Annotated in this window: 105 protein-coding genes (1 of these 105 only partly in view); 57 read left to right on the top strand and 48 right to left on the bottom strand. The window is 66.8% G+C overall.

Annotation, left to right across the window (positions count from 1 at the left end; genetic code table 11):
- Positions 1-7: 7 nt before the first annotated feature.
- Positions 8-934 (top strand): LysR substrate-binding domain-containing protein, encoded by a 927-nt coding sequence (locus J4O73_RS11065; protein ID WP_426217242.1) that lies wholly within the window; start codon positions 8-10, stop codon positions 932-934.
- Positions 935-936: 2 nt separating this feature from the next.
- On the opposite strand, the gene J4O73_RS11060 is transcribed toward J4O73_RS11065, so the two are convergent.
- Positions 937-3,135: an FAD-dependent oxidoreductase gene (locus J4O73_RS11060; protein WP_426217240.1), complete on the bottom strand. Its 2,199-nt coding sequence runs from the start codon at positions 3,133-3,135 to the stop codon at positions 937-939.
- 115 nt (positions 3,136-3,250) lie between these two features.
- Between J4O73_RS11060 and J4O73_RS11055 the strand changes: the two genes are divergently transcribed.
- Positions 3,251-4,030 carry an EAL domain-containing protein gene (locus J4O73_RS11055; RefSeq protein ID WP_426217238.1) on the top strand — a complete coding sequence of 260 codons (780 nt, stop codon included), beginning with the start codon at positions 3,251-3,253 and terminating at the stop codon, positions 4,028-4,030.
- A gap of 42 nt (positions 4,031-4,072) precedes the next feature.
- Here the strand turns inward: J4O73_RS11055 and J4O73_RS11050 are convergent, their stop codons facing one another.
- The 3 genes from J4O73_RS11050 to J4O73_RS11040 form a co-directional block, all read right to left on the bottom strand.
- Positions 4,073-4,567 carry a hypothetical protein gene (locus tag J4O73_RS11050; RefSeq protein ID WP_426217236.1) on the bottom strand — a complete coding sequence of 165 codons (495 nt, stop codon included), beginning with the start codon at positions 4,565-4,567 and terminating at the stop codon, positions 4,073-4,075.
- 116 nt (positions 4,568-4,683) lie between these two features.
- A complete protein-coding gene (locus tag J4O73_RS11045) occupies positions 4,684-5,892 on the bottom strand; it encodes an acetyl-CoA C-acetyltransferase (protein ID WP_426217234.1) in 1,209 nt (402 codons plus the stop codon).
- 69 nt (positions 5,893-5,961) lie between these two features.
- A complete protein-coding gene (locus J4O73_RS11040) occupies positions 5,962-6,741 on the bottom strand; it encodes an HpcH/HpaI aldolase family protein (protein WP_426217232.1) in 780 nt (259 codons plus the stop codon).
- A gap of 282 nt (positions 6,742-7,023) precedes the next feature.
- Between J4O73_RS11040 and tolQ the strand changes: the two genes are divergently transcribed.
- From tolQ to tolB, 4 genes are read left to right on the top strand one after another with little or no spacing between them, the layout of a single operon-like run.
- Complete coding sequence (tolQ, locus tag J4O73_RS11035; protein WP_426217230.1) at positions 7,024-7,743, top strand: protein TolQ; 720 nt, start codon at positions 7,024-7,026, stop codon at positions 7,741-7,743.
- 12 nt (positions 7,744-7,755) lie between these two features.
- Complete coding sequence (locus J4O73_RS11030) at positions 7,756-8,202, top strand: ExbD/TolR family protein (RefSeq protein WP_378970421.1); 447 nt, start codon at positions 7,756-7,758, stop codon at positions 8,200-8,202.
- Between the two features lie 19 nt (positions 8,203-8,221).
- Positions 8,222-9,598, top strand: a complete 1,377-nt coding sequence (gene tolA / locus J4O73_RS11025) for a cell envelope integrity protein TolA (RefSeq protein WP_426217729.1) — start codon at positions 8,222-8,224, stop codon at positions 9,596-9,598.
- Positions 9,599-9,653: 55 nt separating this feature from the next.
- Positions 9,654-10,997 carry a Tol-Pal system beta propeller repeat protein TolB gene (tolB, locus tag J4O73_RS11020; protein ID WP_426217228.1) on the top strand — a complete coding sequence of 448 codons (1,344 nt, stop codon included), beginning with the start codon at positions 9,654-9,656 and terminating at the stop codon, positions 10,995-10,997.
- A gap of 4 nt (positions 10,998-11,001) precedes the next feature.
- On the opposite strand, the gene J4O73_RS11015 is transcribed toward tolB, so the two are convergent.
- The 7 genes from J4O73_RS11015 to secA all read right to left on the bottom strand — a co-directional run bounded on the left by J4O73_RS11015 (position 11,002) and on the right by secA (position 22,777).
- Positions 11,002-12,234, bottom strand: a complete 1,233-nt coding sequence (locus tag J4O73_RS11015; RefSeq protein WP_426217226.1) for an MFS transporter — start codon at positions 12,232-12,234, stop codon at positions 11,002-11,004.
- 47 nt (positions 12,235-12,281) lie between these two features.
- On the bottom strand, positions 12,282-14,810 hold the full coding sequence (locus tag J4O73_RS11010; protein ID WP_426217224.1) for an ATP-binding protein: 2,529 nt from the start codon (positions 14,808-14,810) through the stop codon (positions 12,282-12,284).
- Positions 14,811-15,107: 297 nt separating this feature from the next.
- On the bottom strand, positions 15,108-16,508 hold the full coding sequence (gene ahcY / locus J4O73_RS11005; protein WP_426217222.1) for an adenosylhomocysteinase: 1,401 nt from the start codon (positions 16,506-16,508) through the stop codon (positions 15,108-15,110).
- A 110-nt stretch (positions 16,509-16,618) separates the two neighbouring features.
- Positions 16,619-17,035, bottom strand: coding sequence for a CsbD family protein (locus tag J4O73_RS11000; RefSeq protein ID WP_426217220.1), 417 nt, complete (start codon positions 17,033-17,035; stop codon positions 16,619-16,621).
- Between the two features lie 125 nt (positions 17,036-17,160).
- Positions 17,161-19,092, bottom strand: coding sequence for a potassium transporter Kup (locus J4O73_RS10995; RefSeq protein ID WP_426217218.1), 1,932 nt, complete (start codon positions 19,090-19,092; stop codon positions 17,161-17,163).
- Between the two features lie 134 nt (positions 19,093-19,226).
- Positions 19,227-19,895, bottom strand: a complete 669-nt coding sequence (gene bioD / locus J4O73_RS10990) for a dethiobiotin synthase (RefSeq protein ID WP_426217216.1) — start codon at positions 19,893-19,895, stop codon at positions 19,227-19,229.
- Positions 19,892-22,777, bottom strand: coding sequence for a preprotein translocase subunit SecA (gene secA, locus J4O73_RS10985; RefSeq protein ID WP_426217214.1), 2,886 nt, complete (start codon positions 22,775-22,777; stop codon positions 19,892-19,894). The genes bioD and secA overlap by 4 nt, the downstream gene beginning before the upstream one ends.
- A 257-nt stretch (positions 22,778-23,034) precedes the next feature.
- Between secA and J4O73_RS10980 the strand changes: the two genes are divergently transcribed.
- Positions 23,035-23,934, top strand: coding sequence for a peptidylprolyl isomerase (locus tag J4O73_RS10980; RefSeq protein ID WP_426217212.1), 900 nt, complete (start codon positions 23,035-23,037; stop codon positions 23,932-23,934).
- Between the two features lie 118 nt (positions 23,935-24,052).
- Here J4O73_RS10980 and J4O73_RS10975 read toward each other — a convergent pair whose 3' ends face one another.
- Together J4O73_RS10975 and hemH are read right to left on the bottom strand one after the other, a co-directional pair.
- Positions 24,053-24,211: a hypothetical protein gene (locus tag J4O73_RS10975; protein ID WP_378970398.1), complete on the bottom strand. Its 159-nt coding sequence runs from the start codon at positions 24,209-24,211 to the stop codon at positions 24,053-24,055.
- A gap of 119 nt (positions 24,212-24,330) precedes the next feature.
- Positions 24,331-25,413 (bottom strand): ferrochelatase, encoded by a 1,083-nt coding sequence (gene hemH, locus J4O73_RS10970; RefSeq protein ID WP_426217210.1) that lies wholly within the window; start codon positions 25,411-25,413, stop codon positions 24,331-24,333.
- A gap of 195 nt (positions 25,414-25,608) precedes the next feature.
- Here hemH and J4O73_RS10965 point away from each other — a divergent pair, with 195 nt between their 5' ends.
- Positions 25,609-26,298, top strand: a complete 690-nt coding sequence (locus J4O73_RS10965) for a uracil-DNA glycosylase (protein ID WP_426217209.1) — start codon at positions 25,609-25,611, stop codon at positions 26,296-26,298.
- Between the two features lies 1 nt (position 26,299).
- Here J4O73_RS10965 and J4O73_RS10960 read toward each other — a convergent pair whose 3' ends face one another.
- Positions 26,300-26,704 (bottom strand): hypothetical protein, encoded by a 405-nt coding sequence (locus J4O73_RS10960; protein ID WP_426217207.1) that lies wholly within the window; start codon positions 26,702-26,704, stop codon positions 26,300-26,302.
- A 312-nt stretch (positions 26,705-27,016) separates the two neighbouring features.
- On the opposite strand from J4O73_RS10960, the gene J4O73_RS10955 reads away from it, so the two are divergent.
- From J4O73_RS10955 to J4O73_RS10940, 4 genes are all read left to right on the top strand, one after another.
- Entirely contained in the window at positions 27,017-27,424 is a 408-nt protein-coding gene (locus J4O73_RS10955; protein WP_426217205.1) for an AMP-dependent synthetase, read from the top strand.
- A gap of 61 nt (positions 27,425-27,485) precedes the next feature.
- A complete protein-coding gene (locus tag J4O73_RS10950) occupies positions 27,486-28,289 on the top strand; it encodes an enoyl-CoA hydratase (protein ID WP_426217203.1) in 804 nt (267 codons plus the stop codon).
- A gap of 105 nt (positions 28,290-28,394) precedes the next feature.
- A complete protein-coding gene (locus tag J4O73_RS10945; RefSeq protein WP_426217202.1) occupies positions 28,395-28,673 on the top strand; it encodes a hypothetical protein in 279 nt (92 codons plus the stop codon).
- A 77-nt stretch (positions 28,674-28,750) separates the two neighbouring features.
- A complete protein-coding gene (locus J4O73_RS10940; protein ID WP_426217200.1) occupies positions 28,751-30,187 on the top strand; it encodes a phospholipase D-like domain-containing protein in 1,437 nt (478 codons plus the stop codon).
- Here the strand turns inward: J4O73_RS10940 and J4O73_RS10935 are convergent.
- Positions 30,105-30,884 carry an endonuclease/exonuclease/phosphatase family protein gene (locus tag J4O73_RS10935; protein ID WP_426217198.1) on the bottom strand — a complete coding sequence of 260 codons (780 nt, stop codon included), beginning with the start codon at positions 30,882-30,884 and terminating at the stop codon, positions 30,105-30,107. The two genes, J4O73_RS10940 and J4O73_RS10935, sit on opposite strands and share 83 nt — an antisense overlap.
- A 334-nt stretch (positions 30,885-31,218) precedes the next feature.
- On the opposite strand from J4O73_RS10935, the gene J4O73_RS10930 reads away from it, so the two are divergent.
- Positions 31,219-31,968, top strand: a complete 750-nt coding sequence (locus J4O73_RS10930; RefSeq protein WP_426217727.1) for a lytic murein transglycosylase — start codon at positions 31,219-31,221, stop codon at positions 31,966-31,968.
- Positions 31,969-32,024: 56 nt separating this feature from the next.
- On the opposite strand, the gene J4O73_RS10925 is transcribed toward J4O73_RS10930, so the two are convergent.
- Positions 32,025-33,386, bottom strand: coding sequence for an MFS family transporter (locus J4O73_RS10925; RefSeq protein ID WP_426217196.1), 1,362 nt, complete (start codon positions 33,384-33,386; stop codon positions 32,025-32,027).
- A gap of 225 nt (positions 33,387-33,611) precedes the next feature.
- Between J4O73_RS10925 and J4O73_RS10920 the strand changes: the two genes are divergently transcribed.
- Positions 33,612-34,403, top strand: a complete 792-nt coding sequence (locus tag J4O73_RS10920; RefSeq protein ID WP_426217194.1) for a DUF1236 domain-containing protein — start codon at positions 33,612-33,614, stop codon at positions 34,401-34,403.
- A 7-nt stretch (positions 34,404-34,410) separates the two neighbouring features.
- Here the strand turns inward: J4O73_RS10920 and hrcA are convergent, their stop codons facing one another.
- Positions 34,411-35,466, bottom strand: a complete 1,056-nt coding sequence (hrcA, locus tag J4O73_RS10915) for a heat-inducible transcriptional repressor HrcA (protein ID WP_426217193.1) — start codon at positions 35,464-35,466, stop codon at positions 34,411-34,413.
- Positions 35,467-35,627: 161 nt separating this feature from the next.
- On the opposite strand from hrcA, the gene rph reads away from it, so the two are divergent.
- The 3 genes from rph to hemW are packed head-to-tail and all read left to right on the top strand — an operon-like array spanning position 35,628 to position 38,145.
- On the top strand, positions 35,628-36,341 hold the full coding sequence (gene rph, locus J4O73_RS10910) for a ribonuclease PH (protein ID WP_426217191.1): 714 nt from the start codon (positions 35,628-35,630) through the stop codon (positions 36,339-36,341).
- Positions 36,338-36,973, top strand: coding sequence for an RdgB/HAM1 family non-canonical purine NTP pyrophosphatase (gene rdgB, locus J4O73_RS10905; protein WP_426217190.1), 636 nt, complete (start codon positions 36,338-36,340; stop codon positions 36,971-36,973). Before rph ends, rdgB begins: the two co-directional genes overlap by 4 nt.
- A complete protein-coding gene (gene hemW / locus J4O73_RS10900) occupies positions 36,970-38,145 on the top strand; it encodes a radical SAM family heme chaperone HemW (RefSeq protein WP_426217188.1) in 1,176 nt (391 codons plus the stop codon). The genes rdgB and hemW overlap by 4 nt, the downstream gene beginning before the upstream one ends.
- A 211-nt stretch (positions 38,146-38,356) precedes the next feature.
- Here the strand turns inward: hemW and J4O73_RS10895 are convergent, their stop codons facing one another.
- Complete coding sequence (locus tag J4O73_RS10895; RefSeq protein ID WP_426217186.1) at positions 38,357-39,304, bottom strand: L,D-transpeptidase; 948 nt, start codon at positions 39,302-39,304, stop codon at positions 38,357-38,359.
- A 422-nt stretch (positions 39,305-39,726) separates the two neighbouring features.
- On the opposite strand from J4O73_RS10895, the gene J4O73_RS10890 reads away from it, so the two are divergent.
- The 4 genes from J4O73_RS10890 (at position 39,727) to J4O73_RS10875 (ending at position 44,549) form a co-directional block, all read left to right on the top strand.
- Positions 39,727-40,977 carry an MFS transporter gene (locus J4O73_RS10890; protein WP_426217184.1) on the top strand — a complete coding sequence of 417 codons (1,251 nt, stop codon included), beginning with the start codon at positions 39,727-39,729 and terminating at the stop codon, positions 40,975-40,977.
- A 216-nt stretch (positions 40,978-41,193) separates the two neighbouring features.
- Positions 41,194-42,486 carry an MFS transporter gene (locus tag J4O73_RS10885; RefSeq protein WP_426217182.1) on the top strand — a complete coding sequence of 431 codons (1,293 nt, stop codon included), beginning with the start codon at positions 41,194-41,196 and terminating at the stop codon, positions 42,484-42,486.
- A gap of 4 nt (positions 42,487-42,490) precedes the next feature.
- Complete coding sequence (locus J4O73_RS10880) at positions 42,491-43,714, top strand: CaiB/BaiF CoA transferase family protein (protein WP_426217180.1); 1,224 nt, start codon at positions 42,491-42,493, stop codon at positions 43,712-43,714.
- 22 nt (positions 43,715-43,736) lie between these two features.
- Positions 43,737-44,549 (top strand): enoyl-CoA hydratase/isomerase family protein, encoded by an 813-nt coding sequence (locus J4O73_RS10875; RefSeq protein WP_426217179.1) that lies wholly within the window; start codon positions 43,737-43,739, stop codon positions 44,547-44,549.
- 31 nt (positions 44,550-44,580) lie between these two features.
- On the opposite strand, the gene xoxJ is transcribed toward J4O73_RS10875, so the two are convergent.
- The 5 genes from xoxJ to rnd form a co-directional block, all read right to left on the bottom strand.
- On the bottom strand, positions 44,581-45,426 hold the full coding sequence (xoxJ, locus tag J4O73_RS10870; protein ID WP_426217177.1) for a rare earth element methanol dehydrogenase accessory protein XoxJ: 846 nt from the start codon (positions 45,424-45,426) through the stop codon (positions 44,581-44,583).
- On the bottom strand, positions 45,426-46,034 hold the full coding sequence (locus tag J4O73_RS10865; protein ID WP_426217175.1) for a c-type cytochrome, methanol metabolism-related: 609 nt from the start codon (positions 46,032-46,034) through the stop codon (positions 45,426-45,428). The genes xoxJ and J4O73_RS10865 overlap by 1 nt, the downstream gene beginning before the upstream one ends.
- Before the next feature lie 133 nt (positions 46,035-46,167).
- Positions 46,168-47,973, bottom strand: coding sequence for a lanthanide-dependent methanol dehydrogenase XoxF1 (gene xoxF1 / locus J4O73_RS10860; RefSeq protein ID WP_426217173.1), 1,806 nt, complete (start codon positions 47,971-47,973; stop codon positions 46,168-46,170).
- 659 nt (positions 47,974-48,632) lie between these two features.
- Positions 48,633-48,848: a hypothetical protein gene (locus J4O73_RS10855; RefSeq protein ID WP_426217172.1), complete on the bottom strand. Its 216-nt coding sequence runs from the start codon at positions 48,846-48,848 to the stop codon at positions 48,633-48,635.
- A gap of 168 nt (positions 48,849-49,016) precedes the next feature.
- Positions 49,017-50,180: a ribonuclease D gene (rnd, locus tag J4O73_RS10850; RefSeq protein WP_426217170.1), complete on the bottom strand. Its 1,164-nt coding sequence runs from the start codon at positions 50,178-50,180 to the stop codon at positions 49,017-49,019.
- 207 nt (positions 50,181-50,387) lie between these two features.
- On the opposite strand from rnd, the gene aspS reads away from it, so the two are divergent.
- The 4 genes from aspS to J4O73_RS10830 all read left to right on the top strand — a co-directional run bounded on the left by aspS (position 50,388) and on the right by J4O73_RS10830 (position 54,590).
- Entirely contained in the window at positions 50,388-52,232 is a 1,845-nt protein-coding gene (gene aspS / locus J4O73_RS10845; protein WP_426217168.1) for an aspartate--tRNA ligase, read from the top strand.
- Positions 52,233-52,342: 110 nt separating this feature from the next.
- Positions 52,343-53,212, top strand: coding sequence for a glycosyltransferase family 2 protein (locus tag J4O73_RS10840; protein WP_426217166.1), 870 nt, complete (start codon positions 52,343-52,345; stop codon positions 53,210-53,212).
- Positions 53,209-54,288 carry an acyltransferase family protein gene (locus J4O73_RS10835; RefSeq protein ID WP_426217165.1) on the top strand — a complete coding sequence of 360 codons (1,080 nt, stop codon included), beginning with the start codon at positions 53,209-53,211 and terminating at the stop codon, positions 54,286-54,288. Before J4O73_RS10840 ends, J4O73_RS10835 begins: the two co-directional genes overlap by 4 nt.
- Before the next feature lie 2 nt (positions 54,289-54,290).
- Positions 54,291-54,590 carry a hypothetical protein gene (locus J4O73_RS10830; RefSeq protein ID WP_426217725.1) on the top strand — a complete coding sequence of 100 codons (300 nt, stop codon included), beginning with the start codon at positions 54,291-54,293 and terminating at the stop codon, positions 54,588-54,590.
- Positions 54,591-54,612: 22 nt separating this feature from the next.
- On the opposite strand, the gene J4O73_RS10825 is transcribed toward J4O73_RS10830, so the two are convergent.
- A complete protein-coding gene (locus tag J4O73_RS10825; protein ID WP_426217724.1) occupies positions 54,613-56,943 on the bottom strand; it encodes an NADP-dependent malic enzyme in 2,331 nt (776 codons plus the stop codon).
- Between the two features lie 69 nt (positions 56,944-57,012).
- Here J4O73_RS10825 and J4O73_RS10820 point away from each other — a divergent pair, with 69 nt between their 5' ends.
- Complete coding sequence (locus tag J4O73_RS10820) at positions 57,013-57,681, top strand: CatB-related O-acetyltransferase (protein ID WP_426217722.1); 669 nt, start codon at positions 57,013-57,015, stop codon at positions 57,679-57,681.
- Positions 57,678-57,926 carry a DUF3297 family protein gene (locus J4O73_RS10815; RefSeq protein ID WP_378970337.1) on the top strand — a complete coding sequence of 83 codons (249 nt, stop codon included), beginning with the start codon at positions 57,678-57,680 and terminating at the stop codon, positions 57,924-57,926. The genes J4O73_RS10820 and J4O73_RS10815 overlap by 4 nt, the downstream gene beginning before the upstream one ends.
- A gap of 47 nt (positions 57,927-57,973) precedes the next feature.
- Here the strand turns inward: J4O73_RS10815 and ppx are convergent, their stop codons facing one another.
- From ppx to J4O73_RS10800, 3 genes are all read right to left on the bottom strand, one after another.
- Positions 57,974-59,515: an exopolyphosphatase gene (gene ppx, locus J4O73_RS10810; RefSeq protein ID WP_426217163.1), complete on the bottom strand. Its 1,542-nt coding sequence runs from the start codon at positions 59,513-59,515 to the stop codon at positions 57,974-57,976.
- Positions 59,516-59,526: 11 nt separating this feature from the next.
- Entirely contained in the window at positions 59,527-61,920 is a 2,394-nt protein-coding gene (locus J4O73_RS10805; RefSeq protein ID WP_426217161.1) for an RNA degradosome polyphosphate kinase, read from the bottom strand.
- Between the two features lie 89 nt (positions 61,921-62,009).
- Positions 62,010-62,723, bottom strand: a complete 714-nt coding sequence (locus tag J4O73_RS10800; protein ID WP_426217160.1) for a hypothetical protein — start codon at positions 62,721-62,723, stop codon at positions 62,010-62,012.
- Between the two features lie 104 nt (positions 62,724-62,827).
- On the opposite strand from J4O73_RS10800, the gene purM reads away from it, so the two are divergent.
- Both purM and purN read left to right on the top strand, forming a co-directional pair.
- Positions 62,828-63,892 (top strand): phosphoribosylformylglycinamidine cyclo-ligase, encoded by a 1,065-nt coding sequence (gene purM / locus J4O73_RS10795; RefSeq protein WP_426217158.1) that lies wholly within the window; start codon positions 62,828-62,830, stop codon positions 63,890-63,892.
- On the top strand, positions 63,892-64,542 hold the full coding sequence (gene purN / locus J4O73_RS10790) for a phosphoribosylglycinamide formyltransferase (RefSeq protein ID WP_426217156.1): 651 nt from the start codon (positions 63,892-63,894) through the stop codon (positions 64,540-64,542). The genes purM and purN overlap by 1 nt, the downstream gene beginning before the upstream one ends.
- A gap of 98 nt (positions 64,543-64,640) precedes the next feature.
- Here the strand turns inward: purN and J4O73_RS10785 are convergent, their stop codons facing one another.
- Positions 64,641-65,003: a hypothetical protein gene (locus J4O73_RS10785; protein WP_426217154.1), complete on the bottom strand. Its 363-nt coding sequence runs from the start codon at positions 65,001-65,003 to the stop codon at positions 64,641-64,643.
- A gap of 151 nt (positions 65,004-65,154) precedes the next feature.
- A complete protein-coding gene (gene ndk, locus J4O73_RS10780; protein ID WP_378970320.1) occupies positions 65,155-65,577 on the bottom strand; it encodes a nucleoside-diphosphate kinase in 423 nt (140 codons plus the stop codon).
- Positions 65,578-65,863: 286 nt separating this feature from the next.
- On the opposite strand from ndk, the gene J4O73_RS10775 reads away from it, so the two are divergent.
- On the top strand, positions 65,864-66,340 hold the full coding sequence (locus tag J4O73_RS10775; RefSeq protein ID WP_426217152.1) for a DUF2147 domain-containing protein: 477 nt from the start codon (positions 65,864-65,866) through the stop codon (positions 66,338-66,340).
- A gap of 102 nt (positions 66,341-66,442) precedes the next feature.
- On the opposite strand, the gene J4O73_RS10770 is transcribed toward J4O73_RS10775, so the two are convergent.
- Positions 66,443-67,078, bottom strand: coding sequence for a glutathione S-transferase family protein (locus J4O73_RS10770; RefSeq protein ID WP_426217150.1), 636 nt, complete (start codon positions 67,076-67,078; stop codon positions 66,443-66,445).
- A gap of 212 nt (positions 67,079-67,290) precedes the next feature.
- Here J4O73_RS10770 and J4O73_RS10765 point away from each other — a divergent pair, with 212 nt between their 5' ends.
- The 4 genes from J4O73_RS10765 (at position 67,291) to J4O73_RS10750 (ending at position 70,984) form a co-directional block, all read left to right on the top strand.
- Positions 67,291-67,566, top strand: coding sequence for a hypothetical protein (locus J4O73_RS10765; protein ID WP_426217148.1), 276 nt, complete (start codon positions 67,291-67,293; stop codon positions 67,564-67,566).
- A 91-nt stretch (positions 67,567-67,657) separates the two neighbouring features.
- Positions 67,658-69,691, top strand: a complete 2,034-nt coding sequence (locus J4O73_RS10760; protein WP_426217147.1) for an FUSC family protein — start codon at positions 67,658-67,660, stop codon at positions 69,689-69,691.
- A 22-nt stretch (positions 69,692-69,713) separates the two neighbouring features.
- A complete protein-coding gene (locus J4O73_RS10755) occupies positions 69,714-69,908 on the top strand; it encodes a DUF1656 domain-containing protein (protein WP_426217145.1) in 195 nt (64 codons plus the stop codon).
- Positions 69,908-70,984 (top strand): biotin/lipoyl-binding protein, encoded by a 1,077-nt coding sequence (locus J4O73_RS10750; RefSeq protein ID WP_426217144.1) that lies wholly within the window; start codon positions 69,908-69,910, stop codon positions 70,982-70,984. The genes J4O73_RS10755 and J4O73_RS10750 overlap by 1 nt, the downstream gene beginning before the upstream one ends.
- Before the next feature lie 566 nt (positions 70,985-71,550).
- Here J4O73_RS10750 and J4O73_RS10745 read toward each other — a convergent pair.
- Together J4O73_RS10745 and J4O73_RS10740 are read right to left on the bottom strand one after the other, a co-directional pair.
- Positions 71,551-72,486, bottom strand: a complete 936-nt coding sequence (locus J4O73_RS10745) for an alpha/beta fold hydrolase (RefSeq protein ID WP_426217142.1) — start codon at positions 72,484-72,486, stop codon at positions 71,551-71,553.
- On the bottom strand, positions 72,483-73,022 hold the full coding sequence (locus tag J4O73_RS10740; protein ID WP_378970308.1) for a phasin family protein: 540 nt from the start codon (positions 73,020-73,022) through the stop codon (positions 72,483-72,485). The genes J4O73_RS10745 and J4O73_RS10740 overlap by 4 nt, the downstream gene beginning before the upstream one ends.
- 216 nt (positions 73,023-73,238) lie before the next feature.
- On the opposite strand from J4O73_RS10740, the gene J4O73_RS10735 reads away from it, so the two are divergent.
- Positions 73,239-74,882: an AMP-binding protein gene (locus tag J4O73_RS10735; RefSeq protein WP_426217140.1), complete on the top strand. Its 1,644-nt coding sequence runs from the start codon at positions 73,239-73,241 to the stop codon at positions 74,880-74,882.
- 7 nt (positions 74,883-74,889) lie between these two features.
- On the opposite strand, the gene J4O73_RS10730 is transcribed toward J4O73_RS10735, so the two are convergent.
- Entirely contained in the window at positions 74,890-75,105 is a 216-nt protein-coding gene (locus J4O73_RS10730) for a hypothetical protein (protein WP_426217138.1), read from the bottom strand.
- A gap of 98 nt (positions 75,106-75,203) precedes the next feature.
- Between J4O73_RS10730 and xseA the strand changes: the two genes are divergently transcribed.
- On the top strand, positions 75,204-76,826 hold the full coding sequence (xseA, locus tag J4O73_RS10725) for an exodeoxyribonuclease VII large subunit (protein WP_426217136.1): 1,623 nt from the start codon (positions 75,204-75,206) through the stop codon (positions 76,824-76,826).
- Between the two features lie 100 nt (positions 76,827-76,926).
- Here the strand turns inward: xseA and J4O73_RS10720 are convergent, their stop codons facing one another.
- Positions 76,927-77,664, bottom strand: coding sequence for a GNAT family N-acetyltransferase (locus J4O73_RS10720; RefSeq protein WP_426217134.1), 738 nt, complete (start codon positions 77,662-77,664; stop codon positions 76,927-76,929).
- Positions 77,665-77,739: 75 nt separating this feature from the next.
- On the opposite strand from J4O73_RS10720, the gene J4O73_RS10715 reads away from it, so the two are divergent.
- Both J4O73_RS10715 and J4O73_RS10710 read left to right on the top strand, forming a co-directional pair.
- Positions 77,740-79,158, top strand: coding sequence for an alpha/beta hydrolase (locus J4O73_RS10715; protein ID WP_426217132.1), 1,419 nt, complete (start codon positions 77,740-77,742; stop codon positions 79,156-79,158).
- Positions 79,155-80,705, top strand: a complete 1,551-nt coding sequence (locus tag J4O73_RS10710; RefSeq protein ID WP_426217130.1) for a GMC family oxidoreductase — start codon at positions 79,155-79,157, stop codon at positions 80,703-80,705. The genes J4O73_RS10715 and J4O73_RS10710 overlap by 4 nt, the downstream gene beginning before the upstream one ends.
- Before the next feature lie 51 nt (positions 80,706-80,756).
- Here the strand turns inward: J4O73_RS10710 and J4O73_RS10705 are convergent, their stop codons facing one another.
- From J4O73_RS10705 to J4O73_RS10680, 6 genes are all read right to left on the bottom strand, one after another.
- A complete protein-coding gene (locus J4O73_RS10705; protein WP_426217128.1) occupies positions 80,757-81,479 on the bottom strand; it encodes a GNAT family N-acetyltransferase in 723 nt (240 codons plus the stop codon).
- Between the two features lie 18 nt (positions 81,480-81,497).
- Complete coding sequence (locus tag J4O73_RS10700) at positions 81,498-82,541, bottom strand: ABC transporter ATP-binding protein (RefSeq protein WP_426217127.1); 1,044 nt, start codon at positions 82,539-82,541, stop codon at positions 81,498-81,500.
- Complete coding sequence (locus tag J4O73_RS10695) at positions 82,538-83,593, bottom strand: ABC transporter ATP-binding protein (RefSeq protein WP_426217125.1); 1,056 nt, start codon at positions 83,591-83,593, stop codon at positions 82,538-82,540. The genes J4O73_RS10700 and J4O73_RS10695 overlap by 4 nt, the downstream gene beginning before the upstream one ends.
- Positions 83,590-84,507: an ABC transporter permease gene (locus J4O73_RS10690; RefSeq protein WP_426217124.1), complete on the bottom strand. Its 918-nt coding sequence runs from the start codon at positions 84,505-84,507 to the stop codon at positions 83,590-83,592. The genes J4O73_RS10695 and J4O73_RS10690 overlap by 4 nt, the downstream gene beginning before the upstream one ends.
- Before the next feature lie 14 nt (positions 84,508-84,521).
- A complete protein-coding gene (locus J4O73_RS10685; RefSeq protein ID WP_426217122.1) occupies positions 84,522-85,475 on the bottom strand; it encodes an ABC transporter permease in 954 nt (317 codons plus the stop codon).
- A 160-nt stretch (positions 85,476-85,635) separates the two neighbouring features.
- A complete protein-coding gene (locus J4O73_RS10680; protein ID WP_426217720.1) occupies positions 85,636-87,204 on the bottom strand; it encodes an ABC transporter substrate-binding protein in 1,569 nt (522 codons plus the stop codon).
- Between the two features lie 747 nt (positions 87,205-87,951).
- Here J4O73_RS10680 and J4O73_RS10675 point away from each other — a divergent pair.
- Together J4O73_RS10675 and J4O73_RS10670 are read left to right on the top strand one after the other, a co-directional pair.
- The gene (locus J4O73_RS10675; protein ID WP_426217120.1) at positions 87,952-88,332 is read left to right on the top strand and encodes a DUF6481 family protein; all 381 of its coding nucleotides are present in this window, start codon (positions 87,952-87,954) and stop codon (positions 88,330-88,332) included.
- 212 nt (positions 88,333-88,544) lie between these two features.
- Positions 88,545-88,802: a hypothetical protein gene (locus J4O73_RS10670; RefSeq protein ID WP_426217118.1), complete on the top strand. Its 258-nt coding sequence runs from the start codon at positions 88,545-88,547 to the stop codon at positions 88,800-88,802.
- A gap of 7 nt (positions 88,803-88,809) precedes the next feature.
- Here the strand turns inward: J4O73_RS10670 and J4O73_RS10665 are convergent, their stop codons facing one another.
- The 3 genes from J4O73_RS10665 to J4O73_RS10655 all read right to left on the bottom strand — a co-directional run bounded on the left by J4O73_RS10665 (position 88,810) and on the right by J4O73_RS10655 (position 90,477).
- Positions 88,810-89,016 carry a hypothetical protein gene (locus tag J4O73_RS10665; RefSeq protein ID WP_426217117.1) on the bottom strand — a complete coding sequence of 69 codons (207 nt, stop codon included), beginning with the start codon at positions 89,014-89,016 and terminating at the stop codon, positions 88,810-88,812.
- A gap of 269 nt (positions 89,017-89,285) precedes the next feature.
- A complete protein-coding gene (locus J4O73_RS10660; protein WP_426217115.1) occupies positions 89,286-89,951 on the bottom strand; it encodes an HAD family hydrolase in 666 nt (221 codons plus the stop codon).
- 124 nt (positions 89,952-90,075) lie between these two features.
- Positions 90,076-90,477: a DUF2934 domain-containing protein gene (locus J4O73_RS10655; RefSeq protein ID WP_426217114.1), complete on the bottom strand. Its 402-nt coding sequence runs from the start codon at positions 90,475-90,477 to the stop codon at positions 90,076-90,078.
- Positions 90,478-90,773: 296 nt separating this feature from the next.
- Here J4O73_RS10655 and J4O73_RS10650 point away from each other — a divergent pair, with 296 nt between their 5' ends.
- From J4O73_RS10650 to J4O73_RS10600, 11 genes are all read left to right on the top strand, one after another.
- Positions 90,774-91,343, top strand: a complete 570-nt coding sequence (locus tag J4O73_RS10650) for a NifU family protein (RefSeq protein WP_426217112.1) — start codon at positions 90,774-90,776, stop codon at positions 91,341-91,343.
- Positions 91,344-91,555: 212 nt separating this feature from the next.
- Entirely contained in the window at positions 91,556-92,236 is a 681-nt protein-coding gene (gene tsaB / locus J4O73_RS10645; RefSeq protein WP_426217110.1) for a tRNA (adenosine(37)-N6)-threonylcarbamoyltransferase complex dimerization subunit type 1 TsaB, read from the top strand.
- Positions 92,233-92,751 (top strand): GNAT family N-acetyltransferase, encoded by a 519-nt coding sequence (locus J4O73_RS10640; RefSeq protein ID WP_426217108.1) that lies wholly within the window; start codon positions 92,233-92,235, stop codon positions 92,749-92,751. Before tsaB ends, J4O73_RS10640 begins: the two co-directional genes overlap by 4 nt.
- Before the next feature lie 4 nt (positions 92,752-92,755).
- Positions 92,756-93,619 carry a lysophospholipid acyltransferase family protein gene (locus tag J4O73_RS10635; RefSeq protein ID WP_426217107.1) on the top strand — a complete coding sequence of 288 codons (864 nt, stop codon included), beginning with the start codon at positions 92,756-92,758 and terminating at the stop codon, positions 93,617-93,619.
- A 65-nt stretch (positions 93,620-93,684) separates the two neighbouring features.
- Complete coding sequence (gene miaB / locus J4O73_RS10630; protein ID WP_426217105.1) at positions 93,685-95,022, top strand: tRNA (N6-isopentenyl adenosine(37)-C2)-methylthiotransferase MiaB; 1,338 nt, start codon at positions 93,685-93,687, stop codon at positions 95,020-95,022.
- Positions 95,023-95,077: 55 nt separating this feature from the next.
- Complete coding sequence (locus J4O73_RS10625) at positions 95,078-96,154, top strand: PhoH family protein (RefSeq protein WP_426217104.1); 1,077 nt, start codon at positions 95,078-95,080, stop codon at positions 96,152-96,154.
- Positions 96,154-96,639 carry an rRNA maturation RNase YbeY gene (ybeY, locus tag J4O73_RS10620; RefSeq protein ID WP_426217102.1) on the top strand — a complete coding sequence of 162 codons (486 nt, stop codon included), beginning with the start codon at positions 96,154-96,156 and terminating at the stop codon, positions 96,637-96,639. Before J4O73_RS10625 ends, ybeY begins: the two co-directional genes overlap by 1 nt.
- Positions 96,640-96,675: 36 nt before the next feature.
- On the top strand, positions 96,676-97,812 hold the full coding sequence (locus tag J4O73_RS10615) for a hemolysin family protein (RefSeq protein WP_426217100.1): 1,137 nt from the start codon (positions 96,676-96,678) through the stop codon (positions 97,810-97,812).
- 32 nt (positions 97,813-97,844) lie between these two features.
- The gene (gene lnt, locus J4O73_RS10610; protein ID WP_426217718.1) at positions 97,845-99,473 is read left to right on the top strand and encodes an apolipoprotein N-acyltransferase; all 1,629 of its coding nucleotides are present in this window, start codon (positions 97,845-97,847) and stop codon (positions 99,471-99,473) included.
- Between the two features lie 47 nt (positions 99,474-99,520).
- Positions 99,521-100,645 (top strand): MFS transporter, encoded by a 1,125-nt coding sequence (locus tag J4O73_RS10605; protein WP_426217716.1) that lies wholly within the window; start codon positions 99,521-99,523, stop codon positions 100,643-100,645.
- 115 nt (positions 100,646-100,760) lie between these two features.
- Positions 100,761-101,459 carry a BA14K family protein gene (locus J4O73_RS10600; RefSeq protein WP_426217099.1) on the top strand — a complete coding sequence of 233 codons (699 nt, stop codon included), beginning with the start codon at positions 100,761-100,763 and terminating at the stop codon, positions 101,457-101,459.
- Positions 101,460-101,569: 110 nt separating this feature from the next.
- Here the strand turns inward: J4O73_RS10600 and J4O73_RS10595 are convergent, their stop codons facing one another.
- Positions 101,570-103,150: a catalase gene (locus J4O73_RS10595; protein WP_426217097.1), complete on the bottom strand. Its 1,581-nt coding sequence runs from the start codon at positions 103,148-103,150 to the stop codon at positions 101,570-101,572.
- 137 nt (positions 103,151-103,287) lie between these two features.
- Between J4O73_RS10595 and J4O73_RS10590 the strand changes: the two genes are divergently transcribed.
- The 5 genes from J4O73_RS10590 to ilvA all read left to right on the top strand — a co-directional run bounded on the left by J4O73_RS10590 (position 103,288) and on the right by ilvA (position 108,846).
- Positions 103,288-104,217, top strand: coding sequence for a LysR substrate-binding domain-containing protein (locus J4O73_RS10590; protein WP_426217095.1), 930 nt, complete (start codon positions 103,288-103,290; stop codon positions 104,215-104,217).
- A gap of 56 nt (positions 104,218-104,273) precedes the next feature.
- Entirely contained in the window at positions 104,274-105,788 is a 1,515-nt protein-coding gene (locus J4O73_RS10585) for a lyase family protein (RefSeq protein WP_426217094.1), read from the top strand.
- 70 nt (positions 105,789-105,858) lie between these two features.
- On the top strand, positions 105,859-106,917 hold the full coding sequence (locus J4O73_RS10580) for an AbrB family transcriptional regulator (protein WP_426217092.1): 1,059 nt from the start codon (positions 105,859-105,861) through the stop codon (positions 106,915-106,917).
- Positions 106,914-107,261: a diacylglycerol kinase gene (locus J4O73_RS10575; protein WP_426217091.1), complete on the top strand. Its 348-nt coding sequence runs from the start codon at positions 106,914-106,916 to the stop codon at positions 107,259-107,261. Before J4O73_RS10580 ends, J4O73_RS10575 begins: the two co-directional genes overlap by 4 nt.
- A gap of 67 nt (positions 107,262-107,328) precedes the next feature.
- Positions 107,329-108,846, top strand: coding sequence for a threonine ammonia-lyase, biosynthetic (gene ilvA, locus J4O73_RS10570; protein ID WP_426217089.1), 1,518 nt, complete (start codon positions 107,329-107,331; stop codon positions 108,844-108,846).
- A 7-nt stretch (positions 108,847-108,853) separates the two neighbouring features.
- On the opposite strand, the gene J4O73_RS10565 is transcribed toward ilvA, so the two are convergent.
- From J4O73_RS10565 to J4O73_RS10555, 3 genes are read right to left on the bottom strand one after another with little or no spacing between them, the layout of a single operon-like run.
- Positions 108,854-109,531, bottom strand: a complete 678-nt coding sequence (locus J4O73_RS10565) for an MgtC/SapB family protein (protein ID WP_426217087.1) — start codon at positions 109,529-109,531, stop codon at positions 108,854-108,856.
- Between the two features lie 19 nt (positions 109,532-109,550).
- On the bottom strand, positions 109,551-110,489 hold the full coding sequence (locus J4O73_RS10560; RefSeq protein WP_426217086.1) for an EcsC family protein: 939 nt from the start codon (positions 110,487-110,489) through the stop codon (positions 109,551-109,553).
- A gap of 38 nt (positions 110,490-110,527) precedes the next feature.
- Positions 110,528-111,910: an AmpG family muropeptide MFS transporter gene (locus tag J4O73_RS10555; RefSeq protein ID WP_426217084.1), complete on the bottom strand. Its 1,383-nt coding sequence runs from the start codon at positions 111,908-111,910 to the stop codon at positions 110,528-110,530.
- Positions 111,911-112,108: 198 nt separating this feature from the next.
- On the opposite strand from J4O73_RS10555, the gene J4O73_RS10550 reads away from it, so the two are divergent.
- On the top strand, positions 112,109-113,107 hold the full coding sequence (locus tag J4O73_RS10550) for a PAS domain-containing protein (RefSeq protein WP_426217714.1): 999 nt from the start codon (positions 112,109-112,111) through the stop codon (positions 113,105-113,107).
- Between the two features lie 2 nt (positions 113,108-113,109).
- On the opposite strand, the gene mutS is transcribed toward J4O73_RS10550, so the two are convergent.
- Positions 113,110-113,655 carry the 3' end of a DNA mismatch repair protein MutS gene (mutS, locus tag J4O73_RS10545; protein ID WP_426217082.1) on the bottom strand. Its footprint extends 2,187 nt past the window's final position, so only the last 546 of its 2,733 coding nucleotides appear in the window; its start codon lies off the right edge, out of view; its stop codon occupies positions 113,110-113,112.

The following is a 113,655-nucleotide window of genomic DNA, read 5'->3' as shown; positions in this document are numbered from 1 at the left end:
GCGTCCGATGAGCTTTCGCCATATCGAGGCATTTCGGGCGGTCATGGCGACGGGCTCGATGACCGAGGCAAGTCGCAGGCTCCACACGTCGCAACCGCAGATCAGCCGTCTGATCGGTCAGCTTGAAGGGATCACGGGTCTTCCGCTGTTCGACCGGGGTGGAAGCCGTCTCGTCCCGACCCTCGACGGAACCCGTTTTCACGCGGAGGTCGAGCGGGCATTCGTGGGATTGGCGAGCCTGGAGGTCGCGGCCTCCCGCATCCGCGCCTTCGGTGCGGAGCGGTTACGGGTGGCGGCCATGCCGCGCCTCGCTGGCGGTCTTCTCGCGCGAGCGGTGGCTCACTTTCAGCAAGACCATCCGGGCGTCGTGGTCGCGATCCATTCGGGTGACGACGAGGCGGTGAGCGAGTGGATCGCGACCGGCTTCTGCGATGCCGCCGTCACGATGGTCTATGGTGAGATGCCGAAGGTCCGGCTCGATCATGTGATGACGCTCGATTGCGTCGCGGTTCTGCCCCTCGATCATTCCCTCGCGGCGAAGGCTGCTCTGAGCCTGGAGGATCTGCGTGGGGAAAACTTCATCGCGTCCTCGCTCGGCAGCGCCCTGCGCGAGCGGATCGACGCGATGCTGGCGCAGGCAGGCGTAGAGGTTTCGGTGATTGCCGAGGCCGGGCTCGGCTCTGCGATCTGCGCGCTTGTCGCGGCGGGGCTCGGGATCAGTGTGATGAATCCGCTGGCGGCCTATGAGGAGGCGTTGGTCTCACCCATCGCGATCCGCCCCATCGCCCCGGCGCTGCCGGTGCATTTCGCCCTTCTCTTCCCGCCGGATCATGCGCGCAGCCGTCTGGTGCAGGCCTTCAGCGCCTGCGCTCGCACGATCGTGCTCGAGCATCTCGAAGGGCTGCCGCAGCAAGCAGGCCGTGGCAGCGCATAGGGTCAGGCTGCCTGCTTGCCCGTTCCGTAGAACGTGCGGCCGTTCTCCGCCATGTCGACGAGGCTGTCGGGGACGGCAAAACGCTCGCCGTGGCGCGATTCCAGATACCGGGCCAGGGCGACGAATTCGGGCACGCCCATAAAGTCGATGTAGGAGAGTACCCCGCCCGTGAACGGCGCGAAGCCGAAGCCCAGGATCGAGCCGACATCGGCCTCGCGTGGGTCGGTGACCACGCCCTCTCCAACGGTGCGGGCTGCCTCGACTGCCTGAACCACCAGTAGGCGATGCTTCAACTCGGTGAAGTCGATATCCTCCGGCGCCAGCCGGTGGGTTTGCAACTCGGCAAGGCCGGGCCACAGGCGCTTCGGCGCGCCCTCCGGATAGTCGTAGAACCCCTTGCGATTCTTCCGTCCAAGCCGCCCACGCGACTCGACCATCTCGGTCAGAATCCACGTCTGCGCGGGATCGACCGCATCGGGTCCCACCTGTGCCTCGGTGGCCCTGGCGATCTTCAGGATGAGATCCAAGGCCACTTCGTCGTTGAGGGAGAGCGGGCCGACCGGCATCCCCGCCTGGCGCCCGGCGCTCTCGATCATGGCCGGAGGCACGCCCTCGGCGAGCATCTTATGCCCTTCGAGCAGGTAAGCGCCGACGCAGCGATTGGCGAAGAAGCCGCGCGAATCGTTGACGACGATCGGCGTCTTCTTGAGCGCGCGGACGAAATCCACGGCCACGGCGACGGCACGGTCGTTGGTGGCGCCGCCCTTGATGATCTCGACGAGCATCATCTTCTCGACCGGAGAGAAGAAGTGGATGCCGACGAACAGCTCGGGACGCCGGGAATGCCGCGCCAGTCCGGTGATCGGGAGTGTCGACGTGTTGGAGGCGAAGACCGTGTCCGGGCCGATCACCGACTCGATCTGGCCGATCACCTCCGCCTTGATCGCGGGATCCTCGAACACCGCTTCGATCACGAGATCGCAGCCTTCGAGGGCCGCGTAATCGGCGGTCGCGGTGATCCGGGATAGGAGCGCGTCGCGGTCGGCGGTCTTGGCGCGGCCCTTGTTGATCTGACCGGTGATGAGGGCGTGGGCATGGGCCTTGCCCTTTTCGGCCGCCTCCTGGCTCCGGTCGATCAGCACGGTATCGAACCCGGCCTGCGCGGAGACATAGGCGACGCCCGCGCCCATGAAGCCAGCGCCGACGACGCCGACCTTGCGAAGGGTGGCGGGGGGCACATCCTTCGGCCGCCGCGCACCCTTGTTCAACTCGCCCATGGAAAGGAACAGCGTGCGTATCATCGCCGCTGCCTCCTTGGTGCGGAGGATCTGCGCGAAGTACCGGCTCTCGACCTTCAGGGCGAGATCCATGGGAAGCTGCAGGCCTTCGTAGACCGAGTTCAGGATCGCCTTGGCCGCCGGGTAATTGTCGTGCGTCTCACGGCGGTAGATCGCGTTGGCGGCGGGCCAGACCTGCATTCCGGCGGGCGAATAGACTTTGCCCGAGGGCGCCTTGAACTTCGGCGCGTCCCATGGCGCCACGGAGGATCCGCCATCGCGGATCCAAGCCTTGGCCTGCGCGACGATCTCCGCCACCGGAGCCACCGCGTGAATCAGGCCCATGCCCTTGGCCATGGGGGCGCGGATCTGCTCGCCCTTGAACAACATCTGCAAGGCGTCGCCGGTCTGCATCAGCCGGGCGACCCGTTGCGTGCCGCCGCCGCCGGGGAACAGCCCGACCTTGATCTCGGGCAGGCCTACGCGAGTGTGGGGCGCGTCCGACGCGATCCGATAATGACAGGACAGCGCAAGCTCGAAAGCCCCGCCCAGGCACAGGCCATGGATCGCCGCCGCGAAGGGCTTGCCGCAGGTCTCCAGCCGCCGGAACAGCAGGGTAAGACGGCGTGATTCCTCGAAGAACCGGCGCATGGCCGCTTCCTCGCCGTTCTCGGCGCGCAAGCGTTCATAGGCGGCGCGCAGGCCCTGAAGCATGGTCAGGTCGGCTCCGCCCGAGAAGTTCTCCTTCCCCGTGGCGATGACGCAGCCCTTGATCGCCGGATCGGAGGCTACGGCCTCGATGATCGACGCCAGTTCATCCATCACCGCCTCGGTGATGACGTTCATGGAACGGCTCGGCATATCCCAGACGGCCAGGGCGATACCGTCCGCATCGGTTTCGAAGCGAAAGTAATCTTTGTTCATTCTATCGCTCCTGCGCGAGTATCGCTGAGGTAATTCAAGAGTTCTGATCTTAATCGAGTGGTGACGTTTCTCGGACTAGGCCGGGGTACGGCGGGGGCTGTCTTTGGAACTGGATATGGAACGCACCGTCGGATGTGCTGCCTGCAGGGACAGCACGCCCCTTCCTTTCACCTTCACCATGGCTTTCCAGCCGATCCTCGATCTTTCGACGGCGCGGGTCTGGGGATATGAGGCACTCGTGCGCGGCACGAACGGCGAGCCGGCCGGCGCGATCCTCTCTCAGGTCAACGACGAGACACGCTACCGCTTCGACCAAGCGGCGCGCGTAAAGGCCATCGAGCTGGCGGGGCAACTGTTCCCGGCGGACGAAGATGTCCGCCTGTCCATCAACTTCATGCCGAACGCGGTTTACGAGCCCCGTGCCTGCATCAGGGCGTCCCTGGAGGCGGCCCAGCGCGTCGGCTTCTCCCACCGCCGCATCATGTTCGAATTCACCGAGAACGAGCGGTTCCGGGATATCGAGCATCTGAAACGCATCGTCGCCGCCTACCGGCAGCAGGGCTTCATGACGGCGCTGGACGATTTTGGCGCGGGCTTCGCAGGGCTCAGCCTGCTCGCGAACTTCCAGCCGGACCTGATCAAGATCGACATGGACGTGCTGCGCGGTCTCGACGCCGATGACCGCCGCCGAAGCATCGTGGCGGGCATCGTGTCCATCGGGCGTTCGCTGGAGATCTCGATCCTCGCGGAGGGCATCGAGACCGCGGCGGAACTCGAGACGGTGCGGGGGCTCGGGATCGATCTGGTGCAAGGCTACCATTTCGCCCGTCCCCTCATCGAGGCGCTGCCCGTGGTGCCCGGCATGGCGCCGTCTTCCCTCACGCGCGCGGCCTGAGGGAACGCCCGACACGGCCCGGTCGCCACGGGCTCCGCGCCCTTACTTCGGGGCGGGGGCCGGCGCCGGAACCGGCGGCGCGCCGGGGGGCGGGCTCGTGGTGGCCGAAGCGACGGCGAGCATGTTCAGAAGCTTCGTCACCGAATTCTGCGAGATCGCCGTCACCGACGAGTTCGGATCGGCGTTCATGGTCTGAAACTTCTCGTAGACCGGGTCGGAATAGATCTCGTCGAGGTGCTTCAGCTCGGTGAGGCTGAACTTCTGAGCGTATTCCTTTGAGAGACCCTCGACCATCAGGCCACGCTGCTTTTCGAACTCGGCGTTGAGTTCCTTGCGCACGGATTCGGCGCGCTCATCCGGCATCGAAGCCGTGGTCTTTTCCAGCGCGACGTTGAAACCGGTCTGGAGGTTCTTGATCAGGGTCTTGTTGACGAGCTTCGTCGCCTCCGTGACCCGGTCGCTCATATCGTCGGCGCGGGCGGCGAGTGGCGCGGAGAGCGCAACGCCGAGGCAAAGGGTAGCGATCAGGCGGTTCAAAGTCTTTCCTCCCGTTTCGTATCGGATCCCGGCGGCCGTCTTCGAGGCAGGCCACCGGGGCGCGCCGCTCGTTTCGGTCGAAAACGATGCAGCCGCAAGTCCTTGACCTGCTGCGTTCAGACGCGCTCGATGATCGTGGCGGTTCCCATCCCGGCGCCTATGCACAAGGTGATGAGGGCGCGCTCCCGGCCGGTGCGCTCAAGCTCGTCCAGCGCGGTGCCGAGGATCATCGCCCCCGTGGCGCCCAGCGGATGGCCCAGCGCGATGGCGCCGCCATTGACGTTGACCCCATCGGGATCGAGGTCGAACGCTTGGCAGAAGCGCAGCACCACGGCGGCAAAGGCCTCATTCACTTCGATCAGATCGATGTCGTCGAGGGTGAGCCCCGACCGATGCAACACCTTGTGAGTGACATCGACCGGCCCGGTGAGCATGAGCGCCGGATCGGAGCCGATATTGGCGAAGGCGCGGATGCGCGCCCGCGGCCGGAGGCCCGCCGCCTCGCCCGCTTCCCGCGAGCCGATCAGCACGGCGGCGGCGCCATCCACGATGCCGGAGGAATTCCCGGCATGATGGACATGGTCCACGAACTCGACATCGGGGTGAGCGTCGGTCGCGACCGCGTCGAACCCGCCCAACTGGCCCATCTGCACGAAGGATGGCTTCAGAGCAGCGAGGGACTGCATGTCGGTCCCCGGACGCATGTGCTCGTCGCGGTCGAGCAGGGTGATGCCGTTCACGTCGCGCACCGGTACGACGGAGCGGTCGAACAGGCCGTTCTGCCAGGATTGCGCGGCCAGGGCCTGCGAGCGCACGGCGTAGGCGTCGCACGCCTCGCGGGTGAAGCCGTATTTCGTGGCGATGAGATCGGCCGAGATGCCCTGCGGCATGAAATAGGACTTCACGGCGATGGCCGGATCGACAGGCCACGCCCCTCCCGAGGCGCCGATGCCGATGCGGCTCATGGATTCGACGCCGCCGCCCACGGTCATGTGATGCTGGCCGGACATGATCTGCGCGGCGGCGAAGTTCACCGCATCGAGACCGGATGCGCAGAACCGATTGATCTGAACGCCGGGGACGTGGACGCCGTAATCCGCGACCAAGGCGGCGGCGCGGGCGATGTCGCCTCCTGCTTCGCCCACCGGATCGACGCAGCCGAGGATCACGTCGTCCACCAAGCGCGTATCGAGGTCGTTGCGATCCCTCAGAGCTCTGAGCGCCGTCTCCGCCAGCCGTAGCGCGGTCACTTCGTGCAGGGCGCCATCCGCCTTGCCGCGCCCGCGTGGCGTGCGGACGTGGTCGTAGATGAAAGCGTCTGGCATCGGCGTTTCCCTCGGCTCACCCAGCCTTCAAGGGGGATGTACAGGCCCCGACAGGCGCGGGCCAGTCCGTTACGCCTGCCTCGCCTCGGCGACCGCCTTGGCGAAGGCGTCCGAGATGAGAAGGCCATCGTATCCGATGGACGACAGCTTGAAGCCCATCGTCAGCATCTCGCTGGCGCGGGCCGCACCGGCGGCGAAGGCGCACGGCACCTTGCCCGCCGCCAGCGTGACGCGGACGATCTCACCGAGCGCCTCCGTCACCGCGCTCCCGAGCGGATCGAAGGCAGCCCCATTGGAAAGGGCGATGGAGAGATCTCCCGGTCCGACGAGGATCCCGTCGATGCCCGGCACGGCGACGATGTCCGGCAGGTTGGCGATGGCCTCGCGGGTTTCGCACATGGCGATGGTCATGGTTCGCCCATTGGCCTGGGTCAGATACTCCTGCGGATTGTCCAACCCGGAGAACACCATGGCCCGGTCGGGTCCCCAGCTGCGCTGGCCGACCGGCGGGAATTTCGTGGCGGCGACCAGCGCCTTCGCGTCCTCGACGGTGTTGATCATCGGCGCGACGATGCCCGCCGCGCCTGCATCCAGCATTCGCGAGGCCATGCGGAAATCGCCCACCGAGATCCGCACGAGCCCGGGCTTACCGGCCAGCGCCAGCTCCGTGAGCCCCGCGACGCAGGTCGGGACGTCGTAGGTGCCGTGCTGCTGGTCGAGGAGCACGACATCGAAACCGCTCCGGGCCATCAGCCCTGCCAGCGCGGGATCGGCGAGGCAGGACCAGCCGAGGAGGTAGCTCCCCTCCCCGCTCAGCAGGTCGGGCAGGCTCGGCACGGGTGCGGTCACGATGTGATCCTGTTCATTCTGCGTCGATCGGCAGAATAGGGAGAGCGATCCGCTCAGGTCCAGCCGCCTGCCTTTCAGAATCGCCGCAAGATCGCCCGGATCCTAACCGATCCTTAACCTTGCAGAGCCCTTAAAATCCGGCGGACGAGACGGACGGTTCCGGAAGGGCGCAGCCCTTACTTTCGACAGATTCGCGGTCGATAGCATTGATATCGCTCGCACTTCCGGCAATGGCGGCCCTTTCGCGGCCTCGCGCCGGCTCGGAGCAGGAGACTTCGACGGATGAACCCAGCCGACGCGATGCAGGCCGCCGCACCCGTGGCCGACATGAGCCTGCTCGGCTTGTTCCTCCAGGCGCACTTCGTCGTGAAGATCGTGATGGTGGGCCTGCTGAGCGCCTCCGTGTGGTGCTGGTCGATCATCGTCGACAAGACGTTGCTGTTCCGGCGCATCCGCAGCGAGATGGACGCGTTCGAGGACGCGTTCTGGTCCGGTCGCTCCCTTGAAGAGCTCTTCCGCTCCTTCAACGATCGCCCGGCCACTGGCCTCGCGGCGGTGTTCGTGGCCGCGATGCGCGAGTGGAAGCGCTCGTTCGAGGGCTCGGGCCGTCAGGTCCAATCGCTGTCTCAGCGCATCGAGAAGCAGCTCGACGTGACCATCCATCGCGAGGTCGAGCGTCTCGAATCGCGCCTCCTGTTCCTCGCCTCCATCGGCTCGGCGGGTCCCTATATCGGCCTGTTCGGCACGGTTTGGGGCATCATGACCGCCTTCACCTCGATCGCGGCCTCCAAGAACACATCGCTCGCCGTCGTGGCGCCCGGCATCGCGGAGGCGCTGTTCGCCACCGCCATCGGCCTGTTCGCGGCGATCCCGGCGGTGCTCGCCTACAACAAGCTCCAGGCCGAGGTCGCCAAGGCGCAGTCGCGCCTGGAAGGCTTCGCCGACGAGTTCTCCGCGATCCTGTCGCGGCAGATCGACGAGCGCCTGTCGCTGGCCGCCTGAGGAGACAGACCAATGGCCATGGCGGCAGGGGCTGGACAAGGCGGGGCGAAGCGGCGGCGCAGGCGCGGCCGTCGCGGCGGTGCCATCAACGAGATCAACATGACGCCGTTCATCGACGTCGTTCTGGTGCTGCTGATCATCTTCATGGTCGCGGCCCCGATGATGACGGTCGGCGTGCCCCTGGACCTGCCGCAATCCAAGGCCTCGCCTCTCAACTCGGATGTGAAGCCGATCACCCTGTCGATCCGCCAGACCGGGCAGATCTTCCTGGGCGAGGACGAGTTGACCGACGATTCCATCGTGGCCAAGCTGACGGCCGCCGCCAAGAACGGCACCGAGGATCGGGTCTTCGTGCGCGGGGACAAGCGGGTCGATTACGGACGCGTCGCCCAGGTGATGGCCATCGTGACGGGCGGCGGCTTCCGCCACGTCGCGCTCGTCACCGAGCCCGAACACTAGGAGCGACGCTACCTTGGCGATCTCCTTGCCGAACTTCGACCGCCGGGAGCCCGGTGTCTGGATCTCTGCCGGGACCCATGTGGTTCTGCTCGGCCTCGCGCTGGTCACCGTGTCCGCCCCCGTCCTGCCCGAGGCGCAGGAAGGCGTGCCCGTCGAGGTGATCACCGAAAACCAGTTCTCCGAGATCACAAAGGGTGAGCGTCAGGCCGACAAGCCGATGCCGAACCCTCAGAGCCGCGCCGACCGGCAGGCCGAGAAGATCGAGGAGCGCGAGCCCGAGAATTCCAAGGCCGACGCGCCTACGCCGCCCAAGCGCCCCGCGGAGATGAAGGTCGCCAATGCGGACGAGATGCCGCTGCGCACCGATCCCGACGTGACCGAGGCCGAGACCGCCAAGGCAGCCAAGGCCGCCGACGAGAAGCGCGAGGCCGAAAAAGCTGCGAAGGCTGCGGCCGACAAGGCGGCTGCGGAGAAAGCTGCTGCTGCCGAAAAAGCCGCTGCCGCGAAGGCGGCTGCCGAAAGCAAGGCGAAGGCGGAGGCCGCTGCCGCCGCCAAGGCCGCGCAGGCCAAGGCCGAGGCCGAGAAGCGCGAGCAACTCGATAAGCTGATCGAGCGCCAGGAAGCGGAAGCTGCCGCTCAGGCGAAGGCCGAAGCCGCCAAGAAGGCTGCCGAGGCCAAGGCCGCGGCCGAAGCGAAGGCGGCGGAAGCCAAGGCCAAGGCCGAGGCTGCCAAGGAAGCGGCGAAGAAGGCTGCTGACGCAAAAGCCAAGGCCGAGGCCGAAGCGGAGCGCCAGAAGGAAATCGCCGAAGCGAAGGCCAAGGCCGAACGCGAGAAGGCGGAAGCCGCTGCGGCGGCCAAGGCCGAGGCGGCCGCCAAGGCGAAGGCCAAGGCCATGGCCGATGCGAAGGCGAAGTCGGACGCGGAGGCCAAGGCGCGCAAGCAAGCCGAGTTGGCCGACAAGTTCAACGCGGGCGATATCCGTTCGGTGCTCAATTCGAAGGCTCAATCGCAATCGACCGGCGCAACGGGGCACCAGGTGCAGAAGGTCGCCGCTCTGGGCGCCGCCACCGGCGCGGCGCAGCGCCTGTCGCCGTCGCTGCGCGACGCGCTAGTCGGCATGCTTCAGCAGCAGATCGAGCGGTGCTACTCGGCCCCGCCCGGCGCCGCCCAGGGTGTGGTGCTGCCGGTGCTCGATATCCGCCTGAACCCGGATGGGTCGCTCAGCACCGAGCCACGCATCATGCGGGGCGGCGCGAGCGCGGTGGACCAGTCCATCGCCCAGGCCGCGCTCCGGGCGGTGAGGCGGTGCGCGCCGTATCACATACCGGCCACCTACGCGCCGTATTACAACGACTGGAAGGCGATCAACGCGGAGTTCGAGTTCACGGCGACGTAACGCCGGGCACCGCTCCCTCGCCGCCCGTTCCCCTGTCAGCACGACGACCGAGACGATGACCGACAGCCCGATCCGCCGGCACCGCAACGCGCTGCCTGCCCACCTCCTGGCTCTCTTGGCGTTCGCCGCCGTAGCTCTCGGCTTCGCCGGGCCCGCGCAGGCGCAGCTCCAACTGCGGATCGGCGGCGGCAGCTTCCAGCCCATGCCGATCGCGGTGACGGAGTTCAGCGGCGATCCGAGCCTGGGCGGCCTCGTCAGCGGCGTGGTGACCAACAACCTGCGCCGTTCGGGCTATTTCGCCCCCCTCGACCGGGCGCGCTTCCCCGAGAACCCGTCCTTCGACGCTGCCCCGAATTTCGAGAAGTGGCGGGCGACGGGTGTGCAGGGCCTCGTGACCGGCCGCGTCGTGCGTGATGGCGGTGGTCGGCTAAAGGTCGAGTTCCGCCTCTGGGACGTGACCTCCGGCCAGCAGATGATCGGCCAGCAATACGCCACCGATCCGGCCAATGCCCGCCGCACCGGCCATCTCGTGTCGGATCAGGTCTACACCAAGATCACCGGCCTCGGCCCCTGGTTCGACAGCCGCATCGCCTTCGTGGACGAGACCGGCCCGAAGGAGAATCGCCGCAAGCGCCTGATGGTGATGGATCAGGACGGTGCCAACGTCCGCGCCATCACCACGGGAGAGATGTCCATCGTCGCCCCGCGTTATTCGCCGAGCAGCCAGGAAATCGCCTTCATGGCCCAGGCGAGCGGCCACCAGCCGCGCGTGCAGGTGATCAACCTCGAAACCGGCTCGCGGCAGGCTTTCGGCTCCGTCGATTCGATGAGCGCCAGCCCGCGCTTCTCCCCCGATGGCCGCCGGCTCGTGATGAGCGTGCAGCAGGGCGGCAACGCCGACATCGTGACCATGGACCTCGCGTCGAAGGCGCAGAAGCCGATCACCAGCGGCCTCGCCATCGACACCTCGCCGACCTACTCGCCGGATGGCAGCCAGATCGCGTTCGAATCCGATCGTGGCGGCTCGCAGCAGGTCTACGTGATGGGCGCGGATGGCTCGAACCCGCACCGCGTCACCTTCGGCGGCGGCTCGGCCTCGCAGCCCGCTTGGTCGCCGCGCGGCGATCTCATCGCCTACACCCGTCAACGCAATGGCGGCTTCGCCATCTGCGTCGCCAAGCCCGACGGCACCGGCGAGCGCGTGCTCACCGAGGGCTTCCACAACGAGAGCCCGTCCTTCTCGCCGAATGGGCAGTACGTCGTGTTCTTCCGTGATCCGGGCGGCCAGGGTGGCGGCAAGTTGTTCATGGTCGACATCACCGGCAAGGTCGAGCAGCCGGTGCCGACACCGAGCTACGCTTCGGACCCCACGTGGTCGCCGCTTCTGGCGGGCCGCTGAAGACTCATTTCTGAACCAGGAGATGGTCGCGGTCCCGAAGCGCCGGGAACACGCGACCCCAGAGCACGGCGATGCCGATCGTCGCCGCGCCTCCCAGCACGACGGCGGGCACGGCTCCCGCCGCAGCGGCGAGCAGGCCCGATTCGAACTCGCCGAGTTCGTTCGAGGCCCCGATGAAGACGGTGTTCACTGCCGCGACCCGGCCTCGCATCTCGTCCGGCGTCTCGCCCTGCACGAAGCTCTGCCGCACGTAGACCGAGATCATGTCGGCGGCGCCCGTGACGAACAGGCACGCCATCGAAAACGGCAGCGAAGTCGATAGGCCGAAGGCCAGGGTCGCGAGGCCGAACACCATCACCGCCCGCAGCATCCGGATACCGGCGTGGCGGCGGAGCGGGTAGGTCGCGAGGAACAGGGCCATCGTCACGGCACCTGCGGCAGGCATGCTGCGCAGGAGGCCGAGGCCGAGCGGTCCGACATGCAGCACCGTCGCGGCGTAGATCGGCAGCAGCGCTGTCGCTCCGCCGAACAGCACGGCGAACAGATCCAGGCTGATCGCGCCCAGCACCACGGGCTGCGAACGGATGTAGCCGATCCCGGCGAGCAAGGTCGCCCAGGTGACCGCAGGCCGTTCCGTGACCGGCGCCGGACGGTGCCGAATGAGCGCGATGCTCACGCTTGCGAAGGCGAAACTGGTGCCTGCCGCCGCGAAGACCACCTTGGGGCCGAGCGCATAGAGCAGCCCGCCGAGAGCCGGCCCCATCACCGAGGCGGTTTGCCAGAGGGATGCGTTCCAGGCGATGGCCGAGCCGAAGAGCGTTACCGGCACCAGCGTCGGCAGTAGGGCCTGCAAGGCAGGGTTGGCGAAAGCGCGCGCCGTCCCGACGATGACGACCAGGGCATAGACCGGCCAGATCGCGGTGGCACCGCTCAGTGCGTAGGCGAGAAGGCCGAAGCTCGCCACGGATTGCACGGCGAAGGCGAGCGAGCCGACGATACGCCGCTCATACACGTCGGCCACGTGACCGCTCACCAGGGCGCTGAGCATGGCGGGCAGGAAGCCCGCGAGGCCGACGAGGCCCAGGGCGAGCGCCGAGTGGGTCAGTTCGTAGACGAACCACCCGATCGCCACGGCCTGCATCTGGTAGGCGAGTCCCGTCAGGAACCTCGCGCCGCCGAAGAGCCGGAAGTCGCCATTCGCGAAGACGGCCCAGCCCGAACCCTGTGTTTTGACCATCCGCCTCCGTGAGGCGCCGCCCGGCCCGGGTCAAGCGTGGCGGGCGATCACGCGATGGAGAGGCGTGACAGATCGGGGCGCGGCGGCGGCTTGTTCGTGTCGCGCGGCGTCGGCTGGGGCTCTTCGGGCGGTTTGAGGGGGAAGAAGCAGGTGACGCAGGTGCCGACACCCGGCTCGCTCTCCAGTTCGATCCGTCCACCATGCAACTCCACGAAGGAGCGGACGATGGACAGGCCGAGGCCCACGCCCCGGTGGCGCGTGCCGCGCGTGCGGCTTTCGAAGCGGTTGAAGACGAGCTCCTTCACCTCCTGCGTCATGCCCACGCCGTGGTCACGGACGCTCAGGACGAGATCGCGATTCGTACGTCGCGCGGTGATCTCCACCTCCTGGCCGGGTTCGGAGAAGCCCACGGCATTCGAGAGCAGGTTGAAGAGGATCTGGCGGATCCGCTTCCCATCCGCACGGACGCTGCCGACATCGTCGGCCACGTCGACGGAGAGGGCGATCCGCGCCTCGGCCAGACGGTCCTCCACCCCGCGCACGGCGGCCTCGACCGTGGCCTGGACGTTCACGTCCTCGCGCTGAAGCTCGAGGGACCCGGCATCGATCGAGGCGAGGTCGAGGATGTCGTTGATCATCACCAGCAGCGCGCCGGACGAGCGCATGATGTGATCGGCATATTCACGCTGGCGGGTGTTGAGCGCCCCCACCGTCTCGTCACCCAGCAACTGGGTGAAGCCGATGATGTTCGTGAGCGGCGAGCGCAACTCGTAGGAGACGTGGTGGACGAAGGTGTCGCGCAGTTCGGCGGCCTTCTCCAGGGCTTCGTTCCGCTCGGTGAGCATCCGCTCGACGTTGACGCTCGGCGTCACGTCGATCAGCGTCAGGAGGGTCGCGCCCTCGGGCAGGGGCTGCGTCGCGCAATCGAGAACTGTGCCGTCGACCATTTCGATCCGGCGGGCCAGGGCGGTGCGGGCTTCGAGGCCCACCACCGCGTCGCGGATGTCGAGCCACTGATTCTCAGCCGGTGCGAGGCTCTTGCAGCGCAGGATCACCGAATCGACGTGCGGCCGGGCGTCGATCATTTCGGGGTCGAGGCGCCAGATCGTCGTGAAGGCGCGGTTGGCGAGGTGTAGCCGTCCATCGGCACCGAACACGGCCACCGGTTCGGCCAGGGTGTCGAGGGTCTCGGCCTGGAGGCGGCGGAGGGCGTTGTAGCGGGATTCGGCGTTGAGCCGGTCGGACACGTCCTCGAACAGGTAGGTCAGGCCCCCTTGCGGGTTCGGATCGGCCACCACGCGCAGCGTACGGCCGTCCGGAAGATACCACCACGCCTGATTGGCCTCGGCGGCGCGATAGGCGCCCAGCACGCTGTGTTTCCACGTGCGAAAATCGGCATGCTCCTCGAGTTTGCGCTGCGAGCGGAGCAGGTCGAGGATTTCGCCGTCGGAGGGGCGGCTGTCTAGGAACTCCTGGTCGAGGTCCCAAAGCGCCCGGTAGGCGGCATTGTGGAAGATCAGCCGCTGGCCCACGTCGAACATCGCCACGGCGGTGGGCAATTGATCGAGGGTGCGGGCGTTGGCGTTCATCTGCTGCTGCAGGTCGGCGCGGACGCTTTCCAACTCCGACACGTCCACGGCGATGCCGACCCGGCCGCCATCGACGCTCGTCTCGTAGATGTCGAGGACGCGGCGCTGGCCCGCCACCACCGCCGAAACACGTGGAGCCCTGCGGCCAGGACCGGCGGCTTCCTCGCGGGCGATGATTTCCCGCGCGGGACGGTCGAGCAGTTCGGTTCCGGCATCGATCACCGCCTCGCGGCTCGGCGCTTCGAGGGCGGCGACATAAGCCGCGTTCACCCAGGCAAGGCTGCCATCGCGGCTGCGCCGCCAGACCGGTTGCGGGATCGCATCGAGGAGCCCCGCGAGGGCGGTGAGCCCGCGCCGCGTTTCATCGAGGGTGATCCGCAGTTCCGCGATTTCGCGGCGCTCGGATGTGGTCTCCCGCAGCCGCAGCAGGGCCCGGCCCGCCACCGTCCGCCCCTGGGCGTCGATGTTGTGAGCGGTCTGGGTCCGCAGATCGAGGGTGAAGCCGGTGCCACGGGTCAAGAGCGTGTCGAGGGCGGCCTCAACCGCCTGCGCGTCGGCAGGGATCAACCACGCGCCGAAGGCCAGGACACGCCGGGCCGAATCCGATACGGCGCGCTCGCCACCGAGCGCGATGCCGACATCGCCCTCGATCACGGGCTCACCGTATTCGTTCCAGGTGATGATGACCTGCCGGTCGGTGCTCAGCAGCATCTCGGCGCGGTCGTGGGCGCCGCGCAGCAGGTTGAGCGCCGCGACGAGATCCTGCTCCCGCCGATTCCAGCGCGCGCGCTCATAGAGATAGAGCAGCGCAAGGATCACCGCGAAGGCAACAAGCCCGCCGAACACCGCAAGGCCGGCGACGCCGTGCATTTCCCGGGGGCTGTGAGCCGCCGGGTTATCCTGCATTTCCGCCAAGGCCGCGCTCGCCGCGAACAGCGCGAGAATCCCCACGCCGACCTGCAGCCGAGCCGCACGTCCGACCCGCATCCGCCTTGCCCCCAAAAGCTATCATTGCCGCCGGCGTGCGCCCGTGCGGCACGGAACGCACCCTGTCACGGATGCCCTCTTACGGGGCGGCCGCGCTACGCCAGTCACTGAGTCGGGCGCACCTTAGCGTGGGGGGGATTCAGGCCGGAAGGAGAACGAAGCGTGGCCGTGCGCGATGCGGGTAAATCGCTCGTTAACGACACACAGAAGACACACCCGGCTGTGTCGAATTGGCCTTGACAAACGAAGGGCCCGGCGAAGCACGCCGGGCCCGATAGTGTGTAGTGCGCAACCGTTCTAGTAGCGGTAGTGCTCGGGCTTGAACGGACCGTTTTCCTTCACGCCGATATACGCGGCCTGATCCGGGCGAAGCTTCGAAAGCGTCGCTCCGACCTTCGCGAGGTGCAGGGCGGCGACCTTCTCATCGAGGGCCTTCGGCAGGGTGTAGACCTGCTTCTCGTACTTGCCCGGGTTGGTCCAGAGCTCGATCTGGGCCAGCGTCTGGTTGGTGAACGAGGCCGACATCACGAAGGACGGGTGGCCCGTCGCGTTGCCGAGGTTCACGAGGCGGCCCTCCGACAGCAGGATGATGCGGTGGCCGTCGGCGAACTCGATCTCGTCGACCTGCGGCTTGATGTTGTTCCACTTCAGGTTCTTCAGGCCAGCGACCTGAATCTCGTTATCGAAGTGGCCGATGTTGCAAACGATGGCCCGGTCCTTCATCGCCCGCATGTGGTCGAGGGTGATGATGTCACGGTTGCCGGTGGCGGTGACGAAGATGTCGGCGCGCGGGGCGGCGTCTTCCATCGTCACGACCTCGTAGCCCTCCATCGCGGCCTGGAGCGCGCAGATCGGATCGATCTCCGAGACCATGACGCGGCAGCCAGCGTTGCGGAGCGAAGCGGCCGAGCCCTTGCCCACGTCGCCGAAGCCCGCGACCATGGCGACCTTGCCAGCCATCATGACGTCGGTGCCGCGACGGATGCCGTCGACCAGCGACTCCTTACAGCCGTAGAGGTTGTCGAACTTCGACTTGGTGACCGAGTCGTTCACGTTGATCGCCGGGAAGAGCAGCTTGCCCTCCTTGGCGAGGATGTAGAGGCGGTGTACGCCCGTGGTCGTCTCCTCGGAGACGCCCTTGATCGACTCGGCGAGGCCGGCGAACCAACCCTTCGGCTTCTCGGCGAGCTTCTTCTTCAGCAGGGCGAAGAAGATCTCTTCCTCCTCGGAGCCCGGGTTATCGAGGAAGGCGGTGTCGCCGTTCTCGGCACGCAGGCCCAGATGGACGAACATCGTGGCATCGCCACCATCGTCCAGGATCATGTTCGGCATGCCGCCGTCATGCCAATCGAACAGGCGGGAGGTGTAATCCCAGTACTCTTCCAGCGTCTCGCCCTTCACGGCGAAGACCGGGATGCCGGCGGCGGCGATCGCGGCGGCGGCGTGGTCCTGGGTCGAGTAGATGTTGCAGGACACCCAGCGGATGTCGGCGCCGAGAGACTTCAGCGTCTCGATCAGCACCGCCGTCTGAATGGTCATGTGCAGGGAGCCGGCGATCTTCGCGCCCTTCAGAGGCTGCCTCGCGCCGTATTCCTCCCGAACGGACATCAGGCCGGGCATCTCGGTCTCGGCGATCGAGATTTCCTTCCGGCCGTAATCGGCCAGCCCGATATCCCTGACGATGTAGTCCTTGGCCATGCAGCTCTCCTCACTCGCGTTGCGATCCGGCCGGTGGCCTATCACTTCGCGAGCGAGGAAGCAATCAAGACATAAAGATGTCTTTATGCGTTTGGGCGGCTACCCGTCGCTCAACGGCTCGGGCGGGCGAGCCAACCGATGCCGAAGGCCACGGCCGCCACCAGGGCGAGCGTCGTGCCGCGGTTGTCGTCGGCCCGGCGGGCCAAATGGCGCCCGTGATGGACGGCGCGGGAGCGGATGTGGCGGCTCCGCTGAACGGCTTCGTCGGCGAAGGCTTCACCGCGCGAATAGGCCTCGTCGGCGAAGGCACGGGCGCGTTCACGGCCTTCCTCGTAGAGGTGCTCGCCGTCACGGCGCAGTTCCTCACCGGTCTCGCGGGCGCGGCCATAGGCATACTGAGCGGCGCCGGCGACCTGATCCACGGCACCGTCGAACTGGCGGCCCGGATTGCCGCGCAGGGCGCCGGTCGCGGTCTTCACTCGGCCGCGCAGATGGCGGACACCACCTTCCAAGCGATCGCTGTTCATCGAAATCCCTCCGTTCGTCCGGCCCCGGCGAGCCATCCCCCGGATGGGGACGCTGCGGAGCCGCTTGGCTCTTCAGGCGAGTCGAACGATGAGAGACGGCCTAGGTTCCGTTCCCGATCGGCTCGTTAGATCTCGATTTCGGTGCCGACCTCGACGACCTGACGCGTCGGGACACCGAAGAAAGCGCCTGTTCTCTCGGCATTTCGCTGCATGAATGCGAATAGATTTTCCCGCCAAGCGGCCATTCCACGGTTGTCGTTTTTCGGGATCACGGTCTCGTGACCGATGAAGACAGTCACATCCTCCACGCATTGCTGAGGAAGTTCGCCTTTCCGCACCGCGCAGGCGATTCCCTCCGGGATCGATGCATCCTCCATAAAGCCGTAGCGCAGAATGACACGGTAGAAGTCCGGTGCGAGCACGATGACATGGGCTCGTTCGTCGAGGGGAACGCTCGGTGTCTCCTCGTAGAGCGCTGTGACGATCAACACGCGCTCGTGCAGGGCGTGGCTGCGCTCCACGAAGCGCGACAGATGCAACGGAATTCCGTGAAGCGCGGAAGAGAGAAAGGCTGCTGTGCCAGGTAGCCTGAGAAGGCGTTGGTGGCTCAGGCCCTCGAGAAACGCATCCTCCGGCTGGCGCATGGCGGTGCGCGCCTCCTCCACCAGCGTGTTCCCCTTGCGCCAGGTGAGCATCATCATCGCGACGAAGCCCGCGAGCACGAGGGGAAACCAGCCGCCCTCCAGGAGCTTCACGCTGTTGGCGCCGAGGAAGACGAGATCGATGGCGAGGAAGAAACCGTTCACCGCCAGGACCGCCAGGGGGTTGTAGCCCCATTTCAGGGCGATCAGCGCAGCGAGCAGGGTGGTGATGGCCATGAGCATCGACACCGCGATGCCGTAGGCGCCCGCGAGCGCATCGGACGATTCGAACACGACGACCGCCACCAGCGTCGCGATGGCGAGGAGCCAGTTCACCGCCGGGACGTAGATCTGTCCGCGCTCCTCATGTGCGGTTTGGACGATCCGCATGGTAGGCAGGAAGCCGAGCTGGATCGCCTGCTGGGTCAGCGAGAAGACGCCGGAGATGATGGCTTGCGACGCGATGATCGTTGCGAGCGTCGCGAGACCGACGAGGGGGATATGCGCCCAGTCGGGCGCGAGGCGGAAGAACGGATTTTCCAGCGCGTCGGGTTCGGAAAGCAGCAGGGCTCCCTGCCCGAAATAGTTGAGCACCAAAGCGGGAAGCACCAGAGCGAACCACGCCACGCGGATCGGCCGGGCACCGAAATGTCCGAGATCGGCATACATAGCCTCTCCGCCCGTGACGGCGAGGAAGGCCGCCCCCAGCATGGCGAAACTGATGCCCCAACCCGCATGGACGAGGAATTCGACCGCCTTCAGCGGATTGAGACCCGCCAGGATCTCGGGGTTGTGCAGAATCGCGCCAATGCCCAGCCAGGCCAGGGTCGCGAACCACAGCAGCATGACGGGCCCGAAGATCCGCCCGATCCGCGCCACGCCCTGAAACTGCACGGCGAACAGGCCCACGAGGATCACGAGGGTGATCGGCACCACGTAGCGTGCGAGCGAAGGCGCATCGACCTTCAGGCCCTCCACCGCCGAAAGAACGGAGATGGCGGGTGTGATCGCACCATCGCCATAGAGCAACGCCGCGCCGAGGAGGCCGACGACCAGCAGGAGCGCTTTCGCCGTTCCCGGCTTGGCCTGACGGGCGCCGAGCAAGGCGAGCATGGCGACGATGCCGCCCTCCCCTCGATTGTCCGCCCGCAGGATCAGGATCGCGTATTTGAGCGAGACGACGAGGATCAACGCCCAAAAAATGAGGGACACCGCGCCCGTGACGGCGAGCGGCGTGGCCGCACCTCCACCTGCTGCCTTCACCGCTTCCTTGTAAGCGTAGAGCGGGCTAGTGCCGATGTCGCCATAGACGACACCGAGCGCCCCCAGCAGCAAGGCTGGATTGAGGCGTCCGCGCTTCTGGTCGGCTGGCTCCGTGGAGGCGGTGTCGCTGACCGGGGCGAGAGAGTGGCTCAACGTTCCTCCGGGGGCCATACACGGAGGCCGTGTGCCTCTGCGCACATCAGCTAAGCGACGGAGGGTCACCGTCCAGCGACGCTCGCACGCCGCCGTGACACTATTTGGTGAATGGCTGCTCGCTGTTGGCGAAGTCAGAGCAGGTCGGCGAGAGCGTCCGGTGCCGCTTCGCCGCGCTTCATGCAGAAGACGGGGCAGAGCACGCGTCGCCCGATCTCTGTGGCCACAGTCTGCGGCGGCGTCGTCGCGCCTTCGCTTTCGCTGACGACGACCGCTCGAAGCGCCTGACCGCGCAGACGGAGCACTTCGGCGGCGGTAAGGGCGTGGCTGATCGCGCCCAGATAACTGCCGGACACCAGCACCACGGGAATGGCCAGGGCCTCGATCCAGTCGAGCCCCGTAGCCTCATCGGTGATCGGGCTCATCAGCCCGCCGACGCCCTCGATGACGACGGGATGGGCCGATGACGCGACGCGGCTGCGGCACCATCCAACGATCTCATCGAGATGAAGTAAGTAGCCCTCGAGGGCGGCCGCCTGATTGGGCGCAAGCGGCGCAGCGAAGCGCCAGGGTGAGCAGGCCGCAACCGTGTCCTCGGTCACGGCCAAGCCCTGCGCGTCGAGTAGCCGGGCCGTGTCGCTCTCGCCGAAGGCCGGATGAGTGACCGGCGCCACGCCGCTCGCCAGTGGCTTGAGGGCGAGAACCGGGCCGCGTTCGCGAAGGCGGCGCGTGAGCGCCGCCGTCACGTAGGTCTTGCCGATCTCCGTTCCCGCTCCGGCAACGAAGATAGAGCGGGAGCTCACGCCGCGAAGCTGCCGTGGCAGTGCTTGTACTTCTTGCCCGAGCCGCAGGGGCATGGCTCGTTGCGCGCGACGCGACCCCAGGTCGACTCGTCGTTCGGGTCACGCTCCATCACTGCAGTGTCGGCTGAGAGCGCTTGCGCGGCATAGCCGTAAGCCGGTCCGCCGCCACCATCGCTGCCACTGCCGCGGGTGTAGTCCATCTCGTTCTCGCCGGTGACGGGATCGAGGTGCTGGGCGAACATCGGAGGCAGGCCGGGGCTCTCCATGGGCGGCGCCTCATCCTGCTGGAACATCACCTCGATGCGCGAGAGCTGGCCCGTCACCTGCTCGCGCAGGGACGCGACGAGGCTGTTGAACAGTTCGAACGCCTCGGACTTATACTCGTTCAGCGGGTCGCGCTGGGCGATGCCGCGCCAGCCCACTACCTGCCGCAGGTGATCCAGCGTCACGAGATGCTCGCGCCAGAGTTGGTCGAGGCTCTGCAGCAGAACCTGCTTCTCGATATAGGCCGAAACCTCGGCGCCGTTCTTTTCGACGCGCTCCTGATAGGCCTGATCGGCCAGCTTCATCAGGCGCTCCCGGATCTCCTCGTCGGCGATGCCCTCTTCCTTCACCCACTCTTCGGCGGGGATGTCGAGGTTCAGGATCTGCTTCGCCGATTCGCGAAGTCCCTCGGCGTCCCACTGCTCGGCATAGGTATCCGGCGGGATGTGACGGGTGACGATGTCGTCCACCACGCCCTCGCGCATGTCGTCCACGGTCTCGCGGACGCTTTCCTGACCCATGAAGTCGCGGCGCTGCTCGAACACGACCTTACGCTGGTCGTTCATGACGTTGTCGTACTTGAGCACGTTCTTGCGCATGTCGAAGTTGCGCGCTTCGACCTTCTGCTGCGCCTTTTCAATGGCCCGATTGATCCAGGGGTGGATGATCGCTTCGCCCTGCTCCAGGCCGAGCTTCTGCAGCATCCCGTCCATGCGGTCGGACCCGAAGATCCGCATCAGGTCGTCCTTGAGGGACAGGTAGAATTTCGAGCGGCCGGGATCGCCCTGACGGCCCGAGCGGCCGCGGAGCTGGTTGTCGATACGCCGTGATTCGTGGCGCTCCGTGCCGATGATGTAGAGGCCGCCCGGCAGCGCTTTCTTGCGGCCCGCCTCCGGGTCCGCCGGCTCGCCGGAGGCCAGAACCTTGGCGCGGTTCTCGGCAATTTCGGCCTTGATCGCCGCGACGGCCGCCTCGCGCTCCGGCCCCTCGGGCACGTTCGCCAGTTCCTTCTCGACTCGCATCTCGACGTTGCCGCCGAGTTTGATGTCGGTGCCGCGACCGGCCATGTTGGTGGCAATGGTGATGGCGCCGGGCACACCGGCCTCGGCGACGATATACGCTTCCTGCTCGTGGAAGCGGGCGTTCAGCACGGCGAAGCGCTTGGTCACGCGGCCCTCGCGGGCGGCCTTGTAGACGTCGGTCAGCGCGTTGGGGTCGGAATAGTCGAGCGGGGTGTAGCCCGCCTTCACCAGCATGTCGGCGAGGTATTCCGACTTCTCGATCGAACCCGTGCCAACCAGGATCGGCTGGTGGCGCTCATGCGCCTTGGCAATCTCCTGGATGATCGCCTGATACTTCTCCTCGACGGTCCGGTAGACCTCGTCGTCCTCATCGACGCGCTCGATCTCCTTGTTGGTCGGGATGTCGACCACGTCGAGCTTGTAGATCTCGGCGAACTCATCCGCCTCGGTCGAGGCCGTGCCGGTCATGCCGGCGAGCTTCTTGTACAGGCGGAAGTAGTTCTGGAAGGTGATCGAGGCGAGCGTCTGGTTCTCGGGCTGGATCGTCACCCGCTCCTTCGCCTCGAGCGCCTGGTGCAGGCCTTCCGAGTAGCGGCGGCCCTGCATCATGCGGCCGGTGAACTCGTCGATGATCACCACCTCGTCGTTGCGGACGATGTAATCCTTGTCACGCGTGAACAGGGTGTGGGCGCGCAGCGCCTGGTTCACGTGATGGACGATGGTGACGTTGTGGGCGTCATACAGGTCGCCCTCCTTCAGGATGCCCGCCGCGCGCAGCGCGTCCTCAAGGAATTCGTTGCCCTCTTCGGTCAGCGAGACGGTACGCTGCTTCTCGTCCAGATCGTAATGGGCCGGCTCCAGCAGCGGCATCACGCCGTCGACGGCCATGTAGAGCTCCGAACGGTCGTCCACCGGACCGGAGATAATGAGCGGCGTGCGCGCCTCGTCGATGAGGATCGAATCCACCTCGTCCACGATCGCGTAATTGTGGCCGCGCTGCGCGAGCTGCGCGATCTCGTACTTCATGTTGTCGCGCAGGTAGTCGAAGCCGAACTCGTTGTTCGTGCCGTAGGTGATGTCGCAGGCGTAGGACGCCTTGCGCTGCTCATCGTCCAGCCCATGCACGATGGTGCCGACGGTGAGGCCGAGGAAGCGGTAGACCCGGCCCATCCACTCGGCGTCACGGCTGGCGAGGTAATCGTTCACGGTGATGACGTGGACGCCCTTGCCCTCGAGGGCGTTCAGATAGACCGGTGCGGTGGCGACGAGGGTCTTACCCTCACCGGTCTTCATCTCGGAGATGCCGCCTTCGTGAAGCACCATGCCGCCGATGAGCTGCACGTCGAAGTGACGCTGGCCGAGCACGCGCTTGGCCGCCTCGCGGACGGTGGCGAAGGCGGGGACGAGGATGTCATCCAAGCTCTTGCCCGCCGCCAGTTCGGCCTTGAGCATGTCGGTGCGGGCGCGGAGCTGGTCGTCGCTCAGCGCCGCGATCTCGGGCTCCAGGGCGTTGATCTGAGCGACGCGGGGGCGGTAGCCCTTCACGCGGCGGTCGTTTGAGGAGCCGAAAATCTTCTTGGCGAGCGAGCCGAGCATCGTAAACCTGCGGACGGGCGTGCCCGCCGACGGACGTGACGTCGCGGGCCGGCCTGGGCGGAATGGGGCGGCTTATAGAGGTAAACATCGCCCCGTGCACCTGAAAGAGCCGGAGCCCCGAATGGTTGCGATTTACGGCTCCGCTTGCGTTCTGCGAGCCGCCGGGCCACCTCTGCCGCCGCCGGATCGGCAGCCTGCGGGGGGTTAGGACCCTCGCCGCCGAACCGGCTATCGACAGGCCGACCGAGGTATCTTCCATGCCGACCCATGCTCTGCTCCGGCGCGCCAGCGCGCTCGCGTTGGCGCTCGCCCTCTCCGGCGCGGCGGCGGCCCAGACGCCACCGGCCGACAAGGCAGCCCCAGCGACAGCCGCCCCTGCGGCCCCCGCCGACCCGGCGGTGATCGTCGCGACGGTGAACGGCCAGCCGATCACGCAGGCCGACATCGCGATCGCTGCCGACGACCCGGCTTTGTCCCTGCCGGGCGTGGACGAGGCGCAGAAGAAGAATCTGCTCGTGGACTACATGGTCGACCTGAAGGTCGGCGCGCAGGCTGCCGAGGCGGCCAAGGTCGGCGACGGCGCCGACTTCAAGCGCAAGATGGCCTATTTCCGCGACAAGCTGCTGCTCGACGATTATCTTGAGCAGGAGGCCAAGAAGGCGGTGACGCCCGAAGCCGAGAAGGCGGTGTACGACCAATCGGTCAAGCTGATGAAGCCCGAGGAAGAGATCCACGCCCGCCACATCCTCGTGGAGAGCGAGGGCGAGGCCAAGAAGATCGCCGAGCGTATCAAGGGCGGCGAGGATTTCGCCAAGGTGGCCGCCGAGACCTCGAAGGACCCCGGCTCCAAGACCGAGGGCGGCGATCTCGGCTGGTTTACCAAGGAGCGCATGGTCCCTGACTTCGCCACGGCCGCTTTCGCCATGAAGCCGGGCACGGTGTCCGATCCGGTGAAGACGCAGTTCGGCTGGCACGTCATCAAGGTCGAGGAGAAGCGCACCAAGCCCCAGCCGACCTTCGACGAGTTGAAGGAGCAGATCGATCAGCACCTCATCCGCAAGGCACAGCAGGATCTCATCCTGAAGCTGCGCGCCGAGGCGAAGATCGACCGCAAGGACGTGCCCGCTGCCGCGCCGCAGACGCCCGCCGCGAAGTAGGCGGTGCTGGGCGCACCGTCGTCGCCCCGAGTAACACGATCCAGGGCACCGTGACGTCGTGAGACGTCACGGTGCCCTGGATCGCACCGCTGCCGGAGATGCTCGAAGCGTTTCGAGGCTAGTACGGCCGGTCGGGTTTGGTGATGTAAGCCGAGTTCCCGGCGGGACGGGGCGCTACGCCCAGCGATTCCAGTTCGGACAGGCGCCGGGATTCCGAGAGCCGGTCGAGCACGATGACCAGGATCCACGGACAGGCGATACCGATAAAGAACGCCACGTCACGACCCTCCCATTTTATGGACCGGACTCGCGTCCGCTGAGAGGATGATAGGCCGCGCCGGTCACGCAGCAAGCGCAACCGGCGGTATCATGCAATTTTTCGCCGATGGGTGGGCCTCAGATCCAACCCTGGAGCTCCCGCCGCACGACGTGCTCGATGACCTTCATGCCGAGATCGGTGTCGTTGAGGCAGGGGATGTAGGCGAAGTGCTCGCCGCCATTCTCCTCGAAGTAGTGGCGATTCTCACCGTCGAGCTCTTCGAGCGTTTCGAGGCAGTCGGCGGTGAAGCCGGGCGCCACGATGGCCATCCGCTTCACGCCCGACTTGGCCAGCTCCATCACCGTCTCGTCGGTATAGGGCTTCAACCATTCCTCGTTGCCGAAGCGCGACTGGAAGGTGACCCGCATCCGCTCGGGCGAGAAGCCGAGAGCTTCGCGGATCAGGCGGCCGGTCTTGTGACACTGGCAATGGTAGGGGTCGCCCTTCAGCAGATAGCTGCGGGGTACGCCGTGGAACGAGGTGAGGATCACCTCGGGCTCGAAGTCGAGCTTGGCCAGCCCGTCGCGGATCGATTGGGCCATGGCTTCGATGTAGACCGCATCGTCGTGATAGGGTGGTGAGACCCGAACGGTCGGCTGCCAGCGCATGTCCATCAGGGCGCGGAACGCCTGATCGCAAGCGGTCGCCGAGGTGGCGGCAGCGTATTGCGGGTAGAGCGGCACGAGAAGGATGCGGTCGCAGCCTTGGTCGAGCAGGGCCTGGATGCGGCCCGCGACCTCCGGCTTGCCGTAGCGCATCGCCCAATCGACCACGACGCTCTCACCCATCGCCGCCTGAAGCTTCTCGCTTTGGCCGCGGGTGATGGTCTTGAGCGGCCCTTCATTGAGCTCGTTGTTCCAGACGCTGGCATAGTCGCGGCCCTTCGGCCCCGGGCGCTTGGACAGGATGATGAGGTTGAGGAGCGGCCACCAGATCAGGCGCGGCACCTCAATGACGCGGCGGTCGGAGAGGAACTCTTTCAGGTACCGGCGCATCGGCCAGTACGTCGTGCCCTCCGGCGTGCCGAGGTTCATGAGCAGTACGCCGACGCGGCCCCAGCGAACCGGCGGATGGTCCGTCGGCAGGGTCAGCGGCCCGCTGTTGCCGAGGGCGACGGGCCGGTTGTCGGCGAGCGCGGCTGGTTCGATGCGTTCGTTCATCAGAGCGTTACGGCGCCCTGGCGCCGATTCCTTGTCATGGCTTGAGATCGGACCCGCCGTGGCGGGCTCGCCCTATGTAGGACGCCGTGCGCCTCCGGCGAAGGCGGCACCGGGCCGAGACCCGGCACCTTTCCCGGTATAAGGGCGCGATACGCGGCGGCAACCGCTCCCGCATCTTGGGAATCTCTCAGATCGATGACCGACCGGCCCGTCGCCGCCGCCCTCGCCGCCTTCCGCGAGACTGGTTCTTCCTGGCTTGCCCTGCCCTTCTTCCGAGACGGTGCGGCGGACGAGGTCGCGCGGAAGGTCGACGGGCGCATCGCCGCAGGGGCTCAGGTGCTCCCCGCCCCCGGCGACATCTTCCGCGCGTTGCGCGAGACGCCGCTGCCCGACGTGAAGGCGGTGATCCTCGGCCAGGATCCCTACCCGACCCCCGGAGATGCGAACGGCCTTGCCTTTTCCTATGTCGGCAAGGGGCGCCTTCCCGCCTCGCTCAAAGTGATCCTGGCGGAAGCGGGCTCGCCGCGCGAGGCTGGAGGCGATCTGACACCCTGGGCGCGCCAGGGCGTGCTCCTTCTCAACAGCGCGCTCACCGTCGAGGCGGGGAAAGCCGGAGCGCATCTGCGCCTGGGCTGGTCGGCACTGACGGACGACGCCGTGTCCGCCGTCGCGGGGCGGGCGGAGCCCACGATCTTCCTGCTCTGGGGCGCGCAGGCCCGCGCCCGGGCCGGGCTCATCGATGCAAGCCGTCACGGCATCGTGGAGAGCGGGCATCCCTCGCCCCTCAACCGGGCGCGGGATTTTCCGGGTTCCGACCCGTTTGGACGGGCCAATGCATGGCTCGCCAAACGAGGCCGGACGCCGATCGACTGGCGACTCGGCTAGATCACTGTGCGGGCTTGGCCGGCGGCGCGGCGGGCTTCTGCGCCTCCGGCACGGCATCCGAGGGCTGGAGGACGTTGCGGGCGATATTCCCCTCGGGACCATATTCGCCAGCCACTGCCGTGCAGGAGCCTTCGCGGTTCATCTGCATCTGGTTGGACATCAGCGTAAACATCATCTGGACGCGGGTGCCGAAGGGGCCGCCCGCCTGGATGTCGGAAACGCGGGCGTTCTGCTTGGCCAGCAGAGCCTCGAATTCGGGGCCACCGATCCGGAAACCGCAGACATTCGATGCCGCGAAGATGTAGGCGGCCAATTCCATCGCGCGCGGGGACGGTGCGTTGCGGATCTCAGCCTGCGCCGGGCCGCACAGCAAGAGGACCGCAGCGAGCGGGGTGAGGTGGCGCATCGAGAAAACTCCTCCGAACACGTGCGGCCTCGTCGTGCGGGCCGCTCAGCGGGTGCACAGATAGACGTTCGGGCTCGGCGCGCCAGGGCGCTTTCTCTGCGTAATCTTCACCGGCTATTGGCCATAGGCTGTGCTGCAGGGGCTGAATTGCCCGTTTTCGAGCCGATCTGTCGCAACCAAGGGCGCGGTATCAGAAAGTCTTAACCCGATCGCGCGAACCCGGAATGGTTCAGCTTGAACATACAGGCCGGTCCGCACCGCATGCTTGGCGCCAGATACAGCGTGACTCACCCCGTCACTTCGGAAAAGCCGGTGCCTCTGCGCCCGGTCCCGGAGGCGGAGCACACCTCGCCCTTCGTTCCCGGAGTCTGCGCGAAGTGGGCGCGTGACGAGGGCATAAGCTTCGGCGACATGGCGGTCCTGATGGTCGCCGATCCTTTGGAAGCGGCCGCGCTTCGCCAAGGTTTCGCCTGGGTCGGTGCGCGGACCAAGGATCTCGATCCCGGGATCGACGCGCCTGAACTGGCACTCGTTTTGTCCGGTGCGAGCATCGCGATCATCGATAGCGCCTCAGCACCGACTTACGCGCGGGCTCTGGGACGCCTCGATCGGCTCCCGCCGGTCTGGTGGAACGGCCCCGGCGCCGATTTCGCGCGCCTCGACCTTGCTCTTGCCGAAGCTGCGGAGCCCGGCCTGCGCAGCCCTTCCCTGCCGTGCTAGATCGTTTCCTTCGCGCCTGAAGCCCGTCACGTAAGGATGGGCAGGCCGGAGGGAAACGCCGATGTCCGCAAGCCAGTCCTTGGCCGCCGCCGACGAACCCGTTCTGCTTCGGCAGGATGCGGGAGGCATCGCGACATTGACCCTCAATCGCCCGGCCGCGCGTAACGCGCTGTCGCTTGGGCTGATGAACGCGCTGCAAGACGCTCTCGACACGATTCGCGCGGATGATTCCGTCCGCGTCGTGGTGCTGCGTGCCGCCGGTCCGGCCTTCTGCGCTGGGCACGATCTGCGCGAGATGCGCGCCAATCCCTCGCCGGAAGCCACCGAGCATCTGTTCAAGACGTGCGCCCGGCTGATGACGAGCCTCGTGCGCCTGCCGAAGCCGGTCATCGCGCAGGTCCATGGGATCGCGACGGCGGCGGGCTGCCAGCTCGTCGCGTCTTGCGATCTCGCTATCTGCACGGAGGAGTCGCGCTTCGCGACACCCGGCGTCCAGATCGGCCTCTTCTGCTCCACGCCGATGGTCGCCCTGTCACGGGCGGTGCCGCGCAAGGCTGCGATAGAGATGCTGTTGCTGGGCGAGCCGGTCCCGGCAGGCGAAGCCCTACGCATCGGTCTGGTGAACCGCGTCGTCCCCGCTGCGGACCTCGATTCCGCCGTTGCAGCCATGGCCGGTGCCATCGCAGCCAAGGCGCGTCGGGTGCTGGCAGTGGGCAAGGAAGCCTTCTCTCAGCAGATCGAGATGAGCCTGGACGAGGCCTATGCCTACACCGCCGCCGTGATGACGAAGAACATGGCCATGGCCGACGCGCAGGAGGGCATCGATGCCTTCCTGACGAAGCGTCAGCCGGTTTGGGAGGGGTGATCCGCCGCGCCTTTGTTGCGGCCTGGGGATGTAGGCGCGGAGGCTTGCCGGCCCTAAACTTCCAGGTATTCCGCGATATGCGGGCGTGCCGGTGCGGGATAGGCGATGACAGCCACCACCGACTTGATCGGCCTGACCCTGGCCTTCTACGGGGCGATGCCGCCGCCAAAGCCTCCGCGCCCCGAGCGCGATGGGCCGACTTGGGCGGCCGCCGTCCTGATCGGCGTGGTCTGCATCGCCACGGTCGGGCCGATGTTCACGATCTGGAGCTTTCACCGGCCGCATGAGGCGGCGAAAGCGCGTTGCCTGCACGCGGGCGGACGCATCGTGTACAGCGCGCTCGACGGCAGCGGCTTCCGCTGCGACCCGCCACTGAAGAACTGACGACTTCTCCGCGATTCGGGCGGACTTACGCCAAGGCTGGGCTATATCGCCGGAAGGCTTCAGCCCGCAGGATGCAAGTGGACCACGTCGTCTTCCGCTGGATCAACTCGACCGCGTTGCTGCGCGCGGATGTCGAAGCGCTTGTCGGCATCGCGCTCGCGCTCGCGGTGACTCTTCACGCCCTGCTGCGCAAGCGCCGGGTAAGCGTGGCGGTCGGCTGGATCGGCCTAGCATGGCTTTCGCCAGTCTTCGGTTCGGCCCTGTACCTCCTGCTCGGGATCAACCGGGTCTACCGGCGGGCGCGCAAGATGCGCGGGCGGCCTTCCGAGGCGGTGCCGCCGCCCGATACCGACGATGAGGTCGTGCCGAGGGAACTGTGGCCCCTCGACCGGGCGATCCGGCGGATCACCGGGGCGCCCGCGCTCAAGGGCAACCGGATGCGGATGTTCCGCAATGGCGATGAGGCCTATCCGGAAATGCTCGCAGCGATCCGCGCGGCGCGGGCCAGCATCGCCATGACGAGCTACATCTTCAAGGACGATGAGACCGGGCGCGAGTTCTGTACGGCCCTGGCCGAGGCGCAGGGTCGGGGCGTCGAGGTGCGGGTCATCATCGATGGCATCGGCGGCGGGTATTTCCTCACCCCCGCCTACAAGCGCCTGCGGGCGGCGGGCGTGCCCGCTGCCCTGTTCATGCATTCCGCCCTGCCGTGGCGAATGCCGTTCCTGAACCTGCGCAATCACAAGAAGCTGCTGATCCTCGATGGGCTCACCGCCTACACCGGTGGGCTGAACATCGCCCAGGCGAACCGTATCTCGACGAAGCCTGAGCACCCGATCCGCGACATCCACTACTTCGTGGAAGGACCGGTCGTGGATCAATTGGCCACCGCCTTCGCGGCCGATTGGGCTTTCGCGGACGGTGAGAATCTCGACGGGCCGCCCTGGTTCATGGAGGCACCGGCCGTCGGTCAGACGGTGGCTCGCGCCGTCACCTCAGGGCCGGATGCGGACGTGCAGAAGATCGAGCAGGTGGTGATCCAGGCGCTCGGGTGCGCACGGCGGCGGGTCCGCATCGCCACGCCCTACTTCCTGCCGGATGAATTGGTGACCGGCGCCCTGATGCAGGCTTCGACGCGCGGTGTTACCGTCGAGGTCGTCATTCCCGCCGTCAGCGATCATCGCTTCATCGATTGGGCGATGCGCGCCCATCTCGACGTGCTGATCCGGTCCGGGGTTCGGGTCTATCTCGATCGCGATGCGTTCGACCACGCCAAGGCCATGGTCGTCGACGACGTGTGGTGCTTCGTCGGCAGCGCCAACTGGGACATGCGCAGCTTCCGCCTCAACTTCGAGCTGAACGTCGAAGTGATCGACGAGGCACTGGCCGCCCAGATCGATGCGCTGATCGTGTCCAAGATGGATCTGCCACTTACGGTGCGGGATCTCGAAGGGCGGTCCTTGCCCGTTCGCCTGCGCGACGCAGCCGTTCGGCTGCTGCTGCCATACCTCTGAGCGGTCGGCGCGCTTCCGGCTCCGGACAGAGATGGACGACGATGGGACGGTGGTCCGAGGGGCCGCGCGGCAGGACGGCGCTCTCACGGCAGACGAGGCCGCGGGCGAGGCAGCGGTCGAGGCGCAGGGGTAGCACCTCGATCATCGCATGGGTCGGGCGGCGCGGACCGATATCCCGGAAGCCCGGCACCATGGCGGGGCCCACGATGTTGTAATCGCCCAGAACGGCCGCGCGCGGCGGTAGGCTCGCGACGATTCGGCGAAGCTGGCGCCGATTCAGAACTTGGCCGTGGGACAGATGCACGTTTGCGACGCCGAACGTGCCGAGGTCCAGCACTTGGCAGACGCGGTGGACGATGGCACCCGAGGGCAGCGTGACCGTACGCGGCGGTGCCGGAAAGGGATTGGGGCTCCACATGGCGAGGCCGTGGATCCGGCCCGGTAGAGGCGCCCAGGCGTAATGCCCGCCGACCCGGTCCTTCACGAAGCCGATACCGCGCGTCGCCTCCTGCATCAGCAGCAGGTCCGGTTTTTCCTGCTCGATCAGGGCGACGACATCCTCGATCGCCGCACCGACCCGCCGCAGGAGGTTCCAGCTGACGATCTTGAAGGCGGGCGCCTCCCGGCCGAGGCTTTCGGGCACTATGGGCCGGGCCGTTGCGAGTTCCGGCGCATCCGCAAGGGTGGGTTTCGTCATCGAGCCCGACCGTACCGCATCCATCCGGCCTCCCCGCCGCCGCACGCCAACGTTTCTCAGCCCGGTCCGTTCGATGCCGGGTTCGCTGCGCTTGCGTCAGGATCCTGGCACACGTGAGGCCGGAAGCATCCTGGAAACCACGCCGCGATCACATCTGCCCGCAGAGGGATTATTTCGCACCCCGCGAAGGTCGTCCGGCGTGCGCCAACGGCCACGATGTGCTTTAGACCGCAGCGATATTGCCGCGCGGTCCAACCGGGCCGTGCGAATTTTCCAGGAGTTTCACGTGGCTGCACAGAAGCGTCACTACAGCCTCGCCGCCGCGGCCCTCGCCTTGTTCGGGGGCGCCCTCACTCAGGCGCAGGCCGCCCAATGCGGGAACAGCGCGGGTGGGTTCGAGAACTGGAAGCGGGAATTCATCGCCGAGAACCGTGGCAGGGCCAGCGCGGCGAGCCTGGATGCCCTCGCGGGGACGACCTACTCCACAGCGACGATCTCCGCCGACCGGGGTCAGCACAGCTTCAAGCTATCCCTCGACCAGTTCATGGCCAAGCGCGGCGCCGCGACGATCGTGAAGCGTGGTCGCGCCCTCAAGCGCACCAATGCCGCGCTCTTCGACTCCATCGAGCAGCGTTACGGCGTGCCGCCCGGCCCGCTTCTGGCGATCTGGGGCATGGAGACCGGTTTCGGCGCCGTGAAGGGTAACGTGAACACCCTCTCGGCCGTAGCCACTCTCGCCTACGATTGCCGCCGCTCGGAGTACTTCACCGACCAGTTGCGCGCCGCCCTCACCCTGGTGGATCGGGGAATCCTGTCGGCGAGCACGCGGGGCGCCGCCCATGGCGAGGTCGGCCACACGCAGTTCCTGCCGAAGAACGTGTTGAATTACGGCACGGGCGGCGACCTGAACAATGTCGGTGCGGCCCTCTCGTCTACGGCGAACTTCCTGAAGGCCCATGGCTGGCAGCGGGGCGCGGGCTACCAGCCCGGAGAGCCGAACTTCGCCGCGCTCCAGGGCTGGAACGCCGCGCAGGTCTACCAAAAGGCTATCGCCCTCATCGGCCGCCAGATCGATCAGGACTGAGATACGAACGATACCGGAACCAGGGGGCGGGCCATCGCGGCCCGCCCCTTTTCGTTTCAGGCGTGAACCAAGCCGCGCTTCTTGCCCAAAGCCTCTTCGACGGTGCCGGAGCCATCGAGATAGCCGTGGACCTTCGGGTTCGGCATGATCAGCGAGGCGATGAAGGCGATCCCGAGCATCACCGTCACGTACCAGAAGAACGTGCCCTCCATTCCCGAGTCCTTGAACCACAGGGCCACGAACTCGGCTGTGCCGCCGAATATCGCGTTGGCGATCGCGTAGGACAGGCCGACGCCGAGCGCGCGGACGTTGGTGGGGAAAAGCTCCGCTTTTACGATGCCGCTGATGCCGGTGTAGAACGAGATCACCGCCAGCCCGAGGGTGATCATCGCGAAGGCGAGATAGGGATCCTTGTTCGTGCCGAGGAATGACATCAGCGGCACAACCATCAGCATGCCGAGGCCGCTATAGAGGATCATGTTCGCCTTGCGGCCGATCTTATCCGAAAGGGCGCCGAAAATCGGCTGGATCAACATGTAGACCAACAGGACCCAGGTCATCACCTGAGACGCCGACGTCTTTGGCATGCCTGCGGTATTGACCAGATACTTTTGCATGTAAGTCGTGAAGGTGTAGAAGCTGAGCGAGCCACCGGCGGTGTAGGCGAGGACGACGCAGAATGCTCGCCAGTGCTTGAACAGGGCGCTGAACGTGCCCGCGTTCTCCTTATCGCCGCCCTCCTTCGTCTCGGCGAGCGAGCGACGGAGATAGAGGGCGACGACGGCCAGCACCGCACCGATGAAGAACGGGATGCGCCAGCCGAAGGCGGTCAGCTGCTCGGCGGTCATGAAGGCTTGCAGCGTCACCAGCACCAGCGAGGCTAGAAGCTGGCCACCGATCAAGGTCACGTACTGGAATGAGGCGAAGAACCCGCGACGGCCCTTGATCGCCACCTCGCTCATATACGTCGCGGAGGTGCCGTACTCGCCGCCCACGGACAGGCCCTGGAGCATGCGGGCGAGCAATAGCAGCACCGGGGCGAGCGTTCCCACGGTGGCGTAGGTCGGCAGGATGCCGATGAGCAGCGAGCCGAAGCACATCATCAGCACGGAGACGATCATGGAGGTCCGGCGGCCGACACGATCGCCGATCCGCCCGAACAGCCACCCGCCCACGGGCCGCATGAAGAAGCCCACCGCGAAGATGCCCGCCGTCTGAAGCAATTGGCTCGTGGCGTCGCCCTTCGGGAAGAAGGCCGGGGCGAAATACAGGGCGAAGAAGGCGTAGCAGTAGAAGTCGTACCACTCGACGAGATTGCCGGAGGACGAGCCGACGATAGCCATGATGCGGCGGCGTTTATCGGCAGCGTCGTGTTCGTCCGACGTGATGCCGATGCGGCCAGCAGGGGTAACGGACATGGCGTCTCCAACGTTTATGTCGCCGGTTCCTGCCCGGCGTCTTGGGCGTGACGGGACGTTACAGGCCGGATCATTTGCCGCAAGGCACGCAGGGATTTCCCCGTGGAGAGCCCGCTCCGTTGTCACCCGCTGTTCGATGGGCGCCGGAACGGTTTCCTGTCACTCCCCGTTCCGGCCCGGGTCGAGCGCAAGGTTGGCGCACCCTCGGTTGGACGAGGACGAGACATGAACAGAATTCTTCGCGGCACCGTGACTGCAGCCATCATCATGGCAGGCGCGACGACAGCCTTCGCCCAGGGCGGTCCTGGTGGTGGGGGCGCAGGTGGCGGTGGGGCTGGCGGCGCGGGTGCCGGCGGCGCGGCGGCTGGTCCCGGCGGTGGTGGCGGTCCGGGCGGCGGCGCCAGCGGCGGACCAGCTGCGGGCGGACCCGGTGCTGGTGGAGCCGGCGGCGGCGCGGGCGGTATGCGCGGCGGCGAGGGCGGCGGGCGTGGTCCGGCTGCGGGCGGCGCCGAGCGTGGCGGACCCGCCGAGCAAGGCGGACCGGCTGGACGCGCGGGCGGCCCGGCTGAGCGTGGCGCTCAAGAGCGTGGCGGCGCCGAGCGCGGCGGGGCTGAGCACGGCGAGCGAGGCGACCGGAACGGCGCTGCCGAGCGTGGTGATCGCAACGGGCCGGGTGCCGATGGCGACCGCCGTGGTGCCGAGCGCGGGCCGGGCGCCCGTGGCAGCCGTGATGCCGCTGGCCCGGCGCGGGGCGGTTACACCCGTCTCGATACGGCGAAGCGCACCGAGTTCCGCCAATCGATCACGCGCGTCGGGGGCGTCTCCCGCCTCGACCGTGTCGATTTCGCCCTGAGCGTCGGCACGGCCATCCCGCGTTCGGTGCGTCTGCACCGTTTGCCCCCGGCCATCGTCTCGCTGGTTCCGGCCTACGAGGGCTACGACTTCATCCTCGTGCGTGACGAGATCATCATCATCGATCCCGACACCTACGAGATCGTGGACGTGATCCCGGCGTAATCCATCATCACCGCCCGCCGTCGAGAAGCTTCGAGACGACGCGGGCGGTGTAATCGACCATCGGCACGATGCGGGCATAGTTCAGCCGCGTCGGGCCGATGACGCCGACCACCCCGACGATCTTCTGCGAGCCGTCGCGGAAGGGCGCGGCGATCAGTGACGAGCCCGAGAGCGAGAACAGCTTGTTTTCGGAGCCGATGAAGATGCGTACCCCCTCCCCCTGCTCGGCGCGGGCCAGGAGGTCGATGACGTCCTTCTGCGTTTCCAGATCGTTGAACAGCAGGCGAATCCGCTCAAGATCCTCGGCGGCCCGCAGGTCGTCCAGCAAGTTGGCCTGCCCCCGAACGATGAGCTGGCGCGCTTCCGACGGGCCGACTGGTGTCGCGAGCCCGGCATCGACGAGCCGCTCGGTCAACTCGTCCAATTCGCGCTTCTTGGCGAGGCGGCCCGCCTCGATCTCCGCCCTCAGCACGCCGAGCGTCCGCCCGGCGAGACGGGCGTTGAGATAGTTCGTCGCCTCCTGCAAAGCCCCCGCCGGAAGACCCGGCGGCAGATCGAGCAAGCGATTTTCGACGGTGCCGTCGTCAGAGACCAGCACCACGAGGGCGCGGGCGGGGTCGAGCCGGACGAACTCGATATGCTTCAGGCTCGCATTGGCTTTGGTGGTGAGCACCACGCCCGCCCCGCGCGAGACGCCCGAGAGCAGGCTCGATGCCTCGGTGAGCGCAGATTCGAAGGTATGGCGCGAGGCGACCGCGCGCATCTGCCCCTCGATCCGGTCCTTCTCATCCTGCCCGACATCGCCGAGTTCGAGCATCGCGTCGACGAAGAAGCGCAGCCCCTGCTCGGTCGGGAGGCGACCCGCCGAGGCGTGAGGCGCGAAGATCAGCCCGGAATGTTCGAGATCCGCCATGACGTTACGGATCGAGGCCGGCGACAGGGCCATGGGTAGGATGCGCGCAAGGTTGCGCGATCCCACGGGCTCGCCATTTGTCAGATAGCTTTCCACGATCTGGCGGAAGATCTCCCGGGCGCGCTCGTTGAGGGCCGAGAGGGCTTGCATCGATTGGTTTTGGTGAATGTCCAAGTGCGGATGTGTCATGACGGGGTTACCTGGGCGCCGATCATGTCCGCCCACGGCCTTCGGATCAATCCGCTGCTTGCCCGGCGCGGCGGTGCGGCCTATGAGCCCCGCCCATCTCTCTCATATGGAAAGGGCCTCGCATGCGGCCATCCAACCGTGCCGCCGACGCGCTGCGGCCCGTGACCCTCGAACGCGCCGTCGCGCGCTATGCCGAAGGCTCCTGCCTCGTCAGTTTCGGCAATACCAAGGTGCTGTGCACAGCCTCCCTGGAAGAGCGCGCGCCGCCGTGGCTGCGCGGTTCCGGCCGGGGTTGGGTGACCGCCGAATATGCGATGCTGCCACGCGCCACCCATGAGCGCACCCGCCGCGAGGTGAATTCCGGCAAGCCCTCCGGCCGCACGCAGGAGATTCAAAGGCTGATCGGCCGCAGCCTTCGCGCCGTCACCAACCTGTCGGCGATCACCGACAAGCAGATCACGGTGGATTGCGATGTGATCCAGGCCGATGGCGGCACCCGCACCGCTGCCATCACCGGCGCCTGGGTGGCTTTGCACGATTGCTTCACCTGGATGCGCAGCCGCTCCATGATCTCGGTCGATCCGCTGCGCGATCATGTCGCCGCCGTCTCCTGCGGCATCTACAAGGGTACTCCGGTCCTCGATCTCGAATATGAGGAGGACTCCGCGGCCGATACGGACGCGAACTTCGTCCTGACCGGCAAGGGCGGTATCGTCGAGGTGCAGGGCACCGCCGAGGCCGAGCCCTTCACCGAGGCGCAGCTTATGGAGATGCTGCGACTGGCCCGGGCGGGGACCGAGCGGCTCGTCGCCTTGCAGAAAGAGGCCATCGCATGAGGCGTCAACTCACCGGCAAGGTGGTCATCGCCACCCACAATGCGGGCAAGCTTGCGGAGATGCGCGAGCTTCTGGAGCCGTTCGGCATCGAAGCCGTCTCTGCGGGCGAACTCGGCCTGCCGGAGCCGGACGAGACCGGCACGATGTTCGCCGAAAACGCGGCGATCAAGGCGCATGCCGCCGCCCGCGCCACGAACCTCCCTGCCTTCGCCGACGATTCCGGCCTGTGTGTCGATGCCCTTGACGGGGCGCCGGGCATCTTCTCCGCCCGTTGGGCCGGGCCGACAAAGGATTTCTCCGGGGCAATGGCCCGGATCTTTTCCGAGTTGGAGACGCGCGGGGCCACGAACCGCAAGGCGCATTTCGTCTCCGCCCTCGTTCTTGCATGGCCCGATGGTCATACGGAATTGTTCGAGGGCCGCGTGTTCGGAGATCTCGTAGAGCCGCGCGGCACTGCAGGGTTCGGCTATGATCCGCTGTTCAAGCCGGAAGGCCATGACCGCACGTTCGGCGAAATGACGGCCGAGGAAAAGCACGGCGTCGATTGGCAATCGGGCAAGGGATTGTCGCACCGGGCGCGGGCCTTCGTGGACCTCGCGCGAGACTGCCTCCCATCGACGGGGCGGACTTGACCCTTACCATCCCGGACCACCCCACCCGCGACGCGGGGTTCGGGGTGTACCTGCATTGGCCGTTCTGCGCGGCCAAGTGCCCATATTGCGACTTCAACAGCCACGTCCGCCATGCGGGCGTCGACGAGGCACGCTTCCTTGCAGCTTTCCGCGCCGAGATGGCGCATGTCGCCGCCCGTGTGCCGGGGCGCGAGGTCACGAGCATCTTTCTCGGCGGCGGTACGCCGTCCTTGATGAAGCCCGAGACGGTGGCGGGCCTTCTCGATTCCGTAGCGGAGCATTGGCGTATTGCGCCGGGCGCCGAGGTGACGCTGGAAGCCAACCCTTCGAGCGTCGAGGCCGGGCGCTTCCGGGGATACCGGGCCGCCGGGGTGAACCGTGTGTCGCTCGGCGTTCAGGCTCTGGACGATGCCTCGCTGAAAGCCCTTGGACGCCTCCACAATGCGCAGGAAGCCTTCGCGGCGATCACCGTCGCGCAGAGCACGTTCGAACGCACGTCCTTCGACTTGATCTACGCCCGCCCCCAGCAGAGCCCCGCCGCGTGGCGGGCCGAACTGACCGAGGCGATCGCGCGGGCAGCCGAGCATCTGTCGCTCTACCAACTGACCATTGAGCCGGGCACTCCGTATTACGGCCTCGCCGCGGCGGGCAAGCTGGTGACGCCCGATGAGGACGTGTCCCGCGCCCTCTACGACGTGACACAGGAGGTCTGCGACGCGGCCGGACTTCCGGCTTACGAGATTTCCAATCACGCCCGTCCGGGCGCCGAGGCGCGGCACAACCTGCTTTACTGGCGATATGGCGAGTATGCGGGCATCGGCCCCGGCGCGCATGGCCGTCTCGTCACGGCGGAGGGCCGGATCGGCACCGTGACCGAACGCATGCCCGAGGCATGGCTCGCCCGTGTCGAGGCCGACGGTCATGGCATCACGGAGACGGAGGCCCTCGACCCTCCCGCGCAGGCCGACGAATTCCTCGTCATGGGTCTGCGTCTGATCGAGGGCATCGACCCGGCCCGCTATGCCGCCCTCAAGGGTAGGCCGCTCGATGCCGGGAGGATTGCGGCCCTGGTGCAGGACGGACTGCTCAGTGCCAAGCCCGATGGCCGCATCGCCGCGACCGCCGCCGGGGCTCCCGTTCTCAATGCACTCGTCGCGGAGCTGGCGCGATAGAGCCGTGTCCGACCGGGTTGAGCCGCATTCAACGACGACATCTTCGTTGTCATCGCTTCGCTGCGCTCGCAATGACGGAAGCCCAGGAGCCAACTGGGTCGGCTGAGGCTCTAGAGAACGCCCCTTCCCAGCCTGGCCTTACCCCAAGGTGCCCACATCAGCGGGCTCAGCGGGAGGTCGAGAGGGGGAATTGCACCCCCTCACATTGCCTTCAGTTCAACACCACGACCTTCGCGCCGACATTCACCCGGCTGAACAGGTCGATGGCGTCCTGGTTGATCATGCGGATACAACCGGACGACACGCTCTTGCCGATGGAGAAAGGCTCGAGGGTGCCGTGGATGCGGAACAGCGTGTCCTTGTTGCCCTGCCAGAGATACATGGCGCGGGCACCGAGCGGGTTGCGCAGGCCGCCGGATACGCCGAGGCCGCTCTGAAGCTTATCGACCTCGCTGGCGAGCTTCGGGCTGCGGGCGATCATTTCCTTGGGCGGATACCAATCCGGCCAGGCCTGCTTGGAGTTGATGGTCGCCGAGCCGGACCACGAGAAGCCCTGCTTGCCGACGCCGACGCCGTAGCGGCGGGCCCGGCCGCCCTCCTGCACGAGGGTCAGCTGATGGGCGCGAGGGTCCACGATGATCGTGCCGGGCTCGTAGGGGCCGTTATAGGCGATCTCCTGCCGTAGGTAGGCCGGGCTCATCTTCTTGTAATCGAAGGCGCGGACGGGGAAGACGTCGTCCTCGATCGGGCCGTAGGCCTTAGCGTAATCGATCGGGCCGTTATCGGGCGCACGGAGAACGGCCTTGGCCTTGGCAGCCTCGATCGGCGAAAGGGCCGGATCGCCGGACGCCTCGGGCTGAACCAGCGCGGCCTGCCGGGTGGGCGGAGCTTGCACGGCGGGGGCCGGAACCGGCGCGGCAGCGGCGGGCGTGGCCTGCCGGTCGAACACGGCGCGGCCGAACTCGATGCGGCCGCTGTAAGGCACGTAGCGCTCGCCGCGCTTCAGGTAATAGGCACCGCTCTGGTCCTGATAGAGCCGGTCGAAATCGGGATCGACCCGTGCATCGACAGCGGCGGTGCGGGTCTGTGCGAGGGCGGGTGCGGCCGTCGCGCAGGCGGCGAGGCCAGCGAGCAGCAGAAGGCGGAACGGGGCGGACATAGTCGGTCTTCCTGAAAGACAAGTGCGGACGCGGGCGGGATCGGCCGTCGGCTATCCGGTCAAGCTTCTGCAAGACTTACAAACACGCTCCGTCGCCGCCAAGCGCGGCCATGCCATACCCGCCCCGCGTGTGCGCCGGAATCAGGCTTTCCGGCCGCCTGTTGCATGAGTGCAGCAAGTTAATCCCACCGCGCCACGCGAAATTCCAGCAGCGCTCGTTTGCCCATCACACCTGCCTCGTTCGGCGTCAGGAACCCCGCATGCCCGTCGCCGATCGCTGGCACGCGCCGTGCATGGCTGTGTGTGCCGCCTCTGATGCGGCGCGCGGAGCAACGGCGCTTCGCAGAGCGGACGGTGTGAGTCCGGACCCCCGGCATGTGCGGCCGCGTCGCGGCTTGCAAACTCTGACGAGCACCTCACCCATGGCGAGCTTCAAGACGGTCATGAAGTCGGGCCACCCCCCGACCCTGTTTGCAGCGTTCCTGTATTTCGATTTCTGCTTCGCGATCTGGGTGCTGAACGGCGCGATGGGCCCGTTCATCACCGAGACCTACAAGCTGACCCCGGCCCAGACCGGCTTCATGATCTCTCTGCCGATCCTTGCAGGTGCGATCATGCGCTTCCCGCTGGGCGTCCTCGCCCAGTACATCGGCCGCAAGAACGCCGCCCTCACCGAGATGGGCGTGATCGTCCTGGCGATGGCCTACGGCTTCTTCTTCGTCTCATCCTACAATGACGTGCTCGCTATGGGCGTGCTGCTCGGCATCGCGGGCGCCTCCTTCGGCGTTGCCCTGTCGCTCGGCTCGGGCTGGTTCCCGCCGGAGCACAAGGGTCTCGCCATGGGCATCGCGGGTGCCGGTAATTCCGGCACTGTGCTTGCCGTGCTGTTCGCACCGCCTCTGGCGCAGATGTACGGATGGCAGGCCGTCTACGGTTTCGCGGGCGTCGTGATGCTCCTGCCGATCGCCGTGATGATCGCTCTGGCGAAGGAGCCGCCGGATTGCCACGGCCAGTCCTTCAAGGACCATATCTCCTGTCTGTTCACGAAGGACGGCTGGGCCTTCTCGCTCATCTACATCATTACCTTCGGCGGCTTCATCGGCCTGTCGAACTTCCTGCCGACCTTCTTCTACGAGCAGTTCTCGGTCACGAAGGTCGAGGCCGGGCGGCTCACGATGCTTGCCGCCCTGATGGGATCGGGCATCCGCATCGCGGGCGGCTACTTCGCCGACCGGCTCGGCGGCGTGGCGGTTCTGTCGGTGGTGCTGCTGGCGTCGGTGGCGGCCTTCCTCGCCCTCACCGTGAACCCCTCGCTCACCGCGACGACCCTCCTGTTCATGTTCTGCTTCGCGGCTCTTGGCGCGGGCAACGGCGCGCTCTTCCAGCTGGTGCCCCTGCGGTGGCCGAACAACACCGCCGTGGCGGGCTCGATGATCGGCGAGATCGGCGCGCTGGGCGGAGCGATCCTTCCCAACGTGATGGGTCTGTCGAAGCAATATACCGGGCACTTCGCGACCGGCTTCGTGATTTACGCTGTCTTCGCCGCTCTGGTGCTCGGATGCCTCGCCCTGTGGCAGCGCAATTGGGTCGGCTCCTGGGTCGGACCGCGCGGCAAGGCGCTGACGGCCACGGCCCCCGAACAGAGCGGGAAACTCCAAACCGCGACCGCCTGAAGCCCATCATTGAGATTGCATTCGGACGGGGGCCTTCGCGGCCCCCGTTCACGTTTCGGCGCCTCCCGCTTTGACGGAAGCGCTCATAGGCTGTTGCCAAGAGAGTGAAGACCGGATTGAATAACGTATAAGAAATGCCGCTCGGCCCCTGGGCGTGAGACGGCATTCGGCACGACGGACGAAAAGTCCGCGGCCGTCGCTTGGGAGGATTGGGCGATGATGAAGCGCGTGAGCGCCACCAATGGTGTGCTCGGCCTGCTCTGCCTCATGTATTTCATCACCTACCTCGACAGGGTGAACCTGGCGACGGCCGGCACGGTGATGATGCACGACCTCGGCATGTCGAAGACCGAGTTCGGTCTGATGCTGTCGGCCTTCGCCTATCCTTACGCGATCTTCCAAGTCATCGGCGGATCGGTGGGAGATCGATTCGGCGCGCGGCGGACTCTGATGATCTGTGGCATCATCTGGGCTCTTGCCACGGTGCTGACCGGCATGGTCGGCGGACTGGTGAGCCTTTTCCTCGCCCGCGTGCTTCTCGGCTTCGGTGAGGGCGCGACCTTCCCCACCGCGACCCGGGCGATGCAGAACTGGACGCCGCCGGGCAAGCGCGGCTTCGCCCAGGGCATCACCCACGCCTTCGCCCGATTCGGCAACGCGGTCGCCCCGCCGATCGTCGCCTTTCTGATCTACCACTTCGGCTGGCGGGTGAGCTTCTACGTGCTCGGCGTCGCCAGCTTCGTGTGGGTCGTCATCTGGTACCTGTATTTCCGGGACGACCCGTCGGATCACCCGGCCATCACGAAGAAGGAACTCGAGACGCTGCCGGAGCCGCGTAAGGTGGGCGTGCGCCAGAACGTGCCGTGGGGCGCCCTCACCCGCCGGATCTTGCCGGTAACGATCACCTACTTCTGCTACGGCTGGACCCTGTGGCTGTTCCTCGGCTGGCTGCCGACCTTCTTCAAGGAGAGCTACCAGCTCGATCTGAAAAACTCGGCGCTGTTCGCCTCTGGGGTGTTCTTCGCGGGCGTGGTCGGCGACACGGTCGGCGGCATCGCGAGCGACAAGATCGGTCACATGACCGGCAACGTGAAGCTCGCCCGGCTCTCGGTGATCGTGGTCGGCTTCCTCGGCGCGGCTGCGAGCCTGACGGAAGTGTTCTTCACCCGCGATCTCACGCTGGTGGCCCTGCTCCTGTCTTCCGGGTTCTTCTTCTCGGAACTGATCATCGGCCCGATCTGGTCCGTGCCCATGGACATCGCCCCGAAATACGCGGGCACCGCGAGCGGACTGATGAACACTGGCTCGGCAGTGGCGGCCATCGTCTCACCCATCGTGTTCGGCTTCATCGTCGATCGCACGGGAAGCTGGACCCTGCCGTTCATCGGCTCCATCGGACTGTGTTTGCTCGGGGCGGTCCTCGCCTTCACCATGCATCCCGAGCGTGAATTCGTGGATCCGCCGGTCGAACCGACCGGCCGGGTCGCCGGTATGCCCGCCGGAGAGTAAGGCCATGGCCAGCGCTGCGAGCGAACGTCACGGTCCCCTGGCCGGCATGCGGGTGATCGAACTCGCACACATCATGGCGGGGCCTGTCTGCGGGCTGATGCTCGCCGACATGGGCGCCGAGGTCATCAAGGTCGAAAAGCTCGACGGTGACGACACGCGCCGCACGGTGCCCCCCGCCCTCGACGGCGAGAGCGCGGCCTACATGATGATGAACCGGGGCAAGCGCGGCTTAAGCCTCGATCTCAAGGCACCGGAGGGCGTCGCCGTGCTGAGGCGGCTCCTCGGCAACGCCGATGCGCTGATCGAAAACTATCGCGCGGGCACGATGGAACGTCTCGGCCTCGGCTACGAGAGCCTGCGCGAAGAGTTCCCCGGCCTTGTCTATTGCTCGCTCTCGGGTTTCGGCCGTAGCGGCCCCTATGCCGACCGCGCGGGTTTCGATCTCGTCGCGCAGGGCATGAGCGGGCTCATGTCCGTGACCGGCGAAGGGCCCGGGCGACCGCCCATGAAGTGCGGACCGCCCGTCACCGACATCACCGCTGGGATCCTTGCCGCCATGGGTGTGCTCGCAGCCTACACGCGCCGCCTGAAGACCGGCCAGGGACAGGTCGTGGATACCTCGCTGTTCGAGGCGGGCATCACCCACACCTACTGGCAATCGGCCATTGCCATGGCGACGGGTGTCGCCCCTGGCCCAATGGGTTCAGCCCACCCGTTGAACGCACCCTATGAGGCGTTCGAGACGGCAGATGGCTGGATCACCATCGGCGCCGCCAACCAGACCAACTGGCTGCGCATGCTGAAGGCCATTGGCATGGAGACCCTCGCGGACGATCCGCGCTTCGCCCTCAACCGCGACCGTATGACGAATCGCGAGGTTCTGGCCGCGACCCTCGCCCCCGCCTTCCGCGAGCGCAGCTCGCAGGATTGGCTCGGACGACTCGAAGCCGAGGGCGTGCCGGCCGGGCCGGTGCTCGACGTGAACGCCATGCACCGTGACCCGCAGACGCTGGCTCGCGAGATGGTCGTGGAGGTGGAGCATTCCCGCGTTGGCCCGATGAAGACCCTCGGCTTGCCCGTGAAGTTCTCCGAGACGCCCGGTCGCGTTCACGGGCCCGCACCTCTTCTAGGCGAGCATTCCCGTGCCATCCTTGCGGAAGCCGGGTACGATGACGCCGCGATCGACGATCTGATCGCCCGCGGCATCGTGCGCGAAACCCGCGCCTGATCCCGATAAGCGGAGGCCCCGGATGAACGCTCACGCCCCCACAGACGAGTTGCTGTTCACGAAGGACGAGGCCGGTATTGCCCGCATCGTCTTGAACAGGCCGCAGGCGCGTAACGCCCTCACCTTCGCGATGTATCGCGGGCTGATCGCCTGCTGCGAGGACATCGCGGCCGATCCCTCGGTGAAGGTGCTCATCATCACGGGCGCAGGCGAGAAGGCTTTTGCCGCTGGCACCGACATCGCGCAATTCCGCACGTTCGCGACGGCGGAGGATGCGCTCGGCTACGAGCGGTTCATGGATCAGGTGCTGGGCGGGCTGGAGCGACTTCGTGTGCCGACCATCGCCGCCATCGCTGGAGCCTGCACAGGCGGCGGGGCCGCCATCGCGGCCTCATGCGATCTGAGGGTTGCCATCCGCGATGCACGGTTCGGCTTCCCGATCGCCCGCACGCTCGGCAATTGCCTGTCCCAGGCGAACCTCAAGCGGCTGTCGAACCTCATCGGTCCTGCGCGGGTGAAGGATATGATCTTCACCGCTCGGCTCGTGGGCGCGGACGAAGCGCTGGCCATCGGGCTCGTCGGTGAGGTTGTCGAGGATGCGGCGGCACTGACGGAGCGGGTGGATACCCTGGCCACCCTCCTGACCAATCATGCCCCGCTGACCATGCAGGCGACCAAGGAAGGCCTGCGCCGTCTCGCCGAGGAGGATGCCCTCTCCGAGGATGCACCGCGCCCCGGCGATGACCTGATCCTGCTCTGCTACATGAGCGAGGATTTCCGCGAAGGCATGGAAGCCTTCCTGGGCAAGCGTTCGCCGGACTGGAAGGGGCGCTAGCCGCCCGGCTTTCTCAAAGAGGCGAGCGCGTTCAGCGCTCGCCCGGTGCTTGAAGCTTGTTCTCGTCCTGATCGAGAAGCGGCACGTCGAAGTCGCGCAGGACCTTCTCGATCTCCGCACTGCGCTTGCGCAGGGCGTTGTTGAGAATACGCTTCCAATCGTTCTCGCCGAGCCGCACACCCATGGCGATACGGTAGGCCATCGGCGGACGTTCCGGCTCCTTGAGTAGCGGCACGACACTCATCGGCGAGCCACTCTGCTTGGCGAGCCAGCCTGCGGCCGGTCCCCAGAGCACGGCCGCATCGATCTCCTTGGCCGCGAGATCACCGATCACCTCGGCGGCAACGGTCTGAAACTTCCGCTTCGGATCCAGGGCGTAGGGCGGATAAGCCTTCATCGCTGTGATGAGGCCGAGATCGCCCATTCGGTTGACCGGAGGTGTGCCGGCGATCACGCCGATCTTCTTGCCCTTGAGACGTTGATCGTCGAGCCCGGTCACGCCCTCGAACTCGCCGGCGCGCGTCACGAGAACGTAGGTCGAGCGGTAATAGGGGTTCGTCGTCTGGACGAGGTCACTGCCGAAGGCTTGACCCATGATGATGTCGCACAAGCCGGTGCCGAGGGTGTTGCGGACGAAGCCTGGACCCTGGGTCAGCCAGTAATAGCGAACCTTCATCTTCAATTCGTCCGCGATGATCGCGGCGATCTTGTTCTCGAAGCCGTCTTCCTTGCGCTCGGAGAACGGCATGTTGCCGGGGTCACCACAGACGCGCAGGACGTCGGTGGTGACGGTGTCCGGCAGATGCTGTGCGACAGCCCCCTGCGCCACTGTCATCGACAGGGCGCAGAGGATCGCAAGCTTGCGCGCTTGGGCCATTAGCTGCCCATGCACTCCTTTTCGTGCTGCTTGGCGGCCTCGGGCTTGTCTTCCTTATCGCTCGGCCGGACGCGGCCGATGGCACCGGAGGCGCGGGCCTTCAGGTAGACATAGAGGTCGTCCGAGTAGCACATGACGTTCTTGTTATCGCCGAAGGCGGGCATGACCTTTTGCTCGGCGGCGTTGATGTCCTGCTTGCCGCCGACCAGAATGCCGATGAATTCCTCGTAGGAGAGGTGCTTCAGCGAGTCCTTCAAGGCGGGGGCGTAGGTCGAGCCCATGCCGTCCGGGCCGTGGCAGACGTGGCACTCGGCGTGATAGCGGCGGTAGCCGGAGTAGCTGTACCAGTCGAGCTTCTTGCCGTTATCGGTGATGTGGAAGGTCGGATGACCATCCGCATCGAAATACTTGCCATCCTCGACCTTAACGGCGGCGTTCTTCTTCAGAAGTTCCGGCTCGCTTTCGGACGTCTTGTCGTCCTTGTTGATCGAGTTCGCAAGTTTCGGGTCTGACTTGGCATCCTCAGCATGTACGGCGACCGAGGAAACGGTCGCTAGGGCGAGGGCGGCCAGAACGGGCCGCGAAATGAGAGTGCTGAGGTGAAGCAACGTACCTGTCTCCCTATGTCGAGGTCTTTCCGTCTCCCTTCGGGCAGAGACCCCTTGAAAGCATCCTAATCATAAAGATGCCGGCGCGGAAACCCGCGCCGGCATCCTTTTGTCACTTACAGACCGCGGCCGATTAGTTCGGCAGAGCGAAGACGGTCAGCTGGCCGCCGAGGTTGGTGTACTGCGACAGAGCCGCATAACCACCCACCGCGCCGAGACCGGCGTTCGGGTCGGTCAGGCCGGCCGCAAGGCCGATGCCCGCCCAGCCGCCGACGCCCGAGAGGACGCCCACGTACTGCTTGCCCTTGTGCTGGTAGGTCATCACGTTGCCGATGATGCCCGACGGAGTCTTGAACTTCCAGAGCTCCTTACCGGACTTGTCGTCGACAGCCTTGATGTAGCCTTCGAGCGTTCCGTAGAACACCACGTCACCGGCGGTGGCGAGAGCACCCGACCACACCGAGAACTGCTCGGGGTTCGACCACTTGATCTTACCGTTCACGCCGTCCCAAGCGATGAAGTTACCCATGCCGCCGTGGGAGTTCGGAGCCGGGTACATCGAGAGGGTCGCACCGACGTAGGGCTGGCCCGGGGTGTAGGTCACCCGGAACGGCTCGTAGTCCATGCAGACGTGGTTGGTGGGAACGTAGAACAGGCTGGTCTTCGGCGAGAAGGCAGCGGGCTGCTGGTCCTTGGTGCCGAGAGCCGCCGGGCAGATGCCCTTCGAGTTCACGTCCTCACCGTTCTGCTCGGTCGAGTACTTGGCGACGACGAGCGGACGGCCGTAGGTCTTGGAACCCTTGTCCATGTCCACCTTGGACGCCCAGTTCACCACCGGGTCGAACTTCTCGGCGACCAGGAGGGCGCCGGTGTCACGGTTCAGCGTGTAGCCGAAGCCGTTACGGTCGAAGTGGGTCAGGAGCGGCTGATCCTTGCCGTCAACCTTCTGATCCGTGAGGATCATCTCGTTGATGCCGTCGAAGTCCCACTCGTCGTGCGGGGTCATCTGGTAGACCCACTTGGCGACGCCCGTGTCGGGGTTACGCGCCCAAATGGTCATGGACCACTTGTTGTCGCCCGGACGCTGCTTCGGGTTCCAGGTCGAGGGGTTGCCCGAGCCGTAGTACATCAGGTTCAGCTTGGGGTCGTACGAGAACCAGCCCCAGGTGCAGCCGCCGCCGGTCTTCCACTGATCGCCTTCCCAGGTCTTCAGCGAGGAGTCCTTGCCGACAGGCTTGCCGAGCTCGGTGGTCTTCTCCGGGTCGACCAGGATCTGGTCATCCGGGCCTTCCGAGAAGCCGCGCCACACCATCTTGCCGGTCTTCAGGTCGTAGGCGGTGACGTGGCACTGCACGCCGAACTCGCCGCCGGAGATGCCGACGATGACCTTGTCCTTGACCGGGAGAACGGTCGCGGTGTTGGTCGCGCCCTTGGACGGGTCGCCGTTCTTCACCGACCAGTTGACCTTGCCGGACTTGGCGTCGAGCGAAACGACCGTCGTGTCGGCCTGGTGCAGGATGATGGCGCCGTCGGCGTAGGCCAGACCACGGTTGACCGTGTCACAGCACATGACCGGGATCACGGACGGATCCTGCTTCGGCTCGTACTTCCAGAGGATCTTGGCGTCGTGGTCCAGATCCAGGGCGTACACGATGTTCGGGAACGGCGTGTGCACGTACATGATGTTGCCGATCACGAGAGGAGAACCCTCGTGGCCGCGCAGGACGCCGGTCGAGAACGTCCAGGCAACCTGGAGGTTCTTCACGTTGTCCTTGTTGACTTGGTCGAGCTTCGAGAAGCGCGTGTTAGCGTAATCAACGGTCTGCAGAGCCTGCTCGGCCGGGTTGGCGATGCTCTTCAGAACGCTGTCATTGGCGAGCGCCGGCGTGGCGACGGCCGCAACGCCTGCCCCGAGGGCAAGGAGATGTACCGCTCTCATGGATTCCTCCGACAAGTCATTAGTAAGTTTCCAGAACAGCCACGCGGGCAGAACCAGATGAACTTGGACCCTGACTCTTTCGCAACAGGGATAGAGCCTCGATAGCGGGCAGTTGGGTGACGGAGATCTTCTAAAGATCCCCCGCCAGAAGCCGCCCATCCCCTTAGGCGGCCCCCTCGAAACCGAAGCTGGGATGGACCTTAAGAGATTTTTGAGCGCCGTCAACACGGACTTTGACCCCAGTGGCGGTCGGCGGACCGCTCATGGTTTCGAAGCGGTGAAAACGGCTTAGTTGCTGCTGCGCACAATCCCGCGTTGCGCTGCGCTCGGTCGCGAGGCGTCGGGATCGGGTTCAATCCAACCGCGGCGCGGGTTGAAGCGTCAATCCTATTGTTTTGTCGAGGAATTATCGCGGCAAAGTAGTTTCAGGCTATTTCGAGCCTCGCCGCCGTCTCCCTGCCGCAATGCAGCACGGCCGGCCTCCGCTCACCAAATCGGACTGCGCAATTTGCCCGTGAACTGCATGGGGATTGCGCCGTCTCGCCGCACGATGGCACCGTCGGCGGCGGGATGTTTTGGCAAGCGAGACGTGTCCGCGACGGGGCGCCCCACGGAGAATTCTCAGAAACCGCTGGAATCGTTCGGCCGCGGAGCCGCCGTCACAGATCGGGGGCCGGCCCGGTCGATTCGAACTCGGCGACGTCCCCGACCAGATCGGTGAGGGAGATGGCGAAGCTACGCCCGTTCTTGAGGCGGAGCTGAGCGTCTGGTTCGAGCCAGATCGGAAAGAGTCCGGCATGCCGACCAGTCAGAGTCCCCGTGACAGCGGGGCCGTCCGCGCGCTTCTCGATCACGATGCGATAACGGACGCGCACGGATTCGCAGCCTTCGGCTAACACGACGCCGCGACCGACATGGATGTTGGAAGCGTCCTCGGGCTCGGACATACGCGCGACTGGGCCAGGTAAAAGCGGCAAACCGATTGCCACTTAATCCCGCGCGTGTCGTCTGTCACTGCCCCGGTTGGCTTGAGTGCTACAGGTTCAGTCGATGCTGTCGCCGAGATCATGCACGACGATTCGGTTGCCGCGGGCCGAAAGGGCGAGGCGGCCGTTCTTCAGGGCAAGCGCCTTTTCGCCGAAGAGCGTCCGGCGCCAACCCTGGAGAACGGGCACCTGGGCCTCGTCGTCGTCAGCCAAAGCTTCGAGGTCGTCGACGGTCGCGATGATCTTGGGCGCCACGCCCTCCGCCTCGCAGACGGCCTTCAGAAGCACCTTCAGCAGTTCCACCAGGGCACCGTTTCCGCCGGAGCGGCGTGCGCGCTCGGGCATGGCGATCTCGCTGGGGTCGTTGGCGAGACCGCGCGCCACGGCGGCGAGGATGTCCGTGCCGGTGCGCGACCGCTCGAACCCGGTGGGAATGGTCCGCAGGCGGCCGAGCGCCTCGACGCTGCGCGGAGCGGCCGAGGCGACATCGATGACCGCCTCGTCCTTCAGTACGCGCCCGCGCGGCACGTTGCGCGACTGTGCCTCCCGCTCACGCCAAGCGGCGACTTCCATCAGCACGGCAATCTCGCGCGGCTTGCGCATCCGCCCTGCGAGGCGGCGCCATGCCTGGTTCGGATCGGCCTGATAGGTCTCAGGCGAGGTGAGGACCCCCATCTCCTCATCGAGCCATGCGCCACGATCCGTACGCAGCAATTCCGCGACGAGCGCCTCGTAGATCTTCACGAGGTGGGTCACGTCAGACAGGGCGTAGGCGAGCTGCGCCTCCGAGAGGGGGCGCCGCGACCAATCGGTGAAGCGGGATGACTTGTCGATCTTGGCCTTCGCCAGATCGTTGACCAGCTGCTCGTAGGACACCGAGTCGCCGTAGCCGCAGACCATCGCCGCGACCTGCGTGTCGAAGAACGGATGCGGCAGCACCTGCCCCAGCATCCACACGATCTCCAGATCCTGCCGGGCCGAGTGAAACACTTTCACCACGCCCTCATGGGCCATCAGGTCCACGAAGGGCTGCAAGTCGATGCCGGGCGCCAAGGGATCTACCAGGACGGCGCTGCCGTCCGGCGCGGCCATCTGGATGAGGCACAACTTCGGATAGTAAGTGGTTTCCCGCATGAACTCGGTATCGACGGTCACGAAGGGCTGCGCGGAGAGCCGCGTGCAAACGTCGCGAAGTTCGGCGGTGTCGGTGATCAGGTCCATGATCCGGCTATACGCAAGGCCCCGCGAATTGGGGAGGCGCTTGGATGGTCTACCCGCTATTTCACCGGGACTTGTCGCATTTTCAGCGCGTTACGCCGCCGCGTCGAGCGGCCGCGTGGACGCGGACGGGGGTGCGGACCGGACGTCGCGCTTGACTTGGAAGACCCCGCGTGAATGGTGCCGCCCTTCCCCTGAGAAGAAACCGTCATGCACCGTTACCGTACCCACACCTGCGGGGCATTGCGCCCGTCCGAAGTCGGGCAGACCACTCGCCTCTCCGGCTGGTGCCACCGTGTCCGCGATCATGGCGGCGTGCTCTTCATCGATCTGCGTGACCATTACGGCGTGACGCAGTGTGTGGTGGATTCGGATTCGAAGGCCTTCGCCGCCGCTGAAGCAGTGCGGTCGGAATGGGTGATCCGCATCGACGGGCGCGTTCGCACCCGCCCCGCCGGCACCGAGAATGCGGAACTGCCCACTGGTGCGGTCGAAGTCTACATCGACGACCTCGAAGTGCTCGGCCCGGCCGGTGAGTTGCCGCTGCCGGTCTTCGGTGATGTCGAGTACCCCGAAGAGACGCGCCTCAAGTACCGCTTCCTCGATCTGCGCCGGGAGAAGCTGCACGCCAACATCATGAAGCGCGGCGCGATCATCGACTCGCTTCGCCGCCGGATGCGCGATGGCGGCTTCTTCGAGTTCCAGACGCCGATCCTGACGGCATCCTCGCCCGAGGGCGCCCGCGACTATTTGGTGCCGTCGCGTGTCCACCCCGGCAAGTTCTACGCGCTCCCGCAGGCGCCGCAGCAATTCAAGCAGCTGACGATGATCGCGGGCTTCGATCGCTACTTCCAGATCGCGCCGTGCTTCCGCGACGAGGACGCCCGCGCCGACCGTTCGCCGGGCGAATTCTACCAGCTCGATATCGAGATGAGCTTCGTCACCCAGGAAGACGTGTTCCAGGCGGTCGAACCCGTGCTGCGCGGGGTGTTCGAGGAATTCGCCGAGGGCAAGCGCGTCACGAAGGAATTTCCGCGTATCACCTACGCGGACGCGATGCTGAAATACGGCGTCGACAAGCCGGACCTGCGCAACCCTCTCCTCATCGCCGACGTGACCGATGAGTTCGCCCGCGACGAGGTGGAGTTCAAGGCGTTCAAGGGCGCGATCAAGTCGGGTGGCGTGGTCCGTGCGATTCCGGCACCGGGTGCCGCCAGCCAGCCGCGCTCGTTCTTCGACAAGTTGAACGACTGGGCGCGCTCGGAAGGTGCGCCGGGCCTCGGCTACGTCGTGTTCGAGGACGATGGCGGCCAACTCGTCGGCAAGGGCCCGATCGCGAAGTTCATCCCGGCGCCGGTCCAGGCGATCATCGCCGAGAAGGCGAAGGTGAAGGCGGGCGATGCCGTGTTCTTCTCGGCGGGTGCCGAGGCGAAGGCCGCCGGGCTCGCGGGCAAGGCGCGTATCCGCATCGGCGACGAACTGAATCTGTCCGACAAGGATCAGTACGCGTTCTGCTGGATCACCGACTTCCCGATGTACGAGTGGAACGAGGAGGACAAGAAGGTCGACTTCTCGCACAACCCGTTCTCGATGCCGAACATCGACCGCGAAGACTTCCTGAAGTTTGACGTGGAGAAGCTCGCTGCCGATGGCGAAGCGGGCGAGCTCACGAAGACGATCCTCGATATCAAGGCGTTCCAGTACGATATCGTCTGTAACGGCGTCGAACTCTCGTCGGGCGCGATCCGGAACCACCGTCCGGATGTCATGGAGAAGGCCTTCGCCATCGCCGGCTACGGCAAGGACGTACTGGAAGCGAAGTTCGGCGGCATGCTGAATGCGTTGCGCCTCGGCGCCCCGCCCCACGGCGGCATTGCACCGGGCGTCGACCGTATCGTCATGCTCCTCTGCAACGAGCCGAACATCCGTGAGGTCGTGCTGTTCCCGATGAACCAGCGCGCCGAGGATCTGATGATGGGCGCGCCCTCCGAGGCGACGGCCAAGCAGCTCCGCGAGCTGCACATCCGGCTCAACTTGCCGGAGAAGAAGGCCTGAGACCCCTTTCGGCATCGCGGATGACGTGAAGCGAACCAGGGCAGCGCGAAATCTGCTGACGTTGCGCTGCCCTGGATTGCCTTTCTCAGCTCGCGGTGCCGATTGGGGGTATGAGCGAACTCACGGCCATCGTCGTGGCGCATGACAGCGCCGACGCCCTCCCCGCTTGCCTCGCAGCCCTGTCGCGGGAGTGCGTTCCGACCATCGTCGTGGACAATGCCAGCCGCGATGACTCCGTCGCTGTGGCCGAAGCGGCCGGGGCGCGGGTCGTGCGGAACGCCCGCAACGAGGGGTACGGGCGGGCCAACAATATCGGTGTGCGGGCAGCCGAGGGCGCCGAGTTCGTGCTCGTCATCAATCCCGATGTCGAAATACAGCCCGGTGCCGCCGCCGCGCTCCTGGCTGCCGCACGGGCTTGGCCCGATGCCGGGCTCTTCGCTCCCCGGATCATGGAGGCCGACGGGCGCCACTTCTATCAGCCGCGCTCGCTGCTTTCGCCGTACCTGACCAATCCTGGCGGGCGTCTCGATTTGCCGGAGGGCGATGCCTGTGCGCCCTTCTTGTCCGGGGCCTGCTTCCTGATGAGGCGCGACCTCTTTCTCAGCCTCGGCGGGTTCGATGAGGCGATTTTCCTGTTCTACGAGGATGACGATTGGTGCCGTCGGCTCGCCGATGCGGGTCGCGCCCTCATCCATGTCAACGGGGCCGTCGCCCTGCATGGTCGCGGCCGATCCTCGGCGCCCAAGCCGGGCCGCGTATTCCGGTCACGTTGGCATCTGGCGTGGTCGCGGGCCTATGTGAGCCGGAAATACGGCCTGCCGGATCCGAGCCTGCCCACGGTGATCGTCAATCTGCCCAAGGCCGTCCTGTCGGCCCTTGTCCTTCGTCGTGCCGGGCTCGAGCGCTATGGCGGCTCGGTCGCCGGTGCCTGGGCCGCGTGGCGTGGGCGTGAAGCGCTGGATCGTGAGGGCTTGTCATGAGAGGCGCGCCCACCATCGCGGAGGCGCTGTCGCGGGGGCCCAACGGTTTCACCGGTCTGCGCCTGCTGTTGGCGCTCGCGGTCGTCGTGTCTCATGCCTTCAGCGTCGCGACCGGGGTCGCGACGGACGAGCCCCTGGCGCGGACGACCGGCTATACCCTGGGCGAGCATGCGGTGAACGGTTTCTTCGCCGTCTCCGGCTTCCTCGTGACGATGAGCTGCGACCGGCGCGGCATTCGAGACTACCTGCTGGCGCGAACCCTGCGCATCCTGCCGGGGCTCGTGGCGGCGACGCTGATCGTGTCCCTCATCCTCGGTGGCGCGATGACGCGCCTGGGGCTCGGAGAGTACCTGAGCGACCCCAGTCTCTGGTCTTTCGTGCGCAACACGCTGACGAGCTTCAAGAGCAACGCCGCCTTGCCGGGCGTGTTCGAGGACAACCCCTATCGCTCGCCGCTCGGCACGGTCTGGACGTTGAAATACGAGGTGCTCTGCTATGCCGGAGTCGTTGCAGCAGCCCTGTGTGGGTTGCTCCGGCGTCGCTGGGTCGTCGCGCTCGTGTGTTTCGCCCTGGCCGTCGCCCTGTCGGTTCAGGTCGCGCTCCATGGCGATGCCCTGCCTAAGGGCGTCGAGACTGCGCTGCGCCTGCCGATGATCTTCTCGGCCGGAGCCTGCCTCTATCTCTGGCGGACGAGTCTACGCGTTTCCGCCCCGGCCATGCTGTGCCTTGGCCTCGCCCTGTTCGTCCTCGCGCGGACGCCGGTCTACCCGGCCTTACTCTTCCTCGCCTCCGCCTATGGCAGCGTATGGCTGGCGCTCGGGCCGCTGGCGTCGAAGCTCTTCGACCCCTCGGCCGATTTGTCCTACGGGATCTATCTGTATGGCTGGCCGGTGCAGCAGACCCTGCACGCCCTCTGGCCGACGCCATCCGGCCTCGCTCTCCTGGCGCCCGCGCTCATCGTCACGCTGCCCGTGGCGGCCCTCTCTTGGTATGCGGTCGAGCGGCCCGCCCTGGCCCTGAAGGCCCGCGCCCTCGGGCGTCGTAGCCTCGGCACGATCGAGCCCGCCGGCCCTTGAGCGTGCTCTCGCCCCTCGCCGCCCTGGATCTCGCCGCACGCCTTCTCACACGGGAGGGCTTCGCGTTGGCCGCCCGCAACGAGCGTGGCGACAGCTTCTATCTGAAGCGGCCGGATTGCCCCTGGCACATCCGCCTATCGAACCATTCCCGCACGGCAAAGCAGCGCAAGCGCCGCACGGACATCCTCACGAGCCTCGTCGTCGACAAGCCGCGCTCGGCCGAACAGGTCGAGGCGCTTGTGCAGGGTGCGCTACGCGATTTCGCGGCGAACCGAATCGCACGGGACGTCCCGAAGGCCTGAGCCTTCGGGACGTCACCCCATCTCACTCTGAGGTCATGCCCGCGCCGGCCTCGCCGCCGATGGCCGGGGTCTCATCGGCCGATTGAGCCTCCACCACCGCCGCCGCCGTCACGTTGACGATGCCGCGTGCCGTCACCGAAGGCGTGAGGATGTGGGCGGGCTTGGCCGGGCCAATCAGCAGCGGCCCGACCGGCAGCGCCTCGGCCAGCACCTTCGCGAACTGGAACGCGATGTTGGCCGCGTCGAGGTTCGGGAACACGAGCACGTTGGCGGCGCCCTTGAGGCGTGAACCCGGAAGCACGCGGTCGCGGACCATCTCCTTCAGCGCCGAGTCGGCCTGCATCTCGCCATCGACCTGAAGGCCGGGATCGCGCTCCTCGATCAGCTTCAGGGCCTGCCGCATCTTCACGGCTGATGCCGAATCGGATTGTCCGAAATCCGAGTGGCTGAGCAGCGCGATCTTCGGTGTGATGCCGAAGCGGGAGACGTGGTTCGCGCAGGCCTGGGCGATCTCGGCGATCTCCTCGGACGACGGATCCGGGCGGACATGGGTGTCCGCCAGGAAGTACGGGCCCTCGTTGGTGATGATCAGGCTCATCGCCGCCAGCTGCTTGATGCCCGGCTGCAGGCCGATCACGTCGCGGATGATCCGAAGACGCGTCTCGAACCGGCCCTCCAGGCCGCAGATGAGGGCATCGGCCTCGCCACGGCGCACGGCGATGGCGCCGATGATCGTGCTGTTGGTGCGCACGAGGGTGCGTGCAGCGTCCGGCGTGATGCCCTTGCGGCCCGCCACGTCGAGATAGGTCTGGACGTAGGACCGGTAGCGGGGATCGTCCTCGGGATCGATCAGCTCGACATCGCGGCTCAGGCTGAACGACAGGCCGAACCGCTTCAGGCGAGTCTCCACGACCCGCGGACGCCCGACGAGGATGGGCTTGGCCACCCCGTCTTCGAGGATGGCCTGCACCGCGCGCAGAACGCGTTCGTCCTCGCCTTCGGCATAAATGACGCGCTTCGGGTTCTCCTTCGCCTTGGAGAAGAGCGGCTTCATGATGAGGCCGGAGCGGTGGACGAACCGGTCCAGGCTGTCGGTATAGGCTTGGATGTCCTCCAGCGGGCGTCCCGCGACGCCCGAATCCATCGCGGCCTGCGCCACGGCGGGGGCGATGCGCAGGATCAGGCGCGGATCGAACGGGCTCGGAATCAGGGATTTCGGGCCGAAGGGCCTGGCTTCGCCGCCATAGGCACGGGCCACCACGTCGGAGGTCGTCTCGTGGGCAAGCCCCGCGATCGCCTTCACGGCGGCTTTCTTCATCTCCTCGTTGATCTTGTGAGCGCCGACATCGAGCGCGCCGCGGAAGATGTACGGGAAGCAGAGGACGTTGTTGACCTGGTTCGGGAAGTCCGACCGGCCGGTGCAGATCATCGCGTCGGGCCGCTCCTTCTCGGCGAGGTCGGGCATGATCTCCGGGTACGGGTTGGCAAGCGCCATGATGAGCGGGTTCGGCGCCATCTCGCGCAGGTATTCCGGCTTCAGCACGCCGCCCGCCGAAAGGCCGATGAACACGTCCGCGCCGGGGATCACTTCGGCCAGCGTGCGCTTCTCGGTCTCCTGCGCGTAGACGTCCTTCCAGCGGTCCATCAGTTCGGGGCGGCCCTTGTAGACCACGCCCTTGATGTCGGTGACCGTGATGTTCTCGACCTTGGCGCCGAGCGACACGAGGAGGTTGAGGCAGGCCAGCGCCGCCGCGCCCGCGCCCGAGGTCACGATGCGAACGTTCTCGAGGCTCTTACCCGCGAGTTCCAGGCCGTTCAGCACGGCGGCCGCGACGATGATCGCCGTGCCGTGCTGGTCATCGTGGAAGACCGGGATGTTCATCCGCGCCCGGCACTGCTCCTCGACCTCGAAGCATTCCGGCGCCTTGATGTCCTCGAGGTTGATGCCGCCGAAGGTCGGCTCGAGGGCGCAGACAACGTCGACGAGCTTGGTCACGTCCTTCTGGTCGACCTCGATGTCGAACACGTCGATGCCAGCGAACTTCTTGAACAGGACGGCCTTGCCCTCCATCACCGGCTTCGACGCCAGCGGTCCGATATCGCCGAGGCCCAGAACGGCCGTGCCGTTCGAGAGCACCGCCACGAGATTCTGGCGAATGGTGAGGGTCGCGGCCTCCTGCGGGTCGTCGTGGATCGCCATGCAGGCGGCGGCGACGCCGGGGGAATAGGCGAGCGCGAGATCGCGCTGGTTGCCGAGCGGCTTCGTCGCCTGGATCTCGAGCTTTCCGGGCCGCGGCAGCCGATGGTAGACGAGCGCCCCAGTCTTGAGGTCGTCGGACATGTTGTCGGCCATCATCAGCCCTCCTGCTCGCCCTGTATGCGCGCTTCGCCGACCCGGCGGAGCTGTGCGTTGATGGGTCTGTTGCAACGCCTGCGCAGAGGGCGCAACCCGCACAACGAAACCCGGCTGCACCTCGCCAGGTTGGCGCGGCGCTACGGATTCTCCATCGGTGCCTATTCCTACGGTAGGCCCAAGGTTCGCTTCCCCGAAAGTGGCCGGAAGCTGACGATTGGCCGCTATTGTTCCATAGCGGACAAGGTCGAGATCCTTCTCGGGGGCGGCCACAGGCTCGATTGGGGCTCCACCTACCCCTTCGCCGCCATGCGCGGCCTGTTCCCCGACGCCGATGCCCCCGAGGATTATCACGTTTCGCGCGGCGACGTGGTGATCGGCCACGATGTCTGGCTCGGTTCGGGCTGCATGATCCTGTCCGGTGTCACGATCGGCCACGGGGCGGTCATCGCCGCGCGTGCCGTCGTGAGCCGCGACGTGCCGCCCTATGCCGTGGTCGCCGGCAACCCCGCCCGGGTGGTGCGCCACCGCTTCCCCCCGGACATCGTGGACGACTTGGTCGCGGCCCGCTGGTGGGACAAGCCCGCCGCAGAGGTCAGCCGTCTCGTCCCCTTGCTGCAGAGCGAGGACATCACCGCCCTGCTCACCGCGTTGCGCGGGCCAGCGGAATCCCGTAACGGCGGGGCCGCGCCCGCAACCCGCGCGGCGGAAGAGATGGAAGCCGGACCGAGGCGATGAGCGAGACGCCCCCCGACCGCCTGGCGGCGAACCCCAACAGCCCGTTCTACGACGAGGCCCTGCTGGAGCGCGGCATCGGCGTGCGCTTCAACGGCGCCGAGAAGACCAATGTCGAAGAGTACTGCGTCAGCGAAGGCTGGGTGCGGCTCTCGGCCGGAAAGGCGCTCGACCGCGCGGGCAACCCGATGACCGTGAAGCTCAAGGGCAAGGTCGAGCCCTACTTCCGCGAGCCCGCCGAGGGCTGAGCCCGCTGCTGGGCCCCCTACCCTGAAGGCCATCCCAGCGACGGCCTTCAGCCGACGATGATCCGTGCGTCGAAGCCGAGGATGCGGCCGACGCCGCGCACGCGGTTCAAAAGCCGCTCGCCGCTCAGGTCGACCCAGTCTGGCGGAAGCCGGAGCGTCACGCGCCCATCCTCGACGGTAAGGGGCGCCCGCGGCAGAGCGCCATCCATGCCCGCGGTGATCGGGAAAGCGACCCGGAGCAACGCGCTCAGAAGGCGAGCCCGCTCGAAGAGACGCGGCCCGGCGAGGTTGCGAAGCACCTGATTGGCCTTTTCCGGCGCGACGCCGGTATGTCGCAGGGCGACGGCGAGGCTGAGATAGGCCCGCCCCGGATGATCGACACCCACGAAGGCCGCGTTCTGGATCGAGGCGATCGACTGCTCGCCCCGGTAATCCGGATGCGCTCGCCAGCCGACATCGGACAGGAGGCAGGCCGCGTGCCGGAGGCGCCGCTCATCGGCAGTCTCCGGCCCGTCGAGGGCTGCCACGAAATGATCCGTCCAGGCGATCAACTCCTCGCCATGGCGGGGGGCTCGCGCCCTCAAGGCGTTGAACTCTGCGGCCGAGGCGATCAGCGGATCGAGTTGTCGAGTGTCGCGATCCAGTTGTTCGAACAGCAGGCCTTCGCGCACGCCCGAAGCCGAGATCGCTACGGCGCGGGGACGCCCAACCCGGATGATCTCTTCCAGGACCAGCGCGCCGTAGGCGAGAAGCGGGCGGCGAGCCTCGGAGACCGTCTCGACATCCTGAAGCAGGGCGGCGTCGGTCTGCTCCACGACTTGAAGGAAGCTCAGTTCGTCGGTCGGATCGACGGTGTAGCCGTGCATGACGTGAACGGGGTAGCCCCTCGCCGCCTGATGCAGCTTGGCGATCGCTCGCCACGTGCCACCGACCGCGTAGAAGGTCCGCCCTTTCAGGGTTTCGAGTTGCGGCTCGGCCTTGCGCATATGCTCGCGAACGAGCTTGCCCGCCTTCTTCAGTGAGCCGCCCGAGAGATCCTGCAGGGTCAGGCCGCCGAGCGGCATCGTCACGCCCTGGCCGACGACCGTACCGCGCACGTCGACGAGTTCCAGGGAGCCGCCACCCATGTCGCCCACGACGCCGTCCGGGGCGTGGAAACCCGAGACGACGCCGAGCGCGGACAGTTCGGCTTCCCGTCGGCCGGAGAGAAGCTGGATTTCGCAGCCGCAGGCGGCCTCGGCGGCGCGCAGGAAGTCCGGGCCGTTCTGAGCGTCGCGCGCGGCGGCCGTCGCCAGGACGTAGATCTGGGACACCCGCATCGTCTCGCACAGGATGCGAAAGCGGCTGAGGGCGGTGAGTGAGCGGGTCACCGCCTCGTCATTGAGGCGACCCGTGGTGAACACGTTCCGCCCGAGGCCGCACAGCACCTTTTCGTTGTACATCGGAGTCGGAGCGCGGCTGAGCCCGTCATAGGCGACGAGCCGCACCGAGTTCGAGCCGATATCGATGATGGCGACCGGTCGGCTCCGGTGGCTGGCGAGCCGCTCCGCGATCTCGGCGGGGGCGAGGATGGCGCTGGGGCTTGCCAAGCGGTTCTGTCCTAGTCGTTCTGCGTTGCGCGGGCGCGGCGGCTGAGTGCGCGGGGGCTCGACTTCTTCGAGGATTTGCCGCGCCCCGACAGACTGGGGTTCGTCATGAAGTACTTGTGAGCGTTGAACGATTCCTCACCGTCTGAGGGCTGGATCCGCTCACAACCACCCGACGCCAGTACACGCCAACTCTGCCTGTTGTCGAGAAGATTAGCCAGCATGATCTGGTCGAGCACCTGCTGATGCACAGTCGGGTTCGTAATCGGCAGCAGGGCCTCCACGCGCCGGTCGAGGTTGCGGCTCATCAGATCGGCCGAGGAGATGTAGACGGTGGCTTTCGGATGCGGCAGCCCGACGCCGTTTCCGAACGCGTAGATGCGCCCGTGTTCCAGGAAGCGCCCGACGATCGACTTCACCCGGATCGTCTCCGACAAGCCGGGGATGCCCGGCCGCAGGCAGCAGATACCGCGCACGACACAATCGATCTGCACCCCTGCCGCCGACGCGTCATAGAGCGCGTCGATGATCTGCATGTCGACCAGGGAGTTGCACTTGATCCAGATCGCCGCCGGGCGCCCAGCCTTGGCGTGGGTCACCTCGGCCTCGATGTGCTCGAGCAGCTTGTTCTTCAGCGTCAGGGGGGAGACCCCCATCCGCTCCAGTTCGGCGGGCTCCGCATAGCCCGTGATGAAGTTGAAGATCCGGCTGACGTCCCGGGCGATGGCCGGATCGGCGGTGAAGAACGACAGGTCGGTGTAAATGCGGGCGGTGATCGGGTGATAATTGCCCGTGCCGACATGGCAGTAGGTGACGAGGCGGTCACCCTCGCGGCGGACCACCATCGACAGCTTGGCGTGGGTCTTCAGTTCCACGAAGCCGAACACCACCTGCGCGCCGGCCTTCTCAAGGTTGCGCGCCCAGCGGATATTGGCTTCCTCATCGAAGCGCGCCTTCAACTCGACCAGCGCCGTCACCGACTTGCCGAGTTCGGCGGCCTCCGCGAGAGCGGCGACGATCGGCGAATTCGAAGAGGTTCGGTAGAGCGTCTGCTTGATGGCGACGACGTTCGGGTCCCGCGCTGCCTGGGCGAGGAACTGCACCACCGAATCGAAGGATTCGTAGGGGTGGTGGACGATGAAATCCTTCTGCCGGATCGCCGCGAACACATCGCCGCCGCTCTCGCGGATGCGCTCGGGGAAACGCGGCGTGTAGGGCTTGAACTTCAGGTCCGGCCGGTCGATCCCGACGATCTGCGAGAGCTCGTTCAAGGCGAGCATGCCTTCGACGAGGAACACCGCGTCGGACGAGATCTCCAACTCATCCACGACGAAGTTGCGCAACTCCTCCGACATGCCCGCCTCGACCTCGATACGGATCACGACGCCGCGGCGGCGCTGCTTCAAGGCGGATTCGAAGTGCAGGACGAGATCCTCGGCCTCCTCCTCGATTTCGAGATCGGAATCGCGGACCACCCGGAACGCCCCCTGCCCCTTTACGAGATAGCCGGGGAAGAGCCGCGCGGTGAACATCACGATCACCTGCTCGATCGCGATGAAGCGAGCCTGGGAATCACCCTCCTGCGCAGGCAGCCGCACGAAGCGGTCGAGGAGGCCCGGCATGCGGATCAACGCCCGCAGCAAGCGTCCGTCGCGGGGCCGCACCAGCATCAGCGCGAGAGTGGTGCCGAGGTTGGGAATGAAGGGGAACGGGTGCGCCGGGTCGATCGCCAGCGGCGTCAGCACCGGAAAGACGTAGGTCAGGAAGTAGTCTTCGAGCCACGCGGCCTGCTCGCTGGACAGGTCGGCGGGCTCCACGAGGTCGATCTCTGCATTGTGCAGTTCGTGACGCAACTCCCGCCAGCGCGCCTGCTGGTCGGCAGCGAGGCTCGCCACCTCCGCGCCGATGCGTGCCAGCTGTTCGGACGGGCTCAGGCCATCCTGCGACGGCATGGTGATGCCTGCCCGGACCTGATCATGCAGGCCCGCGACGCGTACCATGAAGAACTCGTCCAGGTTGTTGGCGGAGATCGACAGGAAGCGGAGCTGTTCCAGCAACGGGTGATTGGTGTTCGACGCTTCTTCCAATACTCGCCGGTTGAACTGAAGCCAGGAGAGCTCGCGGTTGACGAAGCGTTCGGGTGCATGACGCAGGCTGCGGCCCGCCTCGACCACGGGATCACGCGCGGGCCCGGCAGGCGCGGCGGGTTCAGGTGTCGCGGGAGAGGTCGGCCATTCCTCGTTGACGTCGGCCTGCGGTCCCGCGCTCTGGCGGGACGCTGAATTTGCCGAACGACGCGGCGGGGCCGCGCTACGCCGGGCCACCGGCGCCCGCGAAGCGGGAGCAGACGGTCCGTCCGCCGCATCCCCAGTCTCCTTGCGGTCGTGGGGCTTGGGCGTCGAGTCCATCAGTTGCGTCCGTGTTCCGAGGTCGGCCTTCGCGGCCCCTTACCACTCGCTTGGCGGCGCCGTCACGACAGTTCGATGACAGTGCCTGTTCAGGCCTCCGAATCCTCGTCCGCCTCGCCGAACCCCATGCGGCGCAGGACGGAGACGGCAAGCGGTCGGCTGATGCGCCGCCCGCGTCCAAGAGCATCGCGGTCGAGTTCGGCCACCACCTCCCTCGCCCGCCCCAGAGAGCGGTCGATCCGCAGGGCAACGGCCTCGATCACTCCGAGATCCACGATGAGTTGCCGGTCTACGAATAGTTTCACCAGCACGGCCCGAAGCAAGGCATCGTCGGGCGCGTCGATGGCGACGCCCGGCGCGAGGCGCAGGCGCGAGCGGAGGTCGGGCGTCACGATGCCGAGGGAATCGATCGGCTTGCCGCTGGTGAAGAGCACCGGGCTTCCCCGCTCGCGCACGAGATTGAGCAGGTGGAACAGGGCCGCCTCGTCCCGCCCCTCCGGCCGGTCGATGTCCTCGATCACCAAGGCACCATTCGAAGCGAGATGCTGAACGCGGTCATGCGCCACCGCCGCCGCCGTCACGGTCCAGGCATGCGCGCGCTCAGCCCAGATCGCCGCGAGATGGCTCTTGCCGCTCCCCGCGGGGCCGGTGAGGACCAGAACCCGGTCCGGCCAGTTCGGCCACGCCTCGATCAGGCCGTAGGCGGCCTCGTTGGCATCGCCCACAAGGAAATCCTCGCGCCCGTAGCGGGGATCGAAGGGCAGATCGAAAGTGAGTTGGCGGGGCGGGGAGTCGTTGGGCATGTCCCTCAAGGGTCGGGAGTCGACTGCGACAGGTCAAGTGCGACTCGCGCGATGGCGCGTGACCCGTTAGAGCGGTGCCGAAATCACTTCGGGATGGCGCTGGCATGACGGCGGACGGGAAAGGCCTCACCTACGCGCAGGCGGGCGTCGATATCGACGCCGGCAATGCGATGGTGGAGACGATCAAGCCTCTGGTTCGCTCGACCCGGCGACCAGGCGCGGATGCGGAGATCGGCGGCTTCGGTGGCCTATTCGACCTGAAGGCGGCGGGCTTCAAGGATCCGATCCTCGTCGCCGCCAACGACGGCGTCGGCACCAAGGTGAAGATCGCGATCGAAACCGGCAAGCACGACACGATCGGCATCGACCTCGTGGCGATGTGTGTGAACGACCTCGTGGTGCAGGGCGCGGAGCCGCTGTTCTTCCTCGATTACTACGCCACCGGGAAGCTGGTGCCGGGGGTCGGCGCCGACATCGTGCGCGGGATCGCCGAGGGCTGCCGTCAGGCCGGCTGCGCACTGATCGGCGGTGAGACGGCCGAAATGCCGGGCCTCTACGATGGCTCCGATTACGACCTCGCGGGCTTCGCGGTGGGCGCGGCCGAGCGCGGCACGCTGCTACCGCGCGACGGGATCGCGCCCGGCGACGTCGTTCTGGGCCTGACCTCCTCCGGCGTTCACTCGAACGGCTATTCGCTGGTGCGCCGGATCGTGGCCCGCACCGGCCTCGGCTGGGACGCGCCCGCGCCGTTCGATTCCTCGCGCAGCCTCGGCGCCGCGCTGCTGGAGCCGACGAAGATCTACGTGAAGCCCCTGCTCGCGGCGCTCCGCGCGGCGGAGGGCATCAAGGCGCTCGCCCACATCACCGGCGGGGGCTTCCCCGACAACCTCCCCCGCGTGCTTCCCGATGCAATCGGCATCGAGCTCAATCTCGATGCCCTCACGCCACCGCCGGTCTTCGGCTGGCTCGCCCGCGAGGGCGGCGTAGCGCCGACCGAGATGCTGCGCACCTTCAATTGCGGGATCGGCATGGTGGTGGTCGTCGCTGCCGGAACAGAGGATGCCGTCGCGCAGGCCCTGACCGAGGCGGGCGAGCCGCCGGTCCGGCTCGGCCGCATCACCGCGCGGGGCGCCGAGCCCGTCACCTACACGGGCAGCCTGAGCCTCTGATGTCCGGCACGGCGAAGGTCCGCGTCGCGGTTCTCATCTCCGGGCGCGGCTCGAACATGGTCGCTTTGGCCGAGGCGGCACGTGATCCCGCTTTCCCGGCGGACATCGTCCTCGTCCTGTCGAACAATCCCGATGCGGAGGGCCTCGCCCGTGCCGCCGCGCTCGGCATACCGACACGCAGCATCGACCACCGGGCCTATCCCGACCGGGCGAGCTTCGACGCGGCCATCGACGCGGTGCTGCGAGAATCCGGGGCGGATCTCGTTTGCCTCGCGGGCTTCATGCGCATCCTGACGGACGGGTTCGTGGAAGGCTGGGCCGGGCGGATGATCAACATCCACCCTTCCCTTCTCCCCCTGTTCAAGGGGACGCACACCCATGCGCAGGCGCTCGCGGCGGGCGTTCGGCTCCACGGCTGCACGGTGCATTTCGTGGTGCCCGAACTCGATGCCGGGCCGATCGTGGCGCAGGCGGCCGTGCCGGTGCGCGAGGGCGACGACCCGGACAGCCTCGCCGCGCGGGTCATCGTGCAGGAGCGGCGTCTCTACCCTGCGGCGCTGGCCCTCGTGGCGGGCGGCAAGGCCCGTCTGGAAGGCGACCGCGTCGTCATCAGCGAGACACCACCAGAGGCTGTGCTGTTCAGCCTCTGACGGCCTTACCCTTCATGGCGATCCCGGGCAGCGCGACGCTCCAGAGCGCCGCGCCTCTTGAACCGCTGCGTTTTGGCTCGCAACGACGACTTTGAAGATCAGACCGGACGCTGCAGCTTGCAGGCGTCGAGGGCCGAGAGGGCCTTCGCGCGGGCGCTGTCGTTGAAATACCCGGTGGTGCGGTAGGCGTCGATCTCGGACTCGTCGAGGCTGCGCAGGGTTTGCTTGGCGTAGCAGCCGCAGGGACGCTCCAGCGACGCCTCGGAAGCGCTGGTCATGCGGGCCTGCACGACGGCGCAGGCATGGCGCACACGGCCTTCCAGGTTGGCCTTGCTCGCGGTCTTCAGCGCGGGATCGGGCTGGTATTGCTCGAAGGGGGCCGAAGACCCGCTCGCGAGGGCGGCGGTAGCGCCGAGGGCGAGGAGGCCGGTCGCGATCAGCAGGTTGAGACGGGTCTTCATTGGTAGACGGTTCCAGGGCTCGGGTGTTTGACCGGGCTCCCTGGTCGCTTCCGTAGTCTTCCGCGTCAATGACGGGGCGGACACACTGTCCGGCCATCGTGAGGACGGGATGGGAACCGGCGGAGCTGTGCCCCGCCGGCCACCTTGCGCCTTAGGCGGTGAGGTCGGAATCCTGGAAGAACTGCGCGATCTCGAGCTTCGCGTTCTCCTGGCTGTCGGAGCCGTGGACGGTGTTCTCACCGACCGACTCGGCGAACTGCTTGCGGATCGTGCCCTCGGCGGCCTGGGCCGGGTTGGTGGCACCCATCACCTCACGGTACTTGGCGACGGCGTTCTCGCCCTGAAGAACCTGCACCACGACCGGGCCGGAGGTCATGAACTCCACGAGCTCGCCGTAGAACGGGCGCTCCTTGTGGACCTCGTAGAACTTCTCGGCCTGAGCCTTGGTCATCTGGATGCGGCGCTGGCCGACGATGCGGAGGCCCGCGCCCTCGATCAGGGCGTTGACAGCGCCGGTGATGTTGCGGCGGGTCGCATCGGGCTTGAGGATCGAGAAGGTGCGCTCGGTGGCCATGGTCCGTCGTCTCTCTAAGAATATCGGGGCTGGGGTTCGGGCGCACGAAACTGGTCCGCATCGCTCCGCGGCCCGGAATCGGCGCAAATTGCGTTCGCGCAAAAACCCTTGGGCGGCGGGCTTATAGCCTCGCGTCACCCCTGCCTCAACCCGCGCGGACCGGTTTGGGAAAACCGGGGAAACGTGGCGTTGCCGCAACACGGCCGAAAAATCGCCCGATTGCGGAGGCCTCATCGCCGCATCGGGCCACGGCGTCACGCCATGCCCTCAGAATTCGGAGCTGCCCATGAAGCCGATCTTCCGCGTCGCCCTCAGCCCCGCTTTCCTCCTCGCCGGACTGGCAGGCGCCCAGGCGGAGACGCCTCGCGATCCGTCCGGGACGTGGCTGACGGGTGATGGCCGCGCCAAGATCCAGATCGATCGCTGCGGCACGAACCCCGCCCATGTCTGCGGCAAGGTCGTGTGGCTGAAGGTACCGACGAACGAGGCCGGCGCCCCCCGCACGGATGTGAAGAACCCCGACCCGAAGAAGCGGGCTCGCCCGGTCATCGGCCTGCAACTCATCGAGGGCCTGCGTCCCGACGACAGCAAGTTCTCGGGCCAGATCTACAACGTCGAGGAAGGCAAGACCTACGACGTCAGCATGGAGCGCGAGAGCGAGTCCGAATTGAGCGTCTCGGGCTGCCTGCTGAAGGTTCTCTGCGGCTCGCAGACCTGGACGCGCGTGCCCGGCGTGAACCAGCAGGCCGCGAACAAGAACTAACGGGCTTGAGCCGCTGAACCTCATCGCATCAGGCAGCGGCTCCAGGTCCTTGGTGAAGCGCTTTCTTGCGACGAACCGGCGACGACTTCGTCGGAAAGCGCTCTAGACCGCTGCGAGGCCCCGCTGGACGGCGGGCCTCGCGAGCACCCGTTCGAGCCAGCGGGCGACATTAGGCAGGGTGGCGATATCGACGCCCTGTTTGAAGTTCAGTTTCGCCCAGGTCACCGTCGCGATATCGGCGATGGAAAACTCGTCCGCGATGAAGTCGCGCCCCTCGAGCCGTCGTTCCAGTACGCCGTAGAGCCGCTTGGCTTCGGCCGTGAACCGGTCGATCGCGTAGGGCACCTTTTCCGGCGCGTAGATGGTGAAATGATGGGTCTGGCCGAGCATCGGCCCGAAGCCCGCCACCTGCCAGAACAGCCACTCATCCACCGCTACGCGCTGGCGCTCGTCGGTCGGATAGAACCGCCCGGTCTTCCGGCCGAGATACTGAAGGATCGCTCCGGATTCGAACACGGTGATCGGCTGGCCGCCCGGACCATCCGGATCGACGATGGCCGGAATCTTGTTGTTGGGTGAGATCGCCAGAAAATCCGGCGCGAACTGCTCGTTCTTGGCGATGTTCACGGGCACGACCCGATAGGGCAGCCCGCACTCCTCCAGCATGATCGGGACCTTCCAACCGTTCGGCGTGCTCCACGTATGCACGTCGATCGGCCGGACGTTGACCGCTGCCATCAAACGTATCCCTTCCAGCGGTCCGCCACGGACCCTGTGCAGGCGCGAATGAAGACGATTTTATCCCGTGGCTCAAGCTACAAGGTCAAGTTGTTTCACGTGGTCGTGAGGGGATGACGCGGGCCAAGCTGTGCGAAAAGGCTCGATTCCATTCATCGGCCGTGTCCCGGTTCCATCGTCGCCCGGTCGGGCGGCCATGGAAGGACGACACGATGATCGACCGTTTGTTCGCGGCCAGCCTTCTGGCCTTTTCGCTGGCCGCTGCGCCTGTCGCGTTGGCCAAGGATGCTCCGGCGGAGGCTCCTCCCGCCGCCGAGGCGCCCGCGAAGACGCCGAGCGCCGGACAAGCCGCTGCGAGGGAGCGGCAGAAGCAGTGCGGCACCGAATGGCGCGCCCTCACCGACGCGCAAAAGGCCTCTCAGGGGCCGAAGTGGCCGCAATTCTGGAGCAAGTGCAACAAGCGCTTGAAGGGCCACGACAAGGCCTGATTGGTCAGCCCTGCCCTCCGCGACGCCAGGTTGAACTGCAACGCTACGCGTGCGTTCTGCGAGTCTGATGGCTCGGCTTGCGGGAGGTTCGATGAACGCGCGGCAGCACAACGCCGCGGCAGCCGGTCCGTCCCGTCTGGACCGGCTGATCGACCTCGCCGACGATTGGGTTCCCAAGCCGGCCGCCTGGGCTTTTGCGAGCCGCATCTGGATCGCGATGATGCTCGCGCTCGGCGTCGCCTTCTGGCTTCAGCTGGATAGCGCCTCCTCGGCGGCGACGTGCGTCGCCATCCTCGCCCAGCCGAAGCGAGGCCAGGCCCTGTCGAAGGCGGTCTACCGGCTGGTCGGCACGCTGATCGGCGCGGCCATGTCGATCCTGATCATCGCCCTGTTCGGGCAGGATCGGGTGCTGCTGCTGGTCTGCGTTTCGGTCTGGCTCGGCCTCTGCGTGTTCGTCGCGCAATATCTCCAGGACAGTCGCGCCTATGGGGCGATGCTATCCGGCTACACGGTTGCCATCGTCGGGTTGGCGCAGATCGATACGCCGCAAGACACATTCGACGCCGCCGCCGCGCGGCTGGCGGCGATCGTGCTCGGCATCGTCGCCATCACCTTCATCAACGATGCGCTCGCCTCACCGAGCACGTGGCGCGCTCTGCTGCCGACCATGGCGGGAGCCTGGGATGCGACGCGCGCCTACGCTGCGGAGACGATGCAGAAGGGCGACCTCGGCGCGGCCCGCATCGCCGCCCTGATCCGCCAGATCGCGCCCATGCGCGCTGATGCCAGCGCCATCGCGGGGGAACTAGACGATGGTCCGTTTCGAGCGGCGGGCGCGCGGAGCTGCATGGCCGCCCTCTACGTCATGGCGGCCTCGATCCGTACCATCGCGGCCGCGGCGGCGCATGTCCGCAGGCCGACGCCCGCCGTGGACGAGGCACTGGCGATCTGCCGCCGCATCGCGGAGGGCCCGGATCCGTCACGCCTGGACGCCGAGGATGAGCGACTGCGGGAACTGGTCGATGACGCGATTCGCGACCCTCACCGCGAGATCGACGAGATTGTCGTGCTCCAGCGGGCGCTCGATTTCGCCTGTGCGGCGATCTACGCGCAAGACGGACTGAAGGCCCTGGCCGACGGCCATGAGCCCCTTCGCGATGCGCGCCTGCCCACCCATCGCGATTTCCCGATCGCGTTCCGTGGCGCGATGCGCGTGGTCATCGCCTTCGCCGTGACCGCAGCGAGCTTCGTGGCCCTCGGCCTGCCGCAGGCCTCCTTTGCCCTTGTGCAGGTTGCGGCCACGGCCGCCCTCTCGTCGGTGACGCCGGACCCGAAGAAATTCGCCAATGGCGTCCTCGTCGGAATGACCCTGGCCGCGACACTCGCGGGGGTGGCGCGCTTTGCCCTGCTCAACGGCGTCCAGGGCTTTCCCATGCTCGCCATGGTGATGGCCCCGGTCATCTACTTCGGCTGCTTCCTCTCGCTGAACCCGAAGACGTTCGGCATCGGCTTCATCCTGATTGTGTTTTTCCCCGTGTTGCTCGGGCCCTCGAACCCGCAGAGCTACGACGCGCAGACGTTTCTCCTGAACGCCTTCCTCGTGGTGGTCGCTGCCATCATCCTCAGCATCGTGGTGCGGCTCGTGCTGCCGGTGAGCAACGCACAGAAGCGGATCTTCGCCCTCGATTCCGCAAAGCGCGCCCTCGCCGATGCCATGCTCGGTGAGGGGGGAGACGCGACGACCCGCACCAGCCTCAATGCCGACCGGCTGTTCCAATTCGCGAGCTACAGTTCAGGCAACGGTGCGGTGCGTCGGGCGAACCTGATGCACGCCTTCGCCCTCGCGCGGCTCGAGGCGGCGGCGGCCCGGGCTCACGCGGAGCTCCGAGCCCTCTGGCGCGTCGAAGCTTTTCGACCGCTCATACCGGGGGCTCGCAATGCGCTTGCGCAGGGCGATGCCTGGGCGCTGGAAGATGCAGCCCGCAAGTTGCTCGCCGCATCGCGTCCTCACGAGCGCGGCGCGCGGCTTCTCACCGCCAGGGTCGTGAGCGATCTTGTGAGCGCGGCTCGAACCATTGCATCCCATCGCCGCTTTCTGCAGCGGCTCGATATTGCTCCGTTCTGATCCAGAGGCGGCACGACTGGTCATGTACAAGGATATCCACTTCGGTGGGGTCATGGTCTCGTCCTTCGTGGGGTATGCCCTGGCGGCCTTCGCTGTCCTCGTCCTCCTCCGTTTCCTCTTCGCGCGGATCCGGTTCAGCCGGTACGTGGCGAACGCCCCCCTTGCCGAGGCCGGCATCTACGTCTGCGTCCTCGCCCTGCTGATTGCCTTCATCTGATGACGCAGACCACCGCCGACGAGGACGATCCCAAGAGGGTCGCGCCGCAGGACACCCCGAAGACGTCCGAGCCGCCTCCGGTCGATCCGCCCACCTCGCATGCGAGGTTCACTCGCGCCACGGGCCGCAGCCGGGCTGCGAAGCTGTTCCGCATCGCCGCGACGGTGTTGATCCTCCTCGTCGCCTTCGTGGCGGCCGCCTTTGTCTGGACCTTCTACGTGGAGGCCCCCTGGACCCGCGACGGACGGGTGCGCGTGCAGGTTGCCAACATCGCCCCGCAGGTCTCCGGGCAGATCGTGGACGTGCGCGTCGCCGACAACCAGAACGTCAAGAAGGGCGACGTTCTCTACGTGATCGACCCGGTCGATTTCGAAGTCGCCGTCACCTCCGCCGATGCCGAGGTGAAGAACCGCGAGGCCGATCTATCGGTGAAAAGCGCCCAGGCCGCCCGGCGCGAAGCTCTGTCCACCGTTTCGACTTCGGTGGAGGAGAAGCAGATCTATGCCGGCAACGCGAAGATCGCGTCCGCCGCCCTCGAAAGCGCACAGGCTCAGCTGCGTCAGGCCAAGATCAATCTTGAGCGCACCCAGGTGCGCTCCACCGTGAACGGACGCGTCACCAATTTGCTCATGCGCGTCGGAGATTACGCACGCAGCGGCACGTCCAACATCAACGTCGTCGATATCGATTCCTACTGGATCGACGGCTACTTCGAAGAAACGAAGATGGCCAACATTCAGGTGGGCGCGTCTGCGGACATCGCCTTGATGGGCTACGCGCAACATCTGCGCGGAACGGTGGGCAGCGTCACGCTCGGTATCTCGACGGCCAACGCCACCGCGAGCACACAGGGCTTGCCGGACGTGAACCCCATCTACACCTGGGTCCGCCTCGCCCAGCGCGTGCCGGTCCGTATCCGGATCGACCACGTTCCGCCGGAGGTGCCGCTGGTCGCCGGCATGACCGCGACGGTGGTGATCGGCGACGGCCGCGCCCCCGCGCCGACTTGGTTCATGGATCTGCGCGACCGCATCGTCGGGAAACCTGCCACCACCGCGGAGGCCGAACGGCGATAAGCGTGAAAGCCGACGAGGCCTTTCAATTGCGGCCTAAACAATTGGCGCCATTAAAAGTCTTTGTTAAGCTTGTGAAGGATCGCCCCCGCTACACCCCATGCAAGGAAACCGGAGGCGGCTTCATTTTTCGAGTTGACGAGCCTCAAAGACGGGAGCAGTCTCTGTCCTGTGCTTCGCAGATGCGGCGCACGAGCCATCCGGCACCCTAGGGATAGTGCGGATGACTGTCGAATACCTCGCAACGAGCTGTAGGAGACAGGGATGACTCCACCTCAGCAGGCTGCCGCCATCATGGAAACGGGTGCGTTCGGCCCGTAACCTAGCGGTCTTTCGACGGATAACCGGACGGGAGCGGCCCCAGGGGCATGGAAGCGGCCTATCAGGCACGACTTCGAACACGCGAGACGCCCCATCTCAGCCCTCCCGCCACGGCTTCGCTGCAACGTACGCTCTTGTTTCCCCAGGCTCGACTTGCCCGCGCGGCCCTGCCGCAGCGGGGTTTTGCTATGCGCGAAGGCGTACCGGCTCATCGTCGTTCCGGGCGCAGCGAGGCCGCGGCGGTAGGATTACCCCGCGGGCCCCATCCAGTCTGTGACGATGCGGATCTGGTCCGGATCGAGGAGAGCCGGGGCATGTCCGCAATCGGGGATCTCCACCCGATAGGTGCGCGGACCCCGCCGCATCATCTCGTCGGCGGTCTCCGCCAGGAGGAGTTCGGACTGCGTGCCGCGCAGTAGCAGGACCGGGCAGGTGATGGCGTCCCAATCGCGCCACATGCTCACGCTGTAGACGCGGCCCGGCCGGAACGCCTGTCCGATCGCAGGATCGTAATGGGGGCGCCAGCCGCCGTTCTGGTCCGGGAAGAAGCTGTGCTTGGCGAGATGCCGCCACTGCTCGTCGGTGAGCGGTCCGAACGCGCCGAGCACGATCCGCAGCCGCGATTCGCCCGAGGCAAGGTTGTGGTGCAGCCGGGGCGCATCGCGCAGGCGGTCGCCGATATGGCGGATCGGCGCCCAGGGCAGGAACGGCCCGATATCGTTGATGACGAGGCGACGGATCGGCGTGTCCTGCGCGGAGGCCAACACCATGCCGGTGAGGCCGCCGAGCGAGGTCCCGATCCAGTCGATCTCGCCTTTCAGACCGAGATGGGCGATGAGCGCCGCCATGTCGGCGGCGTATTGGGGTAGCCCGTAGAGTTCGGGATCGCGCAGCCAGCCGGAGAGGCCCCGCCCCGGAAGGTCCGGGCAGACCACCCGGTAGCCCATCTTGGCCAGGGCGTAGGCCAGCGGGTCGAAATCCCGTGCTTGGCGGCTGAGGCCGTGAACGCAGATGACGACGCGCTCGCTCGCCGGATCGCCCCAATCGACATAGGCGATCCGGTGGAAATCCTTGGGCGCGTAAGCGAGGAAATGGCCCGTCCTGAAGGGGACGTCGGCCGAGGCGAGTTCATCGAGCCGCAGCGGCCGGGTGCCGCTGGACTGCCGCGCGAAGGGAGCGTTCACCGGGTTTCGGCGCTGATGGCAGCTTCACGTGCCAAACGGGACGTCGTCTGGTGCAGGTCGACCACTTGATCGGTGATGCGCCGGGACTGGTCCTGCAGGAACGTCACCTGCAATTGCAGCATCTCACGCGGATCGGAGGTGGCCGCGAGCTTCTCCGCGAAGTCGAGGGAGGCGCGCACGTTGGTATCGGAAGCGATCAGCATCCGATGCCCGATCTCGCGCATGGCGGCCAGCATCTGGCTCGCATTGTCCTCGGCGGCATTGTAGAGGCGCGCGCCCGCAGCCTCCCATTGCTCCCGCGCCTTGCGGGCACCCGCGACGTTACTGTCGGTGACCTGCGTTGCCGCCTCGCGGGTCGCGCCCATCACCTGCCGCCAGCCCTCGAAGGCCTGGGCCATGGAGGCCTCGAAGGCGTTCAGCGCCTGTTCGCCGGAATGGGCGTAACGCTCATAGACTTCCCGCGCCTTGGCGACGGCACCCTCGGCCATTTCGCGACGCATCGCATCGGACTTGGCTGGCAGGTTGTCGTTGTTCACACTCGGCTCCTGCTCGCGGCGAAACCGGTTCAAGACCGGTATGATAGGCATCTGATACCGAGGCGGATCCCGTCAACAGGGTGCGCGTGATGATCTTGCCCATCTCATTACGGACGCCCTGCCCTATCCGGGCTTGCGATTGACACCTCGAATGGTCGGCCGATCATCTGCGCAACGGGCGAACGCCACGCCCTCCGCCTGACCGAGAGGGCACGCATGCCGGACTCCCCGATCCCGCCTTCCGCCGGAGCCGCACACCGGTTCGAGGCCGGGCTTGAGCGCCGAGCGGCGAATTACGTGCCGCTGACGCCCGTCAGCCTCCTCGCCCGCGCCGCGGCGGCCTTCGGCGCGCGGATCGCGGTGATCGATGGCGAGCGGCGCCTGACCTACACACTTCTGTACGAGCGGTGCCGCCGTCTCGCCTCGGCCCTTGCCGCGCGGGGTGTCGGACGGCTCGACACGGTGGCGATCCTCGCCTCCAATAGTCCTGAGATGGTCGAAGCGCATTTCGCCATCCCCATGCTCGGGGCGGTGTTGAATCCGCTCAATACCCGCCTCGATCCCGCAACCATTGCGTTCTCCCTCCGGCACGGCGGCGCGAAAGTCCTGATCGTGGAGGATGCCCATGCAGCACTCGCCGCGAAGGCGGTGGCCGAGATGGACTCCCCGCCCCTCGTCGTCGCCATCGGCGCCGGTGGGATCGACGGGGCACTCGCCTACGAGGATCTGATCGCGGCAGGCGATCCCGCGCATTCCTGGGCACCGCCCGAGGACGAGTGGCAATCGCTCTGCTTGCTCTATACCTCGGGCACGACCGGCGACCCGAAGGGCGCCGTCTACAGCCATCGCGGCGCCTATCTGCAGGCGCTCGGCAATGCCGTGACCTTCGGCCTGTCGGGCGAGAGCGTGTATCTCTGGACCCTGCCGATGTTCCATTGCAGCGGCTGGTCCTACCCCTGGGCCTGCGTCGCGGCCGGGGCGACGCAGGTCTGCCTGCGCAGGGTGGAGCCTGCGGACATCTTCCGGTTGATCGCCGAGCACGGGGTGACGCATCTCTGCGGTGCGCCGATCGTGCTTTCCATGATCGCTCATGCGCCCGCGCACGAGCAACGCGACTTCCCGCAGATCGTCCGCTGTGCCGTCGGCGGGGCAGCGCCCTCCTCCACGATCATCCGCACCATGGAGGAGCGCGGATTCCGCGTGACCCATCTGTACGGCGCGACCGAAAGTTATGGTCCGGCCACGGCCTGCCTCGCCCAGCCCGATTGGGCCGACCTGACCGACGACGAGCGCTACCAGCGCATGGCCCGGCAGGGCGTGGCGCTCGCGACCCTCGACGCGGTGACCGTCACCGACCCGGAAACCGGCGAGCCTGTGGCGCAGGACGGAAGCCGGATCGGCGAGATCCGGCTTCGCGGCAACACGATCATGAAGGGCTATCTCGGCAATCCGACAGCCACGGAGGCATCCCTCGCCGGGGGCTGGTACGCCACGGGCGATCTCGGGGTGTGGCACGCGGATGGCGCGGTCGAGATCAAGGACCGGTCGAAGGACATCATCATCTCCGGCGGAGAGAACATCTCCAGCCTGGAGGTCGAGGAGGTGCTGATGCGGCACCCGTCCGTGATGTTGGCGGCGGTGGTCGCCCGGCCCGACGCCACCTGGGGCGAAACGCCCTGCGCCTTTCTCGAGGCCAAGCCGGGCGCCGCCATTCCGTCACCCGAAGAGGTGATTGCCTTCTGCCGCGAGCGCATGGCCCGCTTCAAGGTTCCTAAAATGGTGGTCTTCGGCGCCCTGCCGAAAACCTCCACGGGCAAGATCCAGAAGTTCGTGCTGCGGGAACAGGCGCGGGCGTTGTAGCGGCATCCTATTCCTTCACCCGTCGACATTCGGTCTTCAGGTAGGCGGTCTTGCCGATGTCGTCGCGCAGATCGGTGCGGGCGATGATCTCCTGCCAACCCGTGGCACAGCCGAGTTCGTTGGCCACACGAACCTTGCGCACTTCCAGGGCCTGGGCATCGGTGCAGGCTTCCTGCGCGATGCCGTTGGCGCAGACCAGAACCACCGCGATGAACGTGCTCATGGGGTCGCCTCTCCTCGTTTCGATCGAATGAGTACATGCGGCGCTCCGCGCGGGTTTCCATCTTTACCGGCGGGCGCGGGCCGCCTAGCGTCCCGGCAATGCCCCTCGTTCCCCCTCCCCGCCCCAAGGCGCTCCCGCTCTCGACCGACGTGCCGCCCTCATCGGTGCTCGCCGGAAACCAGCCGGAATGGTCGGTGGGCGACCTCGCCTCCGCGCTCAAGCAGACGCTCGAAGAGCGCTTCGGCCATGTCCGCCTGCGCGGCGAGATCTCCGGTTTCCGCGGCGTCCACGGCTCCGGCCACGCCTATTTCTCATTGAAGGATGGGCAGGCGCGCATCGACGCGGTGGTGTGGAAGGGGGTCTATGGACGCCTTCGCCAGAAGCCCCAGGAGGGGTTGGAGGTCGTCGCGACGGGCCGGATCACGACCTTCGCGGGCAAGTCATCCTATCAGATCGTCATCGACAGCCTGGAGCCCGCCGGGCTCGGCGCGTGGATGGCTCTGCTGGAAGAGCGGCGGAAGATGCTGGCGGCTGAAGGGCTGTTTCTGCCGGAGCATCGCAAGCCGATTCCGTTCCTGCCCCGCATCGTCGGTGTGGTCACCTCCCCGACCGGCGCCGTGATCCGGGATATCCTGCACCGGCTGCAGGACCGTTTCCCCCGGCCCGTCCTGGTTTGGCCGGTGCGCGTGCAGGGCGACGGCGCGGCCGAGGAAGTCGCGGCGGCGATCCGCGGCTTCAACGCCCTGACGCCCGGCGGCCCGATCCCCCGGCCCGATCTGTTGATCGTGGCGCGCGGCGGCGGCTCCATCGAGGATCTGTGGGCCTTCAACGAGGAATGCGTCGTCCGCGCCGCGTTCGAGAGCGTGATCCCGCTGATCTCCGCCGTCGGCCACGAGACCGATACGACGTTGATCGACCACGTGGCCGACCGGCGGGCTCCGACGCCGACGGGCGCGGCCGAAATGGCGGTGCCGGTGCGCGCCGACTTGATTGCCTCCGTGGCCGAGTTGGCCGCTCGGGGTGGTGGAGCGGTTCGCCGCCGGATCGAGCGCGATCACGCCGACCTGCGTGGCCTCGTCCGCGCCATGCCGGGGCCGGACATGCTGTTGGCGACCAAGCGGCAGCGGCTAGATCTTGCGGAAGCCAGACTCGCCCCAGCCTTGGCGGCGGGCGCGGCCCGGCACCGTGTCCGGTTGCAGGCTCTGCTCGACCGGCTTGCCCGCCGCTCACCGGAGCTGGCGCTGGCGAATGCCCGCGCCCGGCTGGAACGGATCGATGACCGCGCCCACCGGGCGCTCGTCGTGGATCTGCGCCGCAAGGAGGATCAGGTCGCGCAATTGGCCCGCCGCCTCGTCGTGGCGAAGGGGACGGGGCTGGAACGCGCCCGCGCCCTCGAAGCCCGCCGCAGAGACCGCCTGAATGGCTTGGCCGCCCGACTCGCGCAGGCAGGGTCACACGACATCGAACGACGGCACGCGCGGCTTCAGGCGCTCGGGCAATTGCTCGGCAGCCTCAGCTATCGCGCCGTCCTCGACCGTGGCTTCGCCCTGGTCCGCGACGGTGAGGGGCATCCTCTGCGCCGGGCCGAGGACGCCGAGGCCGCACAGCGCCTCAGCCTGCAATTTGCGGATGGCACGGTCGAAGCGTTGCCTGCCAAGACGAAGCGCGCGCCCCGCGCCAAGGCGAAGCCGCCGAGCCAAGCCTCGCTGTTTGAGGGCTAGAGCCGTCTTCGACCAAGATGGCTTACGTGCCTCCGTCTTTGCGAGCGCAGGGACGGGCGGGAATTCCTTAACGGCGCGGCTCACCTCGGTCGGTTACGCTCTAAAAGCGCACGCGATAGTGGTAGCGGTACAATTCCCTTTCGATACCGACGCCCTCGTAAAGGGCGACGGCGGGCGCGTTGTCGGCCTCGACCTGTAGGCAGACGGCCTTCGCCCCCGTCTCGGCACCCCAGCGTATCAGCGCCATGACTGCCCGGCGGGCCAGCCCGCGCTTGCGAAGAGGGGACGGCACCGCCACCGACTCGATGACGAGGAGATCGCCGTCGCGTACGCCGAAGCAGATGGCGCCCCCGTCGCCGTGGCCGTCCACCGAGACGAAGGCACGGGGTAGAACGATGGCGTCGGTGACCATGCGAAAGGTGCGGGCCGCCTCCGGATCGTTGTTGCTCACCGCATCCCGAACCGCCAGCCAAGCCGCTGAGGGTGTTGCTGCAACGGTGATCCCTGAACCGTCCGCCTCTGGGAGCGCCTTGATCTCACGGTAGAGGGTTCGCGTCTCACCGATGGCCCGGTAGCCCCGGCGTTCGAGCCCCGGCAGCATCTGTGCCGCGATGTCTGGGACCCGGAAGATCGACCGCCGTCCAAGGTCGGCATAGATCGCTTCGCTGGCGGAGATCGCCGCTTCGGGGTCACCCGCCCCGCGCAGGGGGTTGCATGAGTTGATGCGCTTCGAAGGCCCGCCGGCCATGCGTAGCAGATAGCCATGAACGAGGAGATGGCGCGGGCTCGGCCAAGCGTTGAGGCACGCTTCATCGACCCGCCAGCACAACTCATCCATGATTAACCTATTTTATTCCAACCCTAAGGTGTCGCACCTCATTGAACTAAGTTAATGCCGCGCGATGTCCGGCGCATGACCGGACAGCCCCCAGACATCCTGTTTTGCCTTCATTTTCTCGGTGGGAGTGCCCGGACCTGGGATTCCCTTTCCGAGGCTCTGGGCGGAACGCACCGGCTCATCCCGCTCGATCTGCCGGGCTTCGGCGCGGCGCGCGACAGCACGGGCTATTCCGTCGATGAGATGGCGGATGCGGTGAGCGCCTCCATCGCGAGCATGGCGTCAGGACCGTTCCGCATCGTCGGGCACAGCATGGGCGCGAAGGTGGCCCTGACCCTCGCCCACCGCGCTGAGGACGGCGATGCCGTCTTGCGCGACCTTGCCGGTCTCGTGCTGATCTCCGGCTCGCCGCCGAGCCCAGAGCCGATCCCCGAGGATCGCCGCACTCACATGCTCTCGTGGATCGACGCCGACGAGGGGACGCGGCGACGCGAGGCGCGGGCCTTCGTTCGCGCCAACGTGGCGAAGGACCTGGAACCTGCGGCGGAAGATAAGGCCGTCGAAGATGTCCTGCGCGCCGCGTCGCCCGCATGGCGTGCGTGGCTGACGTCCGGCGCAAACGAGGATCTCTGCGAACGGATTGGCGTGCTGCGCCTTCCTGTCCTGGTGATCGCGGGTTCGGAAGACGCCGATCTCGGACCTGACGCCCAAGCGGCACTCACACTGCCGCATTGCCCGAACGGGCGCCTCGTCACGGTAGAGGGCGTCGCGCATCTCCTGCCGCTCGAACGGCCCGGTGAACTGGCGGGCCTGATCCGTAAACCCGTTACGAGCGTGGCCGAGGCATCGTCCGCTCCCGCAATTCCCGCCGAATACACCGCGCTGATCGCCTCCGACCGGGTGAATTCGCGCCTGCGCGACGCGCTGCTGGACCGGGCGAAGCCTGACGATCCGGCCTATAGGCCGAAGGCGCTCGATGCGGTCGAACTCGCCATCCTGCGCGCCGTTTTCGGTCGCGTACTGCCGGTGCCGGGCCTCGACGCGGCGGCACGGATCGATGCCCGCCTCGCCACCGGAAGTGGCGATGGATGGCGTTTCGCCACCCTGCCGCCCGATACGCGCGCCTATCGCGACGCCCTGCGCACCCTCGATGCGGCGGCCCGTGCCGCCCATGGCCGTCCGTTCGTCGTGCTCGACGAGGCGCAGCAGGATGCGCTGCTCACCCTGGCTCAGAAGGGTGATCTGACCGTCGTGCCGTCCCTCGGAGGTCGGCTCGACGCGGCACAGATGCGCTTCTGGTTCGAGGACGCTCGGTCCGACGCGGCGCGGCTCTACCTCGCTCATCCGGCCACTCTCGCGCGGATCGGCTTCTCCGGCATCGGCGCAGGCGGTGACCGCCCCGAGCCGATCGCGTCCGGCCTGCCGGGATTCGTCCGTACCGGCCTCGATTCACCCGAACCCTGGGAGCCCCGCACCGGGGAGGCCGCACGATGAACCTCGATTCGATGCGGACCTATGCCGTGGACGACACGGTGGATGCCGTGGTGATCGGCACCGGGGCGGGCGGCGCCCCCGTCCTCGCCAAGCTCGCGGCGGCGGGCCTCTCAGTGGTCGCGCTCGAAGCCGGCCCGAATTTTCGCCCGGAAGGCTTCGCCTTCGATGAAACGTTGGCGGACGAGATCTACTGGACGGATGAGCGGCTGAGTGGCGGCGACACGCCGGAGGCGTTCGGCGGCAACAACAGCGGCACGGGCGTCGGAGGCTCGACGCTGCATTGGGGTGCCTTCGTGCCCCGGGCCGATGCGCGCGACCTGCGCCTCTTCTCCGAGTCCGGTGAGGGATGCGATTGGCCGCTCTCGCATGCAGAACTCGTCCCTTATTACGAGCAGGTCGAAGGCTATCTCGGCGTGTCCGGCGCGCAGAGTTATCCGTGGGATTCGGGCCGCCGTTATCCCCTGCCCCCCGTTCCGCGCAATGGACCGGCCGAGTTGATGGCCGGAGCTTGCGACGCTCGCGGCATTCGCTGGGCCGATGCGCCCGCGGCCCTCGTGTCGCGGGATTACGCCTCGGAAGGGGGGCCTCAGCGGCATGCCTGCATCAATTGCGGCTACTGCCACCAAGGTTGCCGGAACGGCTCCAAGGCGAGCATGGACGTCACCTACCTTCCGCTCGCCGTCTCGCACGGCGCGGAGATCCGGGCTGAAAGCTTCGTCACGGGCTTCGAGCGGGGTGGCGACGGGCGGATCACGGCCGTCATCTACAGCCAGGGCGGACGCGAGAAGCGGCAGCGTTGCCGGGCGGTGTTCCTCTGCGCCGGGGCGGTGGAGACGCCGCGTCTCCTGCTGCACAACGGCCTCGCCAACGGCAGCGGTCAGGTCGGCCGGAACTACATGGGCCATGTGGCGACGCAGGTCTGGGGCACCTTCGACCACGAGGTGCGGATGAACCGGGGCTACCCATCCTCCCTCATCACGGAGGATTTCCTCCGGCCCGAAGGTGCGGATTTCGCGGGCGGATACCTGATCCAAAGCCTTGGCGTCGTGCCGTTGACCTTCGGCAACTCCGTCGCCCGAGGGCGCGGCCTGTGGGGCAAGGCGCTGACCGATTACCTCGACCGCTATAATCATTTCGCGGGCATCGGCATCAACGGCGAGACGCTGCCGAGCGAAGCCAACGTCCTCACCCTGTCCGATGAGGTCGATGCACGTGGGATGCGCAAGCCTCGGATCGATTTCGGTTACGACGCCAACGCCGACCGCCTCAACGCTCATGCCACGAAGGTGATGCGGGACCTGTGGGAGGCGGCGGGCGCCAAGGACATCTGGGTACTGGAACGTGTCGCCCACACCCTCGGCACCTGCCGCATGGGCCATGACGCCGACAAGGCGGTGGTGGATCCGTATGGCCGGAGCTTCGAGATCGACAACCTCTGGATCAGCGACGGCTCGACCTTCCCGAGTTCGCTCGCGGCCAACCCGGCGCTCACGATCATGGCGCTGGCATTGCGGACGGCGGATCGGTTCCTGGCAGGAGCGACTTGAGACCACGTCGTCATTGCTTCGCTGACGCTCGCAATGACGAGAGAACCGTCTTCAGCTGCGGATCTCCGCAAGGCTCCGCCGCTGATGACCTCCGGCATCGAAGTTCTCCGGCGCGAGCCAAGCCTGGAAAGCCTTGCGCAGGCGGGGCCATTCGGCGTCCGTGATTGAGAACCACGCTGTGTCGCGCGAACGACCCTTCACGATCACCGCATTGCGGAAGATGCCTTCGAAGGTGAACCCATAGCGCAGGGCCGCTGCCCGCGACGGCGCGTTGAGGCTGTCGCATTTCCACTCGTAGCGGCGATACCCCAACTCATCGAAGGCCCGCGCCATCATCAGCGCCATGGCCTCGGTCGCGGCGGGCTTCCGCTGCAGGCTCGGCCCGAAATGGAGATGGCCGACCTCGATCACCCCATGGACGGGCTCGATCCGCAGATACGAGGCAATGCCTAGAGGCGCGCCGGTTTCGGCGTCGAGGATCGTGTGGAACAGCGGGTCGTCACCCACCGCCTGCCGTTCCAGCCGTTCACGATAGGCAGCTTCCGTATCCGGCAGATCATCGACCAGATAGGTCCAGCTCCGGCGATCCGGCGCGCCCGCGAAGAGCGCGTAGAGAGCGCTCGCATGGGCCGCCGGATCGAGCGGAACGACGCGGCAGAACCGGCCACGCATGGGCGTGCGCGGTGGCCTCGGCCGGGGGGACCAATCCGGCACATCATGGCCGATGGGTTGGCCATAGGCGTTCAGGCGCTGGGGCGAATCTGTCGAACTCATCCCAACAGCTTAGCGCTTTCAGACCATTTCGACTGCTACCGGCTGCGGCCCGGCGCGATAGGCGGCGGAAGCCTCATCCGTGAACCAGCAGGCCGCGCGGTGGCCGGGGGCAATCTCGGCTTCCGGTGGCATTTCCATACGGCAGCGATCCTTCGCGAGGAAGCATCGCGGCGCGAAGGGGCAGCCGGGCGGCCGGTTGGCGAGGTCGGGCGGGCTACCGGGGATCGTCTGGAGGCGGCTGCCCTTGTCCATCGCACCCTCGGCGCGGCTCCGCAGCAAGCCGATCGTGTACGGATGGTGCGGATTGCGGACCACCTGCCGGGCCGTGCCGGTCTCCACGATCTTGCCCGCGTACATCACCGCGATCCGGTCCGCGACCTCCACCGCCGCCCCGAGATCGTGCGTGACGATGACGATGGACAGGCCGAGGTCACGCTGCAATTCCCGCAGCAGGAGCAGCACCTGGATCTGCACCGTGGCATCGAGCGCGGTCGTCGGTTCATCGGCGAGCAAGACCTGAGGTCGGCAAGCCAGCGCCAGGGCGATCATCGCGCGCTGACGCATGCCCCCCGACATCTCGTGCGGGTAGTTGTCCAGCCGCCGCTCCGGGCTAGGGATCCGAACCCTTTCGAACAGGGCGAGCGCCCGCGCCCGCGCATCGGCCGAAGAGATCTTTTCGTGGCGCTGGATGGCCTCCGTGATCTGGCGACCGACCGTGTAGACCGGATCGAAGGCGAGCAGCGGCTCTTGGAAGATCATCGAGACGTCGCCACCGCGAAAGTTCGCGAGGGCCTTCTTGTCGAGGGCGAGCACGTCCTGGCCCGCCGCGAGGATTTTCCCTTCGATCTTGCTGCGCCCGGCAGAGAACAGCCGGAGGATCGCGCGCAGCGTCACGCTCTTGCCGGAGCCGGATTCGCCGATCAGCGCGAGGGCCTGACCACGTTCGACCGTGAGATCGACGCCATCGACCACCTGCGTCTTGCCGAAGGCGACGCGCAGGCCGGACAATTCGACGGCCGGGCCGCCCTGTGTCTGTGCCGTGCTTGTCTGTGCCGTTCTCATGCCGCGATGGCCTCCGAGGGAGCGGCCGAGTGGCCGGAGCCGGGCTGGCGGGCGAGGCATGCCACCCGGTGCAGGGGCATGACCGGGCCCAGTGGCGGCTCGATCGAGGAACAGACGCCTTCCGCCAGAGAACAGCGCGGGTGGAAGCGGCAACCGGAGGGCGGATCGATCGGGTTCGGCGGATCGCCCGCGAGCAGCGCCTCTTGCGTCCGGTTGTCGGGATCGAGGGACGGCATGGAGGCGAGCAGCGCCTGCGTATACGGATGCGCGGGTGCGGCCAGCACCGAGTCCGATGGGCCGATCTCGGCGACGCGGCCGAGATACATCACCATCACCCGGTCCGAGATGAATCGGACCACGTTCAGGTCGTGGCTGATGAAGATGTAGGTAAGCCCGAACTCGGCCTTCAGGTCGAGGAGCAGGTTCAGCACCTGTGCTTCAACCGACTTGTCGAGGGCCGACACCGCCTCGTCCAACAGGACGAGGCGTGGCTCCAGAGCAAGGGCCCGGGCGATGTTCACCCGCTGACGCTGGCCACCGGATATCTCGTGCGGATAGCGCCCTGCGAAGCGCTTCGGCTCCAGTCCGACGCGGGCGAGCAAGGCCCGAGCGCGTTCGACAGCCTGACGGCCAGGCACACCATTTACCTTCGGACCGAAGGCGATGGATTGCTCCACCGTCATGCGCGGGTTGAGGGAGGCATAGGAGTCCTGAAAGACCATCTGCGCCTGTCGCCGGTAGTTGCGCCAGGGCATGGCGCGCCCGCCGATGGGCTGGCCATCGTAGAGCATTTCGCCGGAATCGTGCTCGATCAGGCCCATGATGAGCTTGGCTGTCGTGGACTTGCCGCAGCCGGATTCCCCGACGATGCCGAGGGTCTCGCCCTTCAGCACGTCGAAATCGACGCCATCGACGGCGCGTACCACGCGCTTCGGCCCGGTGCCCTTACGGACCGGGAAGTGCTTGATGAGGCCGGACACCGAAAGCAAAGGCTGGGCGGGGCCGCCGCGATCGACGGCGAAGGGATCGGGGCTGTTCGGGATGACGCTCACTGGCGGATCTCCATGGCGCTGCGCAGCCCGTCCGAGAACAGGTTGAACGAGATCGAGACGATGAAGATCGCCACGCCGGGCAAAGCCGCGACGAGAGGATTCACGTAGATCGCCGTGCGCAGGGTATTGAGCATGAGGCCCCATTCCGGCTCCGGCGGGCGCACGCCCAGACCGAGGAACGACAGGCCCGAGGCGAGGATCATCGAGACGGAGATGAGGCTGGTCGAATAGACGAAGATCGGCCCCACCACGTTGCCGAGCACCTGCACCCGCATGATCGTCAACGCGGATGCACCGGAGAGCTTGGCGGCGTCGATATAGTCGCGCCGCCTGATGCCGGTGGTGACGCTCTCGGCGACGCGGGCGATCTGCGGGACGAAGACGCAGGTCAGCGACACAATGGAGTTGAAGATGCCCGCCCCCTGCGCCCCCGACAGGGCGATGGCGAGAAGCACCGAGGGGAAGGCGAAGAACACGTCGATGGTGCGCATCAGGATCGTGTTCGTCCACCCGCCGATATAGCCGGCGAGGATGCCGATGCTCGACCCGATGACGAAGGCGATGAGCACGGGCGTGACGCCCATGAACAGCGACAGGCGGGAGCCGAGCATGAGGCGGCTGATCATGTCGCGGCCGAGTTCGTCCGAGCCGAGCCAGTAGGTGGCATCACCCACAGGCTTGAGGCGGCGCAGCATGGAGCCCTTGTACGGGTCCATGGGCGTGATCCACGGGGAGAGGATCGCGATGGCGACGACGATCAGGATGATCGCGCCCGCGGTCATCGCCACGGGATCGCGGACGAGCCGGTGGCCGACATGGCCCCAGAAGCCTCGCGAAGGCGCGTAGACCTCCTCCGGGGCGGGTTGTCCGGTCGCGAGGGAACCGTCGAGGGAGGCGGTGAGGGGTGTGGTCATGGCCATGCCTCCGTTCAGCCGCGCTCGATGCGCGGATCGAGGGCGGTCTGCATCACGTCCACGATGAGGTTGAGGGCGACGAAGAACATCGCGAGCACGAGGATCGAGCCCTGCAGCAGGGGCAGGTCGCGCTGGAAGATCGCCGCGTTGAGAAGGAAGCCGGTGCCCGGCCATGCGAACACCGTTTCGATCAGGATCGACCCGCCGAGCAGGTAGCCGAGTTGAAGCCCCATGATGGCCAGAGCGGTCGGTGCGGCGTTGCGGACGACGTGTTTGAACACGCCCCACTCGCCGAGCCCCTTGGCCCGCAGCGCCTCCACGAAGTCCTGACTGAGGATGTCGGCAACGAGCGCCCGCACCGTGCGCGCGATGATGCCCATGGGGATCACCGCCATCGTGATAGCGGGGAGCGCGATGTAGCGAAGATGTTCGAGATCCGGGCGCCAATTACCCGATCCATCGGGTCCGGCGCCGGTGGGCGGGAGCCAACCAAGCGTCGCCGAGAACACGATCACCAGCACCATGCCGAGCCAGTAATGCGGCACGCTCACGCCGAAGACCGACAGGGCCGACGCAGCTCGATCGAGAAGCGAATTGCGCTTGTAGCCCGCGACGAAGCCGAAGAACGTACCGAAGGTGAAGCCGATCAGCGTGGCGACGCTCGCGAGGATGAGCGAATTCACAACTGCCCGCGCAACCTCCATCGCCACGGGACGCCCCGTGGCGATGGAGACGCCGAGATCGCCCTGGAGCACGTGCCACAGCCAGATCGCGTACTGGACCGGCAGCGGCTTATCGAACCCGTAGGCCGCTCGCATCTCATCGATGGTAGCTTGCGTGGCATCGGCCGGGAGCACGGCGCTCAGCGGATCGCCGGGCGCGAGATGCACGAGCAGGAAGCACACCACGCTGACGCCGAAGGCGACTGGGGTGACGGTGACAAGACGTTTTAAAATATAGAGGAGCATGTGCCTCTCGGCTCAAAGGTCATTTCTTGGATCGGCTTTCCGACATTTGCCGTCATTGCGAGCGCGAGCGAAGCAATCCAGGGCGGCGGGGCCTTTTGTAATCATAGCGGATCCCTGGATTGTTTCGCCTTGCTCGCAATGACGGCGATGGGCTGCGGCGTTACTTGCCCGCAGTCGCAATGGTGATCTTCGAAAAGTCCTGGAACCAGTTCTGCGCTTGCACGAAACCCTTCACCTTCGGGCTCATGGCGCGGGGGTTCACATCGTGAGTGATCATCACGAAAAGCGCGTCATCCACGTACTTTTCGTGGACCTTCTGCAGTACCTTGAGCTGAGCGTCCTTATCGAAGGTGTTGCGCACCTCATCGAACAGCTTGTCCATCGCCGGATCGCAGTAATAGCCCCAGTTCGTCCCGTTCGGCGGAGCAAGATTGCATTGCAGATGGCGGATGAAGCCGGTGAAGGGATCCTGGATGAAATACGAATAGTTGATCGCGGAGACGCCACGGGAGACGTCGGCCTTGGCGCCCGCACGCCAGATGTTGATCAGCGTGTTCCACTCTACGACTTGATATTCGACTTGGACGCCGACATCGGCGAGGTTCTGCTGGACGAACTCGTTCATCGGCAGCGGCTGCATCTGGCCGGAACCCGAGGCCGAGATGGCGACCTTGAGCTTCAGCGGCTTTGCCGTGCTGTAGCCCGCTTCTGCGAGCAGCTTCTTGGCCGCCTCCGGATCGTATTTGACGTCGAAGGTCGGGTGGCCGAACCATTGGTGCTTCGGCGGCATGAAGCCTTTCGCCGGAATGGCAAGGCCGCCGAGCAGTTCCTTCAGGCCATCGCGGTCGATGGCGAGGTTTACCGCCTTGCGCACCCGGATATCGTTCCAGGGCGAGCCCTCGACACGGGACAGGTGCCACGTCCAGTTATGCGGATAGGCGTTCGTGACGATGGTGAAGCCTGCGCCCTTCAGCGAGGCGACGGCATCCGGCGCGGGGGCCTCGATCCAGTCGACCTGGCCTGAGCGCAGGGCGGCGACGCGGGCATTGGCTTCCGGGAGCGGCACGAGCACGAGCTTGTCGAGCTTGGGGATTCGATTCTTGTCCCAATAGGCCGGGTTCGGCACCATCTCCGCGCGTTCGCGGGGAGCGAACAGCGTCAGCTTCCAGGGGCCGGTGCCGGAGGGATGCTTGGCGAATTCGTCCCAGGACTTGCCGAGCTTTTCCCACTGCGCGGGCGAGGACATCATCACCCAGGCGATCTGATAAGGAAGCGTCGCGTCCGGCGCCTTGGTGACGAGCTCGACCGTCAGCGGGTCGATGACCTTGTAGCTCGCGACAGACGGGATGCGCGTCTTGCCCTGGGCGGATTGGCGCGGATCGTATTGGGGAGCGTCGCTCTTCAGCAGTTTGTCGAGGTTCCAGACCACGGCGTCGGCGGTGAAGTCCGACCCGTCGTGAAATTTCACGCCGGGGCGGAGCTTGAAGGTCCACTTGGTCTTGTCGTTCGGATCGACGGTCCAGCTTTCGGCGAGGCCGGGCACGAGGTCCGAAGCGAGCTCGGCGCTCGACAAATCCCAATTGATGAGGCCGTCATAGACCGTATAGCCCATGAATCGCATGCCCTCGCCGCCATTGTCGGTTTGGCCTGTAGTGAGCGGAATGTCGGAGGCAGTCATGCCGATGCGCAGGACGCCCTGCGCGAAAGCCCCGGAGGTCGCGGCGAGCATTGCGACGCCGGCCAACGCCGCACGGGCGCTGAGTCGATGGAAAACAACAGACATGGATTTCGGGCTTGCTCCTGGCCCCGGGCATGTCGCGCCCGGTCGGGTCAGACCTGATGCAAGCCTGCGGCCAACCGGCCCCATTCCGGAATGCGGCTTCTGAATTGCTTAAAAGGCGGGCAAGAGTTTTTATTGCCTAAATAATAGGCAATTTGACGGTGTTGCACGCTAGCGGTTGGGGAGCGAACTCATAGGTCTCCCGTAGTGCCGTAACATTGCGCACAAGGCGAAGTCTGCGCCGAGCATTTGATGAATTGAGGAACCAGCTCTCAACATCAGGAACTTGCTTCGCATTCCGCTAAGCCCTATTTTTCCCCTAGCTAAAGCGCTGTGCGATCACTGTTCGATTGTGCGTCGTCGCCGCTCGCTCGCGGGCGCATCTGAGGCATTTGCGCATCTGGTCGCGAAACTTTTTCAGATTTGACGACATTTGTTGCGAGTAAGCGACGCATTGCTTGATTGTCGGGTTGCATTGCCGGAGGCGGCCATGCAATGGGCTCGCTACTCCCCATCGTGGTTCGACCCGAGCGCTCTCTTCCGCGCGAGCGCTCGGGTCGAACCATCGGCAAGTTCGATGGTTTGAATGGGTCCCGTGCCTCGGGGACGGCATGAGGATCAGTCACTAGCTTCGCTGACCGGCCGACAAGCCGGCCGTCCCCGCGAGACGCGTGACGCACCTACGAGAAAGGCCAGATGAGCGCATTCGACTACAGGAACTTCAACGACCGTCGCGACAACTCCGCCGCTGCCAAGGCGGCCCTGTTGGCCAAGTTCAAGGCCCGCCCTCCGGCGGATGATCCCGAGGTCCAGGCCCGCGCCCAGCAGCGCGCCGAAGTTGCCCGCGCCCGCGACGAGCGCGCCCGCGAGCGCGAGGCCGCCCGCATCGAGGCCGAGCGTAAGGCCGCTGAGGAAAAGCGCCTTCGTGAAGAGAACGAGCTTGCAGCCCGTCTCGCCCGCGAAGCTGCTGAATTGGCTGCTGCGCAGGAGCGCAAGTCGGCCGAACTCGAAGCCAAGAAGGCCCTGCGCGATGCGCGCTATGCGGCCCGCAAGGCCAAGGCCAAGGTCAAGCGCTGAGTCGCGTAGCCTGCCCGGTCCCTTCGGACCGGGCTCGGTATAATCCAGGCCTGTATAAGACCAGAACGCCGCCCGCTTTGCGGGCGGTTTTCTTTTGCGCAATTGGCCACGACTGATAATCGCGTCTTCGCGCAATTTTTTCGCCCGGGAAAGCTTCACCGTTCCGCAGACTGGACTATCTAGTCGGTCAAAGGGAGCGGTCGGCAAGCGACATGAAGCGCATTGGACAGGGTCTTGGCATCATCATCGGCCTGACGGCCTTCGGCATGACTGCCGCCCGAGCCGAGCCGCCCATCCGCAGCGCCGAGGACGCCGCCTGCCGCGCGGAAGCGAAGGCGCGCGTGTTTGCGGCGCCCAACCCACGCAACCTCCCCCTCGAGGAGGTTGGCAAGGGCATCTACTACAAGTGCATGGACCGCCTCGGGGGCAAACCCGCGCGAAAGCGCGGACGCCGTCACCATTCGCGGTAGAGAGCCGTCAGGCGTCGAGCGGCGCGCCGATCCGGGTGCGGAGGATCTGCTTCAGGCGGCGATCACCACCTTCCTTGTCCACGGCTGCCATGAGCCGCAGCAATTGGCTCAGGGGGGTCGTCCGGCTGCGGACGGCCTCGGCGATTTGATCGGCGAGGCTTTTTCCGCGGAAGCTGAAGCATGGCTCGATCGCGAAGTCGCGGGTCTGAAGCATGCGCGGCGGTCCTTCGAAGGATTCCAGGGGCGGGCGGGTCGCTAAACCTTTCGGCCGCTCTCGGCTAGCCCATTCCGGAGTTTTCCATAGCCGGCGTTCTAGGCCGTCACCGCGAAGGCACAGGGTCCCATGCTGCCGCGAACACACATCGCGGCAGGGTAAAGACTTGGAATGTCAGCAGCTTGATCGACCCGCTGCCCTGCAAGCGAGGGCGCAGGACATGCCAAAATGGCTTGCGCCGGACGCGGGACAAGCGCGCGATTTTCGCACTACTTCCGCGACAGAAATGTGTCGTCGAACGACTCAAGCAGGTGTTTCGGGTCGCGAAGCACGGCAATGCAGCCTGCTGCCTTCAAGTCGGATTCCGGGAAGCCGCCGCACAGGACGCCGATCGTCCGCAGGCCAGCCTTCCCCGCGGCCTCCGCATCGTAGGGCGTGTCGCCCACAACGATCATCTCGTCGGACGCGATTCCCGGCAGCTTCTCGATGGCCGCCTGGAAGATGTCTGGATGCGGCTTGGAGCGATCGGCATCGTCCGAGCTCGTGGCGACATCGACAAGGTCTGCAATGCCGAGGAGGTCTTGGTAGTGCTTCACCTCATCCTTCTTCCCGGATGAAGCGAGCGCGATCGTGAGCCCCGCCTGCCGCATCCGCTCGAAAAGCGGGCGCACGCCGGGGAACGGCCTGACCTTGTCGAGGTATTCGCGCTTGAACAGATCCGAGCGGTAGCTTTCGATCTCTTTGCCCTCGCGCTCGATGCGCTCCTGCGGAAGAAAGACGGGCATGAGCTGATCGCCACCCTTGCCGATCTGGCGGCGAACCTCCGGCTCTGCCGTCTCGACGCCGAAATGCTGGAAGGCCTCAACCCAGGCTTTGGCGTGAAGATCGACGCTGTCGAGCAGCGTCCCGTCGATATCGAAGATTACCGCCCGCATTCGTTTCACCACCCTCACCAGCGCGGACAACACCGTGTGAAGCGGCGGCGTTCCTGCCCCACAACGACGGAAGCCCGCCCCTGTGCAGGGCGGGCCTCGCGAAACCGTCGGTTCGTTGGGCTGGCTAGTGAAGCGCGGCGCGGCTGCGCGCGGGCTTCGCCTTGACCGAGGCGGCGGCGACGGCGGCGCCAGCGGTCGCCTTCGGCTTGGTCAGCTTGGCGGCAGGCATCGCGGGCGCGGCAGCCTCGACAGACTTCGCCTTGGCAGCGACCGGCTTCGCTGCGACCGGCTTGGCAGCCTTCGTCGCGGCAGCCTTCGTCGCGGGAGCCTTGGCAGCGGGCTTGTCCGTAGACTTGGCGGCCGCCTTGCGGACCGGCTTCGCAGCGGGCTCGGCCGCGGGCTGCACCACTACGGAGAGTTCGGCCTCGGCGCGAACCCAATGAAGCTCGGCGCGGCCATGGACCCGGCCCTCGCCTTCCCAGATGTAATAGGCGCGCTCGCGCACGGCCTGCTCGTTGATCTGCATGTCGGTCTCCAGACGGACCCGGCACCCACGCGACCGCTCGGGTCGTTCGAGACGGCGGCTCCGCGTTCTTGCGCTCTCTCCCGCCGGGCCGGTGCCGATCCGCCGGAGAGCGCCATGCCCCGGACGATCCCGCCCGTTGGTTAAGGGGCCGTTAAGGGCGCTGCCTAGCACCGCCGGGGCGCTCCCGAGGCGTGGTTGTGAAATTCGGGCGGGCGGTCCACATGGAGGTCGTGCGTCCGCGACGCGCGATACCTACTTTCCCCGCCGGCCTTGAACCGGCGCAGCGGAGCCCGCTCATGTTCATCCAGACCGAAGCCACGCCGAACCCCGCCACCCTGAAGTTCCTGCCCGGCCGGGTCGTGATGCCCGAATCGACCTTCGAGGCGCGCGATGCCGGTGCCGCCGCGCGCTCGCCGCTGGCCTCCGCGCTGTTCGCGGTGCCGGGCGTGTCCGGCGTCTATTTCGGGCACGATTTCATCTCGGTGACCAAGGCCGAGGACGGCTCCGAATGGCCGCAGGTGAAGCCCGCAGTGCTCGGCGCGATCATGGAGCATTTCCAGTCCGGCGCCCCGGTTCTGAATGAGGGGGCGGCCGGTGACCACGACGACGCTGGCGAGGAATTCTACGACGAGGCCGACCACGACACCGTCGTGACGATCAAGGACCTTCTGGAGACGCGCGTGCGTCCGGCCGTGGCCGGTGACGGCGGCGACATCACCTTCCGTGGCTACAAGGACGGCGTCGTTTACCTGGAAATGAAGGGCGCCTGCTCGGGCTGCCCGTCCTCCACCGCCACGCTGCGCCACGGCGTGCAGAACCTGTTCAAGCACTTCCTGCCGAACGTGCGCGAGGTTCAGGCGGTCTAAGAGCTCCTCACGAAACTCCCATTCACCGGGAGTTCTCCCCCTGACCTCGACGGCTCAGCGGGACTTTTGTGAGAGGCTCCAAGGCCTGTTGCCGGGGCAACCCGGCAACACGGACGATCCGACAGGGGACAGAGCCGGTCGACGGCGCTGACGGTAGGGCGGTTCTGTTCTATGCCATACCATCCGCGCCCAACGGCGCGATGGGAGTTGGCGTGCGAGTACTGGCCATCGATACGGCGCTGGATGTGTGCGCCGCCTGCGTGATGAGGGGTAGCGAGGCCGAGCCATCGGCGTCGGAATCGCTGCCGATGGCGCGCGGCCATGCCGAGGCGCTGTTGCCGCTGATCGAGCGCGTTCTCGCCCGGAGCGAGGGCGGTTTCGCGGCGCTGGACCGCATCGCCGTCACGGTCGGCCCCGGCAGCTACACCGGCCTGCGTGTCGGCCTGTCGGCGGCCCGGGCCATTGGCCTCGCCACCGGTCGCCCGGTGGTCGGCGTCGGCACGCTCTCCGCCCTCCTCGCACCGCTACTGGCCGATCCCGGAGAGGGCACGCTCGCCGCCGCCATCGATGCCCGCCACGGCGCGGTCTACGTCCAGGCGCTGACGGCGACGACAGGTGAGACGCTCGCGCCGGTCTACCTCCCCGTCGAGGAAGCCGCCGCACGGCTCGGGACCGGGCCGGTCACTCTCATCGGATCCGGCGCCCCGCTCGTCGCCCAGGCGCTGAGCGTGCGGGGCATTGCCGCCAGCATCGCGGGCACGGGTGCGCCCGACATCGCCGCCGTGGCTCAGCTCGGCATGGTGGCCGACCCCGGACACGCCCTCCCCCGTCCACTCTATCTCCGCGGGCCCGATGCACGCCCGCAGGACCATGCCCGGGTCGCACGACAATGAGCCGCCCCGCTTTTCCGTTCTGGCCACTGGAATGGTGGATGGCGTGGTGGGACGCGCTGACGCCCCCGCCGAGCGTGTCGCCCCTTATCGATGCCGCGCAGGCGGGCGCCCTCTCCCGCCTCCACGCCACCGCCTTCGCAAGGCCGTGGGAGGCCCATGAGTTCGAGCGTATCCTCTGCGAGCGGTCGAGCTACGCCCACGGGCTCTTTCGCGGGGGAACGTTGCAGGGCTTCGTCCTGTCGCGGCGCGCCGCCGACGAGGCCGAGATCCTGACTGTGGTGGTCGCTCCCCCGCTGCGGGGCGGCGGCCATTCCCGTGGCCTATTGCGCGAGCACCTGAACGGCCTTGCCCTCACCGGCACGACCCGCGTGCATCTCGAAGTCGATGAGGGCAACGAGCCTGCCCTGAAGCTCTACCGGCGAATGGGCTTCAAGCAGGTCGGGGCGCGGACGGGCTATTACGCTAAGGCCGATGGAAGCCGCGCCACGGCGCTCACCATGTCGGCCGAGCTGTGAGCGCGTGAGCCGCCTCGGCCTCGCACTGCGGCTCGCTGCCCTCGCCCTCGCCTTCCTGGTGCTGGCGCCGCTGCACCTCCTGGCTTTGCGGGTGCTGAAGCGCCGGAGCGGGCTCGCGCCCGTCCTGTTCCACCGCACGTTCCTGTGGCTGTTCTCGGTGCGTGTGATCGAGAGCGGCACGCCCCCCGCCCCAGGCGAGGCCGCGCTCGTCCTGTCGAACCACGTCTCGTGGCTCGACATCATCGCCATCGGCGCCCTGCGTCCCCTGTCCTTCGTGGCGAAATCCGAGATTCGCGGCTGGCCGGTCATTGGGCAGTTGGCCATTCTTCAGCGGACCCTGTTCATCGACCGTGCGCGCCGGGCCGCCACCGCGACGGTGAGCGCCGCCATGGGGCATCGCCTCGCGAACGGCGAACTCGTCGTCCTGTTTGCGGAGGGCACGACTGGCGATGGAACGCGGCTTCTGCCGTTTCGCTCGTCCCTGGTCGGCGCCGCACGAGCCGCGTTGCAGGCGGAAGGCGACCGGGGCCGGGTGAGGCTTCAACCGCTCGCCATCACCTACCCGCGGCGCAACGGCCTGCCGGTGGTCCGATCCGAGCGATCCGAGATCGCCTGGTACGGCGACATGGAACTGGCGCCGCACCTCGCCGCCTTCATACAGGGCGGGCCGATCGACGTTCACGTCGTTTGGGGTGCACCGATCCTGTTCGATGCCGAGAGCGACAGGAAGGTCGCCACCGCCGCCGCCGAGGCCGAGGTCCGCCGGGCGATCCAGGGTGTCGTGACCGGGCGCACCGGTCGAGAGCCCGTGACCGTCCCCGCGCCCGCCTCGGATTTCGGCACGATGGGCGGGCTGTCCACCGCCTGACCGGCCGCGTTTTCTGTGCTAGAGCCCGGCGGATAGAGCCCCGCCCCGAACCGGAAATCGGCCCGTTGAAGAAAGCCTACGTCAAGTCCTACGGCTGCCAGATGAACGCCTACGACGCGGCCCGCATGGCCGATGTGCTGGGCGCCGAGGGCTATACCGCCACCGACAGCGTCGATGATGCCGATGTCGTTGTGCTGAACACCTGCCACATCCGTGAGAAGGCGGCGGAAAAGGTCTATTCCGAACTCGGCCGCCTGCGGGTGCTGAAGCAGGAGCGCAAGGCGCAGGGGCTCGACACGCGCATCGTCGTGGCGGGATGCGTCGCCCAGGCCGAGGGCGCCGAGATCCAGGCGCGCCAGCCCGCCGTGGATGTGGTGGTGGGGCCGCAGAGCTATCACCGCCTGCCGGACCTCCTGGCCCGTTCGGCTGGGGGGCGTGTGGTCGATACGGAATTCCCGATCGAGGACAAGTTCAATCACCTGCCTGCTCGGCGGAGCCTCGGCTCTTCGGCGTTCCTCACCGTGCAGGAGGGCTGCGACAAGTTCTGCGCCTTCTGCGTGGTGCCCTATACCCGTGGTGCCGAGGTATCCCGTCCGGTCGCCGCTGTCCTCGCCGAGGCGCAGCGCCTCGCGGCAGGCGGGGTACGCGAAGTTACGCTGATCGGCCAGAATGTGAACGCCTACCATGGCGAGGGTGCGGACGGCGCGCCGGTCGGCCTTGCCGCTTTGGTGCGGGACGTGGCGCGCATCCCCGGCATCGCGCGCATCCGCTACACGACGAGTCACCCGAACGATTTCGACGACGACCTCGTGCGCGCCCATGCCGAGGTCCCTGCGCTGATGCCCTATCTCCACCTGCCGGTGCAGTCTGGCTCGGACAGGATTCTCGCGGCCATGAACCGCAAGCACACGGCCGACGCCTATCGCCGTCTCGTCGACCGCGTGCGCGCCGCCCGGCCCGACATCGCGCTGTCGTCCGACTTCATCGTCGGCTTCCCCGGCGAGACGGATGCGGATTTCGCCGATACCCTTTCCCTGGTGCGAGATATCGGGTTCGAAAGCGCCTTTTCGTTCAAGTACAGCCCCCGCCCCGGCACTCCGGCGGCGGACCGCGCGGACCATGTGCCCGAGGCCGTGATGTCCGAGCGGCTGGCCGAGTTGCAACGCCTGCTCGACACCCGGCGCCACGCCTACCAGCAGGCGGCCGTGGGGCAGGTCTTCGACGTTCTGGTCGAGAAGGCTGGGCGCTATCCCGGACAGGTGGCAGGCAAGACGCCGCACCTTCTGGCAGTGCAGTTCGACGCTCCGCAGGACCATATCGGTCGGATCGTACCGGTTCGGATCACCGAGGCCGGAGCCAACAGCCTGTTCGGCGAGCGCCTTCCGGAGGCTGCCGCCGCGTGAGGATGCCAAACGTGAGAGTGTGCGCTTGAGTGCGGCTGACGGTGGACGCGGGGGCATGCCCCCGCGCGGACGGCCCCCCGGATTGGGGCGGCCCGGCCAGGACGAAGCGGTCGAAGTCCCTCTGACCTTCGACGACAACCGGCTCGCCAGCCTTGTCTTCGGGCAGTACGACCAGAACGTCGCGCATATCGAGCGACGCCTCGGCGTCACCGCCACCGCGCTCGGCAATCATCTCGTCATCAAAGGCCCGGCCGATGCCGCCGAGAAGGCCCGGCGGGTCTTCCAGAAGCTCTATGCGCGGGTACGCGCCGGCGGCGGCACCTTGAGCCTCGGCGATGTCGATGGCGCGATCCGCGAATCGACGGCGCAGGCGAACCTGTTCCCGGCGGCCGAACTCGCGGCTGAAACGGACAAGCCGCATTTCGACCAGATCGCCACACGCCGCCGCGGCGCGGTCCGGGCGCGCAACCCGGCTCAGGACGCCTATATCAAGGCCCTGCGCAGCAACGAGCTCGTCTTCGCCGAAGGGCCCGCGGGCACGGGCAAGACCTGGCTCGCTGTCGGTCACGCCGTGTCGCTGCTCGAACAGGGCCATGCCGAGCGTCTGATTCTCTCGCGCCCGGCCGTCGAGGCGGGCGAGCGGCTGGGCTTCCTGCCCGGCGATATGCGTGAGAAGGTCGACCCGTATCTTCGCCCGATCTACGACGCGCTCTACGACTTCATGGAAGCGCGCCACGTCGACCGCGGCCTGCAGACCGGCCAGATCGAGATCGCACCGCTGGCCTTCATGCGCGGGCGTACGCTCACCAACGCTGTGGTGCTGCTGGACGAGGCACAGAACACCACGTCCATGCAGATGAAGATGTTCCTCACCCGGCTTGGCGAGGGATCACGCATGATCGTGACCGGCGACCCGAGCCAGATCGACCTGCCGCCGGGCCAGAAATCCGGCCTCGTGGAGGCGGTGAATGTCCTCAACGGCGTCGAGGGCATCGGCCGCGTTGTGTTCAAGGACGTGGACGTGGTGCGCCACGACCTCGTTCGCCGCATCGTCACCGCCTACGAGCGCGCCTCCCACGGCGAGGCGGAGGCCGACCGCAACCCCAATCCCCGCCGTCGGCCCCTCGCCTGATGAACGACCATGACATCGACCTCGCGGTCGAAGACGACCGCTGGGACGAAGCCATCCCCGATCTCGAATCGCTCGTGATCCGCGCGGTCGAGGCGGGGCTCGCCATCGCCCCGGAGAGGCGGGAGGGGAGCCTTGAGGTCAGCGTGCTGCTCACGGACGACGCGACGGTTCAGGATCTCAACAAGACGTGGCGCGGCAAGGATAAGCCCACGAACGTTCTCTCTTTTCCGGCCGCGCCGCAGCCCCTGCCGCCGGGGGCCCCGACGCCGCTGGGCGATGTGGTCCTTGCCTATGAGACGATGGTGCGCGAAAGTGCCGAGCAGGGAAAGCCGCTCCAGAATCACCTCGCCCACCTCCTCGTCCATGGGACCTTGCACCTTGTCGGACAGGACCACGAACTCGGCGAGGCCGAGGCCGAGGCGATGGAAGCCCTCGAAATCGCGGCTCTCGCGACCCTGGGCATTCCAGACCCCTATGCCGACTGAGCGGGCAACCATCCTCCCTTCCTTGATCCGAGAGACATGAGCAACGATCGAAGTCGCGGCGCGGCCCAGGCCGCGCTGAATGCCCCCGAGGTTGACGCCCCTCAGCGTGAGCCCTGGTACGACCGCCTGCTGCAGGCCCTACACCTGAAGCCGCGGGAAACGCTCCGCGAGGGGCTCGAAGAGGCTCTGGCCGACACGGACCAGAGCGAGACCGGCCTGTCGCCCCTGGAGCGGGCGATGCTCAAGAACGTGCTCGGCCTGCACAAGGTGCGCGTCGACGACGTGATGATCCCGCGAGCGGATATCGTCGCCGTCTCCAACGACACCAATCTGAGCGACTTGCTGAAGCTGTTCCGCACGGCCGGGCATTCCCGCCTGCCGGTCTACGGCGAGACCTTGGACGACCCGCGCGGCATGGTGCACATCCGTGACTTGGTGGATTTCATCGCCGCCAAGGCCGAGCCGTCGGCCCGTCGCCCGGCCGCGTCTCGCGTCGCCACTCCGCCCGCAGAGACGCAGACCGGCGAAGAGGCTGCGCCCCCGTCGCGCCCTCGCCGTCCGACCGTGCGGGTGCCGCGCTCGCTCGATCTCGGCAAGGTCGAGCTCGCCACGACACTCGCAGCCGCGCGAATCCAGCGGCCGGTCCTGTTCGTGCCGCCCTCCATGCCCGCGATCGACCTGCTGGTGCGCATGCAGGCGACCCGCACCCACATGGCGCTCGTCATCGATGAGTACGGCGGCACCGACGGACTCATCTCCATCGAGGACCTGATCGAGGTCGTCGTCGGCGACATCGAGGATGAGCACGACGTGGCCGAGGCCAAGCAGGTTCAGCGCGTCGAGGGCGAAGGCGACGTGTTCGTGGCCGATGCCCGCACGCCGTTGGCCGAGGTGTCCGAGGCGACCGGCATCGATCTCGCTGCCGCCGTCGGCGACATGGCCGAGGAGATCGACACGCTGGGCGGCATGATCGTGACGCTCGCCGGGCGCGTGCCCTCGCGCGGTGAACTGATCACCGGGCCGGGCGACCTCGAGTTCGAAGTGCTGGACGCCGATCCGCGCCGTTTGAAGCGTCTGCGCTTCCATAAGGGCCCCGCTCGCATTGCGGCGGTCGTGCCGCTCGCCCTGCCGCCGCCCTCGTCCCCGCCGACCGCCGAGCCGCCGCGCCCGTGACCGGGCGGACGGACGGTCCGGCCCGCGACGCTGTGCTTTCCCAAAGCCCTCCCCGCCCCCGGTTTACCGGGGGCGTCGGCCGCTTGCGCGGATGGCGGCGACTAACCTGTGCCTGGGGTGCGGGAGCGGTCGGGGCCCTGGCAATGCCGCCCTATGGCTTCCTTCCCGCCCTCGTGGTGTCGCTCACCCTGGCCGTCTGGATGATGGATGGCGCGCTGGTGGGACGGAGCGGGAGGAAACGGTTGGGTCAGGCCTTCCTGCTCGGCTGGGCCTGGGGTTTCGGTTTCCTCACAGCGGGCTTGTGGTGGCTTGGAAAAGCCTTCCTCGTCGAGGCTGACGAGTTCCTCTGGGCGCTGCCCCTCGGCGTCATTGGCCTACCTTTCGGGCTGGGGCTATTTTACGGAGCAGGCTTTTCACTTGCCGGAATCGTCTGGTCGCGTGGCCCGTCGCGCATCGCAGCCCTCGCGCTGGGGATCGGCGGCGCGGAATGGCTGCGTGGCCATGTGCTCACGGGGTTTCCGTGGAACGTTCTCGGCATGGCACTCGGCCAGAATCTGTGGCTGATGCAGAGCGCAGCCACCATTGGTCTGTATGGCCTGACAGTCCTGGCGGTGCTGATCGCCGCCGCACCCGCGACTCTGATCGACCGCGAATCTGCGCTGGGCCGCTTCGGCCCATCGGTCGCTGCAATCACCGTTTTGGCCGGGCTCGGTTTCGCGGGCTCCGAGCGACTGCGCACGCCTGATCCGGCCGTGCCCGGCGTGAGGCTACGCCTCATTCAGCCGAACTTGCAGCAGGACGCGAAATTCCGCCCGGAGAACCGGGACGACATCGTCGATCGCTACATCGAGCTCAGCGAGCGTCCGCCGGAGGCCGGTGAACCGGCCCCGACGCATATCGTCTGGCCCGAATCGGCCTTTCCCTTCCTGATCCAGCGGGAGGCGGACACGCGCGAGCGCATCGCCGCCGGTCTGAAGCCCCATCGCGTGCTGATGACCGGCGCTGCCCGCACGGACGAACCGCTGCCGGGCGAGCGCCCGCGTATCTACAACGCGATCATGGTGATCGAGGCCGATGGCACGATCACCGATACCTACGACAAGGTGCATCTGGTTCCCTTCGGCGAGTATCTGCCGGGTATCCTCGATGGCGCCCTGCGAGCGCTCGGGTTGAGGCAATTCGTGGCGATTCCCGGCGGCTTCAGCGCGGGCAACCCAGCGATGCAACGCATCCTGACCGTTCCGGGCCTGCCGCCCGTCGTCGGCACCATCTGCTACGAAGCGATCTTTCCGGCCGCGATCAGGCCCATGGGCCAGCCAGTCGATGCAGCCAAGCCGCCAGGCCTTATCCTGAATGTCACCAATGACGGTTGGTTCGGCGATACGCCGGGGCCGCGCCAGCACCTCGCTCAAGCTCGCCTGCGGGCCGTCGAGGAGGGGCTGCCGATGGTACGCGATGCCAATACCGGCATCTCTGCGGTGATCGATCCGCACGGCCGCATCCTTGGCCAGACGAAGATCGATGTCGAAACCTATCTCGATGCCGATCTGCCGGGCCGGATCGAGGGCGGGACGCTCTATGCTCGGTACGGCGATTGGCTGTTCGCCGGAATGCTGTTGATCTGCGCGGGGCTCTCCCTCGCGGGAAGGGAGAGGGTGTGACGTCGGGTCGTGGGGTCGGCGTGGGCGGCTTCGTGCTGGGCCTCGCGATGATGCTGGTTGCGTTCAATCTACGGCCCGCGCTGAGCACGGTGGGGCCGCTGCTCGGGCTGATCCGCGAGACAACCGGGCTGACCGCTGGCGGGGCGGCCACGCTCACCACCCTCCCCGTGCTGTGCCTCGGCCTCGCCTGCGCTCTTGCCGCCCCAGTGATCCGCCGCCTCGGGCCGGATGTCGGCGTACTGACGGGGACACTGCTCGTCGCCATTGGCTTGGCGTTGCGCGGCTTGGGTACGTTGCCCTTCCTGTTCCTCGGAACCGCGATCGCCGCGACCGGAATCGGCTTCGCCAACGTTCTGCTTCCGGCCCTGGTGAAGCGGGACTTTCCGAACAGTGGCGGGTCCATGACCGGCCTCTACACCATGACCCTCTGCCTTGGGGCGGCAGCGGGCGCGGGCGCCGCCGTGCCAGTCGAGCGGGCACTCGAAGGCTGGCCCGCCGCCCTCGCCGTCTGGGCCATTCCTGCCATTCTGGCTGCCCTCGCATGGTGGCCCTACGCCCGGCGCAGCGGCCCGGCGAAGCCACCGCAGGTCGGGCGGCTCTTGCGGAACCCGCTGGCTTGGCGGGTGACGGCCTTCATGGGCCTGCAATCCTCCCTCGCCTACATCCTGTTCGGCTGGTTGCCGCTTCTTCTGCAGGGACGCGGGCTCGATCCGCTCCATGCGGGGCTCTACGCGTCCCTCGTCACACTTTGCCAAGCTCCTGGCGCTCTCATCACCGCTACGCTTGCTGCACGAGCGCGGGACCAGCGGGGTTGGATCGTCGGCATTCCCGGCCTCACCGGCCTCGCCTTCCTCGTTCTTGCCTTCGGCGCGGATGGCTTACGCATCCCCGCGGCCTGTCTTCTCGGTTTCGGCGTGGGCGGCTGCTTCGGGCTGGCGCTGACGCTGATCGTACTCCGCGCCGCCGACGCGGGCGCGGCCGCCGGCTTATCGGCGATGGCTCAGGGCATCGGCTATCTCTTCGCGGCGCTGGGCCCTCTCGCCTTCGGTCTCGCCCACGAGGCGACGGGCGATTGGGGAGTCGCCGGGCTGTTGTTCTTCGGAATCTGCGTGAGCGCCATCCTCGCGGGCTTGCCCGCTGGACGTGCAAAGACGGTCTCCGCCACGGGCTAAGGCAAGCTTTGCCGTAGTTGTCTGTGCGTTTTGTCGCTTTGGTCTCAATTGCGCGTGATCGATTCAGGTCGTGGCACGTTCATAAGCCACGAAACACTTTTACAGGGTGGACTGAATGACTCGCGGAACTTACGGCCTCGCTTTCGCCTCGGCGCTCGCACTCGGCCTGACCATGATGCCCATGGGCGCACAGGCGCAGGGTCGCGGTAACGCCCTGTCGGGTGGTGGTGTCTCGGCCGGTGGCTACGGCGCCAATCAGATCGGGATGGGCACGGGCGGCGTGAATAACGGCGTTGGGATCGGTGGCAACGCCATCAGCGGTGGCCTGAACCGTGGCGGCTTCAATGGCGGTCTTGCCGGTCGTGGCTTCAGAAACGGCGGATTCGGCCGAAGCGCCGGGATCGTCGGTGGCGGCGGCTACAATCGCGGTGGCTACGGCTTCAACCGTGGTGGTTACGCCTATAATCGTGGCGGTTATGGCTACAACCGCGGCTATTACGGCCGTGGCTACGGTCGCAGCGGGCTCGGCCTTGCCGCCGGCATCGGCCTCGGGACCGGTATTGGCCTCGCGGCGGGTGGTCTCTACGGCAGCGGTTATGGCTACGGCTACCCGGCCTACGGCTACAATGACGGGTACTATGGCTATGATTACGGCCCGTCCTACGCCACGGTCGGCTACGCGCCGGTCGCGACGGAAACGGTGGGTGTCGATGATGATTCGGCGATCGAGGCCTGCGCCCGCCGCTTCAAGACCTACGACCCGCAGAGCCAGACTTACATCGCCCGTAAGGGTGTGCGCCGCTCCTGCCCGTAAGCTGACGGCATAATTGAAACGAGAAGCCCCGCGCGGTTCGACCGCGCGGGGCTTTTCTTTTCGCGAAGGGCGCCACACGATCCATGGATCGTGTGGCGCCTTCTCGGACCTTATTCCGCAGCGACGCGCGGGGCGTTCTCAGTGTAGGTCTCGGGCTTCAGGCGCTTGCCCGGGGCGGCCCGGCCCGGCAGAGGCGGAAGCGCCTTCGCCTTCTCCAGATCGATCCCGGCGCCCTCGGCGACGCGACGACCGTAATCCTCGTCGGCGTGCCAGAAGTGCCAGACCATCCGCAGCTGGATCGGCTCAGGGCACTGCTTCATGTCGTTGACGAGGTTGGCGATCAGATCCTCGCGCTCCCAATCCTCGAAGGACCGGTAACGCACGCCCGCCTGGGTGTAGTCGTCCTCGGTGCGCGAGGTCTGGTAACGGCCGAGACGGCCTTCCACCAGCTGGTGGTACTCGGCCTTCTTGGGCGCCTCACGAAGGCCCTCGGCCAAAGTCGAGGGCTCGTAGTTGATGTGCTGGTTCGGACCGGTGCCATCGACACCGTAGGTCATCTGACCGTCCCGCTGATTCGAATAGACCTTCACGCCGGGCTGCGGCGCGTTGATCGGCAGCTGGAGATAGTTGGCGCCGACGCGGTAACGCTGCGTATCCGAGTAGGACAGCGTCCGTCCCTGAAGCATCTTGTCGTCCGAGAAGTCGATGCCATCCACGAGCACGCCCGTGCCGAAGGCCGACTGCTCGACTTCCGCGAAGAAGTTATCCGGCACCCGATCGAGGACCATGCGGCCGACGGGAAGCAGCGGAAAATCCTCGACGGGCCACAACTTGGTATCGTCCAGCGGGTCGAACGAGAGGTGATCGTTCGGGCCATCCGGCATGATCTGAACGCAGAATTCCCACTCGGGAAAGTTGCCAGCCTTGATGTTGTCGTAGAGGTCGCGGGTGGCGTGCCCGACATCCTTCGCCTGGATCTCCGACGCCTGCTGCGAGGTCAGGTTGCGGATGCCCTGCTTCGGCTCCCAGTGGAACTTGCAGAGGACAGCTTCGCCCTTGTCGTTCACCAGCTTGTATGTGTTGACGCCGGAACCTTCCATCTCGCGATAGTTGGCCGGAATGCCCCACGGCGACTTCAGATGCGTCACCATGTGGATCGCTTCGGGGTGCTGAGCCACGAAGTCGAAGAAGCGCCAGGCCTCCTGCCGGTTGGTCACCGGATCGGGCTTGAAGGCGTGGATCATGTCGGGGAACTTGATCGCGTCGCGGATGAAGAAGACCTTGAGGTTGTTCCCCACAAGGTCCCAATTCCCGTCGACCGTCTTGAACTTCACCGCGAAACCGCGCGGGTCGCGCTCGGTCTCCGGCGATTCCTTGGCGCCCGCCACGGTTGAGAAGCGCACGAACATTGGCGTCTTCACGCCGGTCTCGTTCAGCACGCGGGCGCGGGTGTACTTCGAGGCCGGCTCGTCACCGATCTTGCCGTAGGCCTCGAACCAGCCATGCGCGCCTGCACCACGGGCGTGAACCACGCGCTCCGGGATCCGCTCACGGTCGAAATGGGTGATCTTCTCGATGAACTGGTAATTCTCGAGGGTCGCCGGGCCGCGCTCCCCGACCGTGCGGGTGCTCTGATTGTCGCGGACCGGATGGCCCTGGCGGGTCGTCAGGATCGGGCGTTGATCGCTCATGCGTCTCGTCTTTCCATAGGCCGAACCGAGTCGGCTGTGAGATGCCGTCTCAGACTGGAACCGTTCCGGGGAGGTTATGTACCCGGCAGGTCCATCTGACAAATGCATCGTCGCAAACGTTGTGATAGACGCTGTCTATGAACCTTTCAGGACTGTCCCTACGCGATTTGGAATATGTGGTCGCCGTCGCGGATGAGAGCCACTTCGGCCGGGCGGCCGAACGCTGCAACGTCAGCCAGCCGACCCTCAGCGTGCAGATCAGGAAACTCGAAGACGCGCTGGGTCTCGCCCTGTTCGAGCGCTCGAACCGACGCGTGCTTCTCACCGAAGCCGGGCAGGCCATCGTGCGGCAGGCGCGGACCGTGCTGGCCGAGGCGCAGCGCCTGCTCGCCATGGCATCCGAGGGCCGGGGCGCGCCGCTCACCGGGCGGCTTTCTCTCGCCGCGATCCAAACGCTGGGGCCGTATTTCTTTCCGCTCATCATGCGGTCGCTGCGCGAGGCATTCCCCCTCCTCAGCTTGTCCCTATCCGAATCGCGCACCGCCGACATCGTCGAGGGGCTACGCGAGGGCCGGATCGACGCCGCCCTGGTCTCTCTGCCACTCACCCAGGCGCGGCTGACGCTCTCGCCGCTGTTCATCGAACCGTTCCTGCTGGCCTGCCCGGCGGAGCATGCCCTAGCGCAGGGCGGTGCCCTCTCGGCCGGGTCGGTGGCGGGGCCCGACCTGCTTTTGCTCGATGAGGGCAATTGCCTGCGCGATCAGACTATCGCAGCGTGCGGCGCGGGATCTTCGGCCGGGCGACACGCAACCAGCCTGGAGACACTGCGCTCGATGGTAGCCGCCGGGGCGGGCTACACCCTGCTGCCCGCGCTCGCCGTACCGTCGACGCCCGACCCGAGCGGCCTGACCGTGATCCGCAGTTTCGACGTGGATGGCCCTGGCCGTACCATCGCCCTGGCATGGCGGACGAGCGACCCGCGTGCGGCGGGCCTTGCGAGCCTCGCCGCCTTCTTCCGCGCCCACGCTCCACCCAAGACAGCGGCTTGCCGCGACGCAGCCGCTTGAACGCGCGAGCCCCCGGGCTCTATCTCTCCATCGCCGGTAACGGCGGGAGGGTATCGATGCGGCTTGTTGTGACGGCGCTCCTCGCGACGGTGAGTTGGGGCGCCAGCGCCCTCGCCGCGAAGCACGATTCGACCTCGGACGTGTTCGCTCGCATCGATGAGATCGACCGCGCTTCGCTGGTGATGACCGTGGAGACCGGTATCGTTCCACGCCCGCTCGGCCATACGATCGCTCTGGCGCTCGATCGTGTCGCGGCCGATGCGGAGAAGCCCGGCGCGTCCAGGCCGGACGACTACCTGCGCATCGAGCCGCTGATCATCGCCATTGCGGGTCCCGATGCCACGCGGATGCATGCGGGACGCAGCCGCCAGGACATCATCCCCACCGTTCTGAAGCTCGAACAGCGCGACCGGCTGCTCGATCTCGCCGCGGCACTCGCGGATGCGCGGAGAAGCCTTCTCGCTCTGGCTCAGCGCGAAGCCTCCACCATCGTTCCGGCCTACACGAACGGCGTCCAGGCGCAGCCGACGACCTACGGGCATGTTCTGCTCGGATACGCCGCTGCGATGGCCCGCGATTCAGACCGCCTGCGAGAAGCTTGGGCACGCACCAACCTCTCCCCATTGGGCGCGGCCGCCCTCGGCACGTCGAGCTTCCCTGTGGATCGCAAACGTCTCGCTGCGCTCCTCGGCTTCGATGCGCCGGTCGAGAACAGCTACGATGCAGGTCAGCTCGCGCCGATGGATCTCGGCTTGGAGCTGACCGGCATCGCCGCCAACCTCGCGACCACGGCTGGCAGCTTCGCGCAGGATCTCTACGCGCAGTATCACCAAACCAAGCCTTGGATTTTGCTCCGCGAAGGCGCCTTGACCGGGCCGAGCAGCATCATGCCGCAGAAGCGGAATCCGGTTGCCCTCTATAGCCTGCGGATGAAGGCGAGCGATGTGGTCGGCGGCGCCATGGCCTTCACCGTGATGGCGCACAACGTCGATTCCGGGATGCCGGATTACAAGCGAAACCAGTTGATCCCGCCCGCGCGGACGCTCGCGGTCGCCACCGAAATGTGCCGCCGTTGGGTATCGGTCCTCGATGGTCTCGTCGTGGACCGGGATCGCGCGGCGGCGGAAGTCGCTGCGGATTATTCCACCACCACCGAACTCGCCGACACGCTTCAACGGGAAGCGAACGTTCCGTTCCGTCTCGGCCACCATTTCGCATCCGAACTCGTCACCTACGGACGCGGCCACGATCTGCGCCCAGCCGACCTTCCGTTCAGCGAGGTGCAGCGAATCTATGCGGAAGCTGCCCAGGCGCCCGGCCTTCCGCAGGAGATGCCGAAGACCCTGCCGCTCACCGAGGCGCGCTTCCGCGAGGCCCTGTCGGCCTCAGGCATGATCGCGGCGGCCAAGGGACTGGGCGGACCGCAGGAAGCCGAGGTCACCCGCATGCTGGGCGAAGCCCGCGACAGGCTCGCCGCCGACCGGGCTTGGCTGTCCGATAAGCGCAACGGTCTCGCCACAGCGCGGTCAGGACTCGACACGGCCTTCGCAGCTCTCGCGAATGGCGGGTGACAGGGCGGGCTCGGCGGTGTAGCGGGCGGGACGCCCGTCCGATCCGGCGGGATTGCCTCCCCCGATTGCCGTGCCCTCCCTCCGCACCATCGGCCTCTGGCTCGCGCTCGTCGCAGCCTCGGCCCTCATCGCCTACGGCCTGACGCTCGCGCGGTTTCCCGCTGCCCTGCTCCTCGGCCCGATGATCGCGGCCATCGCGTTCGGAGTTGGCGGCTCGCATCTCAATGTCCCGCGCAGCGGCTTCCTGGCGGCCCAGGCGATGATCGGCTGTCTTGTCGCCCACGCGGTGACGGGGCAGATCGCTCAGACGCTCTACGAGGACGGCTTCGTGATCGTTGCCGTGGTGCTGGTGACGGTCGCCTTCTCGGGCCTCGTCGGCTGGATGCTGACACGCCTGCGCGTCCTGCCTGGCACGACGGCGGCCTGGGGCTCATCGCCGGGCGGCGCTTCGGCGATGGTCGCCATGGCCGAGGATTTTGGAGCCGATCCCCGCCTCGTCGCCTTCATGCAGTATGTTCGCGTCGCAGCCGTGGTCTTCTCGGCTTCGCTGGCAGCGCGGTTTCTCATGCACGATGCCCCGCTCGGCGCGGCGGCCGGAGCGGGCGACGCCTCGGAATTGAGTTCTGTGGCCGCGACCCTCCTCGTGGCGGCCATCGGCGCCTTCATCGCCCTGAAGCTGAATGTGCCTGCAGGGGCGCAGATCGGTCCGATGGTGCTGGGCTCCGTTCTCCACGCCACCGGGCTTGTGCGCATGGCGCTGCCGGTGACGATCCTCGAACTCGCCTATGCCTGCATCGGTTGGTACGTCGGCCTGCGCTTCACCCGCGAAACCCTGCGGATGACCTTCACTGCGCTGCCGGGTATCCTCGTGGCGACGTTCGCAGTCATCCTGCTCTGCGCAGGCTGGGCCTTCCTGCTGACGTTGATCCTGCCCATCGACCTGCTCACCGCCGTCCTGGCGACGAGCCCTGGCGGTCTCGACTCGGTGGCGATCATCGCCGTAGGCTCGCAGGCTGATGTCTCGTTCGTGCTTGCGGTACAGACCCTGCGGCTCTTCGTGGTGCTGCTGACGGGGCCGCTGCTCGCGAAGTGGATCAGCCGTTCGGTGCACGAGGACGCGACCCCGTGAACGCCCTGAGGCTTGCCTTCCTCAATTCCTGGCGAGGCCTGATCCACGGCGCGCGGACGGAGCGGGCCGTGCGCCAGGAGCTGCTGTTGCTCGCCATCGGCGCGCCCCTGGCCCTGGCGCTCGGCAGCACGCTCTGGGTTCGTGTCGCCCTGCTGGCGAGCCTGCTCCTGATGCTTGCCGCCGAATACCTGAATACGGCGCTCGAGAAACTGTGTGACCATCTGCACCCCGACCGCCATCCCCGGATCGGCACGGTGAAGGATCTCGCCTCGGCTGGCGCATTTTTGGCGCAGATGACGGCCCTCCTCGTCTGGGTGGCCGCGCTGATGGAACGTCTGGTCTGAACGAGACGGCCTCGCCTCACCGGACGTAAGGGTCTATGCCGCGTGGCTCGGAACCGAACCGCAGCCGATGACCGACTACATCAAGAAGATCCTCACCGCCCGCGTCTACGACGTGGCGATCGAGAGCCCCCTCGACCCGATGCCGCGCCTGTCGCGCCGCCTCGATCGTCCGGTGCTGCTGAAGCGCGAGGACCTGCAACCGGTCTTTTCGTTCAAGCTGCGCGGCGCCTACAACAAGCTTTCGGGCCTCTCGCCCGATCAGGTCGCCCGCGGCGTGGTCTGCGCCTCGGCGGGAAACCATGCCCAGGGCGTCGCCCTCGCGGCGGCCAAGCTCGGTGCCCGCGCGGTGATCGTGATGCCGCGCACCACCCCCTCCATCAAGGTCGATGCCTGCCGGGCGCGTGGCGCCGAGGTCGTGCTCCATGGTGATGCCTTCGATGAGGCGCTGGCCGAGGCCCGCCGACGGGAGCACGAGGACGGGCTGACCTTCCTCCACCCGTTCGACGACGAGGACGTGATCGCGGGCCAAGGGACCATCGGCAAGGAGATCCTTCAGCAGCATACCGGCCCGATCGAGGCGATCTTCGTGCCCGTGGGTGGCGGCGGCCTCGCAGCGGGCATCGCGACCTTCGTGAAGTACCTGCGGCCCGATACGAAGGTGATCGGGGTCGAGCCTGAGGACGCAGCCTGTATGAAGGCGGCTCTCGAAGCGGGCGGCCTCGTGGACCTGCCCTCGGTCGGCCTGTTCGCGGACGGCGTCGCCGTTCGCCGGGCGGGCGAGGAGACCTTCCGTCTGTGCCGGGAACATCTCGACGGGGTCATCACCGTTGATACGGACGCCATGTGCGCGGCCGTGAAAGACATCTTCGACGATACCCGCGCCGTGTCCGAGCCCTCAGGGGCGCTCAGCCTCGCAGGTGCCAAGCTCTATGCCGAGCGCGAGGGAGGGACCGGCACGCTGGTGGCCGTGTCCTCGGGCGCGAACCTCAACTTCGACCGTCTGCGTCACATCGCCGAGCGCGCCGAGATTGGCGAGCAGCGGGAAGTGCTCCTCGGCGTCACGATCCCGGAACGGCCGGGCGCCTACCGCGACTTCATCAAGGCGCTGGGCCCACGGGCCATCACCGAATTTAACTACCGCCAAGCCCCCGCCTCCGATGCGCAGATCTTCGTCGGCATCAATCTCGCGGGGGGCAAGCGGGAGAAGCAGGAGCTGATCGGCGTGTTGCGCGACGCCGGTTATCGGGTGCTCGATATGAGCGACAACGAGATGGCCAAGGTCCATGTGCGCTACATGGTCGGCGGTCGCAGCCCCGGCCTCGGCCACGAGCGGCTGTTCCGGTTCCAGTTCCCGGAGCGGCCTGGGGCGCTGATGAAGTTCCTCGACGCCCTCGGGCCGGGCTTCGACATCACCCTGTTCCACTACCGCAACCACGGCGCCGATTACGGCCGTGTGCTCGCGGGCATCGACGTGCCGCCCGAGGATCGTTCGCGCTTCGACGCGGCGATCGAGTCGTTGGGCTATCCGGCCACGGACGAGACCGACAATCCCGCCTACCGTCTGTTCCTCGACGGGGGCGCGTGAGGCGTCCTCAGTCGTTCTTGGTTTCAACGGACACCACACCGCCCGCCTCGCCTAGCTTGCGCTCGATGAGTGCGAGCGCCGAGGGCGGGAGGGCGGCGAACTGGATCGTCACCATCTCGTGGTCCGCATCGTCGGATGGCAGCATGACGAATTGGCGGATGCGGGACGCGTAATCGCCCGTGATTGCGTGGAGCGCGTCCAACGACATGGTGCCGCGCTTCACCGTCAGGCGCAGGCGGTGCCCGCGCATCCGGTCGCGCCAGCGCTCCTCGATCGGCTTCACTCCCGCCAGGATGCCGACCACGATCGTCGTCGCCGCGAGCGCGGGCACGTAAAGCCCTGCCCCGACCGCGAGCCCGATGGCCGCCACTGCCCACAGACTCGCGGCGGTGGTGAGGCCCTTCACCACCTCGCCCTTCAACAGGATCGTCCCCGCGCCGAGGAAGCCGATTCCCGACACGACCTGTGCCGCGATGCGCGAGGGATCGAGCACGATGTTGTGGCTGCCGAGCACATCGGCGAAGCCGAAGGCCGAAACGAGCATGATCAGGCACGAGCCGGTGCAGACCAGCATGTGCGTGCGCAGGCCCGCAGCCCAGAGAAGGCGCTCGCGTTCCAGCCCGACCACGCTGCCGAAGGCAGCCGCAGCCGCGAGCCGCAGGATCATCTCGCCATTGCCGATCACGGGCGCGCTCCTCGGGTGATCAGGCCGGGCTGAGGGCGGCCTTCTCGATCTCGTAGGCGGTGCGTACGGCGGCCGCACCGTAGCGGCGCTCCAGGCGGCGGATCGTGAAATGAGCCCGCGCCGTCGATTGGAAGTGGTTCATGAAGACGGTGTTCACCGCCGCGCCACCCACGGCCCCAAGCACCGGTACCGCCTGTGCGGCGACCTTCTCCGAGACCACGATGCCGAACCGGGCGGCGACCTGGGCCGCGAAGCGCATCAGCGCCGGACCGGACTGGTCGGCCAGGGTGATGGTGCCGGCATATTTGGCGGCTTCGGCCATCGTCTTCGCGAGGGCTGCACGAACGGCGAAGTAGCCGCTCTCGGTCAGGGTCGAACCGGCCTCGGACGCAGCCAGCTTGCCGCCTCCGAGCGCAAAGACCTGGATGCAGGCAAGCGCGCCCTCCGGCGTGTCGATGTCCTCCCCCTCCTCCCGCGCGATTTCCGCAATGGAGCGGAGCATGATCGTGGTGGAGACGGGGAGCTCGACGGCAATGGTCGCGATGCCGAAGGCTCCGCCGAGGGCCCCCGACATGGCCGCGAGCGCCCGGTGGCGCCCCTCGCCCAAGCCCATGATGCGCTTCAGCAGACCTTCGTCGGTGCTGCGCGGTACGGGTAGGCCGTTCGCGGCGAGTGTCGGCGCGCTCTTGGGTAAGGTCGCGAGGGCGACGCGGATCGCGGTCCGCAACGCGGCCTCGGTGCCCTTGGCCACCGCGTCCATGACCGGTGTGGGCAGCGAGCGGCCCAGCATCTCGATCGGCGTTCCCGCCGCAGCCGAGAGCCGTGCCGCGAGGCCCGGGCGCTCCAGCGCCTGTACAGCCTTCCGCAGGGCGGCGAGGTCTTCGTCGAGCATCACCGGAGCCGCCGTATCGGCGGGTGGAAGGATCTCGCCAGAGAGGATCACATCGCCGCTCGTCATGGCACCACCGCTCAAGTTAACGTCCCTTGTTAACGCGCCTATGCGGTCTTCGGCTCACCGGCCTGCGGCCCCGCGGGGGATGGAAGCGGGGAGACACCATGCGGGTTCCCTTCCGCCTCTGGCTCTTTCGGGCCCGTGCGGCGTCCGACCGCGACGCACAGGGCCAGCACCGGAATCCCGATCAGCGAGGTGAAGACGAAGAAGGCCGGATAGCCGATGGCCGCGACGATGAAGCCCGAGGCCCCCGCGATGAGCTTGCCCGGCAGGGCATAGAGGGACGAGAAAAGGGCATATTGCGTGGCCGCATAGGCCGGGCTCGTCAGGCTCGACATGTAGGCGATAAGAACGATCCCCGCGAAGGATCCGCAGAAGTTCTCGACCGAGATCGCTACGATCAACCGCCAGATCTCCGGCGCGCCCGCCGAAAGCCATGCGAAGGAGAGATGCGAGGCAGCTGCCAGGAACCCGCCGAGCAGCAGCGTCGGGAACAGGCCGAGCCGCGACAGCGCCCAGCCACCGACGAAACCACCCGCGATCCCAACCCAGACGCCGTAGAGCTTCGTGACAGTGGCGATCTCCTTCAGGTCGAAGCCGAGGTGCCGGTAGAGCGGGCTTGCCATGACGCCCGAGAGGAAGTCCGGCAGCCGGAACAGGGCGACGAGGAGCAGGATGGCATAGAGCGATAGGCCGAAGCGGCCGTGAAGCTCGGACAGGGGCTCCACGAGGGCACGGCGGGCCGACCAGAGACGCGAGACGGGCTTCGGCTCATTGGCGGCGACGGAAACCTTGCGATCGTAGGGCGGGGCCAGCAGCGCCGCAGTCAGCCCGACCAGCATCAGGCCAGCCATGGTCAGGTAGGCAACCTGCCAGCCTCCCGAGGCGGCAATGAACAGCGCCCCCGCCCCGGCGGTAATGAGGCCGAGCCGGTAACCGAGATTGGAGGTGGCGGCGAGAATGCCCTGCATGTCGCTGCCCGCCGCATCGATGCGCCAGCCGTCGATCACGACGTCCTGGCTCGCCGCGCAGAAGGAGACGAGAAAGGCGCCGAGGCCGAGGAGGGCGAGGTCGGTCTTCGGGTCCGCGAAGGCCATCACGAACAGGCTGAGCGCGGTTGCGATCTGCGTCGCCACCATCCAGGCGCGGCGGCGGCCGAGATAGCGCGCTAGAACCGGAACATCGGTCCGGTCGATCATGGGGGCCCACAGGAACTTCAGCGAATAGGGCAATGCAACGTAGCTGAAGAGGCCGATGGTCTTCACATCGATGTCGGAGAAGGCCAGACGCAGGGTGAACGTGCTGAGCACCAGCAGAAGAGGCAGGCCCGACGAGAAGCCGAGCGCCAGCATTAGCAGGATGCGCTTGTCCTCAACGATGTCGCGCAGCCGAAAGCGGCGCGTTTGCTTGTGAGCGGCAACGGGCATTCGCTGGAACTCCTCGACCTGCTCGCTCTTATCAGGCAAAATCGTGGCGACGTTGCGCCGAGCGAATTTCGCCGGAAGGCTGGCCGCGCCATCATGGTCAACGCCTGCTTAACGGGCCTTTTACTTCGGAGCGGCATCACCGGGTGATGGGGCGAAGTGGATGAGGCGTTGAGTAACGGGTCTGAGGGCGGTGCTCCCATCGTGAACCTTTCCGCGGCATTCGCGGCGTCGCCTTCGCCGATGCTGGTTGCCGATGCGCGTGCACCCGACCATCCGATCCTTTGGGCAAACGATGCGTTCCTGCGCCAGACCGGCTATCTCGCCGAAGAGGTCGTTGGCCGTAATTGCCGCTTCCTTCAGGGGCCGGAGACCGATCGCACCAGCGTCGCGGAAATCCGCCAGGCCATCGCAGCGGGCCGCGCCGTGTCCGTCGAGCTTTTGAACTATCGCAAGGACGGTACGCGGTTCTGGAATTCCTTCACCCTCACGCCTGTGAACGACGAGCAGGGCTTGGCGTTCTTCGTCGGCGCCCAAGTCGATACGACTCTGGCGCACACGAATGCCGAGCGCACCATCGCGCTAGGAACCGCGCTCGACCGCAAGACGGCGATGATCCACGAGATCGACCATCGGGCGAAGAACAATCTTCAGGTCATCTCCTCGCTGCTTCTGCTGAAGGCCCGCCGTACGGTCGGGGGGGAGACCCGCGAAGCCCTGGAGGGCATGGCCGAGCGCATCGGAGCGCTTTCCGTTGCCCATCGCCTGCTCTGCGCGGGCGAGGACGGCAGCCATTTCGAACTGACCGAATTCGTCAGCGAACTCGTGTCGGAATTCGAAGCCGGCATGGCCGATGACCGTGTGCGCATCGATAGCGACGTCGATTCCGTCACGCTCCCCGCCTCCATGGCGGCACCGCTCGCGTTGATGCTGCACGAACTCGTGGCCAACGCCCTTCGCCACGCCTTCCCCGGCGGACGACACGGCCGGATCTCGATCTTCGCCAAGCGCGGCGAAGGGGGCCTTTCGATCGCGATCAGCGACGACGGCATCGGCTTCGACGTCACATCCCGGGATGAGACCGGCTTCGGCCGCAGCCTCGTCGAGATGGTATCCCGGCAATTGCGCGGTGTCGTCCGCTGGTTGCCCATGGGCAGCGGCACGCGGGTTGAGATCGCCATCCCCCTCCGCGAGGGCTGAGATCAGCCCGAGACGAGCCGTTCGGCCCGCTCTCGCTTCAGCCGGTACAGAGCCTCCAGCGCTTCGCGCGGGGTGAGTGAATCCGGGTCGATGCTGTCGAGCAGCAGCGCGACGGAATCCTCGACCGGTTCAGGCGCGGGTTCGGGTGGGGGTGGCGGCGAGAGGGTTGCGAAGAGCGGCAGGTCATCGATCCGTGCCCGGGCGGAGCGCCCGCCCTGCGACTTCTCCAGACTCTTCAGGATGGCGCCCGCGCGCGACACGACGCTCGCCGGTAATCCGGCAAGGCGGGCCACCTGAAGGCCATAGCTGCGCTCGGCGATGCCGGGCACGACCTCGTGCAAGAACACCACCCCGCCCCGATGTTCCGCGACCTTGAGGGTCGCGTTGTCGATCCGCGCCAGCCGGTCGCCGAGCGCGGTCAATTCGTGGAAGTGCGTCGCGAACAAAGCTCGGCAGGCATTGGCTTCGTGCAGATGTTCGAGGCACGCCCAGGCGATCGAAAGCCCATCGAACGTCGCCGTGCCGCGCCCGATCTCATCGAGGATAAC

It is taken from the genome of Methylobacterium sp. NFXW15 (assembly GCF_049887755.1).
In the GTDB taxonomy this organism is placed as follows: Bacteria; Pseudomonadota; Alphaproteobacteria; order Rhizobiales; family Beijerinckiaceae; genus Methylobacterium.
The sequence above is the reverse complement of the archived record's forward strand: the minus strand, read 5'-3'. Positions and strand labels throughout refer to the sequence as shown.

Bases quoted from the DNA above. Each gene is read 5' to 3' on its own strand.
- J4O73_RS11065 (WP_426217242.1), top strand. From the start codon at position 8: ATGAGCTTTCGCCATATCGAGGCATTTCGGGCGGTCATGGCGACGGGC.
- J4O73_RS11060 (WP_426217240.1), bottom strand. From the start codon at position 3,135: ATGAACAAAGATTACTTTCGCTTCGAAACCGATGCGGACGGTATCGCC.
- J4O73_RS11055 (WP_426217238.1), top strand. From the start codon at position 3,251: ATGGAACGCACCGTCGGATGTGCTGCCTGCAGGGACAGCACGCCCCTT.
- J4O73_RS11045 (WP_426217234.1), bottom strand. From the start codon at position 5,892: ATGCCAGACGCTTTCATCTACGACCACGTCCGCACGCCACGCGGGCGC.
- tolQ (WP_426217230.1), top strand. From the start codon at position 7,024: ATGAACCCAGCCGACGCGATGCAGGCCGCCGCACCCGTGGCCGACATG.
- J4O73_RS11030 (WP_378970421.1), top strand. From the start codon at position 7,756: ATGGCCATGGCGGCAGGGGCTGGACAAGGCGGGGCGAAGCGGCGGCGC.
- tolB (WP_426217228.1), top strand. From the start codon at position 9,654: ATGACCGACAGCCCGATCCGCCGGCACCGCAACGCGCTGCCTGCCCAC.
- J4O73_RS11015 (WP_426217226.1), bottom strand. From the start codon at position 12,234: ATGGTCAAAACACAGGGTTCGGGCTGGGCCGTCTTCGCGAATGGCGAC.
- J4O73_RS11010 (WP_426217224.1), bottom strand. From the start codon at position 14,810: ATGCGGGTCGGACGTGCGGCTCGGCTGCAGGTCGGCGTGGGGATTCTC.
- ahcY (WP_426217222.1), bottom strand. From the start codon at position 16,508: ATGGCCAAGGACTACATCGTCAGGGATATCGGGCTGGCCGATTACGGC.
- J4O73_RS11000 (WP_426217220.1), bottom strand. From the start codon at position 17,035: ATGAACAGCGATCGCTTGGAAGGTGGTGTCCGCCATCTGCGCGGCCGA.
- secA (WP_426217214.1), bottom strand. From the start codon at position 22,777: ATGCTCGGCTCGCTCGCCAAGAAGATTTTCGGCTCCTCAAACGACCGC.
- J4O73_RS10980 (WP_426217212.1), top strand. From the start codon at position 23,035: ATGCCGACCCATGCTCTGCTCCGGCGCGCCAGCGCGCTCGCGTTGGCG.
- hemH (WP_426217210.1), bottom strand. From the start codon at position 25,413: ATGAACGAACGCATCGAACCAGCCGCGCTCGCCGACAACCGGCCCGTC.
- J4O73_RS10965 (WP_426217209.1), top strand. From the start codon at position 25,609: ATGACCGACCGGCCCGTCGCCGCCGCCCTCGCCGCCTTCCGCGAGACT.
- J4O73_RS10960 (WP_426217207.1), bottom strand. From the start codon at position 26,704: ATGCGCCACCTCACCCCGCTCGCTGCGGTCCTCTTGCTGTGCGGCCCG.
- J4O73_RS10950 (WP_426217203.1), top strand. From the start codon at position 27,486: ATGTCCGCAAGCCAGTCCTTGGCCGCCGCCGACGAACCCGTTCTGCTT.
- J4O73_RS10945 (WP_426217202.1), top strand. From the start codon at position 28,395: ATGACAGCCACCACCGACTTGATCGGCCTGACCCTGGCCTTCTACGGG.
- J4O73_RS10935 (WP_426217198.1), bottom strand. From the start codon at position 30,884: ATGACGAAACCCACCCTTGCGGATGCGCCGGAACTCGCAACGGCCCGG.
- J4O73_RS10925 (WP_426217196.1), bottom strand. From the start codon at position 33,386: ATGTCCGTTACCCCTGCTGGCCGCATCGGCATCACGTCGGACGAACAC.
- J4O73_RS10920 (WP_426217194.1), top strand. From the start codon at position 33,612: ATGAACAGAATTCTTCGCGGCACCGTGACTGCAGCCATCATCATGGCA.
- hrcA (WP_426217193.1), bottom strand. From the start codon at position 35,466: ATGCAAGCCCTCTCGGCCCTCAACGAGCGCGCCCGGGAGATCTTCCGC.
- rph (WP_426217191.1), top strand. From the start codon at position 35,628: ATGCGGCCATCCAACCGTGCCGCCGACGCGCTGCGGCCCGTGACCCTC.
- rdgB (WP_426217190.1), top strand. From the start codon at position 36,338: ATGAGGCGTCAACTCACCGGCAAGGTGGTCATCGCCACCCACAATGCG.
- J4O73_RS10895 (WP_426217186.1), bottom strand. From the start codon at position 39,304: ATGTCCGCCCCGTTCCGCCTTCTGCTGCTCGCTGGCCTCGCCGCCTGC.
- J4O73_RS10890 (WP_426217184.1), top strand. From the start codon at position 39,727: ATGGCGAGCTTCAAGACGGTCATGAAGTCGGGCCACCCCCCGACCCTG.
- J4O73_RS10885 (WP_426217182.1), top strand. From the start codon at position 41,194: ATGATGAAGCGCGTGAGCGCCACCAATGGTGTGCTCGGCCTGCTCTGC.
- J4O73_RS10880 (WP_426217180.1), top strand. From the start codon at position 42,491: ATGGCCAGCGCTGCGAGCGAACGTCACGGTCCCCTGGCCGGCATGCGG.
- J4O73_RS10875 (WP_426217179.1), top strand. From the start codon at position 43,737: ATGAACGCTCACGCCCCCACAGACGAGTTGCTGTTCACGAAGGACGAG.
- xoxJ (WP_426217177.1), bottom strand. From the start codon at position 45,426: ATGGCCCAAGCGCGCAAGCTTGCGATCCTCTGCGCCCTGTCGATGACA.
- xoxF1 (WP_426217173.1), bottom strand. From the start codon at position 47,973: ATGAGAGCGGTACATCTCCTTGCCCTCGGGGCAGGCGTTGCGGCCGTC.
- rnd (WP_426217170.1), bottom strand. From the start codon at position 50,180: ATGGACCTGATCACCGACACCGCCGAACTTCGCGACGTTTGCACGCGG.
- aspS (WP_426217168.1), top strand. From the start codon at position 50,388: ATGCACCGTTACCGTACCCACACCTGCGGGGCATTGCGCCCGTCCGAA.
- J4O73_RS10840 (WP_426217166.1), top strand. From the start codon at position 52,343: ATGAGCGAACTCACGGCCATCGTCGTGGCGCATGACAGCGCCGACGCC.
- J4O73_RS10835 (WP_426217165.1), top strand. From the start codon at position 53,209: ATGAGAGGCGCGCCCACCATCGCGGAGGCGCTGTCGCGGGGGCCCAAC.
- J4O73_RS10825 (WP_426217724.1), bottom strand. From the start codon at position 56,943: ATGGCCGACAACATGTCCGACGACCTCAAGACTGGGGCGCTCGTCTAC.
- J4O73_RS10815 (WP_378970337.1), top strand. From the start codon at position 57,678: ATGAGCGAGACGCCCCCCGACCGCCTGGCGGCGAACCCCAACAGCCCG.
- J4O73_RS10805 (WP_426217161.1), bottom strand. From the start codon at position 61,920: ATGGACTCGACGCCCAAGCCCCACGACCGCAAGGAGACTGGGGATGCG.
- J4O73_RS10800 (WP_426217160.1), bottom strand. From the start codon at position 62,723: ATGCCCAACGACTCCCCGCCCCGCCAACTCACTTTCGATCTGCCCTTC.
- purM (WP_426217158.1), top strand. From the start codon at position 62,828: ATGACGGCGGACGGGAAAGGCCTCACCTACGCGCAGGCGGGCGTCGAT.
- purN (WP_426217156.1), top strand. From the start codon at position 63,892: ATGTCCGGCACGGCGAAGGTCCGCGTCGCGGTTCTCATCTCCGGGCGC.
- J4O73_RS10785 (WP_426217154.1), bottom strand. From the start codon at position 65,003: ATGAAGACCCGTCTCAACCTGCTGATCGCGACCGGCCTCCTCGCCCTC.
- ndk (WP_378970320.1), bottom strand. From the start codon at position 65,577: ATGGCCACCGAGCGCACCTTCTCGATCCTCAAGCCCGATGCGACCCGC.
- J4O73_RS10775 (WP_426217152.1), top strand. From the start codon at position 65,864: ATGAAGCCGATCTTCCGCGTCGCCCTCAGCCCCGCTTTCCTCCTCGCC.
- J4O73_RS10770 (WP_426217150.1), bottom strand. From the start codon at position 67,078: ATGGCAGCGGTCAACGTCCGGCCGATCGACGTGCATACGTGGAGCACG.
- J4O73_RS10765 (WP_426217148.1), top strand. From the start codon at position 67,291: ATGATCGACCGTTTGTTCGCGGCCAGCCTTCTGGCCTTTTCGCTGGCC.
- J4O73_RS10760 (WP_426217147.1), top strand. From the start codon at position 67,658: ATGAACGCGCGGCAGCACAACGCCGCGGCAGCCGGTCCGTCCCGTCTG.
- J4O73_RS10755 (WP_426217145.1), top strand. From the start codon at position 69,714: ATGTACAAGGATATCCACTTCGGTGGGGTCATGGTCTCGTCCTTCGTG.
- J4O73_RS10750 (WP_426217144.1), top strand. From the start codon at position 69,908: ATGACGCAGACCACCGCCGACGAGGACGATCCCAAGAGGGTCGCGCCG.
- J4O73_RS10735 (WP_426217140.1), top strand. From the start codon at position 73,239: ATGCCGGACTCCCCGATCCCGCCTTCCGCCGGAGCCGCACACCGGTTC.
- J4O73_RS10730 (WP_426217138.1), bottom strand. From the start codon at position 75,105: ATGAGCACGTTCATCGCGGTGGTTCTGGTCTGCGCCAACGGCATCGCG.
- xseA (WP_426217136.1), top strand. From the start codon at position 75,204: ATGCCCCTCGTTCCCCCTCCCCGCCCCAAGGCGCTCCCGCTCTCGACC.
- J4O73_RS10720 (WP_426217134.1), bottom strand. From the start codon at position 77,664: ATGGATGAGTTGTGCTGGCGGGTCGATGAAGCGTGCCTCAACGCTTGG.
- J4O73_RS10715 (WP_426217132.1), top strand. From the start codon at position 77,740: ATGACCGGACAGCCCCCAGACATCCTGTTTTGCCTTCATTTTCTCGGT.
- J4O73_RS10710 (WP_426217130.1), top strand. From the start codon at position 79,155: ATGAACCTCGATTCGATGCGGACCTATGCCGTGGACGACACGGTGGAT.
- J4O73_RS10705 (WP_426217128.1), bottom strand. From the start codon at position 81,479: ATGAGTTCGACAGATTCGCCCCAGCGCCTGAACGCCTATGGCCAACCC.
- J4O73_RS10700 (WP_426217127.1), bottom strand. From the start codon at position 82,541: ATGAGAACGGCACAGACAAGCACGGCACAGACACAGGGCGGCCCGGCC.
- J4O73_RS10690 (WP_426217124.1), bottom strand. From the start codon at position 84,507: ATGACCACACCCCTCACCGCCTCCCTCGACGGTTCCCTCGCGACCGGA.
- J4O73_RS10685 (WP_426217122.1), bottom strand. From the start codon at position 85,475: ATGCTCCTCTATATTTTAAAACGTCTTGTCACCGTCACCCCAGTCGCC.
- J4O73_RS10680 (WP_426217720.1), bottom strand. From the start codon at position 87,204: ATGCTCGCCGCGACCTCCGGGGCTTTCGCGCAGGGCGTCCTGCGCATC.
- J4O73_RS10675 (WP_426217120.1), top strand. From the start codon at position 87,952: ATGAGCGCATTCGACTACAGGAACTTCAACGACCGTCGCGACAACTCC.
- J4O73_RS10670 (WP_426217118.1), top strand. From the start codon at position 88,545: ATGAAGCGCATTGGACAGGGTCTTGGCATCATCATCGGCCTGACGGCC.
- J4O73_RS10665 (WP_426217117.1), bottom strand. From the start codon at position 89,016: ATGCTTCAGACCCGCGACTTCGCGATCGAGCCATGCTTCAGCTTCCGC.
- J4O73_RS10660 (WP_426217115.1), bottom strand. From the start codon at position 89,951: ATGCGGGCGGTAATCTTCGATATCGACGGGACGCTGCTCGACAGCGTC.
- J4O73_RS10655 (WP_426217114.1), bottom strand. From the start codon at position 90,477: ATGCAGATCAACGAGCAGGCCGTGCGCGAGCGCGCCTATTACATCTGG.
- J4O73_RS10650 (WP_426217112.1), top strand. From the start codon at position 90,774: ATGTTCATCCAGACCGAAGCCACGCCGAACCCCGCCACCCTGAAGTTC.
- J4O73_RS10640 (WP_426217108.1), top strand. From the start codon at position 92,233: ATGAGCCGCCCCGCTTTTCCGTTCTGGCCACTGGAATGGTGGATGGCG.
- J4O73_RS10625 (WP_426217104.1), top strand. From the start codon at position 95,078: ATGCCCCCGCGCGGACGGCCCCCCGGATTGGGGCGGCCCGGCCAGGAC.
- ybeY (WP_426217102.1), top strand. From the start codon at position 96,154: ATGAACGACCATGACATCGACCTCGCGGTCGAAGACGACCGCTGGGAC.
- J4O73_RS10615 (WP_426217100.1), top strand. From the start codon at position 96,676: ATGAGCAACGATCGAAGTCGCGGCGCGGCCCAGGCCGCGCTGAATGCC.
- J4O73_RS10605 (WP_426217716.1), top strand. From the start codon at position 99,521: ATGATGCTGGTTGCGTTCAATCTACGGCCCGCGCTGAGCACGGTGGGG.
- J4O73_RS10600 (WP_426217099.1), top strand. From the start codon at position 100,761: ATGACTCGCGGAACTTACGGCCTCGCTTTCGCCTCGGCGCTCGCACTC.
- J4O73_RS10595 (WP_426217097.1), bottom strand. From the start codon at position 103,150: ATGAGCGATCAACGCCCGATCCTGACGACCCGCCAGGGCCATCCGGTC.
- J4O73_RS10590 (WP_426217095.1), top strand. From the start codon at position 103,288: ATGAACCTTTCAGGACTGTCCCTACGCGATTTGGAATATGTGGTCGCC.
- J4O73_RS10585 (WP_426217094.1), top strand. From the start codon at position 104,274: ATGCGGCTTGTTGTGACGGCGCTCCTCGCGACGGTGAGTTGGGGCGCC.
- ilvA (WP_426217089.1), top strand. From the start codon at position 107,329: ATGACCGACTACATCAAGAAGATCCTCACCGCCCGCGTCTACGACGTG.
- J4O73_RS10560 (WP_426217086.1), bottom strand. From the start codon at position 110,489: ATGACGAGCGGCGATGTGATCCTCTCTGGCGAGATCCTTCCACCCGCC.
- J4O73_RS10555 (WP_426217084.1), bottom strand. From the start codon at position 111,910: ATGCCCGTTGCCGCTCACAAGCAAACGCGCCGCTTTCGGCTGCGCGAC.